The sequence below is a fragment of the Hyalangium gracile genome (assembly GCF_020103725.1).
GTDB lineage: Bacteria > Myxococcota > Myxococcia > Myxococcales > Myxococcaceae > Hyalangium > Hyalangium gracile.
Genome location: NZ_JAHXBG010000005.1, coordinates 173,014 through 288,356 on the forward strand (window position 1 = coordinate 173,014; position 115,343 = coordinate 288,356).

General features: G+C 67.6%; 64 protein-coding genes, 1 tRNA gene and 1 pseudogene (1 of these 66 running past the window's edge). 23 read left to right on the forward strand and 43 right to left on the reverse strand.

Annotated elements, in window-relative coordinates:
- Nucleotides 1-418 precede the first annotated feature (418 nt).
- The 6 genes from KY572_RS11630 to KY572_RS11655 form a co-directional block, all read right to left on the reverse strand.
- Nucleotides 419-823: a hypothetical protein gene (locus tag KY572_RS11630; protein ID WP_224242642.1), complete on the reverse strand. Its 405-nt coding sequence runs from the start codon at nt 821-823 to the stop codon at nt 419-421.
- 232 nt (nt 824-1,055) lie between these two features.
- A complete protein-coding gene (locus KY572_RS11635) occupies nt 1,056-1,376 on the reverse strand; it encodes a DUF7716 domain-containing protein (RefSeq protein ID WP_224242643.1) in 321 nt (106 codons plus the stop codon).
- A gap of 320 nt (nt 1,377-1,696) precedes the next feature.
- On the reverse strand, nt 1,697-2,224 hold the full coding sequence (locus KY572_RS11640; RefSeq protein WP_224242644.1) for a hypothetical protein: 528 nt from the start codon (nt 2,222-2,224) through the stop codon (nt 1,697-1,699).
- A gap of 278 nt (nt 2,225-2,502) precedes the next feature.
- Nucleotides 2,503-2,751 carry a hypothetical protein gene (locus KY572_RS11645; RefSeq protein ID WP_224242645.1) on the reverse strand — a complete coding sequence of 83 codons (249 nt, stop codon included), beginning with the start codon at nt 2,749-2,751 and terminating at the stop codon, nt 2,503-2,505.
- 605 nt (nt 2,752-3,356) lie between these two features.
- Entirely contained in the window at nt 3,357-3,989 is a 633-nt protein-coding gene (locus KY572_RS11650; protein WP_224242646.1) for a hypothetical protein, read from the reverse strand.
- 63 nt (nt 3,990-4,052) lie between these two features.
- A complete protein-coding gene (locus KY572_RS11655; protein WP_224242647.1) occupies nt 4,053-4,613 on the reverse strand; it encodes a hypothetical protein in 561 nt (186 codons plus the stop codon).
- Nucleotides 4,614-6,021: 1,408 nt separating this feature from the next.
- Here KY572_RS11655 and KY572_RS11660 point away from each other — a divergent pair.
- A complete protein-coding gene (locus tag KY572_RS11660) occupies nt 6,022-6,483 on the forward strand; it encodes a DUF6484 domain-containing protein (protein ID WP_317987843.1) in 462 nt (153 codons plus the stop codon).
- Nucleotides 6,484-6,509: 26 nt separating this feature from the next.
- On the opposite strand, the gene KY572_RS11665 is transcribed toward KY572_RS11660, so the two are convergent.
- Genes KY572_RS11665 through KY572_RS11685 form a run of 5 tightly spaced genes read right to left on the reverse strand, consistent with a single transcriptional unit; the run spans nt 6,510 to nt 53,239 of the window.
- Entirely contained in the window at nt 6,510-6,992 is a 483-nt protein-coding gene (locus KY572_RS11665) for a hypothetical protein (RefSeq protein ID WP_224242649.1), read from the reverse strand.
- A 3-nt stretch (nt 6,993-6,995) separates the two neighbouring features.
- Entirely contained in the window at nt 6,996-21,794 is a 14,799-nt protein-coding gene (locus tag KY572_RS11670; RefSeq protein ID WP_224242650.1) for an RHS repeat-associated core domain-containing protein, read from the reverse strand.
- Nucleotides 21,791-22,636: a peptidylprolyl isomerase gene (locus KY572_RS11675; RefSeq protein ID WP_224242651.1), complete on the reverse strand. Its 846-nt coding sequence runs from the start codon at nt 22,634-22,636 to the stop codon at nt 21,791-21,793. The genes KY572_RS11670 and KY572_RS11675 overlap by 4 nt, the downstream gene beginning before the upstream one ends.
- Nucleotides 22,637-22,644: 8 nt before the next feature.
- Nucleotides 22,645-52,431, reverse strand: coding sequence for an Ig-like domain-containing protein (locus KY572_RS11680; protein WP_224242911.1), 29,787 nt, complete (start codon nt 52,429-52,431; stop codon nt 22,645-22,647).
- 25 nt (nt 52,432-52,456) lie between these two features.
- A complete protein-coding gene (locus tag KY572_RS11685; RefSeq protein WP_224242652.1) occupies nt 52,457-53,239 on the reverse strand; it encodes a peptidyl-prolyl cis-trans isomerase in 783 nt (260 codons plus the stop codon).
- 305 nt (nt 53,240-53,544) lie between these two features.
- On the opposite strand from KY572_RS11685, the gene KY572_RS11690 reads away from it, so the two are divergent.
- Together KY572_RS11690 and KY572_RS11695 are read left to right on the forward strand one after the other, a co-directional pair.
- A complete protein-coding gene (locus KY572_RS11690) occupies nt 53,545-54,507 on the forward strand; it encodes a peptidylprolyl isomerase (protein WP_224242653.1) in 963 nt (320 codons plus the stop codon).
- Between the two features lie 133 nt (nt 54,508-54,640).
- Nucleotides 54,641-55,099 carry a hypothetical protein gene (locus KY572_RS11695; protein ID WP_224242654.1) on the forward strand — a complete coding sequence of 153 codons (459 nt, stop codon included), beginning with the start codon at nt 54,641-54,643 and terminating at the stop codon, nt 55,097-55,099.
- Nucleotides 55,100-55,333: 234 nt separating this feature from the next.
- Here the strand turns inward: KY572_RS11695 and KY572_RS11700 are convergent, their stop codons facing one another.
- Entirely contained in the window at nt 55,334-55,813 is a 480-nt protein-coding gene (locus tag KY572_RS11700; protein ID WP_224242912.1) for a DUF6960 family protein, read from the reverse strand.
- Nucleotides 55,814-55,933: 120 nt separating this feature from the next.
- On the opposite strand from KY572_RS11700, the gene KY572_RS11705 reads away from it, so the two are divergent.
- A complete protein-coding gene (locus tag KY572_RS11705) occupies nt 55,934-56,074 on the forward strand; it encodes a hypothetical protein (protein ID WP_224242655.1) in 141 nt (46 codons plus the stop codon).
- A gap of 22 nt (nt 56,075-56,096) precedes the next feature.
- On the opposite strand, the gene KY572_RS11710 is transcribed toward KY572_RS11705, so the two are convergent.
- The 3 genes from KY572_RS11710 to KY572_RS11720 all read right to left on the reverse strand — a co-directional run bounded on the left by KY572_RS11710 (nt 56,097) and on the right by KY572_RS11720 (nt 58,491).
- Nucleotides 56,097-56,438 (reverse strand): DUF7716 domain-containing protein, encoded by a 342-nt coding sequence (locus KY572_RS11710; RefSeq protein WP_456077664.1) that lies wholly within the window; start codon nt 56,436-56,438, stop codon nt 56,097-56,099.
- A gap of 152 nt (nt 56,439-56,590) precedes the next feature.
- Nucleotides 56,591-57,223 carry a hypothetical protein gene (locus tag KY572_RS11715; protein ID WP_224242657.1) on the reverse strand — a complete coding sequence of 211 codons (633 nt, stop codon included), beginning with the start codon at nt 57,221-57,223 and terminating at the stop codon, nt 56,591-56,593.
- Nucleotides 57,224-57,978: 755 nt separating this feature from the next.
- The gene (locus KY572_RS11720) at nt 57,979-58,491 is read right to left on the reverse strand and encodes an SUKH-3 domain-containing protein (RefSeq protein WP_224242658.1); all 513 of its coding nucleotides are present in this window, start codon (nt 58,489-58,491) and stop codon (nt 57,979-57,981) included.
- Between the two features lie 67 nt (nt 58,492-58,558).
- Here KY572_RS11720 and KY572_RS11725 point away from each other — a divergent pair, with 67 nt between their 5' ends.
- On the forward strand, nt 58,559-58,744 hold the full coding sequence (locus KY572_RS11725; RefSeq protein ID WP_224242659.1) for a hypothetical protein: 186 nt from the start codon (nt 58,559-58,561) through the stop codon (nt 58,742-58,744).
- A gap of 58 nt (nt 58,745-58,802) precedes the next feature.
- A complete protein-coding gene (locus tag KY572_RS11730) occupies nt 58,803-59,777 on the forward strand; it encodes an alpha/beta hydrolase (RefSeq protein WP_224242660.1) in 975 nt (324 codons plus the stop codon).
- On the opposite strand, the gene KY572_RS11735 is transcribed toward KY572_RS11730, so the two are convergent.
- Nucleotides 59,778-60,227, reverse strand: a complete 450-nt coding sequence (locus KY572_RS11735) for an EF-hand domain-containing protein (protein ID WP_224242661.1) — start codon at nt 60,225-60,227, stop codon at nt 59,778-59,780.
- A gap of 264 nt (nt 60,228-60,491) precedes the next feature.
- On the opposite strand from KY572_RS11735, the gene KY572_RS11740 reads away from it, so the two are divergent.
- From KY572_RS11740 to KY572_RS11760, 5 genes and pseudogenes are all read left to right on the forward strand, one after another.
- A complete protein-coding gene (locus KY572_RS11740; protein WP_224242662.1) occupies nt 60,492-61,091 on the forward strand; it encodes a TetR/AcrR family transcriptional regulator in 600 nt (199 codons plus the stop codon).
- A 91-nt stretch (nt 61,092-61,182) separates the two neighbouring features.
- Nucleotides 61,183-61,434: pseudogene (locus KY572_RS11745) on the forward strand (efflux RND transporter permease subunit); the annotation flags it as partial.
- A 112-nt stretch (nt 61,435-61,546) separates the two neighbouring features.
- A complete protein-coding gene (locus KY572_RS11750) occupies nt 61,547-62,413 on the forward strand; it encodes a TolC family protein (protein ID WP_224242663.1) in 867 nt (288 codons plus the stop codon).
- Between the two features lie 33 nt (nt 62,414-62,446).
- Complete coding sequence (locus KY572_RS11755) at nt 62,447-64,735, forward strand: patatin-like phospholipase family protein (protein ID WP_224242664.1); 2,289 nt, start codon at nt 62,447-62,449, stop codon at nt 64,733-64,735.
- 67 nt (nt 64,736-64,802) lie between these two features.
- Complete coding sequence (locus KY572_RS11760) at nt 64,803-67,934, forward strand: glycosyl hydrolase (protein WP_224242665.1); 3,132 nt, start codon at nt 64,803-64,805, stop codon at nt 67,932-67,934.
- 18 nt (nt 67,935-67,952) lie between these two features.
- On the opposite strand, the gene KY572_RS11765 is transcribed toward KY572_RS11760, so the two are convergent.
- The 3 genes from KY572_RS11765 to KY572_RS11775 are packed head-to-tail and all read right to left on the reverse strand — an operon-like array spanning nt 67,953 to nt 71,106.
- The gene (locus KY572_RS11765; RefSeq protein ID WP_224242666.1) at nt 67,953-69,017 is read right to left on the reverse strand and encodes a glycosyltransferase family 4 protein; all 1,065 of its coding nucleotides are present in this window, start codon (nt 69,015-69,017) and stop codon (nt 67,953-67,955) included.
- Complete coding sequence (locus KY572_RS48105) at nt 69,014-69,856, reverse strand: PIG-L deacetylase family protein (protein WP_407659936.1); 843 nt, start codon at nt 69,854-69,856, stop codon at nt 69,014-69,016. The genes KY572_RS11765 and KY572_RS48105 overlap by 4 nt, the downstream gene beginning before the upstream one ends.
- Nucleotides 69,853-71,106, reverse strand: a complete 1,254-nt coding sequence (locus tag KY572_RS11775) for a glycosyltransferase family 4 protein (protein WP_224242667.1) — start codon at nt 71,104-71,106, stop codon at nt 69,853-69,855. The genes KY572_RS48105 and KY572_RS11775 overlap by 4 nt, the downstream gene beginning before the upstream one ends.
- A 159-nt stretch (nt 71,107-71,265) precedes the next feature.
- Here KY572_RS11775 and KY572_RS11780 point away from each other — a divergent pair, with 159 nt between their 5' ends.
- Nucleotides 71,266-72,762: a lipopolysaccharide biosynthesis protein gene (locus tag KY572_RS11780; RefSeq protein WP_224242668.1), complete on the forward strand. Its 1,497-nt coding sequence runs from the start codon at nt 71,266-71,268 to the stop codon at nt 72,760-72,762.
- Nucleotides 72,744-73,937, forward strand: coding sequence for a glycosyltransferase family 4 protein (locus tag KY572_RS11785; protein WP_224242669.1), 1,194 nt, complete (start codon nt 72,744-72,746; stop codon nt 73,935-73,937). The genes KY572_RS11780 and KY572_RS11785 overlap by 19 nt, the downstream gene beginning before the upstream one ends.
- Nucleotides 73,938-73,983: 46 nt before the next feature.
- Here the strand turns inward: KY572_RS11785 and KY572_RS11790 are convergent, their stop codons facing one another.
- The 5 genes from KY572_RS11790 to KY572_RS11810 form a co-directional block, all read right to left on the reverse strand.
- Nucleotides 73,984-74,892, reverse strand: a complete 909-nt coding sequence (locus KY572_RS11790) for a glycosyltransferase family 2 protein (protein ID WP_224242670.1) — start codon at nt 74,890-74,892, stop codon at nt 73,984-73,986.
- Nucleotides 74,889-76,097, reverse strand: a complete 1,209-nt coding sequence (locus KY572_RS11795) for a hypothetical protein (RefSeq protein ID WP_224242671.1) — start codon at nt 76,095-76,097, stop codon at nt 74,889-74,891. The genes KY572_RS11790 and KY572_RS11795 overlap by 4 nt, the downstream gene beginning before the upstream one ends.
- Entirely contained in the window at nt 76,094-77,269 is a 1,176-nt protein-coding gene (locus KY572_RS11800; protein ID WP_224242672.1) for a glycosyltransferase family 4 protein, read from the reverse strand. The genes KY572_RS11795 and KY572_RS11800 overlap by 4 nt, the downstream gene beginning before the upstream one ends.
- Nucleotides 77,266-78,393: an alkaline phosphatase family protein gene (locus KY572_RS11805; protein WP_224242673.1), complete on the reverse strand. Its 1,128-nt coding sequence runs from the start codon at nt 78,391-78,393 to the stop codon at nt 77,266-77,268. Before KY572_RS11805 ends, KY572_RS11800 begins: the two co-directional genes overlap by 4 nt.
- A 103-nt stretch (nt 78,394-78,496) precedes the next feature.
- A complete protein-coding gene (locus KY572_RS11810) occupies nt 78,497-79,474 on the reverse strand; it encodes a polysaccharide biosynthesis/export family protein (protein ID WP_224242674.1) in 978 nt (325 codons plus the stop codon).
- Nucleotides 79,475-79,649: 175 nt separating this feature from the next.
- Here KY572_RS11810 and KY572_RS11815 point away from each other — a divergent pair, with 175 nt between their 5' ends.
- Nucleotides 79,650-81,377, forward strand: a complete 1,728-nt coding sequence (locus KY572_RS11815) for a GumC domain-containing protein (RefSeq protein WP_224242675.1) — start codon at nt 79,650-79,652, stop codon at nt 81,375-81,377.
- Here the strand turns inward: KY572_RS11815 and KY572_RS11820 are convergent.
- Nucleotides 81,333-82,760, reverse strand: coding sequence for a sigma-54-dependent transcriptional regulator (locus KY572_RS11820; protein WP_317987839.1), 1,428 nt, complete (start codon nt 82,758-82,760; stop codon nt 81,333-81,335). The two genes, KY572_RS11815 and KY572_RS11820, sit on opposite strands and share 45 nt — an antisense overlap.
- Before the next feature lie 290 nt (nt 82,761-83,050).
- Between KY572_RS11820 and KY572_RS11825 the strand changes: the two genes are divergently transcribed.
- Together KY572_RS11825 and KY572_RS11830 are read left to right on the forward strand one after the other, a co-directional pair.
- Nucleotides 83,051-83,605, forward strand: a complete 555-nt coding sequence (locus KY572_RS11825) for a serine O-acetyltransferase (protein ID WP_224242677.1) — start codon at nt 83,051-83,053, stop codon at nt 83,603-83,605.
- A complete protein-coding gene (locus tag KY572_RS11830) occupies nt 83,602-84,777 on the forward strand; it encodes a glycosyltransferase family 4 protein (protein WP_224242678.1) in 1,176 nt (391 codons plus the stop codon). The genes KY572_RS11825 and KY572_RS11830 overlap by 4 nt, the downstream gene beginning before the upstream one ends.
- A 30-nt stretch (nt 84,778-84,807) precedes the next feature.
- On the opposite strand, the gene KY572_RS11835 is transcribed toward KY572_RS11830, so the two are convergent.
- Together KY572_RS11835 and KY572_RS11840 are read right to left on the reverse strand one after the other, a co-directional pair.
- Nucleotides 84,808-88,671: a kelch repeat-containing protein gene (locus KY572_RS11835; protein ID WP_224242679.1), complete on the reverse strand. Its 3,864-nt coding sequence runs from the start codon at nt 88,669-88,671 to the stop codon at nt 84,808-84,810.
- A gap of 237 nt (nt 88,672-88,908) precedes the next feature.
- Nucleotides 88,909-90,375, reverse strand: a complete 1,467-nt coding sequence (locus KY572_RS11840; RefSeq protein ID WP_224242680.1) for an O-antigen ligase family protein — start codon at nt 90,373-90,375, stop codon at nt 88,909-88,911.
- A gap of 179 nt (nt 90,376-90,554) precedes the next feature.
- Between KY572_RS11840 and KY572_RS11845 the strand changes: the two genes are divergently transcribed.
- A complete protein-coding gene (locus KY572_RS11845) occupies nt 90,555-91,715 on the forward strand; it encodes an acyltransferase family protein (protein WP_224242681.1) in 1,161 nt (386 codons plus the stop codon).
- Here the strand turns inward: KY572_RS11845 and KY572_RS11850 are convergent.
- Nucleotides 91,712-92,452 carry a hypothetical protein gene (locus tag KY572_RS11850; protein ID WP_224242682.1) on the reverse strand — a complete coding sequence of 247 codons (741 nt, stop codon included), beginning with the start codon at nt 92,450-92,452 and terminating at the stop codon, nt 91,712-91,714. The genes KY572_RS11845 and KY572_RS11850 overlap by 4 nt on opposite strands.
- Before the next feature lie 583 nt (nt 92,453-93,035).
- Nucleotides 93,036-93,108, reverse strand: a tRNA-Thr gene (locus KY572_RS11855).
- A 250-nt stretch (nt 93,109-93,358) separates the two neighbouring features.
- Between KY572_RS11855 and KY572_RS11860 the strand changes: the two genes are divergently transcribed.
- Nucleotides 93,359-94,909, forward strand: a complete 1,551-nt coding sequence (locus KY572_RS11860) for a Glu/Leu/Phe/Val family dehydrogenase (protein WP_224242683.1) — start codon at nt 93,359-93,361, stop codon at nt 94,907-94,909.
- 70 nt (nt 94,910-94,979) lie between these two features.
- Here the strand turns inward: KY572_RS11860 and KY572_RS11865 are convergent, their stop codons facing one another.
- On the reverse strand, nt 94,980-95,327 hold the full coding sequence (locus KY572_RS11865; RefSeq protein WP_224242684.1) for a PilZ domain-containing protein: 348 nt from the start codon (nt 95,325-95,327) through the stop codon (nt 94,980-94,982).
- A 163-nt stretch (nt 95,328-95,490) separates the two neighbouring features.
- Between KY572_RS11865 and KY572_RS11870 the strand changes: the two genes are divergently transcribed.
- Nucleotides 95,491-96,126: a DUF6066 family protein gene (locus KY572_RS11870; RefSeq protein WP_224242685.1), complete on the forward strand. Its 636-nt coding sequence runs from the start codon at nt 95,491-95,493 to the stop codon at nt 96,124-96,126.
- Nucleotides 96,127-96,299: 173 nt separating this feature from the next.
- Here KY572_RS11870 and KY572_RS11875 read toward each other — a convergent pair whose 3' ends face one another.
- The 7 genes from KY572_RS11875 to KY572_RS11905 form a co-directional block, all read right to left on the reverse strand.
- The gene (locus tag KY572_RS11875) at nt 96,300-97,733 is read right to left on the reverse strand and encodes a trypsin-like peptidase domain-containing protein (RefSeq protein WP_224242686.1); all 1,434 of its coding nucleotides are present in this window, start codon (nt 97,731-97,733) and stop codon (nt 96,300-96,302) included.
- Between the two features lie 64 nt (nt 97,734-97,797).
- Nucleotides 97,798-98,430, reverse strand: a complete 633-nt coding sequence (locus tag KY572_RS11880) for a nucleotide exchange factor GrpE (protein WP_224242687.1) — start codon at nt 98,428-98,430, stop codon at nt 97,798-97,800.
- A gap of 123 nt (nt 98,431-98,553) precedes the next feature.
- Nucleotides 98,554-98,802 (reverse strand): hypothetical protein, encoded by a 249-nt coding sequence (locus tag KY572_RS11885; protein WP_224242688.1) that lies wholly within the window; start codon nt 98,800-98,802, stop codon nt 98,554-98,556.
- Nucleotides 98,803-98,896: 94 nt separating this feature from the next.
- Nucleotides 98,897-100,948: an ATP-dependent zinc metalloprotease FtsH gene (gene ftsH, locus KY572_RS11890; protein WP_224242901.1), complete on the reverse strand. Its 2,052-nt coding sequence runs from the start codon at nt 100,946-100,948 to the stop codon at nt 98,897-98,899.
- Nucleotides 100,949-101,080: 132 nt separating this feature from the next.
- Nucleotides 101,081-102,016, reverse strand: coding sequence for a hypothetical protein (locus KY572_RS11895; RefSeq protein ID WP_224242689.1), 936 nt, complete (start codon nt 102,014-102,016; stop codon nt 101,081-101,083).
- Nucleotide 102,017: 1 nt separating this feature from the next.
- Entirely contained in the window at nt 102,018-102,425 is a 408-nt protein-coding gene (locus KY572_RS11900) for a (deoxy)nucleoside triphosphate pyrophosphohydrolase (protein WP_224242690.1), read from the reverse strand.
- 121 nt (nt 102,426-102,546) lie between these two features.
- Nucleotides 102,547-103,776, reverse strand: coding sequence for a serine/threonine-protein kinase (locus tag KY572_RS11905; protein ID WP_224242691.1), 1,230 nt, complete (start codon nt 103,774-103,776; stop codon nt 102,547-102,549).
- Nucleotides 103,777-103,950: 174 nt separating this feature from the next.
- Between KY572_RS11905 and KY572_RS11910 the strand changes: the two genes are divergently transcribed.
- From KY572_RS11910 to KY572_RS11925, 4 genes are all read left to right on the forward strand, one after another.
- Complete coding sequence (locus KY572_RS11910) at nt 103,951-104,181, forward strand: helix-turn-helix transcriptional regulator (RefSeq protein ID WP_224242692.1); 231 nt, start codon at nt 103,951-103,953, stop codon at nt 104,179-104,181.
- 10 nt (nt 104,182-104,191) lie between these two features.
- Nucleotides 104,192-105,577, forward strand: a complete 1,386-nt coding sequence (locus KY572_RS11915; protein ID WP_224242693.1) for an MBL fold metallo-hydrolase RNA specificity domain-containing protein — start codon at nt 104,192-104,194, stop codon at nt 105,575-105,577.
- A gap of 240 nt (nt 105,578-105,817) precedes the next feature.
- Nucleotides 105,818-106,972 carry a BON domain-containing protein gene (locus tag KY572_RS11920; protein ID WP_224242694.1) on the forward strand — a complete coding sequence of 385 codons (1,155 nt, stop codon included), beginning with the start codon at nt 105,818-105,820 and terminating at the stop codon, nt 106,970-106,972.
- A 44-nt stretch (nt 106,973-107,016) separates the two neighbouring features.
- The gene (locus KY572_RS11925) at nt 107,017-107,742 is read left to right on the forward strand and encodes a BON domain-containing protein (protein ID WP_224242695.1); all 726 of its coding nucleotides are present in this window, start codon (nt 107,017-107,019) and stop codon (nt 107,740-107,742) included.
- A gap of 73 nt (nt 107,743-107,815) precedes the next feature.
- On the opposite strand, the gene KY572_RS11930 is transcribed toward KY572_RS11925, so the two are convergent.
- The 6 genes from KY572_RS11930 to KY572_RS11955 form a co-directional block, all read right to left on the reverse strand.
- The gene (locus KY572_RS11930; RefSeq protein ID WP_224242696.1) at nt 107,816-110,185 is read right to left on the reverse strand and encodes an FdhF/YdeP family oxidoreductase; all 2,370 of its coding nucleotides are present in this window, start codon (nt 110,183-110,185) and stop codon (nt 107,816-107,818) included.
- 102 nt (nt 110,186-110,287) lie between these two features.
- Nucleotides 110,288-110,716, reverse strand: coding sequence for a hypothetical protein (locus KY572_RS11935; protein ID WP_224242697.1), 429 nt, complete (start codon nt 110,714-110,716; stop codon nt 110,288-110,290).
- Between the two features lie 228 nt (nt 110,717-110,944).
- Nucleotides 110,945-111,838 (reverse strand): CheR family methyltransferase, encoded by an 894-nt coding sequence (locus KY572_RS11940; RefSeq protein ID WP_224242698.1) that lies wholly within the window; start codon nt 111,836-111,838, stop codon nt 110,945-110,947.
- A gap of 16 nt (nt 111,839-111,854) precedes the next feature.
- A complete protein-coding gene (locus tag KY572_RS11945; RefSeq protein ID WP_224242699.1) occupies nt 111,855-112,412 on the reverse strand; it encodes a chemotaxis protein CheW in 558 nt (185 codons plus the stop codon).
- A 9-nt stretch (nt 112,413-112,421) separates the two neighbouring features.
- Nucleotides 112,422-114,131: a methyl-accepting chemotaxis protein gene (locus KY572_RS11950; protein WP_224242700.1), complete on the reverse strand. Its 1,710-nt coding sequence runs from the start codon at nt 114,129-114,131 to the stop codon at nt 112,422-112,424.
- Nucleotides 114,132-114,155: 24 nt separating this feature from the next.
- Nucleotides 114,156-115,343: the 3' portion of a chemotaxis protein CheA gene (locus tag KY572_RS11955; protein WP_224242701.1), read on the reverse strand. 447 nt of this gene lie beyond the right edge of the window; the window shows 1,188 of its 1,635 coding nt (coding positions 448-1,635); its start codon lies beyond the right edge, outside the window; it ends in the stop codon at nt 114,156-114,158.

Here is a 115,343-nt window from a genome sequence, read left to right on the forward strand (position 1 = left end):
TTGAACTCATACAGCGGCGATGCGGGATCGTCCGTCAAGAAATCTGTGTTGTACCAATCCTCACGAATCCGTTCTCCACACACCACGCACCTGAGGGATGCGGACCGCACCTTCTTGTTTCGCTCTTCGCTTCGGCGCAGAGCCAACTCACGCAGTGGATGATTGGAGAAACATTCGCCATGGAACGCCCCGTCCGTCAGCGCGTAGAGCGGATCGCGGCGATTTCGCACAAAATTCGGGAGATAAGCACCAGGGGTCCCCTCAATAGGCTTGCGGCATATAGGGCACGACATTCCGCGAACGAAAATGGGCATAAGCGTCGTGGGAGAGACTCAGGCCCTCCCGCCAGCAGTGACTTCAGGTTCGAACATCGTTCGCCGCAAGACTCGAACGGCTCGCAAGCATACCTTCAACACACTCACTCTGATGGAGTCTCATTTTGCCGTAACTTCTCCAACACCCACTGAGTAGGTCGGGAGGAAATCTTGCATTCATCACTATCCGGGAACCACCACACCGTCACCTCAGCCTCTCTTTCGCCCAACGAACACAGGACTGAAACATCCAACCAGACCTCAGCCACCGGTCCGTGCCTTCTTGGTCTGACATCCACGAACCTGACGATGGAGATCGAACGCATTTCGAACGGCGCCAACATGCCCATCGTATCCACATAGACATCGAGGGGTTTGTCGACCATTCCCCGAGGAAAGAACAACTGCTTGCGAGCCTCCGCCAGTCGGCCTTCATTGAGCAGGTCAAAGTGACTTCGCACCAAGGACAGCGCACGCGAGAGAATCACCTGTTTCTTGTCATCATCCATGCATTCTCGCACGAGACTCCGCCGAACACGCCCGGCCTGATGACGGACGCGCTAGCAACCGGAGCACTCTTCACGTCGATAAGGCCTCTTCGCGCAAGCGCATCAGCCTGCTCCTCAGAGAGGCTTTCGCGACCGCCCCGGTTATCAACATAAGGGCCAACGACAGCCATCGACTCGCTCTTAATCACCTTCAACTGTTGCTCGGAGAAGCGTCCACTCGCCTCCCTCGCGGTCAACCACTGAATTCAATGAAGGCATCGCGATTGCAGTAATGAGCCAGTGCCTCAACCAACTCTTGCTCACTGACGTTGGGCTTCTGCAGACGAGCATTATCAACGACCTCGAGCACCTGGGCAGCGGACAGAATCTTGACCAACCCATTGGCCTCGGCAAACGGAGGAAGGTCGTCCGAGTAGAGGTCGCGCTCCAGGATGCACGCCTCACTATGGGCTGCCCAAGGCAGTCCGCCTCGCATGTAGAGCGCATATCCTCTCGTCGGTTCCTTGATCGCGCGCAAAATCTTCCCCAGCGTCGTCAACTGACCTGAACTCAACGTCCGCCTCCAATATTTTCCATTCAAGCCCATCAACAACCCTCTTGGAGAAGTGCTCTAGACAAGCCCACTCCTCGCCATGATCCTTCCAGCCTCCCGAAGATCAACCCCCTCAACATCGCGAATCGCCTTCATGACTGAAATCAGCCCCAGATTCATTTCCTTCATCGCACCCAAAGACTGCTCCAAGGACAGCCCCTGCCCCCGAAGCTGTCTCAGCACATCCAACGCCCGGCGATCGCTTTCCACAGCGCCCCCTGCACCGACGAATTCCCGATGGAATCATGCTCCGAGAGCCAGGATCAACATGCCTCATGAAATCAGGGCCCAGCTCCTGGAAACTGGGTCAACACCTGCAACGTGACCATCGAGACACTGAGAAGATCAGCAGCATACTCCACCACGATCGCGCAATCCCCATATACGTACTTGTCGCTTGGTAGACTGAAGCCATAGAAAGGGATCTCCTCTCCCTCTCGGGCACTATCAGGCTTGCCCATGGCGCGACGCACGGCCTCGCGATCGCTCGAAAAGCTCAAGCCCTCTGGCAACCCTTTGAAAAAAGCAGAGTGACCAGCAAGTCCCTCTGAGAACAAGAACAGTGCTGCGACGCGACCATTCTCCACATCGACGTCGATCCCACGCCTCTTGAAGACATAGTACGTTCGATCTTCCACGGTACTTACTTCCGAGACTCCTCCCATCTCCAACAAGAAACCAGCAACCTCTTGAGAAGAAAAGGCTCGTCCAAGAATAGATGTCAAATACAGAAAACCATCCGGCACCGAACGTGATCTCATCTCATGCACCACCGGTATGAACATCAACACGCCTCGGGACAGGTCCATTCACACGGTTTTCAAGTCCTCCCACCAGTACTTCTCCGACGACGCTTTTTCTCCAACCAGAATCATCAGGATGAACCCGCCGCCGGTCGAGGCTTGACCAGGAATAAATGCTCCACTCACCTGGGGACACCATGCCCATCTCCATCTCTCGGAGTTTCACCACGGTACCCGCTGAAGAACGGCAGGTCGCCACATTCAACCACGCGCCCGCTTCAGGAACTCCTCTCGAGTCATCCCGACCTTCTCCAACCATTGCCACGCACCCACTCCGGGGTAACTCAGAATCGCTTCGCCCAGGCGAGCACCAATCTCGCGACAAGATCATCGAGACTCGCGTCTGGGTAGTTCCTGACGGCATTCCACCCGTGCGCCACGATAGCGAGGTCTCGTCCCAACGCCGCATCCGTCTCCTGCGCAAACACATCCTCATAGAGACGCTCTCCATCGGCCTCCACGTACCCGATTGCGACTTGCTCCTCCTCAACCCACTTCACCCCCACGAACTCCTCGACCTCCTTATCGAACATAGCTCACCGTCTCCCTCCAAAGCCGGTCCACTGGGTTCTCAAATCATTCAGTACTCTACAGCGGCCCCGATTGAGCTGATGTTGGCCGTGTTCACGCACAAGCCCGGCAGCAGCAATCGGTTGAGCGTGGGATCAACTGGGTTCCACAGTAGCTGCATCAAACACGTCAGTCCCCAAAGCGAGACGCTTATCCATGCGCCGGTCGGCCCCACGCCGTCCAAGGTTCCCCAGGTGGAGTAGGCCTCACCGCTGAAGTAGCCGGGACTTTCATCGTCCAGGCGCCCTCTTCTATCAGCCATGCATCATGTGCTCACCTGGGCTGGGCAGCCCTTACCAGATCCTTGAGACGACCCGGCCCTCCCGAGATCCACCCTCGCACTTCGCATTCAGCGACGACCCGGGCCGCGCTCGCCACCAGCTCCCGCATGAATGCATCGAGCGGAACACGCTCCTCGAGAATAACCTGCTCGGCTCCCTGACTTCGCCGCTGGCACCGAACAACAAGTTCGCTGCCCTGCCGAGCTGCATCGAAGAAGAGTACGCAGCATCAATGATTCACCACTGCCCCGGGTTCATGACCGGGTCAACCAGAGCCCCACCGCGACTCACCTGGAGCACTCCAAAGACTCACGATATTCCAAGAATCCCAGAATACTCCGTCCCGTAGGGCGCAGAGCACGCATGACAGGGAGGCCCCCTCGTGCCGGATCAGTCAGCACAGTCAGTGCCTCCATCTCTATGCCGCTCAACCGATGAGGATCCACCATCCACTGCTGCTCCACCACCATCATTCTTCCCAGAAAATCATCCGACGGCTCGTCCGCAACGAGAACATTCACAGCACCAGATGCTCTCGCTACCTGAACCATCAATTGTTCGTATCTATTGTCCCCCGTCTCATTCAACTCACTCCACCTCTTGAGCGAAACAATAAGAAAGAAGATAGGCGTTGGGTGCGGAGATCCGAACACACAATTCATGAACAACGTGCGATCACGACATTCGACTTCAAAACTAAGCCCTTCCTGCAAGTAATGGGAGACATTATGACCAGCAAGATTGCCCAACTTGATCTGTCGAGATCCAAAGGCGACCCCCCATTCATTCATCCCAGCGACGATAGCAGTGGAATCAAACTCAAAACCTACGGCGCGCAGCGCGGCGATGACAGCACCCGGGTTCAAATCCACACCAGGCTCTGGAAGGAAAAAGAAGAACCGGCGGGATCCCACAATCACCCCTCCTGATGATACACAGGCGACAAGGACTCAACCGGCTTCCGCGAAGAGTCCTCGAAAGAATCACCGAGTTTTTCGACACGCAATCAGCACTCGAGGGTTTCCCTCGTCGGCGAAGCCAAACCGAGCATCATGAACCACTTCCACCACCCCGATGGAGGGAAACACCATGTCATCCTGCTTTATTGGGTGCTCGGGGAGCCATCTCGACGGGAATTGTACCGCGAATTGGTACCGCTCGGGCATTTGCCTCATCAGCTCGTTCTCCCGCAGGACAGTCTCCTCAGGAAGCACTTCCCTGCCATCAATGGACACCCTGAACCGGCCACGCCGGAACGCGACGAGACTCATATCGCCACATAGGGCAAGCCCCGCTAACGACACCCCGCCGAGAGTTCCACCCGCGAGACCCGTCTTCGCCCCATAGGGATCGTTTGAGATCGCCACCTTCAAGCGATCGAGCACTCCTAGCAGGTCGCTCCCGTGCCCGCTCCATTCCACATGCGCGAGCATCTGCACCAGATTCCACGCGAGCGACATTTGGCCTTGAAGGGGAGCGTCCACCACAAAGGCCCAGACAATCCGCGCTCCCCCTACGTACACGCTATCGACAACATCGAACACTTGCCGCGACTCTTGCTCAGGGAACTGCACTGCTCGCCGAAACCTCCACACATCAGACCAAGCCACGTGCTACCTCGCCTAATTGGAACTAGAAGCCCTGTGGCACCTCATCGCTCTAACCCAGCGCCCATTCTCAGCCACCAGATATGTCATGATCTCCATTTTACCAATCGCACACAACGGCTGGGGGAACAAGGCTTTTGCATAAGGGACCTCGGCATCGTTGAATGCTTTGAAGCAGCCACCCCATCCATATGCAGTACTCGCCCAGCACTCCCCCGAATCACAAGCCCATCAAAAACACTCTGCTCGAAAAGCGCGCGTACCTATGCGAGGAGTTCAGCGACAGCCTCGTCCACGGGCGCAGGCACCAGACACTCCTGCCTGCTGCTTGAGGGCTCGCCGTCCCTCCCTCCGCCTCTGGCCGCCACAGCCTTCGTTGCGCACGGCGCCCCGGCCGCACGGCGGAGCGTTGTCTCAGCACGCCTCGCTCTCACGCTCTCACAGAGCGCCTTCATGCAATCCTTGTATCCCTGTCGCCCCAGAACGCATCGGATCTGGCCACCCAGGCTCGTATTTACCACTGTCGCTGGGCTTCCTGCCGGAATTGCTCCAACTCTTTCTATCGGCTGCCTCCTGCAATGAGGTTCAGGAGACCTCACGAAAGGCTGGATCCCGTCTCGAAGGGTCACGGCGAAGTCTTACGTAACGCTCAGGCGATCACCATCCGGCTGAAACTCGCCGTCAGCATCCACCGCGTCGAGCGCCCCTTGAGCGCGGCGACCCCTGTCCAAGCCCGCTTCGCGCATCGCCCAACAGGCTAACAAACCGGAATCTATTGCCTTGGCCCTTGCAAGAGTTCGCCTGACAGAAAACCGGGACTCTCATTCGCAAATCTCTCGATTTCGAAAATGAGTTGCTCCACCGATGCCTCCCGCAGCCCTTTTTCATACCCAAGCGTGTCTTCACAGCGAAGAATCAGCCACTCAATATCTAGGTATCGCGCATTAGGTCTATGCAACCCAGCCCTCAGTTCCTTCAACAATCGCTCAATCCATTCGGCCACAGGGTCAAGCATACTCCACCTCAAAATGAAATGTACCCACCCTTGTGCGTATCTCGAACCCTCCAATCAATCGCACTCCGCCCATCCTTCAGCCTCACCGCTGAGGTAGCTGGGAATGTCGCACCGCGGGTTGATCAGATAGAGCGACTTGGCCACGTGTCTGCCTCGCGCAGCAGCGGGTGGACTGGCTCGCGGAGTGTACATGGCCGCACTCCAGGATCACCACCGTCGATTCACCGCTTGGGATACACTAGGGGCATGACTTCAGCGCCCTCCTCGAAGCCTGGAGCCGCGACGACCGAGACGCTCGAGCTCATCACGACGCCGCGAACGGGCTGGCTCGTGGGAGTGGATGGCGAGGGGCGCCCGCTGGTGGACTTTCAAGGTAACCGCCATGGTCCCCGCGCCGCGCGAAGAACGCTCCCGATGGAACCGGAGACCCTACAGCGCGCGGGAGCCCAGCGCCAGGGAGTGATGCTGCTCTTCGAGAACGGCGATCCGCGCCTGCCGGTGATCATCGGCCTCTACCAGGCGGAGAGCGCCACGCCGCTGCTGGACGCGATGCTCGAGGAGCCGAGCCCGGAGGCTCCACCCGAACCCGAGCCTTCCCCAGAGCAGCCCATGGAAGCCCAGGTGGACGGCAAGCGGGTGGTCATCGAGGCAGCCGACGAGGTCGTCCTGAAGTGCGGCCAGGCCAGCATCACCCTGCGCCGTAACGGCAAGCTGATCCTCAAGGGGACCTACGTCGAGACCCACTCGACGGGCGTGAACCGCATCAAGGGCGGCAGCGTCCAGATCAACTGATTCACTTGCGTGCGGCGAGCGAGGGGTCATCGGCTTATTACACGAACCGGCACACGCGAAATACTGAGCGTTCTCAATTGCATTTCGCACTGCTCGACCATCAACCGACCCTGCGCATCCGGCCGCATCACGGCCCAGCGAGCAACACTACTTGAAAGACAAGGATAGAAGGAATCAACATCATATCCTCTCTCAGCGGCGACAACCGCTGTCAGGTCTCCTGGGATGATGAGCCTCCCTCCACCAGAAAACCGCGCAAACACCCCAGCAGCACGGGCCGCGTCTTTTTCAAACGCACGGCCAATATCAACCCCAATGAACGAGAGGTGAGCCGCGAGATCATCCAAGTCCAAAAACTCTCGCTCTTCCTTCCACCTGAGCCGCAAGTACACTCTCAGGATCCGCTCAGGTTCATCATAGTTACGCGGACCTTCCTCAAAATCTCGACAGCATGCCAACTCAATAGCATCCCACAAAACAGAAGCCTCGACTTTTGTCCTGACCATCAACCATCACCATTTCTTGTCTACGCTCTCCGCCTTGTTGACCACACCCAGCGCTTCTTGAGGACTGAGGTCGGCCAGAGACCGCCTCCCATACTCCTTGTCTCGGATGGCATACGATGGGGTATCCATAATCATAATCGCCAACTCCTTCCACCCACTTTCGTATGTGTAATACTTGGCATCCTTGAAGTCATTGAACTGCACAAACTCTATCATTGCCCGGTTTGCCCTGACTTCAGCAAGCAACTCCACCTCTGCGCCTGGATTTTTTTCTGGAATGATCTTGCAGCGCATATCCATGCAGTGAGTGCCCTCATGGACAATTGCAGCCAGAACATCGCTCAGTCGTTGCGAATTATTGACTACAAATCCTTTCTTACCTCTCGTCTCTCCGCTCAAATAGAAGTTGGGATCGAACGTCATCTCTAGAGTTCCAAACTCAAGAGCTTTCAGAATCTTGGCGGACTTATTGGTGTGCTTAGCATCTCGGAAAGCCTGCATGATGTCTTTTGGATCATGAAGGAATCCCGACGAATACGGCTTGCCAGACGCAAAGTCGTTGAAACCATGCTCTCCGCGCCTAGCCCCCATCAATCCGCGCACACTGCTTGCCAGCGCGCCAAAGCCTACCGGAGCAAGATAATCGACACTGTCTTGAAGCCCAAGTTTGTAACCCAGAGCTTGGCCGATGAGGTCATCGCTGACGCCCTCGACAAACTGCTCCACTCCTTCTTGAACCAGCGAGTTCGCTCCCATTCGAGCCGCATAAGCTCCCCCCACCTGTCCAGCGAAGTGGCCCAACGCGCCACCTGCGGCACCTATGGGCGCGGAGAACAAACCCATCCGAGCGGAATGTGCGATGGTCTTGCCCTGATAGTAACTACTCAGTGATGTTCCAGCGAACGCACCCACAGCGCCGCCTGTCGTCCCTGCAAGCAAAGCGCTACCGCCAACTGCCAGTGAAGCCCCGGCTGTCAGCCCTGCCGTAAAGCCGGTCACCCCGCCAATGGCAGCACCTTGTCTGCAACCTGCCCAGCCACCTTCGATGGCGCCCAGCGCGCACCCACCAGCCCCACCTACCGCTCCGCCAATAACTGCTGTGACCAAGGTTGCCAACCGCCCATCCGAATCCACATAGCGTGTCGGATTGCCATTGGCATACGCCCACGGGTGCAGGCCGGCGGGCATACTCCGGTCCCCAGACAGAGAATCCTGAGAGAGGAAACGGCCCAACTGCGGCGCATACCAGCGCTGCTGCGCGTACACAAGGCCTGCATCCGCGTCGAAGGAATGTCCGGTGTACCCCAGGCTTGCCTGAGCTGCGTCAGGCACCGTCCAGTGAGTCTTGTCTGTCTGGTATCCACCCCACACGTCATAGCGGTGCCACATATCCGTAGCCCCCACCCTGCCAACCGCGCTCCCCAGTCCGTCATGTGCGATGCGCACCGTGCCCACCGACAGCGTCATTCCCGCTGCCTGCGTATACAACTGTGCCGGTTGGCCCGGGAGTCGCTCCTCAACCAGAGCCTCACCTGCCCACAGGTACCCTGTCGTCTGGCCCCCCACAGTACGGCTGACACGCAACCCATTCCACCCGTAGACGTACGTCGCGGTGGTGGTGCTACCCTCGCTGGCCGCTGGCTGGACGGTCACCCGCGTCAGCCGGCCCGCCGCGTCCCAGCCATATTGCTTCTGGCCGCTCGGCGTGACTTCCGAGCGCAGACGTCCCGCAGCATCCGTGACGTATGTGGCCAAGCGCTGATTGGTCTGATTCGCATCGTAGATGCCCTCAAGACCGCCGAGATCATCCAATCCGAAGACCCAGTGCCTCTGGGCCACAGCCGACGCAAATCCATCTGGCCCCAGTGTCCCGCCGTAGGCAGTTGCCTCCTTCTCGGCCTTCCGGGTCCCATCTCCTGTCAACTGGTACAGCAGTGCAACGCCATTCGGATAGCGGACTCCCGTCAATCTATCTGCTGCGTCATAGCCATACTGCGTCTCCTCCGCTGCCGGGAGTTGCGCGTCGCGATACACCTCTTTCAGCCGATTGCCGCGCCCGTCGTACGTATAGTCGAAGCGACTGTGCAGCCCCGATGCCGTATCCAGACTGTCACACGAGACGAGGCTCACCCCAGCATTGAGCACCGCCGACACCTGCCCGCGAGCGTTGTAGCAACGCCGCTCTCCCAGGCTCCCTCCCTTCACCCCTGTCAGTCGAGCCCCTCCCGGCTCCCATTCCAGGGTCGTGACGTCAGTCGAGCCCGGCCCGGTGATGGTCTTCAGACGGTCCAACTCATCGTAGCCGTAGGTCAGCGCTCCCACCGGGCTCGTCATTGACAGCCGCTGGCCACTCGGAGTGTAGGTGAATCCCACCGAGTCGCTTCCGCGTGTCGTCTGGGTGAGCAGCCGGCGCGCGTCGTAGGTGAAGAGGTTCTCCACCGGCCCGGACACCCGCTCCTCCATCACCTTCCACGGCTGATCCACCGCTGTGTACGCGTACGTCACCCCCGTCAGGTCCGTGTTCGAAGCGCTCTGGGTGCTGGGGTGATACTTCACCCGTGCTACGCGCCCGCGACCATCCAGCAGCACTTCGGTCTGGCCCTGGTTGGGGTCCACCTGGGTCGCGAGCCCCGAGGTCCAGGTCGTGTGCCATGAAGCCGTGGTTCCCCGAGTTCGCAACGTCGGGCGGCCTAGATGGTCGTAGTCGAAAGTCTCCTCCGCAGTCCCGTTCCCAGGAGGGGTTACCTTCTTCAACCGCAGCAGCCCATCATAGGCATAGGTGAAGACTCCCGCTCCCGGCTGCGCCACGGCCAACAGCTCGCCTCGCGCTCCGCGCGTGTACTGCCACTGCTGCGCATCCTGGCTGCCCACCCCGTACGTCACCGACAGCAGGGCGCCGTTGGCGTCATAGGCAAAGCCTGTGGTCTGGAAATCACCGGACTTGCCGTAACGCGATTCCTTCACCATCCCACGCGGCCAGTAGTCGTACTGCATCTCGCGCAGATCCGGAGTCTTGCGGCTCTTCAGGCGGCCGTCCACGTAGTACGTGTAGACGGTCGTCTCTCCACCGAAGGACTCTTCCTCGAGCAGACCTTCCGTGTATGTGTACTGAGTGGCAAGCGTTCCCGCTGGTGTCTCTTTCGCGAGCACCCCCGCCGCGTCGTACAGCCACCTGTCCGTCTGCCCGTCTCGAGTCACCTCCACCACATTACCGAGCGAGTCCACCTTCAGATAAGCGGTGCGCTCATCGTGCCGCCCACCCGCATCGTCCACGAAGCTCACGGTCGCGTTGCGCCCGGACCAGACAGTCGTGGTCGTGTAGTTGTAGGAGAGCCCTCCTGCCGACCACTCCTCCTCTTCATCGAGAGCGCGGCCACGATCATCTCGTGCGTTGTATTGGGTGCTCGCCTGCCAGCCAGAGCCCTCGCTCACCGTGCGAGACTTCTCCCAGGGCCCCTGGAAGTCCGCCGTCATCTCTCGGCTACCGCTCGCCGCTGACACCACCTCTCTCACCAATCGTCCGCGGGCATTGGAGCGCCGCGTAGTGACGATCGTCCTCCCGCCGCCCAGGTCGACCGTCTCCTTCACCTCCTGCGCGGCAGGCAGATAATCGTACGTCCACGATGTCTCGGGCGTAGTGCCAGCAGCGGCCACTCTCTTGGACACCAACCGCCCCAGCTCATCGTACTCATACGTGCACTGATAGCTCGGGTCTGGTCCGTGCTCCACGTGGACCCGCCCCTTGGCATCGAGTTCATACGTGGAGGTGTAGTTCTCCGCATCCTGCACCCGCACCAGATGGCCCAACGGATCATAGAACCTCTGGGTAATGGCATTGCTCGGAGACTTGTGCCACCACACCTGCCCTCGCTCGGTGTACTGGTACTCGTCCACCGCAGGCTGCCCGTCCACCGTGCGCTCCACCTTGAGCACGCGTCCCATCGTATCCAGGGTGTACTTCGCCGTCTCCGTGCGTGAATCCTCTCCTGTCTCGATGGCGCGCAGCACCACCAGCGTGTGCGCCTGGTCATCGTAGGTGCGCGTCTCGTCGAGTTTCAGCTCACCCTCGGGGGTCGCCACCGTCCGGGAATGCTTCGTCGGACGCCCGAGTACGTCCTTGTACTCATAGGTCTCGACCAGCCCCAGTTCCTCATCCTCCAAGCGCGTGAGTCGGCCCGCGTCGTCGTAGCGCCGCTCCTCGTGCACTCCTCCGTTGGAGTTCTCGCTGTCCGTGCTCTGCGGGTTTCCGAGCGAATCGAAGGCTGTCATTGCCACGGCGTGCTTCAGCGTGCCGTCCAGCAATCGGCGCACAGGGCTCCCTTGTGCGTCCAATTGTACCTCTTCCTTGTCACCATTCCCCCAATCCCAGAACACCGGGCGTCCCAGCCCATCGTAGGCAATGGTGGTCTTCCGGCCCAGGTCGTCGGTAACGTAGGTGGGCTTCCCCTCCGCATCGAGCGTGTATTCCACCTCGGACAGCCCGTTGGCCGTCACCTGCCGGAGTCTGCCTTCCGAATCGTAGTGATAGACGTGCGGCGTCTCCTCCTCATCGATGACTCTCGCGAGCCGCCCATGCTCATATTCATACGCGCGGGACACCTGCTGAGCTGGATCTCCAACGAAGAAGCTCTCGCCTTCCAGCCTCCCATCTTCGAAGTAGAGTGTCCGCTGATGCTGCGACGTCGTTCCGGGGGAGACCTTCTCCAACGTCTCCGTGATGATGAGGGCGTTTTCCTGATCCTCGTACGCATACGTCCACGACTGCTGTGGCGTTCCCGAGACAATGCGCGTCAGCGGCCGGTTGAGCATGTCGAAAGTGGTGGACTCGAAGCCCTGGGTCTCTACGTCCTCCCAGTGCGTGAGTCGACCATATGGGTCATACGTCATGAGACGGGTGATGGACTCCAGCCCACCGGTCGCTGCTTCGGGCAGCGCCATGATCAGCTTCTGAGGTTGGCCCAGTGCATTGAAGTCCTCGAACCGTACCTGGCGTCCCTGAGCATCGGTATAACTCTGCATCAGCCCGTCGGCGTCATACTGCGCGTTCTGCAGCAGTGAGCGCGTGCCCGCTTCATTGCTTACCGAGATGCTCGTCAGGTCGCCTGTGTCGCTGCGCGGGCTGTTGACGGTCGCGGTCCCGGTCCCCACCTTCACCCGGGCTTCGCTGGGCAGGCCGAATCGGTCGTCCAACGTGTAGTCCACCAGGGTCCCGCCGCTGCCCAGCCCTGCCACGGGCCTGCTGTTCTCCGGAGCTCGGGTCAGCTCCACCTTCTTCAACACCAAGCTGGGACCATGCGACATCTGTATCTCGCGACCAGTTGGGGCGACCTGCTTCGTGGGGACGACGTTACCGTCGCGAGAATCGCTCCCCCAGAATGTCGTGGCGGCCCCCAGAGGAGAGAACTTGCTGCCCACATTGCCGGACTGATTGAGGCGCAGGGTCAGCGCCACGCCATCCGGTCTCGTCACTACGCGCTCGTTGGAGGCGGTGTAGCTGATCTCGAGGCGCTCGCCCTGCATGCCCGTCGCCGACACGCCCGAGACCATCTCGTGTGCCTTGATGTGCCGATACGGAGCACTCTGGGATGAACGCCAGTATGAGGCGCGCCAGTGCGTAGGCCCATTCGCCTCCAGCGTGTCACCATGGATGGTCCGTGCCACGGCCAGTTCGTTGAGCGCCTCCCACTTCTCGGTAGGCCCCATCGACAAGGCCGGTGGCCAGTAGTCGTACTCGTAGATCTGGAACGGAGTGCCCGGCCAGCGCGCCGCGCGCCTGAGATTCCCGGTCCGGTCACGTCTAAACGTGACGCTATAGTTGCCGCCGGTCTCGCTCGTCATCAACAAGGCTTTCATCCACTTGAAGTCCTTGTTGCGCGCGAGGAGGCGAATGTAGTCCGGCAGTTCTTCATCCTCCGTGTCCACGTCCTCGTACGTGAACAGGAGACTCATCGAGCCCACGTCCGCCAGCTGGATCACCTCCGAGAGACGATCGGTGTCGCCCTCATATTTGAGCTTCGTCCAGCCTACGTTCGAGTCCGACCTCGCGTGGCTGTCTCCGAACCGCGTGAGCATCCATTTGCGCTGCCCCTCCTCGCGGGGTCCCTTCACCGGTCGATTGAACTCGAACGTCCAGCCATCCGGCGTCTTGAGGATCACCTTGTCATCCGGCTGTGCACCGTCGGGCAGTTCCAGCGGTGCGTCCACCGTCAGCGTGAAGGCATGCGTCTTGTCCGTCATGCCCGGCTGCATGCACGTGGCGTTTCCTTCAAGGGCCGGATTGGGGTCCTTCTCACACTTGGGGAAGGCGAAGCCCTGGCCGCCGATCACCACGACGTAACGGCCGATCTTCTCCTCGAGCACCCAGCCATCGAAGTTGTGCGTCCAGCCCAGTCCCAGGTGGGTCGGCTGGTTGTTCTGGTTGTTGTAGATGCGCTTGAAGGCGAACGCACCGTTGAGGAACGGCACCTCGAAGTCGATGTGCTCGAACCCGAGGTGGCCATCCGTCACATTGACACCCGCGACGACCTCCTGGCCCACGGCGCGTGCGTTGGCGCCATTGTACGAGCCCTCTGGTCTACCCAGGGCCATCACCAACCGCTCGGTGTGGGGCTCCACGGGCTCAAGCACCAGGTAGACAGGCACGGAGGTGTTCCCGCTGCCCGGCATGCTGGCCAGATGTGCTGGCAGTTGCAGTTTGAAGCGCCGCGCCCCCGTAGGAGTGGCGGCCTTGGATTGCAGCAACTTCTCCTTGACGATGCCGTTCTGCGTCTCCTCCACTTCATATCTGCCGTCAGGCTGCAACCTCAGTGTCGCTTCCTTGAGAAGGTTCTGCGTCCCCGCGCACGCCTCGTTGAGGCACACCTTCACCAACCCTCTTGTCAGGTGAGCGGGCTCGACGAAGAAGTTCGTCATCGCCGGCCGAGACACCGGTCGGCCAGGTTCGGGCTTGCCGTCCGACCGGTCTGCCTTCACCGCCGCCTCTGCGGTGTACTCCATTGATGCCGTCAGCAGATCCCGCCGCGCTGCCAGGCCATAGAAATTGAAGCGGTAGAGGACGTTCTCCGCGTTCCCGCTCAGATACAGCTCGAGGTAGAGGATGTCGCTCGCGCTGAGGACCTCACCGATGTACTCCCCGCCGCACGTCGCCGTGATGGACTGAGTGACCTCGTCAATCTTGAGCGGACAATCGATGCCGAACTGGTCGCTGCCCAGCCGCACCCGGTAATCCCCGCTCAGCGTTCCCGCTCGCCCTGCCTCTGGCGCCAGCAGGCTCGCGAGGAATTCATAGGACAGGTCCCTCTCTTTTGCACCTGGCTCCGACTGCTCCCTCATGTCGCGCGATGAGCCATCTCCACGAGCCGTCACCTTCTGCGGCTCGAGCTTCAGGATGCGGAACTCGTGCTCGCGTGCCAGGTCGTACTGCTCCACGAGCGCCCCGTCGGCCCCGTAGCGCTTGAAGACGTTCTTCAAGTACAGGGCCTGGGCGGGCAGGCCCGCCGGGTACTCATCAGGGGGCGAGCTGGGTTCCTCGAAGTGTGGCGGCTTCGCCTCGTCCTCCGAGGGGCTCACGTAGCCATCGCCGTCCATGTCCCGCTCCAGCAACCGGTTACCCACCACATGGAGGTAGTAATTGGCGCTCACCAGGCTGTTGATCGTCTCGCGCTGGCCGTCTCCGTTGAGCCGGCGCAGGGAGGCCTGGACGTTCACCGTGTTCTGTCCCGGCGCCACCGGGAAGGTGGTCACCGCGGGCTGCTCCACCGCGCTGCCCGTCACGCGGATGATCTGGCCCGCGAGGGGAGGCACTCCTCTGGGCACATCCCCCAGTTGCTGGTCATCACGGAGGCAAGAGGCCCACTGCTGAGCCGTAGCCCCCGGCGGCAACTCGGAGCAGTACACCTCCAGCAACTCGCCGTCCTGACCGTCATCGTCCGTGATCGCTCCGGGACTGCACGAGCCGCCATCCGGCCGCAGACCCTTGTCGCAGACCTCTCCATGCCCGCCACCCGCCGTCCCTCCGTCCGAAGCTGGCACTCCGCCATCCGCCATGGAGTACGGCGCCCGGCGCACGCGCCAGTGGGTGACGACCTGCAGGTAGTCGTCTCGCGTGGTGCCCGCGCCGCCAGTGCGGATGAGGTGCCTCCTAGCGATCTGCGCCAGACCCTCGTCCTGGGCGCGCCGCTGCACCCGCACGTCGATCTCGGGCGGATAGAGATCCACATCCGCCGGAACGCCCAGTTCCTGCTGCGTGCAGTGCGAGATGCGGATCTTCTGGCCTCCCTCGTCGATCTCCAGCAGCCCCTCCGCGTCGTCCGGGCAGGTGCCGTCCGCCGTGCGAGAACTCCGGTTGATGGGAGGCACCATCACCGTCTTCATGCCCGCATAGCCCGTGGAGTGGTTCACCGCGAACACCACCACCCGGTCCCCTGCGGACAGCCGCAGGAAGCCACTGCCGCCGGAGCCGCACTCGGCCTTGTAGAAGGATTCATCCTCGGGCGTCTTCGGTCCCTCCGCGGCGATCCGCTGGCACCGCTCGCGAGTGGCGCGGGCCACGGAATTCGCGGGCCCCAGCCGCACGCGCGAGTACATGCCCTGGGGACCTGTCGGTGGATTCGCGGGGTCCGCGCAGGTCTCCTCCAGTGGACGTGTCACCGCATAGCGGGCGATCGGCTGCTGCAGGTTGTCCTCGCGGAAGAAGTGCACCTCCGTGGTGGACACATCCTGCGCGGAGATCGTGAGCAGTTCGCCCGTCTCCGGATTCCGTTCCGTCTGGGTCACGTCCTTGCAGATCACCGGTACTGTCGTGCCGTCCTTGTGCTTGAACGTGACGTTTCCGAGCAGCAGGCGCACGTCCACCACCACGTCCGCCTGCGTGGTCTGGTCGGGGTACATCCAGAAACTCTGCGAACACGTGGAGAACGCGCCGCGCACGCTGTCAAACCGGGTATTGCCCTCTTCATCCAGTCGCGGGACGAACCGAGGCCCGATCGGAATCTGCGCGCACGCGATACCCATGGTGTCCGGGGCAGGCACCAGAACCAACGCGTCGTACCTGCCCGTCTCCTTCGAGACGGCAGCGCTGTCGTTGGAGCTGGTGATGTTCACCGTCACTCCCGCGAAGCGCGCCGCGCCGTGCAGCGGATCCTCCTCGCCTTCCGAGCTGTCGGACTCCTTGATCAGCGTCAACTTCGCGCGCGTAGGAGTTCCCGAATCTGGGATGATCGGCTCCAGCTGGACCCTCAGCCGGATGGCGCGCGTGTCGAAGCGCGTCTTTCCAGTGAGGGTGAGCGTCGTGGTCCCGACCGGCAGATCCACCTCGGTGACCAGGGTAGCTTCGTTAGCCCCCTGCACCAGCCACTGCTCATCAGCTCCCGGCGCCAAGTCGCTGCCATTGGGCCCCTTCGCCGACAGCGTGGCGATGACCGTCACCGCATTGTCCCCTGTCGGCGGAATTGGCTGATTGGGATGGTACTGCGCCTTGAACTCGATGAGCTGCGCGAAGGGCAGGTCTACCTCGCGTGTCTGCGAGAGTTCTCCGGAAGTTGGCAGCTTCAGGGTGAGCTGCGTCTCATCCTCGCGCGCGGCCCGCACCACGCCCTTCAGGTGCGCGATGCCCCCTGGGAAGCCGTCCATCGCGCTGTAGCCCGCCAGCACGCCTCCCAGGGTCTGGGCGAACGCGTTGCCGATCACCAGGCTCCCCAGCCGCTCCAAGATCGAGGGCAGCTGACGCACCGGCGCATCCAGCCTCAGGCCCAGCTCTCCCTCCGAGGTGCCCCCATCCTCGCTCTCCGACGTGCCTCCATCTCCCCCCGGCGAGGTGCCCCCGTCTCCGCCGGAAGGGACTCCTCCCTGGGCGAGCGCCGCCTCGACCGCGGCCTGCTGCGCGGGGGAGAGCTCCATGTAGCCGAAGAACTCCAGCGACGTGGTGGTCACGGGCCCATCCGACACGATGGCCGTCTTGGCCTGATTCACCCGGCCAAAGCCCACGCGGCGCATCGACAGCCGGCTCTCGTCGAAGCCCAGCAACGCCACCATGCGCCCCGCATCCAGCTGTGTGCGGTTCGGCAGCGTGAGCTCCACCGGCTTCAGGAACCGGACCTGCTCGGGCCCCAGCTGCCACAGCGCCGTGGCCGACGCCCGGTCCTCGATGGGCACCGGGCGCAGATAGGGAGCAACCTCCGTTGCCGTGAGGAAGCCGGACGTCGCACCGTCGGCGAAGATCACCCCGCCCGCCGGCACCGTCAGCTTCATGGGGCCATGGACACCCCCGAACGTCACCTCGCCGCCATTCGCTCCATCCACCTGCTGCGCCGAGGCCCCCTCCACGGCAACCAGCACCAGCGCGCGCTCCTCCGTCTCCTCCTCGGCCGTGACGAAGAACTTCCGCCGCACCGTGGGCAGCGTCCGCCCATCCGACGTCGTTCCTCCCTCGTACCGCAGCACCACCTGGCTGCCACCCTGCACGCCCAGGATCGCCCAGTTGCCGTCGGCTCCCGTCCGAGCGGACAGCTCCTGTCCCTCCACCTGCACGCGGACTCCCGACAGCGGCTGGAGGCGTTCGTCCATCACCACGCCTCTCACCACGGTGAGCGGGCGACGGACCGTGAACTCACTGGCGAACGGCGCCTCCATGCCCAGGCCCGTCTGCGCCTCCATGCCGTTGACCTTCACCTGCAGGCTCTCGCCAGTAGGCAACGAGCGGCTCGCCACGAAGGTGACGGTCTGGGCGCCCGGCGCCACCGAGTAGCCGCCCTCCAGCTTCCTGCCCTGGGCCCACACCTCGAAGTGGCTGGCCGCGGTGGCCGCCTCCACGGGCTTGTTGAAGGCCACGCTGATCAGCGCATCCGTCTCCACGCCCGTGGCGCCCGGCTCCGGATCCACGCCGGTGACCACCAACGGGTCCTGCGAAGCGTCGCGGTAGCGCACCGTCACGCTCGACGAACCCGTGATCCCCTGCGTGTTCCTCGCCGTCACCTTGATGGTGTTCTCGCCGTGCGAGAGCGACACCTGGGCGGTATAGACACCCTCTGAGACCTGCGTTGCCAACCCCGCGCCGATGCGCACCTCTTCCAGGTCCGTGGCGGGTGTCACCTCCACACGAACGGGAATGATGGCCGCCTGCGCCTGCGAGCCCGGCAGCGGTTCGGTGATGGTGACGGTGGGCGCCACGCTCGAGATGAGCAGGTGCTGCACCACGCTACGGCGGTTGCCAGCCAGATCCACCGCCTCCACGGTGATGGCGTTGTCACCCGCGCTCAGAGGCACCGGCACCGAGAAGCCGCCAGCGATCGCCACCACCGGCAGGCCCCGCACCCGGAGGCTCGCCAGGTTCACGTCCTCCACCGTGCCTTGCAGCAGGTACGGGCTCTCCGTCACCTGAGCCGGGTTGCTCGAGGGCGCGGTGATCCGCAGGCGCGGCTGCGTGCGATCCACGGTGATCGAACGCTGGGCCGTGGCGGTGCGCCCCAGCGCGTCCTTCACCTCGATGGACAGGGTGTGCTCTCCCTCGAGCAACGCCATGGAGGTGCTGAAGTAGCGCGAGGAGACTCCTGCCGGCAGCCCGTTCACCTTCACCTGGAGCGGCAGCTCGCCGTCCTCCACTCGCCCCGTCACCGAGAAGCTCATCCCACCGAACACCGTCCCGTCCGCCGGCCCCTCCACCACCAGCACGGGCGGAGGTGCAGGCTCGGACGTTCCGGCATCCTGGCCAGGCGCTCCGGCATCCTGGCCGGGCACTCCGGCGTCCCCGCCAGAGGCTCCGCCATCCGAGGAGGGAGGCGTTCCACCGTCAGGCTCGGTGCCGCCATCCCCTGCCCCACCCACGCGGGTCACCGTCACCGACTCCTCGTCGCTCAGGCCGTAGCCGTCCTCCACCCTCACCACCAGCGTCTTCTTCCCCGGTGGGAGCGCGACAGTCGTGGTGAAGGCTCCCTGGGCGTTCACGGCCACAGCCGCCCCGTCCACCGTGACCGCAGGTGTGTCCGTGGCATCGCCCAAGGCCACCTCGCCACGCACCGTGACGAAGGCCTCCGTGGTCATGAAGCCATCCGGTGGGTCCTGCACGACGAGCGTGGGAGGAACGCTGTTGAACCGGACGGTGCGGGTGACGGTGGACGTGTTGCCCGCCGCATCGGTCGCCACGATCTGGAAGAGGTTGCTCCCAGGCTGCAGCGCGCGCTGGATGGAGAACGTGCCCCCCTCTGCAGGCACCACCGACGTGCCTCCAACCTTGAGCGTGAGCGCCGTCAGGTCGGTCACGGAGCCCTCCAGCGTGACCGGCGAGGTGCTCAGGAATGCCCCCTGCCCCGGCGACGTCACCACCAGCTCGGGCGGCGTTGTGTCCTTGATGACCTGGAGCGTTGCAGGCGTGGAGTTGCCAGCCCGGTCATACGCCACCACCTCGAAGGCGTTGCTCCCCTCGGCCAACTGGAGGGTGGCCCGGTACTTTCCATCCGCCCCGAGCACCATCTCGGCGCCGCCTACCTTCACATCACCGATCTGGTGGGCATCGCTGGCCACCACCACCAGCGAAACCTCGGAGTCCTGGGTGGCATGACCGCTCGTGGGAGACTCCACCGTGAGCGTCGGCGGCGTGGTGTCCACCAGGAAGTGGACCGTCTGCGTCGCGATGTTCTGAGCTCCATCCGTCGCCGTCACCACCAGCGTGTGCTCGCCCTCCGCTGACACCGGTGTGCCCGTGGTAAACGACTCCCCATCCAGCTTCGCGGAGAGCGTGAACGGCCTCAGATCCGTGGCCGAGAACCCCACCACCACCGCGGCCCGGTACTTCCCGCCCTCCTCCACTCCCGTCACCTGAATGGCAGGTGGCGTGCGATCGATGGTGAAGTGCGCCACCGAGGTCGTCTTGTTGCCGGCCTTGTCCGTCGCCACCACTCGAAGGACGTACGCCCCCTCGGTGGACACCGGTGTGCCCGTCGTGAACTGCTCTCCATTCAACGTGGCGCTGACTCCCTGCGGATTTGCATCCGTGGCGCCGAAGACGGGTGTCACGTCCTGCTGGACTGTCTGATCAACGGGCACACCCGAGACCGAGACCACCGGTGGCGTGAAGTCCAGGGTGAAGGTCCGAATGTCCTCCGACTTGATGCCAGCACGGTCGTAGGCCGTCGCTTGGAGCGAATGCACTCCCTCCGTGGTGACGATGTGGCCGCTGAAGATCCGGCCGTCATTCAAGGTAGCAACGACGGGATCTTCGGCCATGGAGTCATCCGCGGAGCTGAACAGCAGGACCACCGCGGAGTTGTAGAAGGCACCGTCATTGGCTCCCGACACCGACACCCAGGGGGGAGTCCGATCGATGGCGAACCTCACCACCTTCCTGGCAACGTGGCCCTGCAGGTTCGTTGCCGTCACCACCAGGACGTGCCCTCCCTCCGCGGTCACCTGCGTTCCACTCGTGAAGGGGGCGCCGTCCAGCAGCGCCGTCACCGAGCCCACTCCTGGCTGGGCATTGCCGAAGACAGGAGTGACGGGTTCACTCGTGATCAGGCCATCACTCACCCCCGTCACCGTCAGCACAGGCGCACTCGGGTTCACGGTGAAGCGGGCCTCACGCGTGCTGATCAGTCCACCCCGATCCGTCCCGCTCACCTCCAGCGCGTAATCGCCCGCTGCGCTCACCACGGTCCCGTAGGCCACCGGAACGCCATTGAGCGTCGCGGACTGGGACACCAGGTGCCAATCCGACAACCCCCACCTCAGGGTGACAGGGCCCTTGTGCCTCTCCGTGTCATTCACCACCATGTCGATGAGCGGCGCCTGGGTATCGAGCACCACCGGATTGCAGAGACGCGCCACGTTGCCGCAGAAGTCCCGGGCAGTGGCGATGACGTCGTTCTCCCCCTCGAGCAGCGGCACGGACGCCGAGAAGGTTCCTCCGCTCATCGTGGCAGTCACACCCGAGACGGTCACCTCCGTGGCGTCCGTCCCCACCGTTCCCGATGCGGAGGTCGGAGAGCTGGTGAGATCATCTCCCTTCTTCGGGAACTCGAGCGTCAGCGAGGGCGGAAGCGTGTCCGCATCGAACACGGCCGCGCGGACGACGGAGCCAGCATTGCCTTGTGACGTCACCTCCAGCGTATTCGTCGCCCCCAGCGCCACGACCGCCGCGAAGGCGAGCTTGCCCTCCGACGGCACGCCCTCCAGCAGGTTCACGCCGTTGTAGACGACTCGCGCATTGGCTCCCTGCCCGTACAGGTCCACGACCAGCACTCCCAGCGCGCCAGTGTCGGGAACCGGGAAGGTCCGCACCTCCGTCGAGGGCGTCGAGCCCGTCTGCGTCACGCTCACGTCCGCGAGCACGCACGGCAGCGTGTCCGCCGCCGCCACGGACACGCGCACCGATCCAGTGCCCGTGGCCGATACGTCCATCACGTTCTGCCCCGCCAGGGTGACCCGGCGCACCATCAGCGGCGTCCCCGAGGTGATCGTCCCCAAGGCCACACCGCCCAGCGTCACCGAGGCGGACTGCACCTCACCCTGGCCGTGCCCGTCTCCGTTCTGGATGACCACCACGGCGGCTTCGCCCGGCGAGGCCGCGAAGGACTTCTGCTGGCTGCCGCCGCCCACCAGCAGGGGCCCACTGCGCCACTCCGGACTCGCCCGTGTTCCCTCGCCCTCGCAGGTGGGCAACAGGGAAAGGCGTCCCGGCTTCTTCGACTCGGCCGCGGCGGGTTTCTGCGCCTGAGCCGACGCCTGAGCCGGCGCCTCCTTCTCCTTGCTGCACCCCACGACCAGGGCCAGCACCAGCACCCGCCACAGCCAGGCGCCCCCAATCCCCCGGTTCATCGGGACTCCTCCCCGTCGGACTTCCGCTGCTCGGACAGACCGGACAGCCGCTCCGGATAGCGCTTCACCGAGATGTCCTCTCGCAACCGCTTCATCAATGCCTCGGCGGCTTCATGCCGCGCCTGTGCCGCGAGCTGGCCGCGGACTTCTTCAAAGGAGGGCACCACCTTCTGGGGCGGCTCCAACGCGCGCGCCACGTGGAGCCCGAAGGCTGTCTCGAAAGGCTGGGACACCGTCCCCACCTTCAAGTCCGACACCGCCGAGAAGAAGCGCGGATCCACCTGCCCCTCCCGTATGGGGCCCAGATCTCCGCCTCGCGCCCCCGTGGCGGCATCCTCGGATGCCTGACGGGCCACGGCCGCGAAGTCCTCTCCGCTCACCACGCGCGCGTAGATGTTGTTGATGCGCGCCTGCGCCTCCGTGCGCGCCCGTGCATCCGCATCCGGAGACAGGCGCACCACGATGTGGGCCACGTGCACCTGCGTGCGCGCCAGCGTCTCGCGCTGAGCCTCGTAGCGCTTCCGGAGCGCCTCGAAGGTGACGGGCTGGGACGCCTCCCTGTCGAGATAGGCGTTGGCCAGCACCTCGCGGCGCGCCGCCTCCACCCGCGCCGCCACCTGCGGATCCTTCAACAGCCCCGCCCGCCGCGCTCCCTCGGCCATCAGCGCTCGATCGACCAGCCCCTCCAAGGACTGCTCGATCGGGCGCTCATCCGCTCGCGCCTGGACGTAGAGCGCCAGATCGGCGCGGGTCACGGTCGTATCGCCGACCTTGGCCACCACCTCCGGGGACTCACAGGCCACGAGCCCGATCGCCAGGATGCAGCCGATCCCCCACTCCATCCCGCGCCTCACCGCCCACCTCCCGAGAACGAAGCCTCGTTCGAAGGACTCGTGAAGTTCGGCGCCTCAGGGGGACGCTTGCTTGCGTTTGAGTCCTTCTTCTCGGCGTCCATGCTGGGCTGCTCAGAGCACCGTGTCTCTGTGCCGACCTGCATACAGACCTGCGGGCTTACGCAGGCGAACCAGGGTCTCGCCGGATCGCACTTCGCGTTGTAGTCGAGCTCGCCCGTGACTTGCAGCGAAGCATCCTCGGTACCGCTGACCAGGACGTAGTAGGTCCCTTCTTCTGGGAAGAACTGCCAGATCCCAGCCGGGTATCGGATTCCACCTTCAAAGCCGACCGGCGAGCAGACCTCCTCCGAGGAGTCCGAACACGAGCTTCTCACCGCGATATCCGCATAGGTGGCTTCCAAGTAGTAGGCCCCGGCTCCAGGAACGCGCAGGGCATAGATACGGTCTCCCCTGCCCGAGACGGGCTCCCCGCACGTGAGGGTCTCGTCGGAAGACGCGCCGACCAACGACACGGCAACCGTCTCCGTGAGGAGTTCAGCGCGAGCCGCGCAGGTCTCGCCATTGCCACCGAGCTCGGAGTTTGCGCTCGCGCTCACGCAGATCGGGTCGTCCGGCCAGTCCGTGTAGCCGTCGTTGTCGTCATCCACGTTGTTGGCACAGGCAGGCGGCGTGGCCGGATCCGTCTCGTCGTCGTCAACGAGCGAGGTGCAGCCCGGATCCGCCGGGAAGTCCCACACGGAGTCCCCGTCTCCATTGTTCACGCCGTCACCACAAGCCGCGCGCCGACACCGATTGACGCCCGGCTCGGCCGGTGCGCAGAAGCTGTCCTTGCACACAAAGGCAGTGGAGGCCGGCTCGCACTTCGCCCCTGCGTCGAGCTCCGCCGACAGCAGGACCACATCACTGAAGGTCGGGGTGGAGGAAGCCCTACGAATGAGCAGGCGAGAGTCCGCCGACAACGGCCCGGTCGTCACGATTCTCGGTGTCGTCTGCCCGCCCTGGCAAAGCTGCAGTGTCCCGCATGTGTCCCACACCACCACCGTCTCCTTGGTGGAGACCGTGAGCGACTTCACAGGGCCGTCGAAGGGCAGCGACAACCATGCCCCGTAGCCACCTCCGCCACCTCCGCCACAGGTGACCGGCGGAGAGGTCAGCGCGTGCATCGGAATTCCCGCCTTGCCTGGCTCCAGCGGCAGCGGCTGCGCGCAGGTGGTTCCCGTTCCGGCTGGCAGTATCCGCGCATCCCGGAAGTCCATGCTGTTGACTCCAGCCTGGTCCACGGCCCTCAGGATCAGCCTGAGCGGACTTCCCGCGGAGGGGACAGTAAAGCTCGGAGAGTAGAAGAGAGTCCCATTGGGCGGCGGGTTGTACTGGTAGATGAGCGTCTCAGCGGATGCCCCATTGGGCTGGTACAGGAACTTTGCCCACGACACCGGAGCCCCCGCCGCTGACACCATGCCCGAGAGCACGATCGACTGCCCCGCGATCACGTAGTCCCCTGCGACGAGCGTTACCTGGGGTGACTCGTCCATCACGGTATACGTCGTCACCGGCGTGCTCTTCGAACGTCCCAGCGGATCACTCACCACGAGCTGGAGCGTGAGCTGCACCCCAGGCTCTGGCAGCACCAGGCAGTGCTCCAGGGTGATGACGGAGGTGGTCACGTTGCTGACTTCCTGTGTCGCCGCGATCTCCCCATCGACCAGCAGTGACAGGGTGAACGGCCCCTGCGAATGCGAGTACTGGGAGCGGATACAATTCTGATACGGGAGGGCGTACAGCTTCGAGGGCAGGCCCGACGGCGGGTTCGGCAACTCCGGCAGTGCCCTATGGGTCAACGTCAAGGACGCGGACGCCGTGCGGCCCACTCCATCGATGAGGTCCGCCCTGAGCGTCGCAGGTCCTGTCACGGCCCGGGCGGGGATGAGCACGTGGAACACGGCGCTGGTAGCCCCCTTCTCCGGGAACAGCTCGCCCAGCACCTGGTCATCCAACCGCAGTGTCACACGCGCCGGAGCAATGGTGCTGGACTGCAAGTTCACCGTCACATTCCTGGCATCTCCCGAGAGCAACGTCGTGGTCTCAGTGATACCGGAGAACGAGATCGTGGGGTTGGCCGCCGCCGTTGGCGTCACCCGGATCCGCACCGGCGAGGACAGCGCCGTCCCGCCCTGGGCGGTGCGTACTCTGAGCTGCAGCTTCAGCTCTCCACCCGGGGTGGCGCCCATGGGCACCTGAGGCACGGCTCTCAGCTCGCGATCGTCCACCTGACCGACCACCCGGTCGTCCACCAACAGCTCGGCCGCATCCAGATCCAGGCCCCCCGCGATACCTGCCAGCAGGAAGCTGTCACCCGCACGGACCTCCGTCCCATCCGCGGGCGCGGCAATCCGGATGGTCGGGAAGGCCGCCGTGCTCGGCAACGGGAAGCGGCGCAAGCCCCCGGTGGCATCCGCGATGACCACCTCGGAGCCGCGCACCAGGGCGTCCACCGCATTGCCTGCCGAGAAGCTGGCCACCAGCAGGGGTGCATCCGGGTTGCTCACATCGAAGAGCTGCACGCCATGGCTTCCCTCGCTCAGCACGGCCAGACGGCCCTGGAGCCGCATCCGCACCACGGCCCCTGCCGTCGCCACCGTCGCGCGCTCGGTCGCTCCCGCCTCGCCAAGGCTCCACGTCGTGAAGCTGTTCTGGCTGGGAGACAGAGAAGAGGCCGTCACCAGCAACTCGCTGTCCATCGCCAGCGCGTTCACGGGCGCGGACTGGAAGGTCGCCAGCCGCCGCGGAATGCCCGTGACATCCATGCCGAAGAGGCTCCACCCGCCCGCCCCATGCGCCACCGCCGCGTGCGTCTCGTCGCCGGAGACGTCCACCGCTCCAGCGGACAGCAGCAAGGACGTCAGGTTGGCATTGTCCGGCACCGTGAGGCTGAAGAGCTTGCCGCCATCGATCGCCCACAACCGTCGCTGGGAGACGGCGAAGCGCGTGATCGTGGTGAGGCTCGAGAGCTCACCCAGGGAGGTGGTCAACAGAGAGAAGGAGCCATCGGCATCATCCAATCCGCGCAGCATCCTCGTGCCGGAGAGGAAGTACAGATGCCGGCCCACGAGCTCCGCCTGTCGGGCCTGAGCCGAACCGGTGGTGACCTGATGATGCAGCCGCGCCTCGGTGGGAACCGAAAGATCCAGATACTTGAAGTTCTTGTCCCCCGCGGCCACCAGGACGCCTCCGCGATACTCGGTGAGTGCATTGAGCGCCCCTGCAACGGCTGGCGTGTCCGTGGCTCCTTCCGGCGGCGGCAGTCCTCGCACCTCCACGCCCGCTGGGGTTGCGGCCAGCAACAGGCCCCCGGTGATGGCCAGGTCCTGGCCATCCAGGGCCTCCGACGCCACCCACGCCGCACGCGTGGGCTCGCTCACGTCCGCTACCCGCAGCCGCCCATCGGCGCACAGCACGTAGGCGAGCCCGCGAGCAACCCGCACCAGCCGTCCCGGAACCGTGAGGCTGGCGAGCGGCGCGGTGACGCCCGGTTGGTAGATCTCCAGTGTGCTGTTCGTCACCAGGAACAGCCTGTCGCTGTCCCGCTCCACGGCCACGGTGACCTTGGGCGCGGGCACGTCGTGTGTCCACGTCGAGAGTGTCCCCACTCCCGGATCCTGCCGATACTGGTGCATGACGTCATTGCTCTGGAGCCACGTGACGCCATCCGCGTGAGCCGCCAGCAGGATGGAATTCGCCGTAGTGACCGACGCCGCCGTGGGATGCGCGGGCTCGGAGAGGTTGAGCTGCACGGGCGGGTCGACCTGAGTCGCGGCCGAGGCGTACACCTTGCCCGCGTGCGCGACCAGTCGCCCGAAGTCACCGTTCGCATGGCCCACGTACCTTGGCTGCGCGGGCACGGAGACATCGATGACATCCGCCCCCGTGGCCCCGTAGGCCAGCACCACGAGGTCCCCCGCCACGGCCATGGAGAGTGGCCGCTCGGAGCCCACATAGCTCCCCAGATGCGTGAGCGACGGCGTATCTCCGCGCGTGAGAGCGCCGATGGAGAAGCCTGTCGCGGTCCGGACAAACACCCGGTCCCCCTGCACGGCAAGCTGCTCCGCCCCCGCGAACTGGGCGGCAAATACCTGCCCCGCGGGTGACACCACCGGGCGAACCACCCGCCAGCTCGCCACCGTGGCCGTCGCGGTATTGCCTGCCCGGTCCCTCGCCGTAACCACCAGCTCGAGCTTCGTGCCCACCTCCGTGGAGAGAGGCACCGTGTATTGGAAGCGCGCTCCGCCTCTCGCCACCTCTTGAGTGCCGACCATCAGCTTCTGCTGGAGGAACGCCAGGCCGCTCGCGTCCGTCACCGTCGCGGTCGACACAAGCCACGAGCCCGCGGCGACGCGGCCCGCGGCCGGCTCCAGGGCAAAGAGGTTCGGGCCCGTCAGGACGGGCGCGGTGCCATCATCCGCGAGGCTGATCGTCATGGACACGGGGGACGACTTGCGGCCCGCCTCGTCCACCGCCACGGCCTCCACGAGCACGCTGGACGAGCCGCCGATCAGCGGCATCAGCAGCGTGGCCTGATACGGCGACGTCGAGACTCGCTGCTGCTCGACCTGATTCACGAAGAAGCGGATCTCGCGCACCGTCCCAGGGTTGGTCGTGGCGACCACATCCACCCTCGTGCCCTCCAGGATCGCGCCCGACTGCAGGGCCGCCAGCGTCAAGACCTCCGGGGCATCGGTCGTATCGTCGAGCACCCTCAGCTGCGCCGTCTTCACCAGGCTCCGCCGGTTCTGCCCATCGATCGCCACCGCCGTGACGACGATGTCCCTGTCCTCGGTAGTGGCGGGAGCCTCGACCAGGCCAGCCCATGCGGGGCCGCTGAACCGGATGGGGGCTGCCCCGTCGACACTCACTTCGATGGAGGACACGAGCGTCGGGTTCATCGCCTTCGGCCGGATCCAGAACTCCGTGCCCTCCAGGACCGGACTGGGAACCTCCAGTGAGAGCAGCTCCGGGAGTGGACTGTCGCCCTCGAGCGACACCGTCTGCTGCGCCGTCCCGACGTTGCCCGCCAGGTCACGCACTCGCAACATCACCTGCGCGGAGCTCCCCGTCAGCGGCAGGTCCACCGACGTGGGCAATGCGCCGTCGAGCACCTCCACGATGCGGCCATCCACCGACAGCTCGGAGGTATACGCATTGAGCGGATCTCCCCCGTCCGTCACGGTTGCCACCAGCGACACCCGCGTCCCAGGGGCTGCCGCCGGCGGCAGCGACAGAGTCACCACCGGCGCGCCCGGCCCCCGCGCCAGCTTCAGGCGCGACAGCTCCTGCTCCTTCACCGCCAGCACTGTCCCACCCGCGGCCACGGCTCTTCCCTTCACCTCCGGGAAGCGTCCAGCGATGCGAGGCTCCTCGCGAGCATCCAGCACCAGCAGCCCCTCATTGCTGCCCACCAACAACCAGGGGCCGAGCGCCCGTATGGAGACGGCCGTCGAAGGGAGCGCCTTGTTCCCCGCAGGGGTCAGCGCGTTGCTGCCCCGCGTGAAACAGCTCACGCTCGTTCCGGCGACGCAGACCCGATCCGCCCCGAGGGAAGTCACCACTCCCGCCCCCGTCACGGCCGTGGCGGGAAGCACCTTCGGGGCTGGCGGCACCGACAGGTCCACCGCCACCAGGCGTCCACCCGCGAGGGCGTAGAGCCAGTCCCCGTGCACGGAGAGAGAGGTCACCGCTCCGATGAACTGGCGCGACAGCAGCACGCCGTCCTGGTTGCGAACCTCGATGCCCTCGTCCGTGCCGATCACGACGCCGCCGCGGAACGAAGCCATCGCCGTCGGCTCGCGGCGCAGCGCCACTCGTCCCAGGGACGAGAGCTGCTCCGTGAGCAGTTCCAGCGCCCCTGCCCCGGCCACGCGCAGCGCGACCGCCACGCGATCTCCCACGAAGGAGATCGCGGCGGGGGCTCCCTCCTCGGCCAGCTCCTGCCTGGTCACCAGGGACGCATCGGCGCGCAAGCGAGCCTCCACCAAGGCACGCCCCCCACCGTCATCCCTCAGCACCAGCAACCGATCACCCTGAAGCGCCAGATCCACCACCCCAGCAGCGCCATCCAGCGGCTGACGCGTGGCGGGCCCCTCGGCGAACACCGCCAGCTGGCCGGACACCTGGTGTGCGACCGTACCGCCCAGGCTCGAGGCGTTCACGGACAGCCGCACCTCGGCGGCCTCCGGGCCTGTGGGCAGCACATAGCCCCCCGTCGAGGCCACCGCGACGGGCTGAGAACCCACGCGGAGCTCTTGCTTCACGGTTGCCCCGGTGCTGGCAGAGGCCTGAACCGCCAGGCTGGAGCCGCCAGCGAACACCGGGCCTTCGGGCACCGTCGCCACGGTGAGCGTCGGTGCCGAGGTGGAGCCGTTCGTGATCTTGAGCTGCCGCTGGGACACGGAGCTGAACGCGCCGGACACGTCCTCCGCGACCGCGCGCAGCATCACATACCCGCCCTCGGGGCCCACCGCGGGCGCCGTGAAGGTGTGCTTCCACTGCGGCTGTCTCAGTACCACTTCGTTGTCGCCGAGGAACACACTCACCTTCCGGATGCCCCTCACCGACACCACGTCCAGGGTCACGTCGATGGGCTTGCCTTCCTCGTAACTGGCACCAGAGTTCGGGGACACGATGCGTGCCACGGGCGGTGTCGCGGGCTCCACGATGAACGACAGGGGGGCCGACGTCTGCTCGTTGTTCCGCGCATCCGTGGCGCGCGCGGTCACGACCACCGTGCGCTCCGTCGTGACGGCTGGCGGGGTCCACTGCACCGTCCAGGGCGCCTGCGTCAGGGTGAACTCCTCGCCGTCGATCGTGACCACCACCGACCGCACCGGGTTGGTGTCCGTGGCCAGCACCCGCACCTCCACCGGCGCACCGGCGGGAACGCGGGCCCCCTGCACGGGAGCCAGGAGGGAGACCGCTGGCGGTGTGGCATCTGGCTTGATGGTGACCATCACAGGATGCTCGGCGCTGCCCGTCAGGCCGCCGCTGTCCGTGGCCAACGCGGTAAGCAGATGCACCTCGGGGGACGCGCCAACCTGCTTCATCCGCAGGGTGTGCTCCATCACGGAGGAAGCGGGCTGACTGGTGGCGCGCTTGATCGAAGCACCATCCAGCCGCAGTTCCACCAGGCTCAGCGTCGTCGTGTCCTGCGCGGCGATCCGCACGAACAGCTCCTCGCCCTCCTCCTTCTCGATCGCGGACTGTGCCGGCTGCTCGAAGGTCACCGTGGGCGGCAGGTTGTTCACCAGCTGCACCGACACCAGGATCTGTTCCCTGTTCCCCGCCGCATCCTCGGCTACCGCCAGGAGCTCATGCGGGTTGTTGTTCACCGCCGTGGAGGGCCACTGGTGCGTGAAGACACCATTGCTGCCGTTCGCCAGGCTTCCGTCCACGTACAGCTCTCGCAGATGGATGCTGCCCGAGTCATCCGTCGCCTTCACCTCGAAGGTCCAGGGAACTTCCACGGTGAACTGCTGTCCCGTCTCGACCACCGCGCCAGAGCTCCGCACCACCAGGCTCACCTGCGGCTTCGTGACGTCCACCGTGCGGAACGTCGCCCGTCCCGCGGTCCCGGTGATGGCATTGCCGACCAGATCGGTGACGCCCTCCACGCTCAGCACGTAACGAGTGGTGGAGACCAGCAGGGTGCTGGGCACCAGGCTCAGGCTCAGGCCGTTGGGCGCCACCGTCACCATCGCTCCCACGTCCGTATTCGTAGCCTCGCGCTTCAGACGCGCCTGGGCGGCGCTCTCCACCTTGATGGGCTCGCTGAAGTGGACCGTGAACTGCGCATTGCGTGGCACGCTCTGGCCACCCACAACCGTCGGAGGATCCCATGCCACCACAGTGGGCGGCCGGGCATCCACGCGACTCACGTGATGATCCAACACCACCGGGGCGGTACCCGCCTTCACCAGCATCACCGTCACGTCGCCCTGCGGGCCCGCGGGAACGTTGAAGCTCAGCGTACTGCTGCTCATCGCGCTCACCGCGGCGGGAGCTCCGTCCACGTTGACCGTCATGCCATCCATGAAGCCGGTGCCCGTGAGGGTGACGGTGCCGCCCGACAAGTAGTCCACCTGCGTCGGCGAGATGTTCGTCACCGTGAGCGGTGCCACGTAGACGAACGCGCCCGGCACCTGCAGGGGCTGTCCCTGCCCGGAAATCAGCTTCACGGTGACGGGGCCGGCCGTGTCCGAAGCAGGGGTCCGCACGCGCACCAGCGAGGCGGCAGACGGCTCCACCAGTTCGGCCGCTCGAGTGCCAAAGCGCACCTCGGATACCGTCTCCAGGTTGTTGCCAGTGATGTCCACGAGCGTGCCGCCCGCGAGCCCGCCGTGGTCCGGCAGGAGGGTGGACACCGAGAGCTCCGAGACCACCTCGCCGCCTACCACCGGGAAGCGCCACGGCCCCATCAGCGCGCCCCCGACGTAGGGCATGGGCGCAAGAGACACCTCGGCCTCGTAGCGCTCGTGCGGCGTCAGCGCCGACTGCGGGGTGAAGGTCAGCGTGTAGCCTGACGTGTCCGCGGTCCCGAGCACCTCCTGCCCAGCCAGGTCTCGCAGGGTGAAGGTACTCCCCTGAGGCAGTTGCACCTCTCGGACCGGTCGCGTCACCGAGACCGTACCGTTGAGCGGCAGCACCCCACCCGGCAGTGGCACCGAGCGCACCGTCACGGGGTACGGCAGGTTGAATACCCGCGTCTGAGTCGTGCTGATCGACGCCGCGGCGCCACCCACCATCACCACCTGCTGGCTCGTAGAGGGAGGCACCGCCCACGTCCGCTCCATGAACCCTGGCGTAGCAGTGGTGTCCACCAGCGACAGCCGGTTCCTGCCTCCCACCCAGGCCCAGGGGCCGGACAGCGCCACATCCTGGGCTTTGTTGTTCACATCGCTCGAGTCCCAGCTCCCCACCAATTGGGGACCGCAAGGGTCCGTCGCGTCCACCAGGCGAACCCCATGGTTGACGCCGAGCAGCAGCCGGTTGCCATCCGCGGCCATCGCGTACGCCGGCGCCGGCTGATTGTCCAACACTCCGATCTGATTGAGCGCAGCCTCATCGAGGCGGAACAGCTCCACGCGGGACCTCGTGCCGAGATCCACCAGGATGGCCAGCGCGCTCCCCACGCGCTGCATGGCGCGGATGGTGCCTGCCGACAGGTACGTGCGTGCCACCACCCGGAATTCGCCCGCCACCCGGCCCAGGATCGCCACCTCGCGGCTGTTGCTGAAGGCCACGTAGGCCGTGCCCGATGTGGCCACGATCGAGATCGGCGTCCCACCGGACGACAGGATCGCGTGATCGATCTTCTGGGGCTCGCAGTCCACGCTCGCCCCCGTGACACAGCTCTCCAGATCGTAGCGCGCGACGATGCCCGAGGCCGCGAGGTACGCCACGTTGCCGCTCACCGCCATCGCCGTGGCCTGGAGCGGGACACCCTGAGCCAACGAGCCAAGCTCGTCTGGGCTGTCCGGCTGGGACATGTCCAGCGCGGTCAGCTTGCCACTCTTCGCCAGCAACAGGACGGAGCCCATCTTCGCGAATGCCTCGGCTCCCTGGCCAGGCACTCCCAGCTGCTCGAGCGTGAAGGTGAAGGTCCCCTCCCACTCGTCGATATGCGGCCCGTTCGACGTGGGCGTCGCGACGGCCACCGTCACCGGGCCGGTGACGTCCCTGGGCACCTTCACCCGCAGCGCCCCAGAGGACAGCAGCTCCACGCTGGACGCGGGCCTGCCGCCGAATGTCACCAGCGTGTCTCCGAAGAAGCCCGCCCCCTGGAGGGTGACGAACTCCTGGCTGTTGAAGGCCGCCGTGCTCGGTGTCACCTGGCTGACCACCGGCGCCGGCAGGTACCGGTAGGCGCCCAGCCGCAGGTCGGACAGGCCACCCACGTTCACCACTTCGATCGCCGCGGGCCCCTCGACTCCCGGCGGCACCACGATGCTCAGGGTGCGACCGTCAGCCTCCACGGTCTGCACGGCCGCCTCGTTGCCTCCGACGAACACCCGGGCGTTGGGCAGGAAGTGCTCGCCGCGCACCGTCACCGTGTCACCGCCCTGGGTAAGGCCAAAGGCCGGAGTGACGCTCTCGAAGATCGGGCGCTCGACCGTCGAAGTAGAGGCGGTGGCGAAGTGAACATCCACATCCACCCCCAGCTTTCCTCCCTCCAGGTCCGCCAGGTTCTGACCCACCCGGAGCCGGTAGCCCGTGGCCACGGTCAGCGGCGCGTAGGGCTCGAGCACCACATCCGCGCCATCCGGCGTCGACTCCGCACGGCGGGCCACGTTCACCGGAGCACTCGTCCCGTCATCCAGCGCCAGCGTCACCTCTCCGAGCGTGTTGCTGTCCGGAAGCGCCGAGACATGCACCCGTACCGTGGTGTCCACGGGGACCTTGTCGTTGCTCGCGGGCGTGGTGCCAATCAGCTCGAGGTGATCCAGGCGCACCGAAGTCAGCGTGCCTGCCAGCTCCCCGCTCTTGTCCGACTCCTGCTGGAGCGGCAGTTCCACCTGCCGATTGCCCACGTCCAGAAGCAGCGTGCCTACCAGGAGGTAGTTGTCCGCGAACACCAGCGTCCTGGCATCCCCTACCACCTGGGCGCTCTCGAGCGCGACCGCTTGCGTGTCCGGCGCGGGCAGCTCGAAGCGCTGCACCTTGCCACCTCCGGCGGCCACGTAGGCCACCCCCTCGCCCACCCACGTCTGCTCGGCGGACATCCAGCTGCTGTTCTGCGGATGCGTCAGGACCAGCTGACCGTCCAGCGACAGGCCCTCTTCCTCTGGATCCGACAGATCGATGATCGCGACCTGCTTCGCCGCGCCCAGCGAGGCATACGCGCGAGTCCCCTTCGACGTGAGGTGGCGAGCCGGGGCGATCACCGAGACCGAGCTCACCTCCGGGAGTGTTCCCTTCGTCGCGTCCAGCACGTGGACGCGAGGCGTCGTTGCGTGGAGGTCCGCCGCCAGCAGGTACTTGCCATGCAGCGCCAGCGCCCCCGCCCCGCCCGGCAGCGCCCGCTTGCTCATCAGCAGCGGCGAAGACGTCTCCCCCAGCCGGTACAGAGAGACGCCCTCTCCATCCGCGACGAACAGCAGGTTGTCCTTCACCACCACGTCGACCGCGGCGTTGGTGACGGAAAGCGACGGCTTCTCGCTCGGCGCCGCCGGGAGCGACACGTCCCAGATCTTCACTCCCGCCTTGCCCGCCGCCATGTAGAGCAGGTTGCCCGCCTTGGCGAGCCGCCGTGCACCGCCCTGCGCCGTGAAGGTGAGCGTCTTCTCCTCGCGGATCGTGGGCAGCTCGGAGAGCGACGCGATGAGCAGCCCGCCCTGGGAGGTGGCACGCGACGCACTGTAGACAGTGCCATCCTGGCCCACGATGGCCGTCTCCCCGCCCAGCGCCGCATACACCACCCCGTTGTCCACGATCGCGTGGGCCACGGGCAGCGTGGGCAGCCTGGCCACCGCGCCCGCGCCGTAGAGGAAGGCGTCCTCGCGGGTCACCACCTGGCCCGCCAGCTCCACCCTCACATCCACCAACCCCGGGCCGTGCGGAGGAATCTTCGCCACCGCATCCTCCGTGGAAGTCACGCGGACCTCGAAGGAAGCGGTCTGGTCGAAGAACACCTTCATCCCGGGCATGAAGCCCTTGCCCTTGAGGGTGAGGTACCCACCGCCCTGCTGCGGCGACTGGGTAGGAGACAGCGTCAGCAGGTTCAATGGATCGCGGTAGAAGAACCCGCCCACGCGCTGGTCGGACAGCCCGGAGGGCGTGTCGATCACCTCCACCAGCGCGGGCCCGGCGGCCGAGAGCAGGGACGGAGGCACCGTCACCTGCAGGGCCGTGCACGACGGCTGCTGATTCGGGCACGTCCGAGACTCCACGGTCGCGGCCTGGCCGCCCACCTTCACCGTCGTCTCCTGCCGGAAGCCCGCGCCCTGGATCTCGACCGCGGTGCTCGCGGTCGCCAGTCCAGAGGCAGGCACGATGCTGGTGATCTTCGGCTGCTCCGCGTTCGTGCCAGGCGCGACGAAGAAGATGGCCTCCACGGGCGCGACGAGGGTCCGGGTATCGAACCCCTCCACGCCTTGGGTGATCTTCACCCGCACCTGCTGCCCTGGCGGCAGGCCACCCGTGGGCTGGAAGATGGCCGTGGAGCCGCGGACGGCGAACACCACGTCATACTCGCCCGCCACCGCATGCCAGGTCTGCCCATCGAAGGTGCTGACCTGGAAGGTCTCCGCCTTCACCGACTCCTTCTTCACCGGCAGGGTGAAGCGTGCCTGGATGATCGTATTGCTGTGCGCGAGGCTGCCCGGCTTCGGGTCGAGCTCCACGACCACCAGGTCCGTCGGGGGCACCTCGATGACCGTGGCGCTCCCCGAGGTGGCGGCCAGCAACGCGCCGCCCACGAAGGTCAGGCCCGCGGCGGGAGCCCCCAGGTCCGTCGACAGCACCAGCTGGGGCTGGGCCTCGTTGCTCAGATCGTACACATACAGCTTGTTCCCCACCGTCACGTAGGCTCGACCGCCACGCACCAGCAGGCGGCTCGCCACGAGCTTCTCGTAGGGCTGGAAGCCCGACTGGATGCTGATGCGGCCCCGAAGCGCGAGCGCCGGGTCCTCGCGGTCATAGATGGAGAGGGACAGGCCATCTCCCGTGTTCTCCGTCACCCGAGAGGTGAGCGCGTAGAAGCGCGTCGGCCCGAGGTCCAGCGCCAGCGCGTCCGTGTCCGCGTCCAGCGGCCAGGCCTGCGCCGGTGCCACCCGCGGGCCTACGATGCTGAAGCGCCGGATGGCTCCCGGTCCGCCCGTCGACTCCGTCACGCTGACATAGGCGTCCTGGCCCTCCACTCGCACACCCGTGGCCAGACCCGACGTGGACGCCCGGCCCGCCTCGAAAGGAGTCGCGCTGTTGGACACATCCACCACCGCCAGGCCTTGCGCGTCGATGGCCAGGAACGCCAGCGAGCCGGAGACATCCAGTCCGCGCACGGGCGTCTCGGTGCGCATGCCGCCCAGGCGAATGGGCCGCTCCTCGATCTTCACATCGAAGATCTCCAGGCCTGTGTAGCCGGTGTTGGAGACACCCACGTAGAGCGTGTCCCCCTGCAAACGGAGCTCCGACGCGACCCTCGGCGGGAAGCCCGGCAGATCCATCGTGGTGCCCACGGGCATGTCGTACGCAAACACGCCCACCTGCACCGCGGGCTCCCCCGGCCGCACCAGCTCCACCGGAGCCAGCATGGCCTGCGCCACTGCCGGCGTCGTGAAGCGCAGTGACGACAGATCGCGGATGTCCACATCGAGGGCGTTCGCGTTGCCAATCCGGACCTGCGTCCCCGGCGCCAGCACGCGCTTTCCAGGCACCGTCAACGACACCCGCGTGCCCCCGCTCACGGGCCCATGGTCCGGCGAGATGGAGACATTCGCGCCTACCAGCGGGTCCAGGTAGAGGAGAGCCGCCGGCAACACGCCCCGAGGCCCACCCTGGTTCTCCACCTCGAGATCGGCGGGCCCCGCTTGAGCCGCCGCCGGCACGGTGACGCTCATGCTCGTGTCGGTGTCAGGCGCGGCGGCCAGCTGGAAGGCGGCCTCCACTCCCCCCACGCGTACATGCGAGGTGCCCGTGAAGCCCTTGCCCGTCACGGTGATGACCGCACCGCCAGCCCGGGAGACCATGGACTGCGAGACGGCCTGCGGCTCCGGGACGCGACTGCCCGCCGCCGCCGTCTCGAACTCGAGCTCGAACGGAATGAGGAGCGCTCCGCCCCGCTGATCCGTCACGGTCGTGCTCACCACCAGGCGATAGGCCGTGCCGGGCACGAGCGGGTCATCGGGGCGGACCACCAGCTGCGAGTCGGAGATCTCGAGCTCCACGTCCACCGCCGTGTCACCCGGCCCCAGCAGCTGCACGCTGGTGTCCGTGAAGCTCGGCGCGTGCAGGGGACGGTTGAAGCGCACCGCCAGCTCCACGTTCTCGGGAGGCACCAGCGACTCGCGCGCGGGGCTGTAGCCCGTCACGTACAGGAACGGCACGGACAGCTCGGTCACCCGATCGCGGCCGGCCAGCAGCAACCGATCCTTCACCGCCACCATGTCCCAGGCGCGCTCCGGGTTGCCACCGCTGACGCGCTTCGGGTCTCGAGGATCCGACACGTCCACCAGCACCACGCCGCCATCGGCCGCGGCCACGAAGAGCATGTCGCCGAGCAGGCGCAGCCGCTGCGGGTGGCCCGGCACGTTGGAGAGCGTCGTGTCGAAGGGGATCGACAACGAGTCGAGCTTCTTCGGATCGGACGGGTTGGACACATCCACGAAGAGCAGGCCGAACTCCGCGGCCGCCACGATGGCCACGCCCCGCACCACCACCACGTCCGTGAGGGTGTAGGGATAGGAGATCTCCCCCTCGACCATGGCTCCGGGGCTGGCCGAGCTGTAGATGATCAGCTTGCCCGAGGGCGTGGCCCCCTTGGCGACATGGGCCTGATCTCCCTGCGCATGGCCGGTGAGCGAGCTCTGCGGAGGTGGCGGCAGGGCGCGCGGGTCCCCCGTCTGCGGAGGACAGAAGTAGATACCCTCGTGCGCGCCCGTCACCACGAAGGCACGACCATCCGCCAGAGCGGCACCGAAGACATCGGTACCGCTCATCAGCTCGCCAATGCGAACCGGATCCTGCGGGACGCGCGTGTCGAACAGGGCGATGGTGCCAGCGGTGCCATAGGCGGGCAGGCTTCCGCCCTGGCACTGCGCCGCCGGCTCCTTGGAGAGCGTCGTCCCGAGCAGCCAGGCCCCGGTCTGCGTGGGCACCACGCGCGTGGCCAGCATGCCCCCTCCCGCTCCAAACGAGGCCTGGCCCAGCACCTCGGTCGGAGGGCTGGAGGGATTCAGAAGGACGAGGCCGCTCTCGCCGCTGGCCAGGTAGATCCGACCGTCCCTCATGGCCACGTCGAGCGAGTCCGGCATGACCTCGATGTCCGGCAGTTCCGTGGGCGGCAGCATGCCGAGCCGGACCGCGAAGAAGCGGTCCACCAGCTCATCCTCCGGATTCACCATCCAGCTCACGGAGGTGCGCGGCTCACCCGGCTTGGTCGCGTCGTACGAGACGGTGCGGTAGGACACCGGGATCGTGCCCTGCTGGGTGTAGTAGCCCCCCCGGTAAGTCTTGGTGAACTTGTTGCCGTTGCCGCTGGCACCAGCCGCCGAGAACACCTGCAGCGGGCTGGACGGATTGGCCACCAGCGCGCGAGGCGCCGTCGCGACCGTCCGCTCCTCACCCAGGAACGGCAGGCCGTAACCCACCTCGCTCGGAGCGGTGCCTCGCGAGATGCCGTCCGGCGAGACCACGGTCACATCGGCCGCGCCGAACGAGCCCGGCGGAGCCACCGCCACCAGCTCGTTGAAGGACTTCACCCGCACGTTCGTGGCGGGCAGGCCTCGCACCAGCACGCGCGTGGACCCCAGCGCATCGGCCCACTCGGGAAGGAAGCCGTCACCGGTGACGGTGATCACGCTGCCGCCGCGCGGGTTGAGGAAGCGCGGCGTGGCGCTGCTGGCGTACAGCGGCGCCACGTACAGGTAGCCACCCGGCTGGCGCGCGGACAGCCCCGACGGCTGGATGATCTCCACGTCCGCCAGGCCCACCTCTCCTTCAGGCGTCAGCACCGTCAGCCGCGTGGGCGAGAACGCCAACACCGGCGCAAGCGCTCCACCGATCCGCACCTCCACACCCTGCTCGAAGCGGCTGCCCAGCACCTCGACGATGCTGTCCCCCGCGATGGAGCCCACGCGCGGCACCACCTGGGAGATCGTCGGCCGTACGCCCGGAAGCGCCGCTGTCCGGAACGAGAGCGAGAACGGCGCGATGAGCTCGCCCTTGCCATCAAACGTCTCGAGCGCTGTGGAGAGCGAGACCGTGAGCTTCTCGCCAGCGGGCAACGGCTGCGAAGGCTCGAAGACGATCGTGCTCGTCGGAGTGCTGGGGCTGCCCGCCTCCAGGGTCCCCGGCACGGCGACGCCCGCCTCCGTGGTGATGGAGAAGGCCGCCTGGGCCGTCGCCGCGTTGATGATCGTCGACAGGAAGATCGTGACGTCCGGCAGATCCAGCGGAACCAGCTCGCCCTCGGCCACGTTCGTCCGGATGACGGAGAGCTCCGAAGGATCTCCGAAGTCCAGCGACCAGCCACGCACGTTTCCTCGATCCCGCATGCTCAGCAGCCGCCCGTCGCCGAACGCCACCGCGCGCGTCTCCCCCACCTGGGTGCCGGTGACGTGGTACAGCAGCGTCGGGTTGAGCAGATCGCTCAGGTCCACCACCGCCACGCCTGCCGCACCCGCGGCCACATAGGCCAGCTTCCCGGCCAGGCGCACATCCCAGGCGAAGCCCTTCACATCCACGGAGGCAATCCGCTCAGGCTGGGGTTCGGACACGTCCACCAGCACCAACCCCTCGGCGCCCGCGGCCACCACGGCCACGTTGTCGAGCAGGCGGATGCGCTGCGCGGCGATGGCCTCCGGCAACACGCTCGTCTGGGTCGGCGCATGCTCCACCGACCAGACCTGGAGCGCGCCCGAGCCCACGCGGAAGTCGTTGCCTCGCGTCCCCGTGCCAAGCACGGCGCGAGCGTCCGACACGGCCACGGTCTGCGCCCCCGGACTCACCGCCGCGGCGTGCACCGGGAACGGCTCCACCGAGACGTCGAAGGAGCGCAGCCCGCTGGCCGCCGCCGCCGCGAGCAGTCGGTGCCCGCGTACATCCACGCCATACACTCCGTTCGAGCCCGCCGGGACGGCCTGCACCTGCGGATTGAGCGCCAGGATCCTCTCCGGATGCGCCAGATCCACATTCACCTTCGCCACCGCGCCCGCCGTTGCGTTTCCGTCCTCGTCCCGCCGGGAGACGAGGCCCACGTACATGGCGCCTTCCTCGCTGGGCGGGAGGGTGATGGAGGTGGCCTCACCCGGCAGCATCAGGCGCGCGATGATCCGGTCATCGGTGCCGTCCTTGTTCACGTCCACCAGCCGGAGCCGGTCCTCGTCGGAAATGGCGGGACTGCCTTCTATGAAGCGATGGAGACCGGAGAGGCTCACCACCTCCAGCGTCGAGCCGCCGACCACGTAGGCCACGTCGCCCCACACCACCGCATCGCGCAGCGCATGCCCCAGCGTCACGGACGAGTCCGAGGGCTGGTCGAACGTGAAGCCATCCGCCAGCGTGGCCGACAGGCCCGGCTGCGACGGGTAGCTGACCGTCACGTCCACCGTCCCCCGGACTCCGGGAGGAGTAGTGGCCTGGATGAGCCCCAGCCCGAGCACCCGCGCCTGCAGCGCGTCCTTGTCACCGAACTTCACATTCACGTCGCCGTCGGGCACGAAGCCCGCGCCCGAGATGAGCACCGATGTGCCGCCCGTGCTGGGCCCTCGCGACGGAGTCACCTCATCGATGCGGATCGGATCCACATAGAGGTATGCGCCCACGCGGTCGACGCGCACGCCTCCCTTGCCAATGACTGTAACGGTGGCCGGGCCACCCTGAGCCGACGCCGGAACCCTCACGGTGGCGCTCATGCCACCCAGGCCTGTGGAGAGCACCTGAGCCGGGACGTTGTTGAAGCGCACCTCCATCATGCCGTCCAGGAAGCCGGTTCCCTCCAGGACGATGTCATTGCCACCCGCCGAGGGCCCCTGACTCGGGAGCAGCCGGGAGAGGGTCACGGGGACCGACATGGCGTCGGTGGCCGTGGTGAACTCCGCCAGGAAGGCCCCCTGCATGGACACCGAATCCGCCTCGGCGCGCAGCCCCTGGATTCGAACCTGGTAGGCCGTGTTCGGGGTCAGCGCCCCCGTCGGCGTGAGCGTGAGCTTGTAGGAGGTGGGGGTCGGACACTCGGTCGTGCACGCGGCGAACGACCAGGTGTAGGGCACCTCCACGCCCACCGCGCTGCCGTTCAGCGGCACCAGCTTCACGTTGGCAGCCTTGATGTCTTCGGTCTTGATGGCCCTGCTCAAGAAGATCTGGATGGGCTGGCCCACCAGGACTCCCTCGGCCCCATCCGCGGGGACACTGGCCGTCACCACCGGGAAGGGCAGCCCCACCACGGAGAGGGCGTGTCTCACCACGGGCCCGTTCGCCTGCGACACGGTCTCCTTGATGGCCGCCACCACCACATCCCCGCCCACGGCCACATCGGACAGCCGGGTGGCCGGGTACAGGTCCACGGCATCCACGGAGAGCGGCCGAGCCGGATCCGAGTTGACCAGCACCTGCACCAGCGCCGAGCTCGTATAGCCCGCCACCGCGCCGAGCTGCGGCGCCGCGGCCCCGACCGAGAACTTCATTCCATTCACCAGCGGAGTCACCGCCGCCGGCAGGTGGGGACGCGTCGCGGGCGAGATCGACAGCGTGCGCAGGGCGTTGTTGGACACCGACAAGCCCCGGCGGGCATACAGCGCCACATCCTCCGCGCTCGAGGCGAGCTCACCCACCACCCGCAGATCCGGCAACGCCAGGTCGACCACCAGCAGCCTGCGCTCGAGCCCCAGCTCCGCCAGGAGCACCGCGTAGCGGCCAGACACCTGCACATCGAGGATGGAGGGCTGCTTCTCCACTCCATTGAAACGGAAGTCCTTTACCGCGCCGAGCAGCATCGGGCGATCCGGATCCTGCAGCGAGAAGCGCACCACGCCGCCCTGCCCCGCCGCCATCAGCGCCAGGTCTCCCGCCACCGCCAGGCCCTTGGCCTGCCCCACACCGGGCACCGTCGCGACGATGGCGGGCTGGGCCGGGACCGTGTTGATGACCATCAGCGACGGCACGCCCTCGCCCAGCATGTCGATGAACGGCAGGTCCGGGCCGTTCACCGCCACATAGGCCCGCGTCCCCTGGAGCACGAGGGCCACGGGATTGTACGGAGGCGGCAGATCCACGCCGCCCACCACATGGGCCTGCGTCGGGTCGCTCACGTCCACCTTGGACAGCGCGCCGCGTGTGCTCCTCGTCTCGAGCTCGGTGATGTCCCTCGCGGACGTCGCCACCACCGCTGGCGACAGCACCCACGCCTTGTCACCCGAGAGTGCCACCTTCACGGGCAGCATCATGGGCAGCCGCTGGAGAGGACGGTCCGGGCCATCCACCGACGGCACGTGGCGGGTCACCACGGACGAGACCGACAGATCCGAGTACAGGTACGCCCCCGGCGCCACCACGCGCCGCTCGTCCGGGTTCTGCACGGCGATGTCCACGGGCCCCAGGGTGCCCTCGGGCATCGTCACCTGGAGCCGGCCCGGAGACAGCACTCGCACCTGATTCGCGGCCAGCTCCTGGGTGCCTACCGTCACCTTGGCGCCGCGCTGGAAGCCTCCGCCGAGCAGCTCCACCGTGTTGCCGCCCGCGACCGGGCCGGTGGCCGGCACCACGAAGTTCAGCTCCAGCACCTTCAGGAACAGGAAGCCGCCGTACAGCGTGCCGTCGAGGCCATCCGGGTTGACCACCGTGACCGTGGCGGCACCCTCGACCTGCGCAGGAGTGCGCGTCTGGAGGGTCAGCCCATCGGTGGCAACGGTCACTCCACCCACCGCCTCCTTGTCGGAGAAGTAGACCCGCGCGCCCGTCTTGAAGCCGGATCCGGACACCGTCACCAGGGTTCCGCCATCCAGCGGACCCGAGGAAGGGCTCACGCTGGACACGACCGGCGGCTTCGCGTTCACCCGGCGCGTGCTGAACCGGGAGACGAAGGGCTCGTCCAGCTCGTTGCCGGTGGTGGCGGAGGCCAGCGTGGACTCCACCCTGAGGAAGTAGTCGGTCGCGACCGCCAGCGGGCCGGTCGGCGTGACGCGAAGGATGCGGCCGTCGATCGTCACATTGACGGCGACCGGAGGCCCGATCACCGGGTCCCCCGAGCGCAGCACCACCGCCCCGGGCAGGCTGGCCGCCGACGGCGCTTCGGACAGCTCCACCTCGATGCGCAGGCGATCAGCCACGTCCGGCTCCGCGGGATCGACAGGCACCTGGCGAGCGCCATCCACCGGATTCACGGACGCGACCACGAACTGCTGCAGCGCGTAGTGGGCCAGCTGGTTGCCGACCATCGTCACCGCGCCGCCCACCGAGGGCACCACGTCCGCCCCACCCCTGCGCACCGCCGACTCCGAGAGGTACGGCAGGTTGGCGCGGACCAGCGTGAGCGCCTTGCCATCCGGGTCGATGCGGGACACGGACATCATGCCCTTCACGCCCTGGTTGTCCGCATTGACGAGCTGGGCGGTCGCCAGCGCCAGGTTGCCCGAGACGCCCACCGAGCCCAGCCCCGTCCTGGCCAGCAGATCCTGCCGGGCGGGCGCATGCGACAGCAGCGACACCAGCCGGGGCTCCTCGGGCCGCGACAGATCCACCACCGCGAGCTCCGCTCCAGACTCGCTGCACGCCACGAGGGCTCGCTGCCCCACCGCCGAGACGGCGTTGGCCCCGCCAGGAAGCGCCACGAAGCCCAGCAGCTTCAGCTGAGGATGCGTCAGGTCGCGCACCTGCAAGCCGGCCGGGCCCGCCGCCACGAGCAGCAGGTCTCCCGAGATGAAGACGTCCCGCGCATCATCCACGGCCACGGTCAGCACGCGCTGCGGCGCCGTCGGGGCGCCAAAGTCCACCACCACCACTCCCGCGGAGCCGTTGGCCACGAACGCCACGCGATCCTTCGCGGCCACGCCCAGCACGTCATTGCCGGGCACGTCCACGCTGCCGAGCCGCATGCGCGTCTCGACGTCCACCACGGAGAGCATCGGGGGCGCGTACGTCCCACCGCTCTGGCCGCGGGACGCCGTCGCCACCAGGGCGTACGGACCGGAGATGGTGGTGGCGCCAGGGGGCCCATCGAGCGGCACCAGGCCCAGCCCGAGGATCGGGTTGTTCCCCTCGGCCACCTGGGCAAAAGCGAGCGCGCTGCCGGTCGAGGAGGTCTGCTCATCGAGGCCCGAGCCTCCCACCACCACGCGGCCATTGGAGCCCGAGGCCACGGGCCCCAGCACGGCCGACCCCGCGAACGGGGTGAGGGTGGCCCTGGGGCGCAGGCCGATCTCCACGTCGACCATCCCCGACTCCGTCCGGTTGTCGGACGCATCCACCGCCGCGGAGTAGAGGCGGATCTTCTGCCCCGCCAGGCCGCCGGGTACGAGCCAGGGCTCGGGGCTGTCATACAGGTACCGGCCGGAGGCGTTGGGAGGTCCGGCCCGAGGAGCCGAGGTGCTCCCCAGCTTCTCGCCGGCCACCCAGAACTCGACGCTCTTCATCGAGGAGTTGTCCCGCGCCGCGGCGGTCAGGACGAGCTGCGCACCCTCCGTGACGACGTCGGCCTGCGGTGGATTCACCTGCTCCACCTCGGGTGCCACCGTGTCGCGGACGGTGCCCACCACCACCTCCGCGGAAGACTTCTCGTGGCCCGCCGTATCGACCGCCACGGCCTTCAGCGTCAGGGTCCGGTTGCCACTGGCCACGGGCGCGACGAAGGTGCCGACGTACACATTGGGCTTGCCCGGAATGCCCGCTGGCTGGTTGGCCACGCCCACACGCTTGCCGTCCACCAGGAAGATGACCTGGCGGATGCCGCCATCCGGATCGGTGGCCTCCGCTTGAATACGAACCGTCTGCCCGGCGAAGACGCTCGAGCCGGAGGCAGGCGCCTGGATCGCCACCGCCGGCTCCTGGTCCTTCACCACCAGTATCTGCCGGGGCTCGGACCAGGCCTCGTGGCCAGCGAGGTCCACGGCCTTCAGGCGTGCCGTCAGCGGCACCGGCGGCTCGCTCGCCGACGGTGCCACGAAGTGGAAGTCATAGGGCAGCACATAGCGGCGGCCCACCTCGGGCAGTGACGCGCCCTGCCCCACGTGCAGCGAGACGTGGGCAATGCCCACCGTGTCCTCGGCCTTCGCCTGGAAGGTGTGCGTGAGCCCCTCCACCATCTGGACCGGCGCCTTCTCCCAGCTCACCTGGGGCGGATGGTCCTCCTGCACCGTGACGGTGACGGGGACCGCCAGCTTCTTCAGCGCGGAGGTGTCGGTGGCCTCGGCGTTGAACGTGAGCTGGGTCCCCACCTCGGCATCCGCGGGTACCCGATAGGTGAAGCGGTAGGGAGGCGCGGGCATGGTCGCCAGCGGCTGCGTCCTTCCCGCCAGGGAGAACACCACGCTCACCACGCCCACGTTGTCATCCGCGAGCGCCTCGATCTCCAGGGTCTGTCCTCGGATGATCCCCGAGCCATTCCTCGGAGAGAGGAAGCTCACCGTGGGCTGCTGCGTATCGGCCACCACCGGAATCGTCAGCAGGGGGGCGACGGACTTCTGCTGATTCGAGTCGACCGCTTCGGCGCGGAAGGTGAGCGTCCGGCCCGCCGAGCCGTAGGGCAGCGGCACGCGGAAGGAGTACGGCCGGGTGGTGCCCGTGAAGCGCAGCGGCCCGTTTACCCCGCCCTCGACGAGCACCTCCACCGAGGAGATGCTCACGTCGTCCTGCGCGGCCACCACGAGGCCGAAGTCACGCCCCTCCGTCAGCGTGGGACCGCGAGGCTGGGCAATCGCCACGGTGGGAGGAGTGTCCTCCACCACCTGCAGCGTCACCAACTGGCTGTTCCCGACGTGCCCTTCTTCTTGGATGTAGGAGTCCCTCCCCACGGCCTTCAGCGTCATCGATGAGGCACCCGACGGCACGGGCACCCGGAAGACGAAGGGCGGCCGCTCCAGCCTGAGCGTCTGCACGACCGAGCCCGCGGTGGCGGTGAGCACCACCGAGTCCATGCCCACGTCATCGGTGGCGGACACCTGCACCGTCACGGTGCTGCCCTCCACGACGGACTGGCCGTTGCGCGGGGAGACGATGGACACCTGGGGTCTGGTGTCGCACGTCACGTGGAGGAGCTGGGTGGACCGCAGCTCATCCGGGACCGCGTTGTCGTTCACGTCCCAGGCTCGGGCCTGGACGAAGTGCTCCACGTACCCACTGGTGGGACACCCCCCCTGCATGAGCGGCGCCACCAGCTCGTGGCGCACCAGCGGTGCGTAGACGCCGAACGAGGCCCCCGGGTTGGCGTTCACCGGCGGGAAGCCGCCCGCCGAGTGCACCGGCACGAGCGTCGCCGGCGTGGGGCCCGCGAGGATCTGTACGTTCCTGACGAAGACATCGTCGTGCGCCAGCACCTCCACCACGAAGGGAGTCCCCTCCACCACGGTCTGCGCGAAGCCGGGCCGCAGCACCTGGGCCACCGGGGGAGTGGTGTCCTCGACCACCACGACCGCCCGCTCGTCCGTGGACTGATGGCCTTCCACGTCCGTGGCCAGCACCCGGACGTTGAGCGTGACCGGGGACTGGTTCGGCCCCATCGCCACCATGCCCGGTGGCAGGCTCACCATCCCGCCATAGCTCTTGAGCCGCGTCACATCGTGGAACGTCGGATCCTCGATCTGCTGGGCCGCCGCCTGGAGGTCCTCGTCCGCGGCGATGGGCAGCCCATCGGACCCGAGCCGATCAGAGAGCACCTCGATCCGCCGGGCCTGGGGCTCCATCACCTTCAGCGCCGGCTGGCCGTTGATGAAGAACTCCAGCTGCTTCACCTGGGTGTCGTCCCCGGCGACGGCCTGGAGGAAGAACTGGATGCTGCCCTCGGTGATGGTGGCGCCATCGGCCGTGGGCACGGCGATGGCCACCGCGGGCGCGCTGGGCCGGCGCCCCTCCACCACCAGCCGCGTCGTGCTCGTCTTGCCGTGCGAGTCGCTGGCGGTGATGGTCAGCACGGACGGCGCTCCATCTCGGCTGACGGGCGGAGTGAACTTCAGGTGGGCCGAGACGCTCGCCGAGGCGGGCGGCGGCGAGTTCGGAGGGGGATAGACGATCAGATCGCCCAACCTGGCCTCGATGGAGGCCACCCTCACGTCATCCTTCACCTCGAAGTCCAGCCGCGCCTCGGTGCCCTGGAGCAGCCGGACGAAGCCACTCTCCAGCTCGGCCTCGGAGATGCGCTCCACGGTCGATTCGAGCTTCACCAGACGCACGGTGGGCGCCCCATCCGGACGCACATCCACGAAGACGGGGTTGGACAGGGAGGCGTTGCCCGCCCTGTCCCGCGCCAACACCGACAGCGACACGGGCGCGCCGTTGGAGGGAGTCCGCAGCACCACCTTGCGCTGCTCCGTGGTGCCGGGCCGCACGAACGTCTCACGCGGCGAGCCATCCACGAGCAGCTCCGCCGACTCCACCTCGACGTTGTCCTGGAAGGACAGCGTCACCGGCACCTCCGCATCCGCCACCACCGAGCTGCCGTTGAGCGGCTGCTTCACCGCCGCCACGGGGGGCTGGGTGTCCGCGCGCACGCCGACCTGGATCGACGCGACCGAGCGCTGGGCCTCACCCGTGCTGACGGTCTCGCGCGCGAAGGCGCTCAGCTCCGCCGCCCGGGGCGCCCAGCCCATGGGGGGCCGCAGGTCCACCTGAGCGCGCAGCGGACGTCCGGGCGACGAGTGCTGGGTGTCCAGCCGGGCCACCGTGAGCCACTCACCCGCCGCCCTGGCACGCACCTGCACGCCGGACGTGTCGTACACGATCCCCGTGCGCGAGACGGCCAGCGCCCCCGTCGAGGACTCGGGCAGCAGCTCCACGTCGATCTCGTCCACCACCATGTAGGCGGCTGGGAACGACAGCTCCAGCGTGTCGTGTGAGCCGCCGATCAGCTCCTCGCGGCGCCCGCCAGGGTTGTCCGCCAGGAAGGCCACCACATCCGGGTGGTTCTCGCGCTCCGCGTTGATGCGATAGCGATACGTGATGCGCGCCTTCGCGCTCTGGCTGGACGGCAAGCCGCCCACCTCGAGCGTCACATGGCCGGGCTGACCGCCCAGCTCATTGGAGGTGTGGGGAAGCACCTTGAGGGCCCCCTGCTGCACCTCCACCTGGAACGCCTGCGCCGCGCCAAAGCTCCACAGCACGGACGAGGCCGGGCTACCCGCCGCTGCGTCCGGCGCAGCCACTCCGAAGGCGTCCGGACTTCCCTCGGCCAGGCTGACAGCCCGGGTCGTCAGCGCGATCAGGCCGGAGGCGATCCTCACGTCGTCCTTCAGCTCGGCCTGGACGGGCTCGCGCCGCTCCTCGGTGAGCGAGGCGCCCGCGGAGGGACGCAGCAGGCTCACCACGGGTTGGGCGTCCGGCACCAGCTGCCGGGTCAGGCTCGTCTCGGTGATCTTGTTCGTGGAGTCCACCGCCTTGGCGGTGAAGGAGAGGCTCCGAGAGCCGCTGGGGAGTGACGGGAGCGGGATGGTGAGCTTCTGGCTGAAGGCCTTGCCCGGCGTGAAGGTCAACGTCTGCTCCACGCCATCCACCTTGACGTTCAGGGAGCTCACCTGCGTGTCATCGCTGGCGGAGACGGTGAGCTCCACCGTGGAGCCCGCGACGCACGTGAGCGCGTCCGGCGTGCCCGACAGCGACAGGGAGACGTGAGGCGGGGTGCGATCCACCGCCGGCATCACCTTGATGGTCACCACATGGGTGTCGAAGTAGTTGCCAGCGGGATCGTAGGCCCGCGCCATCAGCTTGTACTGCCTGTCCAGCGTGAACCCCTGCAGGCTCACGGTCCCGGCGAAGGTACCAACGTACTCACGACCGGTGACGAGGGTGTCCGAGCCATCGGCATCCGGCGTGCTGATCTCCTCGAAGCGCTCGGAGCTGACGCGAAGGGGATCCTCGCCATTCGGCCGGTAGTCTTCATAGCCCGTGTCGGGATTCAGCGCGCTGCGCAGCAACGCGACGCGCGTCACGCGCACGTCGTCGCGCACATCCACGCGGAAGCCCAGCGATCCCCCCTGCGCCACCTCCATCACTTCCGAGCTGCGCGGCGGCGTCACCATCACGGCCGAGGGCTGCTGGGTGTCGGGCGCCACGCTCAGGCGCACCTCGCGCACCGTCTCGTTGCCTCCCGTATCGCGCACGGCGACGCCGACCTTGTCCTCCTGCCCCAGGTGGACGATGGGCGCGCGAACCACGACCCACTGCGCCGAAGTCACGTCCTTCACGGTGGCGGGCGGCCACTGGCCCTGAAGCGCTCCTCCGGACCTCCCCACCCACCCCACCACCCCGTCGTCATCTCCCATGGAGACCGACAGGCGCACATCCTCGCCCTCCTTATAAGGACTGCCCGGCGGAGGAGAGAGCAGCGTGACGGTGGGCGGCAGATCCGGCACCGCGAGCACCCTCTGTGTCCGCTCCGTCGTCAGTCCGGAGGTGTCCTCGACCACGGCGCGCAGCTCCGGCTCGGGAACACCCGACGGCACCACGGCCCGGAAGCGATAGATCTTGTAGAGCCCGTCCCCCGTGGCTCCCCCCACCTGCTCGGCGGGCGTGCCATTCATGAACAGCTCGACCGAGTCGACCGCCACGTCGTCCGACGCGGCGACGTCCACCATGATCGTGCGGCCCACGAAGACGCGAGCGCCCGCACCGGGAGAGCGGAAGGCGACGAGTGGCGGCTTCTCGTCCGCGTGAATCGCCAGGGGCACGGTCCACTCGGCCGTCTTTCCACCGCTGTCGGTGGCCACCGCCTTGAGCATGGCCGTCCGTGGAGTGCAGGGGCTGGAGAAGTCCTCGCAGGAGAGGAGATGCTCGAAGCGGAATGGCGGCACGGTGCGCGAGCCCTTGCTCTGGCCATCCAGGAAGATCTCCACCTTGGTCACAGCCACGTCGTCACGGGCATCGACGAGCACCTCCAGCTTCGTGCCGATCGTCGCGACCGTGTTCGCCTGGGGACGCTTGATCTCCCCGGTGGGGGCCACATCCGCGACGGCCTTGATGCGCACCTCGGGCGAGAACCCCACGTTGTCGGAGCTGTCATAGGCCCGAGCGCGAATGCGGTGCTCCGCCCCGCTCTGCAGCTTCACCGCCGGGAGCACGTAGTGGGTGACGAACGAGCCCGGGGTGTTGCCATTGGGTGGCGGCGCCGTGTCCTCGAAGACCTTCACCTCGTCGAAGAAGATCTCCACGCGCGCCACTTCCACGTCGTCCAACCCGCCCACGCCAATCAGCAGATCCTCGGTCTTGACCACCTCCACGTTGTCGAGCGGTGTGATGAGGGCCAGGGAAGGCGGCGCCACATCCCGGGAGACGGACACGGAGGCCGACACCTTCTTCTCATGACCCGAGGAATCACGGGCCACCGCCTCGACGAGGAGCGTCTGCCCCGCGGCCGAGGAGGGGACGATGTACTGAGCCTGATACGGCGGCACACTGGACAGGCCCACCGCCGTGCCGTTGACGAACCACGACACCTGCACGGGATCCGACGAGTCATCCGTCGCGGTCGCGGAGAGCGGCATGCGCGAGCCGGCGATGATCGTGGTGCTGTTGATGGGGTTGAGGATGGTGATCTGCGGAGGCGCATCCTCCTTGACGGTGGCCATGAAGGACGCGCGCCGCTCGTTGCCGCCCACGTCGATGGCCTGCACCTCCACCCTCACCTGCTTCCCCAGGCTGCTGGCGGGAGGCACCCACCTGAACAGGAAGTCCTGGGAGCCCGCGGCGGTGCCGTCCAGGCCTCCCTTCGCCAGGCGGGTGCTGGCGACGACGGCGCCATCCACCAGCAGATTCACATCCACGCCAAAGGCCAGCGCATCGTCTCCGAGCGTGCCCGACACCACGAGCGGGACGCCCACCGCGGCGTCCGCCTGGGGCCCCACCGGACGACTCAGCGTCAGCAGGGGTGGAGAGTCCGCGGCGATGCGAACCACCAGGGCCTCCACCGGCACCAGGGCGCCGGCTCCATCCACCGCCGCCGCGCGGATGACGGCGGACGTGCCAGCCGCCGACCTCGGCGGAATGAAGCTCACCTCCCAGAGGGGGACGACCACGGGCACCAGGCCCTCCGCCGTCTCTCGCATCCTCACCTCGGAGCGAGGCGTCTCCGACGCGCCCAGCGGCGCGTCATCCACCGAGAAGCGGACGATCTGGAAGTCCTCCGGCTTCAGCAGACCGCTGCGCCAGTTGCCGCTCGTCACGCGCAGCGTATGCGGGAGCCCCGCCACGAGGACCTGGCCCGCCAGCGGCGACTCGTACACCACCTTGCGCGAGCTGGGAGGGGGCACTCCCACCACCTTCACCTGCAGCTCCGGCATGGCCGTCACCATCACGCCAGCCGTGTCCTTCACTCGCGCCCCGATCTTCAGGGTGCTGCCCCCATGAGGAGGAGCCTTCACCTGCAGCACGTAGGGCGGCTCGGTGTCCACGACGGTGGGCACGTTATTGACCAGGAATTCCACCTGCGTCACGCCCACGTCGTCCGAGGCGATCGCCTTCACCTCGAGGCTGCCGCCCGCGACCACGGTGGAGGGCGCATTCAGTCGGATCTCGGGCGGGCCATCCTTCGCCTCCACCGGCACGCTGACGGACATGTTCAGCGCCGGGATGCTGGCGATGATGCTGTCCACGCCAGGCCGCAGCGACGTCACCTTGCCGTCCGGCGAGACGCGCAGCGGGCTGAGCGCGCCATCTTCCGTGGACCACACCGTGCCGACGACGGCGGGCGTCAGATCCACCACTCGCGACGGTCCGCCGCCGGCGAGCACACCCTTCAGGGACAGCTGGACCGTGCCTCCCACGCGCTCGATCCTGGGAGAACCCGGCTCGATGTAGAGCGACTGGATCACCGCATTGGAGTCCACCACCACGGGCACCTTCTTCGTCCGCCCCGCGTAGCTGACCTCCACTTCCGTCTCGCCATTGGCGCGCGCGACCACCAGGCCGTCATGCGTCACCGTGGCGAACGCCTCGTTCAGCGACTTGTAGGTCGCGCCGTGCGAGCCACCGCTCACGTCCACCTCGCCCGCGACGGCGAAGATGGCCTTCACCTGCAGGCGCTCGCGCTGACCGAACCCCTTGGACAGCAGCAGCGGCGAAGGGCTGATGCTCAGATCCAGCACCGGATCGAAGGCCGTGGAGTCGGTGAACTCCACCGTCGAGGTGTGCACCGCGCGACCGAACGGATCCTCCAGCGCCACGTCCACCACGACCACGCCGTCTGGCGGGATGGTCTCGGTGCGCACCGGAACGGAGAAGCTCACCTTGCCCGCTGTGTCCAGGCGGGGGTGCGCCACCAGCCGGCGCCCCATGGCGAAGGAATGGGCCTCCGCCTCGTCCAGATCGCCCTTCACCGTCCGCAGCAGCTGCGCGGAGGCGCCCATCACCGTCAGCTCCGCCTTCGCCACGCGATCCGCGCCGCCCTGATAGGACACCTCGACGATCAGCTGCTTCGTGTCCGTCGAGGCCTTCACGCTCACCGCGTCCGCCGCGAAGCCGGGCGGAGGCGAGCGCACATCGAAGGTGATCTGCCGGAGGGGAGCCTCCGGATCCTCGTCGGCGACCACCGGCGCGGCCCGCACCTCCAGCTTGCCGTCGGCGGGCAGCCCCGCTGTGAACGGCACCAGCAGGTGGAAGGCAATGGCGCCGGCCTGATCCCTCGACACGATGACCCGGTTCAGCTCCGCGAAGGTGCCGGTCGAGGCGGAGGTTCCCTTGACGCTCACCGCCACCTGGGAGGCGGCCCCCTCCACCTCGAAGCCCAGCTCCACCGCGCGCGCGCCGGGCTGCATCGGCTGCAGGGGGAAGATGGCCACCACGGACGACGCAGGCTGCTGCGCCATCGCGGCGCCTGGGACCGCGCAGACAAGCGCCAGCACGACACCCAGCGCCCACAGGCGCGATGCGGATCGTCGCTGCATTGTGTTCCCCTCTCCCTTCGCCGCGTCAGGGACGCGCCGACACCTCGACTTGCACATCCGCCGCGCTTCGGAGCTGCGATCTCAGCGCGTCAAAGACCTTGCGCTGGCGCACCGGGCCCAGCCGCCCCTCGACATCCGACCGCACTTCCTCGAAAGAAGGCGTCCGTGCCTCCTTCCGCTCGATCAGCTGGAGCACGGCATACCCCTCCGCCGTCTCCACCACCGGGGAGATCTGCCCGGGCTTGAGCAGCGCGAACGCCGCGTCTTCCAGGCGCCGGTCCTTCAGCTCTCCCCGCGCGAACAGGCCCAGCTCCCCGTTCTTCGCCCGCTCGGGCCCGTCCCCCAGCGCCTGGACCTTGGCCAGGGGCTCGGTGCGCAGCCGCCGCGCGAACTCCTCCGCCCGCGCACGCGCCCGGGTGCGCTCCGCGGCAGTGCCACCCGCCGGCACCGCGGCCAGCACCCGCCCCAGACGCACGCGCTCCGGCTGCGCGAAGTCCGCCTTGTGCGAGTCGTACCAGGCCCGAAGCTCCGCCTCCGACGCCCGCCCGGCCGCGCGCTCCTCCTCGGCCAGCAGCGCCTGGACGATCAGCCGCTCCTCGAGCTCCCGCACCTGGCGGGCAATCTCGGGCCGCTGGGCAATCCCCCGGCGCCGGGCCTCCTCCACCATCAATCGCTTGTCGACCATGGACAGCAGGAACTCGCGCTGGCCTACCGTGCTCTCGAACTGCTCGCGCAGCGTGGGGGGCAGCCGCAACGCCTCGCGCTGCATCTCCTCGCGGGTGATGGTGCCGCCCCTGAAGCGTGCCACGACACCCTGCACGCCAGGCTCGGGGCTCGCGGGGGGCGTCGGCTCTGGAGAAGGCTTGCCTCCACAGGCCCAGAGCCAGACCGCCGCCACCCACGCAATGCCTATCAAGCGATGCACGAAGAGAGTCCTAGGATCATGAGGTGGCCCCCGCGCCATCGCTCGAGCGCCCAGATCTACCCGAAGCCGTTCCAGGAGTGAACAGTTGCCACGCCTTGAATCCGGGCTTCCTTCTGGTAGGGTCCGCGCCGCCCGACGCCGCGCCCTCAGGGCTGTGGCCTTGGGACTCGCCGCTGGAACCCCTCTCCATGACCCCTCAGAAAGCCATTCTTGCCGTTGCCGTCGCCCTGCTCCTCTGCTCCGCCTGCAAGGGCTCAGGGGGTGGCTCTGAAGGCGCGGTGGGAAAGAGTGAACCCGTGGTGGCCCAGGTAGGAGACGAGACCATCACGGCCCGCGAGTTCCAGGCAAAGTTGGAGGAGCAACCACCTCTCATCCGCTCGCGCTTCACTTCTCTGGAGGCCAAGAAGGAGTTCCTTGACAACCTCATCCGCTTCGAAGTGCTGGTCCAGGAGGCGCGGCGACAGGGATTGGACAAGGATGCCGAGATCAAGGACGCCCTGGAGAAGCTGATGGTGCAGAAGCTCATCCAGAAGCACTCGGAGAGTGCGTCCACCCAGCCCCTGACGGATGAGGAGCTGCGCAAGTACTATCAAGAGCACCAGTCCGAGTTCGTGCGCCCCGAGAAGGTGCGTGTGAGCCAGGTGTTCCTGGCCTCGGCCGCGAGTGATCCCAAGCGGGACGTGGTGAAGGCGGAGGCGGACAAGCTGCTGGCCAACGTGCGCCGCGAGGAGGCGGGCCCGGTGAAGGTGGCCTTCGCTGAGCTGGCGCGCTCGCGCTCGGACGACGTGGAGTCGCGGGCGGCGGCGGGGGATCTGGGCCTCCAGACACGAGAGGAGCTGACCACGAAGTGGGGGCAGGCCGTCGCGGACGCGGCCTTCGGGCTGAAGTCCCTGGGAGACATGAACCTGGTGGTCTCCGAGCGCGGGGTGCACCTGCTGAAGCTCACCGGCCGCCAGCCGGACCTGGAGCAGACGCTCGAGCAGGTGAAGCCGCGCCTGGAGAGCCGCCTGCTGCTGGAGAAGCGCGCGCGCGCCGTGGACGATCTGCTCGCCACGCTCAAAGGCAAGACGAAGATCGAGATCGACAGCCAGACCCTGGGCGGCGTCTCCGTCCAGGCCGACGGTGTCGGCTCCAGCCAGCCTGCGCCCTGAGCCATTCCCGCCATCTCCACGCCGGGAGACAACTCCCTGGGTCCTTCACCCCGTCTTTCTAGGATTAAAGACTATCCTTGTTTCGGGGCGATAATGGGCCGGAGTCCGCCCCCTGAGCGCGAGAGTGACGGACATGATCCTGGAACGGATGGCAGGCGCGGCACGAAGGAGCCGGACGGTGGTGGCGCTCGCCGCGGCCGCGGGAATCTGGGGCCTGGCGGTGACGGGAGGCTGTGGCACGGCGAGCGTGGAGCAGGACGACTTCCATGAGGAGGCTGCGAGGCAGCACGCGCACCTCTTGGCCACGCCAGCGGAACCTGCCGTAGGGGACGCGGGCCCCGCGCCCGACGCAGGGACAGTCCCGGACGCAGGGACAGTGCCCTATGGAGGCGAATGCCGAGCGGACTCGGACTGCGACCCCGCCGTCGCCAAGGCCGTCTGCGCCGACGATGCGGAGATGTACTGCAAGTTCCGCAGGATGAAGGATGGCGGGCTGCCTCCCACGGGCACCTGTGCGTGCCGGCTGATCGAAATCGCGGATGCGGGGCAGACCCCCATGGATGCGGGACGCGTCGCCGACCCCACGGAGTGAGTCCCCTCTCCAGCCTCTTCGAAGAGGATCTGCACGCCAAGCGAGTGCTGTCGCTGGCCACGATCCCAGTGTGGAGCCTGTGCTCACTCTGGGTGCCGTACGTGCTGGGACAGCGCAGCGAAGCCCTGGTGGCGCTGGACTGGACGGACATGGACGGCCCGCGCCCTTTTGGTGTGCCTGAGCGATTTCATGCACCACCGCCATGGACATCAACACGCCTCGGGGCAGGCCCATTCACCCAGACTCCAAGTCTTCCCCCCAATATCTTTTCGACGACACTTTGTTTCCAAATCGCACAAAGTAGTAAGGCTCGCCACGATTGAAATGCCAGAAGACATCAACCACAACGCCATGTTTCTCATCCGCTCCACGCGTGGCAACAGACTGGCCAATACGAAATCGGGGCGCAGGCTTCGGCATAAACCGTTGAGGATCGACACGGAATACCTTCTCGCCATACTCCAAAACACAGTATTGCCCATCGACTCCCGCAACGCGGAGCAATTTGCCATACGGGATCAACCTGTCCAACGCGTCAAAATCATCAGGATGAACCAGTCTCTGGTCGCGACTAGACCAAGCATAAATGCCCCACTCACCTGGGGACACCATGCCCACCTCCATCTCTCGGAGTTTCACCACGGCCCCCACTGAACGGCAGGTCGCCACATTCAACCACGCGCTCGCTTCAATCAGATAGAGCGACTTGACCACGTGTCTGTCTCGCGCAGCAGCGGGTGGACCGGTTCGCCGAGTCTACATGGCCACACTCCAGGGGCACCACCGTCTGGAACCGCAGGCCCTACAGCGCGCGGTAGCCCAGCGCCAGGGGGCATGCTGCTCTTCGAGAACGGCGCCCCGCGCCTGCCGGTGATCATCGGCCTCTACCAGGCGGAGAGCGTCACCCCACGCTGCGCTGTCGTCGTCCATCAGAGTCGTCAGCATCTTCACGAGGAGTTCAATCATGACTCCTGAGTACGGCGACCCTGCCCTCGACTCACTTCAAACCGAGATCAATGAAGGCATCACGACTGTAGTAGTGGCTCAATGCCTCTACCAACTCCCCATCACTGACACTGGGCTTCTGTAGACGCGCATTCTCAACGACATCAAGGACATCAGAGGCAGGCAAGATCTCAATCAGGCCGTTTGCCTTGGCAAACTCCGGAAGTTCATTTGAGTAGATGTCACACTCGAGGATGCACCCCTCGCTATCCGCCGTCCAAGGCGGTCCACCGCGCATGTAGAGCGAATGCTCTCTTGTAAGCTCCTCGATCTCCTGCAACAGTTTTCCCAGTCTCACTAATCGCTCCGTGTTTTGTGTCGTCCTCCTCCCCATCGCTCCATGCCTCCTTCCTGATCAGGATGAAGTGTGTGCTGCACGGGTCCCGGTGACCTGTGATGCGACCGCGGAACGAGCTACATGACCCCCAACTCTGCATGCAGCGACCTTCACCGACAACCTGAGTAGGACCGGTGGCTTGCCTTCTGTTAGCCACTCCCAGTCTTTCGACACGCAATCAGCACTCGAGGTTTTCCCTCGTCGGCGAAGCCAAACCGAGCATCATGAACCACTTCCACCACCCCGGTGGAGGGAAACACCATGTCATCTTGCTTCATTGGGTGCTCGGGAAGCCATCTCGATGGGAATTGTACTGCGCTTTGGTACCGCTCGGGCATTTGCCTCAACTGCTCGTTCTCCCGCAGAACAGTCTCCTCAGGAAGCACTTCCCTGCCATCAATGGACACCCTGAACCGGCCACGCCGGAACGCGACGAGACTCATATCGCCACATAGGGCAAGCCCCGCTAACGAGACCCCGCCGAAGGTTCCACCCGCGCGCCCCGTCTTCGCCCCATAGTGATCGTTGGAGATCGCCACCTTCAAGCGATCGAGCACCCCCAGCAGGTCGCCCCCGTGCCCGCTCCATTCCACATGCGCGAGCATCTCCACCAGACTCCGCGCGAGCCCCAGTTGGCCTCGATGGGGAGCATCCACCACAAAGGCCCAGACAATCCGCGCTCCTCCCATGTAAACGCCATCGACAACATCGAACACTTGCGGCGAGTCTTGCTCGGGGAACTGCACTGCTCGCCGAAACATCCACGCATAAGACCAGGCCACGTGCCACCTCGCATAATTGGAACTAGAAGCCCGGCGGTACCTCATCGCTCTTCAACTCACGAAAGAGCATACTCGGATTCCCATCCAACAACGAACTCGCAAACACATCAGCAATAGACTTCAAAACAAAGGATCTCCTCTTGATTCAGTCCGCGCGGAAGTTGCATACAGACTTGAGCACATTCCAAACGCCCATGAAGGCAGGCCCTGGCTCAAGTACGACTTCCACAGATTCACCGCCATGACTCACAATGGTGAGTCGACTCAAGGCCAGCTTTCCTCGCGGATCCAAAACGAGATCCGCGCTCGCACGCCCCCAATCAACCGTTGCATCTGCGACCTCGCCCCAGGGGAGACTCCGGACATATCCGTCCTCGCTGGTTACGACCCGATCCGTAGTGATCAGAATCCACCGAGTCTCGTCTTGGAAACATGCCAGAACTGGAAGCTCTCCTGGTGCAAGCTGGGCAATCTGCAGCATATGCTGGCGCGCGGCCGCTGGAAATCTCTCAAACGCGCGAGTCCATCGGCCCTCGTGCCCGGACCGTTCAAAGATTCGCAATAGCCGGCTGGCCTTGCCCGTCTTGCTAAGCCCTGTCATGGCACAAACTCCTTCACCAATTCGACCGTGTCCGAGTTGATTCACCTGAACTCAGGCCCGTAGCGTCGAGCGTGGGTCGTCCATGTTTCCCCAGTTGGCCACGTGGATGACTCCCATGGACTCAATTGCGGCACCCGATCAATGGAGGAGGCAGCTAATATCCAGACGGGATCTCATCGTTGTTCAACTCGCGAATAGATGCGCCCGGATTCTCATTCAACAAAGAGAACGTAAACATATCATCCATGGACTTCATCACATAAATGACGGTCCACCCCTCATGAAGCGACACCCACCGCCCATCCTCAGCCACCAAATATATCATGCCACCGGATTGCCCAATCGGGCACAACCGCCCTGGAAACAGGGCCTTGAGATAGGGCAGTTCATCATCCTCGAACGCCCGTGCGGCGGATGTCCCATCCATACGCATCGGACGTCCGGTGACACCCCGAAGCACAAGCCCGTCAAATGACTGAAGCATCTCGAGAGCAACTGGGTGAATCGCGAACCCTTGCTTCTCGATCCTTGCCTTTGTGTCTGTGACGTCTACTCGTCGCGCGGAAGACCAACCCGACTCGCGCAGAATCGAGAGCACCCTGGAAGACACTTGTATGCGAGAATCAGCCATCACCAACCCTCGGAGATACAAAGAGGACGTCTTCATTTGTCCCATATTCCAAGGCACACCCTATGAGATTGTAGACGTATGACGCAACTCAAGGTTCATCTTCATGCTGGCCAACGTACGCAGCGAGGAGGCGGGCCCGGTGAAGGAGCTGACCATGTCCTGCAAGTTCCGCAGGATGAAGGATGGCGGGCTGCCTCCCACGGGCACCTGTGCGTGCCGGCTGATCGAAACCGCGGATGCGGGGCAGACCCCTATGGATGCGGGACGCGTCGCCGAACCCACCGAGTGAGTCCCCTCCCCGCCTCTCGGCCCTGGTACCCTCCCAGTCCCCGTCCCTGGGAGACTGAATGCACCTGGCTCTCGGCGTCCTCGCCGGCATCGTCATCCTCTTCCTCGCCTTACGACAGTGGCTGCTGCACCGGGAGAGCAGCCCTCCCGGGCGCGAGCCCTTCGACGGGGACGTCTACCGGGTGGGCAAGGCGGCGATCGCCGAGCGCCGCTGCGAGCACCCTCGCGCCACGGTCATCTGCATGCACGGCTTCGTGGCCGACATGCGCTACTTCACGCACTACTACCGCGACCCCGATCTCCAGCTCATCCTGCTGACGAGCTGCGACTACCACGTGCCCATCACCGAGCCGCGGTACAGGTCCGCCCCCTGGGCAAAGGAGCCGACCGCGCCGGAAGGCTCCATCGCCTATGACGCCGCCGTGCTGGTGCAGGCGCTGGAGCACCTGCCCAGGACGAGGAACATCCGCGTCCACGGTCACTCACGCGGTGGAGCCGTCATCCTGGAGGCCGCGTCGATGCGGCCCGACCTGTTCGAGCAGGTGGAGGTGGTACTGGAAGCTCCGGTGCTCCCGCAGGCTCGTCCCTATGTGAAGACGACGGCCGTCGAGCTCTGGCTCATGGCGTTCGTCGTCCCCATGTGGCGCAGGGAGCCCATCTCCCGGCGCAACCGGGGCGCCTGGGGCCCGCTGGACAACGAGCGGAAGCGCGAGCTCATCATGGCCTTCCCGTTCAACCCCAAGCGCGTCGCCACCATGGTGTCCAACCTCCGAGAGCTCGAGGAGTGGATGCGGAAGCGCGACGCGTCGCTCTACCAGCACATCCCGCGTGGGACGGTGCTGGTCCCGGGAAAGGACCGGGTGTTGGACATGCACTCCATGCTGGAGAGCGCCCAGCGGGCGGGACCTGGGCTGAGCGTGGTGAAGCTGGACGGCTGCAGCCACTTTCCCCTGTGGGACCGTCCAGACGCCCTGCCCGCACTGGCTGGAGCCCCCAGCGCCCAGGAAGGCGGGTTCACAGCCCGAACCGGGTGATCAGCGCGGGCTCATCATGAACGCGACGAACTCCTCGTAGGAGAGCTGGCCGTCGCCATCGCTGTCCCCCCGCCGCAGGCTGGCCTCGGCCTCCTGTCGGCTCATCTTCTCCCCGAGCCTCTCCATGACCTGGAGAAGCTCGTCGATCGACACGAGGCCATCGCGGTTCCTGTCGAAGGCCTCGAAGGCCTCGCGCATCTCCCCCTCCGCTCCCGTGGAGCTCATCCTTCGGCGGATGAAGGCGAGGAACTCCGAGAAGTCGATCGTCTCGTTGCCGTCGGCGTCGGCCTTGACCAGGAGGCCCTTGAGTTCCGCCTCGGTCGGCTCCTCGCCCAGACGCTCCAGCGCCTGTCGGAGTTCCTGGAGGGTGATGCGCCCATCGCCGTTCCCGTCGTGCTCGGAGAACGCCTCTCGGAGCTCGGAGACCTGATCGTCTGTCAGCTCTTCCATCGATGGCGCCATGTCGTCCTTTCTGGCCAGGAGGACAAGATAGGTGAGTCAGCAGGCGTACGCAGCCAGCCCTCACGGCCACGGTCACGTGCAAACAAGCCAGGCCACGTCCCAGGGATTGCAGGAGAAGGCCCCGGCACATGTACCCAAGCCCCGGCCAGGCAGACGCTCGAGCGGGCATCAGGCCCTCTGGTGGGAGGGGGATCCCGCCTGGAGGAAAAGGAGGCTTGCGCTGACTGACTGACCCATTTACTATTCTGGTCAATGAGTTCCGACCCTCGCTCAGCCATTCTCAACGCCGCCGGTGAGGTCTTCGCCCGCTTCGGCTTCAAGAAGGCCTCCATGGAGGACATTGCGCGCCGCGCAGGCGTCGGCAAGGGCAGCATCTACCTCCACTTCGAGAGCAAGGATGAGCTGTTCGAGGCATGCCTCCGGCTCTCCCAGGCGCAGGCGATTGCGGAGCTCGAGACGGTCGTGCGTCGGGCCACGACACCTGAAGACCAGGTCCGGGCGTTCATCCAGTGCAAGCTGGAGCAGACCTCGCGCATGGCGCACGGGCAGCGTCTCCAGGTCGAGACCATCTTCGAGATGGGTACGCAGGCCTTGCGCCTCATGCCCGAGCTCCAGGAGAAGGAGACGGCGCTTCTTGCGCGCATCCTCACCGAAGGCAATGCGCAGGGAGTGTTTGCTGTCGCAGCCCCCCACCCGGTGGCCATGGGACTGGTGGAGACACTCGCGGCGTTCAGCGTCAAGCTGCTGACGCTGGGTTCCAGTGCCCCGTTCAGGGAAGCGCTGGACGCGTACTTCGACGTCTTCATCCGCGGTCTTGTGCCTCCTCGCGGATCGCCCTCCCACAAGAGCTGACACACCTGTCGTGGCGCGCGGGGATGAGGCTTTCGTGCGCCCTGGACTGACCAGAAAACCATTCCAGTCACCGGGTCTCATTTCCTCTCGACTCATGACGACCATCGCCATGGTGGCCGGCATGGTGCCGGTGGCGCTCGCCCGCGGTGATGGCGCCGAGACGCGTGTGCCCATGGCGCTGGTCATCATCGGCGGCCTGATCACCTCCACGGTGCTGACGCTGGTGGTGGTGCCGGTGGTGTACTCGCTGCTGGACGGCCTCGCCTCGCGCAAGCGCCACGCCGAGGCCCCGCGGCCCACCGAGGCCCAGCCGGATCCGAGCCCCGTGCCGGGCGCCGTCTAGCCGTCCTCATCCCCGGGGGGCACGCGCACTCCGAACCGCGCCCGGCGCGCCGCATCCACACGCCGGGCGCTCCGCTCCCCTCTCCTTTCCCACGCTTCAGGACTTCCCCATCATGAACACCCTCTCACTCATCGCTGGGCTGCTCCTCTCGCAGGCCCCGGCCCAGCTCCCCCCGCCGCCTCCCGTGGACGCGCCCGTTAAGGTCGCGGTGCTGCGCGCCACGCTCGACCGCGCGCGCGCCGAGCAGGAGTTCGTGCGCAGCCGGAACGCGTACGACAACGCCAGGAGTGCACTCGCGGCGCTCCTGGCCCGCCCCGTGGACTTCGACGTGCAGACACCCGCGGAACAGCAGGCAGCGGTGCGGACGGCCGCGGAGGACGCCGCTGGCGCCGAGGCGCACGCCCTGGAGGCACGGCTCGACGTGGCCGCCGCGCGCGTGGGTGTGGACGTCGCCAGCGGGCAGCGCCGCGCAGTGGCCTCGCGCTACCTGCCGAACCTCGCCGTCACGGGCACCTACAACCTGAGCAACGCGGGCGGCTTCACCGGCCAGAACAGCAACTGGAGCGTGGGGCTGGGCCTGTCGTGGGCCATCTTCGATGGCGGCCTGCGCGAGGCGCAGCTGCGAGAGGCCTCCGGACGCATCGCCGAGGCCAACGCCACGCTGCGCGTATCCGAGGAGAAGGCTCGCGACGAGGTGCGCCGCGCCCGCAACGATCTGGCGACGACGGAGAAGAACCTGGCTACGGCCCAGGAGCAGGTGGCGGTGGCGCGCGAGTCCGCGCAGCAGGTGAAGCGCAGCTTCGAGCTGGGCGCCGCGACCTACCTGGAGGTGTCGGACACCAACTCGGCCCTCGCGCAGGCGGAGCTGGCGGCCGTCGCCGAGTCGCTCAACGTGCGCCTGGCCCGGCTCGAGCTGGCGCGCGCGGTGGGCGACTTCGCCCCCGCCCCGGCCGCCCCCGCGACAGAAGCGGCTCGCTAATGCGGCTGGCGCCTGTATATGAGGAGCCTTGGTATGAAGAGACAGGAGCGACATGGTCGTGAGCGTCACCGGACCGCGCTTGCCGCGCTCCTGCTCGTCACGGGTGCAGCCCAGGCCGGTGCCGCCGGGCCATCGACACCCGAGACGGCTCCCCGTGCATCCACCCACGCCCTCACCGTCGGCGGTGGAGTGTCGCTGGGCGCCTACGAGGCGGGCTTCCTCGCGTACGCCACCGCCGCCGTCCGCGCGCACGGCGTGGAGCACGTGGGTCTGCTGACGGGCACCTCGGCCGGCAGCCTCAACGTGCTGCTGGCCGTGCTCGCCGCGTGCGGCGAGGCGGCGCCCGGGCTCACCCAGTCGATCTTCTGGGAGACGTGGATTCCCGTCGGCTTCGACCGCCTCTTCATCCCCGAGGACGTGACGCCCCTGGGCGTCTTCTCTCGCGGCTGGCTCGAGGCCCAGGCGCGCCGCATCGAGGAGGCGTGGAGCCGCGGCCTCGCCCCGACCTGTGACGTGGTGCTGGGGGTGTCGGCCACCCGCGTGGAGCCGCGCCTCGTGCACGCGGCGGGCGGGCGGCTGGCGCTGCCACGCATCGAGGAGAAGTTCGCCCTGCGCATCCAGGGCCGCGGGTGGGGACAGCCACCGCGCGTGACGAACTACACGGCCCCCGGCAGCTCGCGCCGCGAGCCGATGCTCGTCACCGACGAGCGAGGAGAGGTGGCCTTCTCGCAGGTGCGCGACCTCATCTTCGCGTCCATGGCCTTCCCGGTGGCCTTCGCACCCCAGCCGCTCGCCACGTGCGAGGCAGGCGCGACCGCCCGCCCCGGAGTGTGCCTGGCCACCGAGGCCTACTCGGCGGACTACGTCGACGGCGGCATCTTCGACAACACGCCCCTGAGACTGGCCGTGGGCCTGGCGCGCGACGGGCTGGCGCCTGGAGCGGACGGCGGCCCCCCGCGCTGGCGCGACGTGCCCGAGCCTGGCGCTCGGCGCTCTCCAACGGACGTCGCCTTCACCTTCGTGGACCCCTTCGCCACCGAGTACCCATCCGCGCCCGGCCTCCAGCTCCCCAGCGAGGCGGCTCCCCTGCCGCAGCTGCTCGGAGGGGTGGCGTCGGCCTTCGTGAACACGGCGCGCGCCAAGGAGCTCGCCCTCCTCCTGGAGGAGGAGCCGGAGATCGCCCAGCACATGGTGCAGCAGCGCCGGCACTTCCCCGCCGCGAGCGATCCCCTGACCGCCTTCTTCGGCTTCTTCGAGACGAGCTTTCGCAGCTTCGACTTCTACCTGGGCATGTACGACGCGCGGCGCTGGCTGCAGGAGTCGGACGCGGCGGGGCTCTGGCGCTTCGAGGTGCCCTCGGAGACGGGCACGGGATGGGAGCCCTTCGCGTGCATGCGCGCGGTGTACGACGGCCTGCCGGGAGCCGAGGCGACCTGCGCGGGAGAAGGACTGGCGGACTTCCGCGTGCTGCTCCAGGTGTCGCTCGATCGGCTCTACGCCGCGTGCAGCGCCGCCGTGACCACGCCCGGCCCGCGAGACTGGAGCAACGCGCACTGCGAGCGTGCGGCATCGGGCGAGTCGCCGCCACGGGTGCCGGGACTCGCGCCAGAGCCATGGCCGGACTGGCGGCGGGAAGCGCACGAGACGGAGCACGCGCACATGACGCGGCTGCTGGGCGCCTATGGCTTCCACTTCCGCGACCTCGGCACGCCCCCCGGGCGCGGAGACCTGGCGCTCATGCGCATCCGGCAGGCCCTGGGGAGCGCCGTGCAGCGGCTCGCCGAGGCGCAGCCCAGAGAGAGCGCCGGTGCGGTGCAGTTCGCCGGCAAGCTCATCGCCGACAGCGTGGCCTACGCACCTCCGCGAACCGTGCTGCACCTGGCGATGGGGCCCACCCTCACCGAGCTGGGCTCGAGCATCGGCAGCGATGCATCGGCGATTCCCCCGGGGCTTCGGCTCACCGGCGCCCTCGGCCTGCGCGGGCTGCAGCGGGTGTTCTCCTCGGGCGGTGGCGAGCCCTTCGCCGTGGCCGCGGTCGCGGGTCCCGAGCTCCGCCCACTGGCGCTCCAGAGTCCGCTCGCGCAGGCGCTCTTCGCGCTGCGAGGCGGCTGGCAGTTCAGCACGCGGGGCTCCGCGAGCGAGCAGGACTGCGCCTCCGAGGGAGTGAGCTCGTGCTCACGGCCGGTAGCCCAGGGGCTCGTCGGAGTGACGCTCCTGGCGAGCCTCCGCGTGCAGCTCATCGGTGAGTGGTATCCGCCTTTCGCGGGACACCGGGGGCTGTGGGCCATCGCTCCGGGCATCGGCGTGGAGCTCAGTCCCTGAACCGTGGGACGAGGAGGGTGTGACGAACCTCGCCCTCCCCTCTGTACAGGCGTGAGAAGATGGCGGCATGACGGACACGCAGCCATCGCCACCGCGTGATGGGACACCCGGCAAGAGAACCTGGCGGACATGGGTCAAGTGGTCGCTCCGTATCGGCCTCGGGCTGATCGCGGTCGTCACCATCGCGGCGGGCATCGCTGCTGGGATCGTCTGGATGCGGCTCCAGGCGGTCATGAAGCCATCCGACTTCCGACCGGAGCAGCCGCTCTCCGCGTTCGTCGATGAGGCGCCCCCACAACGAGCCTCACCGCCACCTGCGGCACCGTTCGAGTGGAGCGCCATCGACACGCCGCCGCGAACCGCGATGCCGTGGACCCGGTGGTGGTGGCCCGGTGGCGATGTCGAGGCCCAGGAGCTGCGGCGCGAGCTCGAGGAGCTGCGCGCGGCCGGCTTTGGCGGAGCCGAGGTGCAGCCGTTCGCGATGAACACCAGCGGCGTGGTGAAGGACGACACCAGCGCGCGGGAGCGCGTCTTCTCCGTCGATACGCCACGCTACTTCGCCCTGCTCCGCGGGATGCTGGAGGATGCCGACAAGCTCGGTCTCCAGATCGATCTGTCCCACTACAGCGGGTGGCCGGCGGGCAGCCCCGTGGTGACTCCCGCCGAAGGACTCCAGACCCTGGCCTGGAGCGAGCATTCCTTCAGCGGGGGGCGGCGCGTGGATCTGGAGATCCCGCGGCCCACTCCCGGACTGAACACCTACGCCTCCGCGATGCTCGGCATGTTCCTGTTCGAGGGGGACTTCGCGGACTTCGACGCGGCCAGCGCGCGGCTGATGAGCGTCGTGGTGGCGCGGCCGCTCGGAGGAGGCCACAGCCGCTTCTCGCTCAGCGACACGCTCCGGCTGGATCCCGCCAGCGTCCAGGTGGTCGACGGTCAGGTGCGCGATGGCCGGCTGTCCTGGGATGCCCCCGAGGGCGACTGGGTCCTCGTGGCCTCGTGGCTGCTGCCGACCGGGGAGCAGCCGTCCCTGGCTGCCTTGAACCCTCCGGGGTACGTGCTCGACCTGCTGCGCGGTGACATGACTCTCGCGCACTACAACTACGCCTTCGGCGCGCGCACCGGGCTGCCGCCGTACTACGGAAAGTCGCTGCGCGGCATCTTCAACGACAGCTACGAGTACAAGATCGACCGCCTCGGCTCGATCGACATCCTGGACGAGTTCCAGCGCCGGCGCGGCTACGACCTTCGCCCGTACCTTCCCGCGATCTATGTCGACGGGGCGGACAACTGGCCCATGAACGAGTTTCTGCCGCCCCGCGCGCCGAGCTTCACCCTGAGCGACCTCGACCCCCGCGTCCGCTACGACTACCAGCTCACGCTCTCGGACCTGGTCATCGAGCGCTTCGGCGATCCATCGCGCGAGTGGGCGGAGGCGCGCGGCCTGCTCTCGCGGCAGCAGAGCTACGGGCTGGACCTCGACATCCTCCGCGCCCAGGGAAGCAACCACATCCCCGAAACCGAGCAGCTCTACGCGGGTGGCACTCGCGAGTTCTTCCGCATGGCGTCGTCCGCGGCGCTGCTCTACGGCCGCCAGCTGGTGAGCTCTGAGTCCTTCGTCTGGGCGGGACTGGACTACGCCGTCGATCCCTCCATGCTCAAGGCGGCGGCCGACCAGCTGCTGGTGTCTGGCGTGAACCACATCATCTACCACGGGTTCCCATACGACTGGCGCAGAGAGGAGCGCGAGGCCCTGTTCGGGGAGGCGGGGTGGAACCCATGGTCGTCGCCTTCGAACCCCTTCGCGCTCTTCTCCGGGAACTACTCACCTCGTGCTTCGCTGTGGGAGGACATCCCGGCACTCAACGCGTACATCGGGCGCGCACAGCACCTGCTGAGGCAGGGGCAGCCGGTGGCGGACGTGCTCATCTACTACCCGTTCCTCGGGTACCGCTCGCTGGGGTACGGACAAAGCGAGGCGCACCTCCCACTCATCGGCGGCACCTTCCCCTTGAGCAACCCAGCGGGGTTCGCCCCGGACCCGGGCCCGAGCAGCGAGACGGTGGACGAGCGCATCCAGTGGCTGCGGCGCGTCCGGCCGCTCCTCGATGAGCTGGACCGTCGAGGGCTGACCTGGAGCTGGGTGAACGGGGACGCGCTCCACAGCCGCCTGCTGCCCGGGGGACAGATCCAGGGGGGCGCGACCTACGGCGCCATCGTCTTCCCGGAAGTCGAGGCAGTGGCGCCGGAGGATCTCGCGGCAGCGCGTACGCTCCAGAGCGGAGGCGTGCCGGTGTTCATTCTTGGCCCCCCGCCCCGCCGGCAGCCGGGACGCCACCAAGCAGCGGAGGGGGACGCACGCGTCCAGAGCCTGGCGAGAGACATCCTGGCCGGGCAGCCGGCGCTGACCAGCCCTGGCGCGCTCGCGGATGCGCTCGCGGCCCGGCCGGGTCCGTCACTCCGCTTTGCGTCCGCGAGTCCGCTCTGGCGGCAGGGCCGTCGCCTCGAGGGCGGGGGCCACATCGACTTCCTCGTCAATCCGACCTCGGAGCCCCAGTCCGTGGTTCTCCAGGCAAGCGAAGGGAACACGGCCTGGTGGTTCGATGCAGCTACCGGTGGCGCCACTCCGGTGGCGACGGACAGCCAGGGAGGGCTGCGGCTCGCGTTGCAGCCGTATGAGTCGCGGTTCCTCATCCGTGGTATCCCCATGCCACAGCGCCTCGCTCGCCCCGAGGTGAGTGCCCACCTCGGCTCGCGAATACTCAATACGTGGGCCTTGCCGCAGTGGTCGCTCTCGGTCGGGCAACAGAGCCGGAGCTCCGGACTCATCGACTGGCGTCAGGACGAGGCGCTGCGTCACGAGAGCCAGGCGGGAGTGTACCGCGCGACCTTCGATGCTCCGGCCCTGTCCGAGGGCTCGCGCTACATGCTGGACGTCGGGCCTGTTCCTGGAATGGCTGCCGTCCGGGTCAACGGGGTGGCTGTGGGCCGCGTCAGCCTCCCACCCTGGCGCATCGACATCACCAGCGCGCTCCGGGCGGGGAGCAACGCGCTCGAGATCGAGTATCGGCCCTCGTCCCGCAACGCGATGATCAAGCGTGCGATCGATGGCGACCCGCGCATGCAGCACTTCCTCGAGCGCAAGGACGGCCTGGTCCCCGCAGGCCTCCGCGGTCCCATCCGCATCGTCGAGATGTGAGGACTGAGCCGTCCACAGTCAGACCGGCGGCCTCGGCCTGGCCGCCGGACACAGCTCCTCGGCCAGCGCCTCCAGCACCTGGGCACCGGCTCGGTCCGTGAAGCGCTCCTGGGCGAAGCGAAACGCCTCGATGGCCAGCCGACGTCGGGTGTCGGGCTCATCGAGGATTGACCGCAGCGTCCGCCGCCACACCTCCACGTCTCCCATCTCGACGAACCAGCCGTTCTTCCCGTGGCGGATGTAGTCCTCGGTGCCAATGCACCGGGTGGCGACCACCGGGACGCCCAGGGACATGGCCTGGATCAACGTCATCTGCCCGCTCGCCGTCTCCCGGTTGTTGACGGGAATGGCGACGAGCTCCGCCTCCGCGATGACGCGCAGGTAGTCCTCCTGAGGGATGCTGGTCAGCACCTTGACGTTGGGAGGAACCGGGCCGCCCGGTCGGCCATGCGGATGCACCACGACCACAAGCTGGACAGGCAGCCCCTCCACCGCGCGGAACAGGGTGCCGTAATCGCGGCCCGAGGAGCCGAGCGCGGCGATGTAGCGCGGCGCCAGCCCGAAGCGCTCACGCGCCCCGCGGAAGTCCTCCACCTTCAGCTCCGCCCCCGTCAGGTACGTGAAGTGGAAGCGGGACTCCGGCAAGGCAAAGGTGCGTGCGTAGGCCGAGCGCTCGTGCTTCGTATAGACGATGAACCGCTCCACCCATCGGTAGGCGAGCCGCGACAGCCACTTGCGAAGCCCGTGGTACTCGTGGCCGCAGTTGAAGTACCAAACGACATGCGGGGTGAGTACCAGGCTCAGCAGATTCACGAGCCCCTGGGTGAAGCCCCCCTGCGGGAAGGCCGTGACGATCAAGTCCTGAGGATGGCGAGCCAGATACCAGCGGGCCTTCAGCGCCAGCCGGAACAGCTGCCACCATTTCTTCCCGTCCGTCCGCTTCCGCGTCGAGTCGACGAGATCCTCCAGCCCCACGTAGGAGCACTCGAAGCGCTCCGGTGGAAGGAACTCGCCCAGCCACCGGCGATCCGGGCGGAGGAACCACGCGACGAACAACACCCGCAGCTTCCTGGAGGACTTCATCCGCGCGCTGTGCCCCGGAAGTCGACGCGGCGGTAGTACTCATACTCTTGAAAGAAACAGGCGAGGAACTCTCCCTGGTCGACATCGCCCAGGGTCGGCCAGCATGGAGCTCCATTCCTGCGTCGCATCTGGGAGACATGACGCTCCAGGGCGGCGCGCTTCTGAGCCACCACATCCTGGATGGCGACGGAGGTCCGAAGCTCCCGCAGGAACCTCACGCCGCACACCGTCGCGCGGCATCCCGCGAGCACGGCCCTCGCCTTTCCCCAGGAACTGCCCTCCCCTGCCACGGGCCAATGCCGCCAGCTCCACACGGGATACTCCAGGAGCGTCGCCGCCAGCCCTAACCGGGCGATGGACTCGTAGACGATCGAGTGGGTCGCGACATGATCGGAATGTTCGCCCCGAGCATATGGAAGAAACACCTGCTGGGGGCGGTGCTGCTCCAGCAGCCTGCTCACCCGAGTGACGGCTTCCGCGCGCCACAGGCTCAGCTCCGCGTCTGGGAAATCCAACCAGGAGCTCCGCGCTGGCGCCAGTCCCAGGGCTTCCACGGCCTCGAGAGCCTCTCTCCGCCGCATCAGCCTCAGCTCGGAACGCGAGATCAGGTGCGCATGCGAAGCCGCTCCGTCCGTCATGAAGACGATCCGCACGTCAGCGCCTGAGCGTCGCTTCTGGAGGATGGTCCCCCCACATCCCAGGGTCTCATCATCCGGATGTGGCGCGAAGACCATCGCCGAGCGCCGGAGCTCACCATCGTCCAGGGGCGTCGCCAGGCGAGCCATGGCCAACCGCTGAAGACTTCGAGAGACACTCCGCAGGTGCTCCTGTCTCCTCATCCCGTCTTCCTCTGCTCGAGAACGGCCTGATAGATGCCGTGAAGGGAGCGGGCGACTGCCTCCCAGGAGAAGCGCTGGCGCACGAGCGCGGAACCCGCCCGCGCGGCGGCCTCCAGCCGAGCAGGGCTGGACAGGCACTGGCGCAGCGCCGCGGCCCACGCTTCAACATCCAGGGTGGACACCTGGAGCCCGTCCTCTCCGATGGCCTCCGCGAGGTCCGCCAGCCCGGAGCGGTTCGCGACCATCACGGGACGAGCCGCTGCCCAGGCCTCCAGGACGCTCAGCCCGAACGCCTCGTGCAGCGAGGGCACCATGACGAGCTTCGCCAGCGCGAGCAGGTCCGGGACCTCCTCATCCGGGTCCAGGTTTCCGAGCACGTGCACCCGTGACGCCAGGCCACACTCCGAGATCTCCTTCTCGACAGCGACTCGGTAGGAAGGGTCCACCACCGCTCCGGCCAGCACCAGGTGATGGTCCGAGGGCGCACCGCTGGCAAAGGCCCGCACTGCCAGGAGCTGGTTCTTTTGAGGATGGAGCCGTCCGATGACAGCAACCATCGGCAGTCCGGCCCACCGTGGCCAGCGCCGGCGAGCACGATCGCCGCACCCGGACTGGAAACGCTCGACATTGACACCTTGTTCGAGCCGGACCACGCGATGACCGATGAGGCCGGCCAGCGCCACGCGCTCCTCCTCGTTGAAGACAATCACCCGAGAGGCGTCCTGGAGCACGCGCCGAGCCCCCAGCAGCGCTCCAAAGGGACGGCCGAGATCGACGAGCCCCGAGAGACGCTGCGTCATCTCCGCCTCCAGCCACGCACGCCTCGCGAGCAGTGGCCCGTGGACCGAGATGACATAGGGCCGCCCCGTGAAGCGCATGGCGGTCCGCACGGCGCCACCGATACGCCCCGCCGTGTGGAGATGTGCCAGGGCGATGCCGCGATCGCGCGCGAGGCGGAGCGGCTCATCGAGCGTCACCAGATTACCCGCGGTGGAGCGCAGGGCTCGCCGCTTGCTCGCGGATCCGAGAAAAGGGTTGAAGCTCCCGTACCGGACCAGCGGGACACAGGGGTCCAGCGAGCGATCGGGTGCCTGGGGCCCGCGGGGGGCATGCACCTCGCACCCCCAGCCCATCCGCGCCAGCTGCCGCGTCACCTCGACGACATGCGTCTCGGTGCCTCCCCACTCCCCGGGATCGTACTTGCGCAGCACGTGAACGACGCGCCGCCCGTTCCCCGCTGTCGTGACCATGTCCCCAAGACAGGCAATTCCCAGACCAGCCAACAGCCCTCGCTCTGGCGAGCGCTCCTCATGGAGGGACCCGGCCCATCTCAGCCTGAGACACGCGAGACGCTCCGAGGGACGCCACCCGAGGAGATGCCCATGGGAGGAGCGGCATGTGCTCTGCACATGCCTTCCGTGACGATGGCACGCAACAGCTCCCCCCTGGGGATGACGGCCGACTTCCTCTCCGTGTGCGCGAGGCATGTAGCCCAGACCGTGGCGGGCCTGCTCACGGTCTCGCTGGTGGTGCGCGCGCTGGGCCCCGAGGGACTGGGGGCCTGGGCCTTGCTCGGAACGACGAGCTTCCTCGTGGGGCTGTCCGACCTGGGACTCAGCGTGGCGGTGCTTCGCGCCGCGGCCCGGCCGGACGCCGCCGCTACCTACAGGCTCGTTCGCCTGACGATGGGCGTAGTCCTCATCGTGTGTCCCTGCTTGAGCCTGGGCGCCTATCTCCTGCTGCTCCGCCTGCCGTCCGAGTTGGGAATGCTCCAGGCGGAGCTCTCCCATGCAGCGCTCCCAGCCTTTGCGGCGGGGTTGATTGGCTCGCTCGGAGCACCGCTTCGCTCCCTCCTCTTGATGCGAGGAGCCTTCACCTCGCTGGCCTGGTCCCGGGCGGCAGCCTCTGCGACGCAGGTCACGCTGACCGCGGGAGGACTGGCCATGTACCCCTCCCTGCTCGTGCCAGCACTGGGCCTGCTCGCCAGCGCCAGCATCGAGGCGCTGGTCCTCACGAGGGCCGTGAGGCACTCCGCCCCAGGCCTCGAGCTTCGCCCTTGCTGGCCCAAGGAGCCGGCCGAGCTCCGTGACGCCCTTCGCCAGGGCACGGCAGCCCTCGCCATCAACGTCGGGGTTGCAGCGGCCATCCGCGCGGACGTCTTCATTCTCTCGGCCTACCTGCCCCTGAGCGCCGTAGGCGCATACCAGGTCGCCTCCCGCTCCATCGACCAGATCTTCTCCCTGGCGAAGCAGGCCAGCGGGTGGCTCCTTCATCGCCTGGGAGATCCGGATGGGCGCCCAGGTGCACTGCGGCTCGGCACTGCTGTTCTGGGAGGGCTGACCACCAGCGGTGTCGTGACGTTGGCACTGGATGGTTCAGCGATCCTGGAGGCGTGGGTGGGCCCGCTCGCGCAGGATCGCGTCGTCCAGGTGGCTGTGGCACTGCTGGGAACGGCCGCGATCATCGCCGCGGCCGAGGAGATCGCGTCCGCCACCCTGACGGTGAGCAGCGCCAGCACCTGGGACGTCGCACGCCCCATGCTCCTGGGGCACTCCTTGAAGATCGCTGTGTCTCTCATCGGGGCGAGGTACCTCGGCGTCTGGGGGGTGGCGGGAGGCACGGTCTGCGGCAATGTGCTGATCGCCCTGCTCATCTGGAGCAAGGCCCGCGCACTGGTGGGCTGGCGCGCCGAGGAGCTGGCCTGGACCCTGGCGCCCATCGGAGCGGCCGGACTGGTCTCGCTGAGCGTGGGCTGGGCGCTGGCTCCGCTAGCCATGAGGACAGCCCTGGCCAGCGCGCTCATCTGCGGCGGGGTCACGCTCCTGGGGACCGCCGCGGCGCTCCTCTCCTGGTGGCTGCACAGCCCCCCTCGCAAGGAAGGCACCACGTGCACATCCTCCTCCTGAGCAACCTCTACCCTCCCGACATCCTCGGCGGCTACGAGCTCCTCGCCCGGGATGTGGCGGAGGTGCTGACGCACCGAGGACACACCGTCGAGGTCCTCACGACAGGCTCCCGGACCAGCGAGGCCTCGGTGATACGGACCTTGCGCCTGGCACGTCCCTTCGGGCGTCCCGCGGGCCGCGATCGACTCCGCCATTTCTGGGCGGGCCTGCGCAACCGGGCCGCGACGCGAGCGTACCTGCGAACCCACGCGAAGCCGCAGGTCGCCCTCGTCATGAGCCTGCGCCGGCTGGGACTCGCCCCGCTTCGGGTGCTGCAGCAAGCAGGCATCCCCTTCGTGCTGACGGTGAACGACGACTGGCCCGTTGCCTACGCGGCGGGCCTGAGCCCTCGGGGACACACCAGGTTCGGACAGTGGCTGGATGAGGTGCTGGTACCCGCGCGAACCTGGAGTGGGCTCGTGGTCAACAGGGTCCTCTATCTCTCGGAGGCGGTCCGCCGCGAGGTACGCAATGCCGGCGCCCCGCTGGCCTCCGGAGTGGTCCAATCGCAGGGAGTAGATCTCTCGCTGTTCACCCCGCGAGCCTTTCGTCCCATGCGCGCGAAGCTCCGGCTGCTCTGCGTCGGCCGTCTCCACCCGAGCAAGGCCCCGGAGGTTGCCCTCGAGACCCTGGCCGCGCTGAAACAGCGAGGTGTTCCCGCGACACTGACCTTCGTGGGCGAGGCCGGCGAGCCCGGCTTCCAGATCCATCTCCAGCGACGGACACAGGAGCTGGGCCTGGAGCCTCTCGTCACCTGGGCAGGAAAACATCCCCGCGAGCAGCTCCCTGCCCTGTATCACGAAGCCGATGCGCTCCTGTTCCTCTCGCGGCTCGAGCACGAGGGGCAAGGCCTCACCTATCTCGAGGCCATGGCCTGTGGGCTCCCCGTAGTGGCCTGGCCCAGCGGTGGAGCCCGCGAGTTCCTCGAGCGGCACGACGCCGCGCGCCTGGTCCCCGCCTGTTCGGGCGAGGCCTTCGCGGATGCGCTCACCGCCCTGCGCGGCGATCCTGCGGCCCAGGAGGCGATCGTCCAGCGAGCCCTCGAAGTCGTGAGAGCCCATGCCAGCCTGGATGCCTACGTCCGATGCCTGGAAGGCCAGCTGCGCCATGCCGCGCGCGGGAGCACCGGGCCCTGAGCACCAGGCCCCCATACCCGCGCACGCCCAGGCGTCGCTGAACCGCTCATCCCCGGTCGAGGACCACGCGCTGGCCGATGCTGCTGTCCTTGCTTCCGGTCCTCTTCCTTCGCTCCCCGAGCGAGTGTCCCCGCAAGTAGGCCCAGTGGTACACCCACCGTCGGGGCAGCGAGAGCATGAGCCCCAGGAGATCCCCCGCCACCAGGTGGGCTCCGGCGTCGCGCGCCCAGGACCTGCACACGCGGCGAAGGAACGTCGGGATCGACACGGTGTCCCGCAGGATGAACGCGTCCGCCTCGCCTTCGATGAAGCGTCGCCCGTAGAGCTGCCGGAGCGTGTAGTTGTGCGAGTGCATGACCAACGCCTCCGGCACATAGCGCGCGACAACATCGTTCTGCCGCGCCCAGTGGCCCCACTCCGTGTCCTCTGAGCCCCAGGCATCCTCATAGAAGGGATGCCGCTCCCAGGCCGCCCGCTTCATCGCCGCGAAGGGCAGCGAGTACACCATCCACGACGGGGGGACGCCCTGGGAGGGAAAGGCCTGCGCGTAATCACGCCGTACCCAGGTATGAGCCTCCGGACGCGGGAGCTGCCGGGCAAAGGTCGCATCCGCCTTGCCTGTCTCGAGAGGCGCCAGGAGGAGTTCCAGGGCATTGGGCGCCAGCGGCACCACGTCGGAGTTCTGGAACACCAGGATGTCTCCCCGGGCTTGCTGGATGGCCTTGTTGAGGACGGCCCCCGGGAAATACTCCGTGGCCGCGATCTGGATCACCCGGCAGGGGAACCGCCGGGCGATGTCGAGCGTGCTATCCGTCGAGCCCGAGTCCACCAGGAGCAGCTCGAAGTCCCTGCGGTGTTGCGAGAAGAGGCCCGAGAGCGCCTGTCCGATGACCCAGGCGGAGTTCTTCGAGCGCATGATGACCGAGACGCTTCCACTCGTGACTCTTCGACTCATCGTCCGCGAGCCTCCAGGTCGAGCCCGAGCCTGCGCGCCACGAGCATGAAGTTCGGGTCGCTGCTGGCTCCCCAGTACCGCAGATAGGCGCGCCGCAGCTCGGAGGCGCTCCCCCCCGCGCTCAGCGCGTGTCGTGTCAGCTCCCGATCACGCTCCCCGCCCACCCCATAGGCAACACAGGGGAACATCGTGGCCAGCAACCCTCGATTCCCCCCGAGCTGGAGCCCCAGCTGCTCGCGCCACCCCAACCTCTGAAGCCTGGAGGACCTGAAGCGCACCGCGTTGCGCACCTTCCTGAGCCACACCCGTGCTCGCAGGCCACCATCCATCAGCGCGGAGCGGAGCCCTCGCTCGAAGTAGCCGTCCCATTGAAGCCCCGGGGTAGCCATCCGGATCGCTTCACAGGCCAGATGGACTTCCGACAGCTGCCTTCGCACCTCCTCCAGCCACGAGACCAGATCGCGCCCTCCCAGGGCGTCGTAGTCCGGCTCGAAGCGGAAGGCGCTGGCCTCCTCGTAGAGCTGGCGGAAGCCCGCCGACACGTCACGCAGCTCCGCCACCCGACGCCGCTTCTCGACGTAGCTCCAGTGATACCTGCCACGAAAGAACAGCAGGGTATCGCCATAGCCGATGATCGCCTTGGCCGCATGCCGGACGAGCGCGCGCCTCCGAGCGTCGTCCGCCCCGCCCTGCTCCAACAAGGCCTCGTTGATGATGAGCAGCGTCCCGCGGTTGACCAGCAGATCCCTCACATCGCCAGGAACGATGGCGTCTTGCGAGAAGTGGGTGAGCGAGGGAAGGAAGGAGGCGTCCCCAAGCACCGTCTTGTGGCCGTACCGCATGTCGTACCACATGACCAGGCAGGGAGCCCGGCGGAGGGCACGAGCCGTGACGATGCCCAGGTCGAGCCCCACCGCGTGCTGCTGGCGCAACGGCTCGAGCGAGCGATCCAGCAGCTCCTTGAGCCCGGGACGTATCGTCCTGTCGGTCACCAGCAGGAAGTCGAGGTTGTTGTGAGGCCTCTCGCTTCCTCCGCTCCGGTCGACTCCGCCCTCACCGCGTCCGTAGCCTCCGATGAGGGCCAGCGCTCGCAGCTCATCAGGCCGGACGTGTCCACCAATGACCCCGGCGGCCTGCCTGACAATCCCAGCGATCAGTGCCTCCACGGCTGCGGAGCCCCGTAGGGTGAAGCGTCCCTCCATCATCCGGCCAACCTGCCGACGCCCGCGGCAGCCTCCAGGACAGCCAGCAAGCGATCCGCATGGTGTTCGGGGCGAAAGCGCTCCTCGAAGGTCCGCAAGGCGTTCTGGCTCATCTGGCTCCGGAGAGTGGGATCGCCCAGCAGGTGGTCGATGGCCGTGGCGAGCGCGGCAGGCTCATTGGGCGGCACGCAGAGCCCCGTCCTGCCATGCGACAGCCACTCTTCAATCCCGCCCAGGGCACTGGCGATGACCGGAGTGCCATGAGCCATGGCCTCGATCCCGACGAGGCCGGAGGTCTCCGGAGCCCGGGTGGGGAAGACCAGACACGAGGCCTGCTGGTAGTACGCGGAGAGCGCCTCGGGCTCCAGCCACCCGACGAAGGACACTTGCGCGGCCAGCCCCAGCGCCTGTACCAGGGCCCGCAGCTTCACCTCCTGCCTCCCCTGCCCCACCACGATCAGCCGACACGGGCGGGCGGTCCTCGGGAGCGCATGGAGCAGCACATCGAGCCCCTTGCCCGTGGTGAGCTGCCCGATGAAGAGCAGGAGATCCTCCTGACGCTGCCCATGGGCGCCGAGCCTGGGCGGGGCACTCGCGTAGAGCGGAATGACATGGATGCGAGAGCGCTCGAAGCCGTGAGCAACGACATGGTTGGCCATGTACCGCGAGCCCACGATGAAGGCCGCATGGTGGCGGGCCTGATCCTGCTCGGCGCGGAGCCCTCGGAGGGAGGCGAGCTGCACTCCCGGCCACGTCTCGGAGCGGCGAACGAAACCGAGGCACGGATAGCAGGCCGCGCCGATGGTCCGGCAGCATGGAGTCTTGGAGATCGCCGTGTACTTGTGCTCGCGCAGGCAGAACAGCCGGTGATCATGGAAGAAGCGGATGACCGGAAACGGCGAGGCCGCGAGCGCCTCGAGCGCCTTGTGCTCGTGGAGGCGATGCACGTAGACGACGTCGGGTGCCAGCTCCCGGAGCTGCCGCCCGAGATCGACGATCGGAAAGGCACCCTCGAAGGGGGTGAGCATGGACGGCGCGGGATCCGGCGTCGCATTCACATCATAGAGGAGCACGGAGCGCACACCCTGGCCCGCCAGCTCCCGTGCGGTGTCTCGCACGTACCGCTCGGCTCCCCCGGTGGGCCGAGCGAACTCGTTGATCCACGCAATCCTCATGCGCTCACTCCCAGGAGTGAGCGGACCCAGGGGGCGACATCCGACAGGGCGCGGCAGTCAGCGGGGATCGGCATGTCCGAGGCAATGGCCGCGAGAGCAGAGGGGCTGTCCACGTCATAGCCGTGCATGCCGCGCATCGCGCCTCCCACGAAGCTGGGCGCGAAGAGGCTCCCCTCCTCGAGGAGGAAGAGCGCTCTGCCATAAGGAGCGCCGTCCGTAGGAGCCTGCCTCGCGTCGAGGGCCCCGGTATCCAGCCACCGCCCCGGCAGCTCCGCGCGCTCCACCGTGGCCCGCGCTCGCGCGAGCGTCCGGTCATCCCCCCAGAACCGCAACATCGTGCTGTCCACGAAGGCACGCACGCCGCGCAGCTGCCGCAGCAGTCCACGAGGATCGACGGCTCGGCGGATGTCCGCCATGCCGTGATCGCCCACCACGATGGTGCTCACCTCACCGCCCCCGCTCCGCATGGCCTCGCACGCACGCTCGATCCGGGTGGTAATCCGCCGCATGGCTGCGCGGGCCTCGGTGCTCCCGTTGCCTGCCCGGTGGAGAGCACCATCCAGCTCCGTGGCGTACGCGAAGACCAGATCGGGACGCTGATCGCGGAGAACGGCTTCGGTATGTGCCCAGCGCTGGTCCTCGGGCAGCTGCCAGGGCGCCGCGAAGACCCGGAGGCCCGCTCGCCTCGCCGACGAGAGGAACGTCTCGCAGCCGCCGATCCGATCCGCGGCGAAGAGATCCTCCCGCTCTGGCAGGTCCAACCAGCGGAAAACCTCGGGAGGAACGCGGTAGAGCTCCACATAGCCCGTGAGCCGGGCCTGACGGGCCAGGACCTTCGCCGCAAGCCGGCGCAGCTTGCCCCGCTCGTGCACCACCCGAGGGAGCAGGCCCAGCAGGGACAACGGAGCCAGCACCCCCTCCCCCTCGGCGGCATGGGCAAAGAGACACATCCGCCCGTGACGAGCCGGAGGCGCTCCCGTGAGCAGTGTCGGCAAGGCACCGCACGAATAGCCGAGAATGCCGCGCAGCTGGCCGCGATAGGGCAGACCTCCAAACCCGCCAGCCTCCTCCAGCTGGGAGGGCCCGAGGGCATCGACGAAGACGATCAGGACTCGGCTGTGCATGGACACTCTTCCCGCTCCTCACGGTTGCACGAAGAGTGCCGAGACCCGCTCCGGCAGCGGGCCCAGGTACGAGCGCCTCATTGCTGGACACGGCTTCGTCTCATCATGGGACGGGCGAGACGACCAGCAAGGGAACCAGGCGCTGGATCACGTCCGATACCGAGGCAAACCAGTGCTTCGTCACGTAGACGATGTCACCGCGGGCCAGCTCCACATCGGTGGCCTGTCCCTGGCTCAGGGCCCTGAGACTCGCCCGGTAGACCCTCGGCGCCGAGAGCGGGCCACGAACGATCCTGACGTCGGCCTCGTCCGCGCCAGCGCTCATTCCCTGAGCCTGCGCGAGCACCTCGCTCAGCCGCAGCCGTGGGCGCCACGGGACGAGATGAGGATTCCCCACCTCCCCCAGCACTCGCACCGCGGCGCCTTGGAGCGCGGGCACGAACAAGACATCCCTGGGAGCCAGCAGCACATTGTGTCTCGGGTCCCCCGCCAATGCCCGCGGAATGCTGATGGGCAACGGCTCGCCAGCGCGGAGCAGGCGCGCAGCCTCCAGATCACCCAGCTCGACGCTCTCGGGCTCTCCATCGGCCCGCTGGACGCCGCCTGCCATCGCGAGGAGATCGGCGACGCGAGTGGGACCGCTGAGAACGTATGTACCGGTTCTGGCCACGGATCCCAGGACACTGACCCGGTGCCCGGCCGGCTCCGCCACCGTGAGGGAGACGGCTCCGAAGCGATCATAGCGACGCAACCGCTCCTGGAGCAGGGCCTCGGCCTCTTCCAAGGACGCGCCAGCCACCGCAATGGCCCCAGCCAGCGGAGCATGGAGGAACCCTGCGTCATCCACGCTCAAGCGCGGCACCTCCAGTGGAGCCAGGGAGATCAACCGGAAGTTCAAGATGTCCCCTGGCTGCAGCCGAAAGGGAGACGCGGGCGCAGGAGCCATTCCCGCTGGCGCCGGGATGGCCTCGACCGTGAAGTCCGGGTCCTCCGTGGGCCTCGTGGGGGCAACGCCCAGGTGGGTGCGACAGCCGGAGCAGATCACCAGCGTGCACAGGCAGAGGAGAGTGAAGCGGCTCATGCAGGCGCCTCATCGCAAAAGCCGCGCCACGGAGCTTCCTGGCACACCAGGTGCACTTCGACGGGAGGTGTTCGTTCCAGGTGATGAAGGCTCCACCATCCCTTCCCGGAGTGCCACCGGGCCCTCCGGCCCGCGACCGGGGCGGCCCGTCGATGTGATGCGGGTGGTACGGGCCGTGAGCCTGCGCTGGCGGCTGATCACCCTCGCCTCCCTGCTCGGCGTTCCCCTGGGCGTGCTCGTGGTCAAGACCCTGCTGCCTCGCGAATATGTCTCGGAGGCCGTGCTGGTATGGGAGCCTCCACGCTCCTCCTCTCGCGTGGACTCGCTGCGAGAGTTCAAGACCCAGGTCGATACGCTCAAGCTGCCGACCCTCCTCGCGGAGGTCCGCCGGCGGACGGCGCTGACGTCCACCCTCGAGGCACTGGGCCGCAGGATCGATGCGAGCACTGGCAGGGACTCGAACGTCCTGACCGTCCGGGTGAGAGCCGGCAGCGCCGAGGAGGCCTTGCGGCTCGCGGAGACGGTGACCCAGGTGTTTCTCGAGGGCCGCACCGCGACAGAGCGGAAACGCGCGGAGGAGCAGTTCCAGACCCTCGGCCACGAGATCGAGCGCGGGCAGGCACAGCTCACGGCAGCCTGGGAGCGCTACGATGCCTTTAGGCTGGAGAACGGCATCGCGGACCTCACGATCGACCAGCGGGCGGCGCTCGAAGCGGCCGTGCTCCTACGCACCGAGGCAGACCGCAGCCGCATCGAGATGGAGTCGGCGGAAGCCAAGGCCAGCCTCCTCCACACGGCGGCCGGGCACGAGAGCCCGAAGGTGGTCCTCTCCGAGACCCAGGCACTCCCCGAGGAGCGCAAGCTCGCCGAGCTGCGGACGGAGCTCGTCGCCCGCCGGGCCAGTCTGTCCGAGGAGCACCCCGAGACCCTGGGGCTCGCGGCCGCGGTGGAGGCGCTCTCGAGCCACTCCTCCACCGCACCCACGCTCACGGATCAGACAGTAGGGACCAACCCTCAGTGGATGTTCCTCCAGCAAGGGCTCATGGAGGCCAAGGCGGAGCGGGAGGCGGCTCAGCGCAAGTGGCAGGCCTTCACCCAGCTGGAGCTCTCCGCGCGTGAGCGCACGGTCAGGCTGTCCTCGATACAGGGAAGGGCCAGCCTCCTGCTCGATGAGCTCCGCCTGGCGGAGAAACGACTGAGCGAGCTCAAGGCCGAGCAGAAGATGATCGAAGCGGTGATGAACCAGCCGTTTCCCGGCTTCCGGGTGCTGGACGCAGCCGAGCTTCCTTCACGTCCGAAGCGCTCCTACCGCCTGGTAGCGCTCGCCTTTCCCCTCCTCCTGGGCACACTCACGGCGCTGAGCTGTGCCGCACGCTCCCTGCGTGGGCTCAAGATCTGGACGGCCTCCGAGCTCGCCTACTGGGGGCGCGGCCCCGTCGTCGCCGCGTCGAGCTGGCCAGCGAGCCCCCAAGGCCTGGAGGATCTCGCCCTGGACCTGAGGGGAGCACTCGGCAGCGCTCGTGGCACCACGCTCATGCTGGCGCTCTCCCCAGCGAGGACGGAGCGCGCCGTCGAGCTCGCCTCGCACCCGGAGCTGAAGCCCGCGGTCTCTCTTCGGGAAGAGGTCTCGCTCCGGGACGGTGCGCTCCTGGTCTGGGACAAGCCTGAACGCCCTCAGGCGCTTCGTCGCCTGGCCCGCCAGAGCTCCCGGGTGCTGGTGCTCGTCGAGTCCGGTGCCCACTCCGTCTTCGAGCTCATGGCGCTCCCTCACCTGCTCGGGCGGGAGGATCGAATCGGGTTCGTCCTCCTGGGAGTCGGCACCGGGTTTGCCGCCAGCCCGGATCAGCTGGGAGACGTCTCAGGGTTCTGGCAGGCCCCGCATGGGCTGCGGATACCCCCCTGAGCGATCGTCCATGGCCGAGGAGAGGTGCAGTTCCCCCAAGCGGCGGTACAGGGTGGCTCGCCCGAGCCCCAGCAGCCTGGCCGCCTTCGCCACACTCCCATGCGTCACCGTCAACGCCTTGAGGATCTCCCTGCGCTCCAGCTCCCGGAGGGGCACGACCGCCCCCACCTCGGGCAGTGGCTCGGCCGCCACCGCCCTTGCGGATGGAAACCCCTTCGGGATGTCGGGGAGCACGAGCGCGCGCAGCTCCGCCGGCAGGTGCGCGAGCTCGATCTGCGTCCCATCACAGGAGAGCGCGGCCCGCTGGAGGACGTTCTCCAGCTCGCGCACATTGCCAGGCCAGCGATAGCGAAGCAGCGCCGTGAGCGCCTCGTGGCTGACGCGGCTGGGGCGGCTCCTGTCGCCCCAACCCGACTTCCTCAGGAAGTGATTGATGAACAGCGGGATGTCCGAAGTCCGCTCCCGGAGAGGAGGAACCTGGATGGGATAGACGGCGAGCCGGTAATAGAGATCCTCGCGAAACCGCCCGCTCTTCACCTCCGCCAGGAGATCCCGGTGGGTGGCGGCGATGATCCGGACGTCGACGCGGATCTCCGTCGTTCCGCCGACCCGGCGGATGGTTCGCTCCTGCAACGTCCTCAGCAGCCGGACCTGCGTGGAGGCGCTCATCTCCCCCACCTCATCGAGGAACAGGGTGCCCCCTTGCGCCTGCTCGAAGCAGCCCTTGTGGGTGGCGAAGGCGCCGGTGAAGGCGCCCCGGTCGTGTCCGAAGAGCTCCGACTCGAGCAGGGACTCCGCGAAGGCGGCGCAGTTGACGGCCACCAGCGGCCCCCGGGCCCGCGCTCCCTCCTCATGGATGGAGCGAGCCACCAGCTCCTTGCCAGTTCCCGTCTCACCGAAGATGCACACGGGCACCTCCGCCTGGAGGACCCGCTGGAGCTGCCTCACCAGGGCGCGCATCGGAGGGCTGCGTCCGATGAGGCGACCCATCAGCAGCTCCTCCTCGGCGGCCTGCTCGGGCTGCCGCGACCGCCAGCTGTCCCACCGGTATTCGGCCGCCTCCCTCAGCGAACGGATGATGCGGGGACCCTCCAGGGGCTGCGTCACGTAGTCATGCGCTCCCAGGCGGACCGCCTGCACCGCCGCGTTGATGTCCTGGTCCGCGGCGAGGACCACGATGGGGAGCAGGGCATCTCGTGCCCGCAGGTGCCTCAGGACATCCATTCCCCCCATGTCCTCGAGCGCGAGATCGAGACAGACAGCGGCCCACTCGGATGTCTCGCATTGCAATACGTCTCGCCCCTGCTCGAACTCGAGCACGTCGAAACCCTCGACCTCGATCCAGGTGCGCAGCAGCGCGCGAAGAGTGGAATCACGACTCACAATCACTACGCAACGGCTCTGATGACAGCTCACGTCGTCAATCACGTCTGGCATTCTCCTGAAGCAGCGCGTGGTACAGGCTGCTCTCGGTCGGCTGCCCGGCTCGTGCTGACTCCGGCTGGCTCCTGCTGCACATCCCGTTCCCGGGTGTCTCAGAGTGAGCCGATCGCCCAGGAGCCGTCTCATTCCGAGACGTCCTGAAATGAGACGCCTCGATCGTCTCGATGTGAAACACATTTGCACCATCCAACGCTGAAAACGGTTGGAACGCCGATCGCAAGAGCGGTGGCATGGACTCGCTCTTGAAATCCTTCCATGCCTTTCGTGCCCCCTTGCTGGCCCTCCAGGCGGACGGCACGCGGTTGATCGACGCTTGCCGCGCCCGGGGGGCCCTGCTCCCGCGAGCCTCCGCCGCGCTCGACTCGTCCCTGTGGGCCCTGGCCCTGCTCAGGCTCGGGGCCGGGTTCCGGGGAATGCTGGGAACCTCGCTGGGGCTGTCGACGCTGCTGCGGCTGGGCTTTCACATCGACGTGTGGAGCGATGCCATCGGCCCCGGGCTGCGGCTGCCCCACCCCTTCAACATCATCATCGGAGAGGGCGTGGAGATTGGACCTGCCTGCACGCTGCTTCATGGCGTGACGCTCCAGAATGGGCCTGGCACCCGTGTCGGACAGGGAGTGTTCCTCGCCAATGGGGTGACCGTTCTGGCGGGCTCCCGGATCGGAGCTGGGAGCCTCATCGGCGCGGCCAGCGTGGTGCGTGGAGAGATTCCTCCTGCCTCCGTGGCGGTGGGCGCCCCCGCACGCGTAGTGCGAGCCACCCGTCCTGGGGAGGTCGCGCCATGAGGCTCGCCATCACCTTGGGAGGCACGGATTGGGGGCGCTCCGGGCTCGGCACGTATACGCGGGCCCTGCTCCCTCGCCTGCGCCGCGGGCTCTCCGAGACGGGGGGCAGCCTCATCGCCATGGGCACCGCCAGGGACTTCGAGGCCTATGCCGACGTCCTCGGGGATACCGAGCGCGTGAGGGTGCCCGCGTACGCGGATCATCCCGCCCTGGGTGCCTCGTGGTACCTGGCGCGTGCTGGGGCCCGCGCACGCGCCGCGGGAGCGGATGTGCTGCTGCTCCCGGCGGCCAACCGCCGTGCGGCGCTGCGCCCCGGTCTACCCACCGTGGGCGTCATCCACGATCTGGCTCAGTTCAACGTCCCCAGGAAGTACGACGGGCTGAGGACCCGCTACGTGCGCTACCTCCTGCCGAAGGCCTTCGCCGAGCTCGAAGCCCTGGTGGCCGTCAGCCACGCGACGCGTGCGGACGTGGCGCGTGTCATGAGCCGCCCGGTCGATCAGATCCACATGATCGCGAATGGGGTGGACACCGAGCGCTTCGCGCCCATGGAGGACGCGCGTGTCGCGGAGGCTCGCGCCCGACTGGGCCTCGAGGCCCCCTACTTCCTGTATCCGTCTCGCCTCGAGCACCCGGGGAAGAACCACCTGCGGCTGCTGAGCGCCTATGCCGCGTCCTCCGCCCGCGACAGCCACCAGCTGGTGCTCGTGGGCGCGGACTGGGGAGCAGAGGATCTCATCCGCGCCGAGATCCAGCGGTTCAGGCTGACGGACCGCGTCCGGCTGCTGGGTTACGTGGCGGAGGAGCTCCTGCCCGCACTCATGGCGGGCGCGGATGCGGTCATCGCGGTGGGGCTCTGCGAGGGCTTCGGCCTGCCAGCCCTGGAGGCACTGGCCGCGGGCCGTCCCGTGGTGGCCACTCGTGCCGGGGCGCTCCCCGAGGTGGTCGGGGAGCTCGGCATCCTCTGCGATCCGCTCGATGCCCAGGACATGGCGCGAGCGCTGACTCGCGCCGCCAGCGATGCAGCCTTCTCAGCCCGGGTTCGGCGGGAGGGGCCCGCCTACGCCCGGTTGCGAGGCTGGGAACGGACCTGTGAGGGGCTGCTGCAGGTCTGCCGTTCCGTAGCCCTCCCGGTGCTGACGAATGTCACCGGGAGTCTCGTGAGTGGGTGAGGATGCATCCACCCGGCCTGGCAGTGCATGTCAGGGCATATATTCGCAAACGCCCTGATAGCACTGGAACTTCCAGTTGGGGCCGCAGCTGGTGTAGTCGGTGGAGCGTGCGCACTCGTACGTCGTCGTCGTGGAGGACGGCACGCACTGTCCCGAGGAGCAGCTGTAGCTGGTCACAGTCCGAGTCTGGGTGGCTTCCTGATCACAGGAGTCGCTGTAGTCACACTGGCTCCAGCTCTCGGTAGTTGCCGGGCAGGTGACGGTAGGAACGGTGCAGTTCCGGAATTCCGCCTGGCTGAACGGCGAGCATGTGCCGTTGGAACACCCGTAGGTCGACACCCAGCGAAACTGCTGGCCCGAGCCACCGCACGCGTCGGCATAACAGCTGCTCCAATCGCCGTAATCGGTGGGGGGGCAGGTAACGGTAGGAATGGTGCACGACTGCCACTCCGTCCAGGAGGACGGCTGGCACCCACCGCCGGAGCACGAGTAATCCGTCACGGAGCGCGACCGGACGCCCGAGCCTCCGCACGCGTTGGCGTCGCAGCCACTCCAGGAGCCGTACTGAGTGGCAGGGCATGAGACTTCGGACTTGTAACAATCCCGCGTCTGCGTCCAGGAGGACGGCTGGCACCCACCGCCAGAGCACTCGTACTCCGTCACGGAGCGCGACTGCGTGCCCCACCCCCCGCAGGCATCGGCATCGCAGGAGCCCCAGCTCCCGTAACTGGTAGAGGGGCACGAGACGGTAGGCGTGGTGCAGCTCTGCGTCTCGGTAGAGGTGGACTGAGCGCAGGTGCCGCTGGAGCACGTGTACCGCGTCACGGAGCGCGACTGCGTGCCCGAGCCTCCGCACGCGTCGGCATCGCAGCCACTCCAGGAGCCGGTGCTGGGAGTGCCGCAGCTCGTCCCGTTGGCGGCATACCCATCCCCAGGGCAACTGTTGCTGCTGCCAGTGCAGTACTCCGCCGCATCACAGGCTCCAGCCGAGCCGCGGCACTGCGTCGTGCTGGGCTGCTTGGCGTCCGCGGGGCACGTGGCCGTGTTGCCTGTACAGTGCTCGGCCACGTCGCACACGCCCGCGGAAGCGCGGCACTGTGTAGAGTTGGAGGCAAAGCCATCCGCCGGGCAGGCATTGCTGCTGCCGGTGCAGTACTCCGCCACATCGCAGCTGCCTGCCGAGGCCCGGCATGACGTGGTGCTCGGCTGCTTGCTGTCCGCGGGACAACTGGCACTGCTGCCGGTGCAGTACTCCGCCATGTCGCACACCCCGCCCGAAGCCCGGCACTCTGTGGTCGCCGGCTTGAAGCTCCAGCTGTTCGTCGACACGCTTGGGTTGCACTGCTGGCAGTCCCCAGCGGGGTTGGTCGTCCCGGCCGCATAGTACGCACCGGCGATCCAACACCCGTTCAGACACTGGCCCGCGCTGTTACACACCTGTCCCGAGCCGCACGAGGTACCAGCAGACACCAGTGGGTGGCTGCAGGTACCAGCGCCATTGCACACGTCGCTGGTGCAAGCGTTGCTGTCGCTGCTGCACGCTGCTCCTGAAGCCTTGAAGCCATCCGCCGGGCAGCTCGCGCTTGTTCCCGTGCAGCTCTCCGCCACGTCACACTCGCTGGCCGAGGCGCGGCACTGTGTAGAGTTGGAGGCAAAGCCATCCGCCGGGCAGGCATTGCTGCTGCCGGTGCAGTACTCCGCCACATCGCAGCTGCCTGCCGAGGCCCGGCATGACGTGGTGCTCGGCTGCTTGCTGTCCGCGGGACAACTGGCACTGCTGCCGGTGCAGTACTCCGCCATGTCGCACACCCCGCCCGAAGCCCGGCACTCTGTGGTCGCCGGCTTGAAGCTCCAGCTGTTCGTCGACACGCTTGGGTTGCACTGCTGGCAGTCCCCAGCGGGGTTGGTCGTCCCGGCCGCGTAGTACGCACCGGCGATCCAACACCCGTTCAGACACTGGCCCGCGCTGTTACACACCTGCCCCGAGCCGCACGAGGTACCAGCGGGCGCCAGCGGGTGGGCGCACGCCCCGGATCCATCACACACGTCCTGGGTGCAGGCGTCACCATCACTGGCACACGCCACGCCCGCGGGCTCCGGCGTATAACTGCACGTGCCGCCACCACACACTCCAGCCGCTCGGTAACAGGCAGTGGGCGGGCTGTTACACACCACCTCCGCTCCTGCGCAGCTGCCCTGCCCGTTGCACGTGTCTCCCGTGGTGCACGCATTGCCGTCATCGCACAGCGTTCCCCCGGCCTTGAACGGGTAGGTGCACACCCCGTTGGCATAAGTCCCTGGCGAGTCGTGGCACGCGCTTGGCGGCGTCGTGCACGCCACCACGCCAGCGCACGCTCCCGCTCCGTTGCACACGTCGTTGAGCGTGCCCCCATTGCCATCATCGCACGCGCTGCCCGCGGCCTTGGGCGCATAGGTGCAAGCCCCTTGGCTGCACGTGCCCGCCGCCTCGTAGCACTGCCCCGGAGGACTGTTACAGCTCACCGGCGTTCCCGCGCACCCTCCGGCCCCGTTGCACACCTCCTCCACCGTGCAGGCATCCCCATCGTCACACTCCGCTCCGGCGGCCTTATACGCGTAGGAGCACGTCCCTCCGCTGCACGTCCCCGCCGCCTCGTAGCACTGCCCGGGCGGGCTGCCGCAGCTGGTGGCACTTCCCACGCACACTCCAGCCCCGTTGCACGCGTCCGCCCCGGTGCACGAATCCCCGTCATCGCAGCTCGCTCCCACGGCCTTCGGCGCGTAGCTGCACACCCCATTGTTGCACGTGCCAGCCGCCTCGTAGCACGCCCCTGGCGCGCTGGTGCAGACCACCCCCGCGCACGCGTCATACGCATACAGTTCCGCTGTCTTCTGGCTCGAGTTGCTGGCGCTCACCCCTCCCACCACCAACACCTTGCCCTGCGCCTCCAGCCCCACTGCCACGTGCAGGAACCTCGCGCTTCCCATCGGCGCCACCGCGCTCCACTGCCCCGTGCCCGGGTCGTACACCTCCGCGCTCGCCAGCGCGCTCGTCGCCGCGCTCCCTGATAGCCCTCCGGCCACCAACACCTTCCCCGTGCTCAGCAGTGTCGCCGTGTGCTGCACTCGGGCGCTGCTCATCGCGCTCGCAGCGCTCCACTGGCCCGTGCCTGGGTCGTACAGTTCCGCGGTCGCCACCACTCCGCCACTGCTACGCCCTCCCGCCACCAGCACCTGGCCCGAGGGCAGCAGCGTCGCCGTGTGCTCGTAGCGCCCCGTGCCCAGCGCCCCCGTCGCACTCCACGTGTTCGTCACCGGGTCGTACACCTCCGACGCTCCGATGACCCCTCCACTCCACCCTCCCACCACCAGCACCTTCCCATCGGCCAGCACCGTCGCCGTGTGGCTGCGCCGCGCGGTCTTCAGCGCGGGCCCCACCGCCCACGTCCCCGTGGCCACGTCATACACATCCACCTTGTTCTGCGCTCCCCCGGCGTTCCCTCCTCCGGCCACCAGCACCTTGCCGTTGCTCAACGCCGTCGCCGTCAGCCAGTCACGTGCCACTCCCGAGGCAAACGTCCCCGTGGAGGCCCACGTGTTGGTGGCCGGGTCATACACCGCTGTGGAAGCCAGGCGGCCGGTGGCATTCTCTCCTCCGGCCACCAGCACCTTGCCGTTGCTCAACACCACCGCCGCATGCGCCTGCCGGGCCACCGGCATCGCGGCCACCGCTGTCCAGGTTCCCGTTGCCGGCTCGTACACCGTCGCAGAGGACAGAAACCCGCTGGCGTTGTACCCACCCGCCACCAGCACCTGCCCCGACGGCAGCACCACTCCCGCGTGGTACTTGCGCGCCTCGCCCATCGCCCCTGTTGCCTCCCAACCCACCACCAGCGCGGAAGTATGGCTGGCCACCGTCTGCTGTTCCGGCGCCTTGCTGCTACAGCCCAACGCAACACATACCAGGCCCCAAACCAGGGCCCGGCTCATTTCCCCGACGTGCATGACAGCTCCACTTTCATGGGGCTATCACGACCCGCCCCTTGTCTGCTTTCGCGCGGTACAGTGCTCTAATTCGAGTGAATACCGCAAGTGTTTTGCTGGATAGCCAACTGCTTCGTCTGCATAGGGCTTGCGCCTGGGTGTCAGGGATTACCCAGGGCGACGAATTCGAGAAGGGACACATGAAACTCGCACTGCCGGTGCGTGGCTCGGACTCAAGGAGGGCCGCGCTGGATACACGGCTGCGAGCGCGCCAATCAGGATGTGAAGCAAGAACAGCAGCGGCGTCTGGCGAAACTCCCATTCGACGATGCTCTGGGAGAAGGCGCCAGCCAGGCCGAAGAAGACTCCCACGCCGAAGCGGGAGCGAAACGCGGGCGAGCGCTTGAAAAGAAAGCTCCCGGCCATCCAAAGCCAGCACAGCCAGACCCAGGTAAAGAGGATGACGCCCGGCCAGCCTGTCTCGCCCAGGGTGATGGCATAGAGGCTGTGGCCGGGGGGCGCTTGCGGATCATCAATGTTCGAGTCCGCCGGGATGGGGCCGTCTGGCGGCAGCTCGTCCGTCCCGCGATAGGGCAGGTAATGGGCTCCAATCATCGGGCCATACCGATTGGAGACGCAGTAGGACCAGTTGTTCAGCCCGCATCCCCAGAAGTTCTCGGCGGACATCAAATCCGCCAGGACCAGGTACGAACCGCGCCCCTCGTGAGCCTCGCCCCCAAACTCCTCCTGGAGTCCACCCTCCGAGGCGAAGCGGGCCTCGAAAGCGGGGGCCAGCCTGGCGTAGAGCACCGCCCCCGATACACAGACCAGGCCCGCTACCGCGAGCTTTCTCGGGGTGATGCGCCAGGAACCGCACGTCAGCCCCACGGCGAGCAGCAGCAGCGCGATGGAGAACAACCCCGCTCGCGAGACCGTGAACATCACGGACGTCGTGCCCAGGAACGCGGCGATCCCGCACAGCCTCCGCAGCCGCTGGTCGGCGTCCGAGAGCGCCACCGCCAGCAGCAGCGGGACCGCGATCAGGTTGTACATCGACAAGGCGTTGGGGTGGCTCAGCGTGCCCTCGGACCGTGCGTGTCCCAGGACGAGGCGGGCGTAGATCGTCCAGGACCACTCGTAGATGACCGCCAGGGACAGCGCCCAGACGAGCCGGCGCAGATCCCTCTCGTTCTTGACGTAATGCGCGAACGCCAGGAACACCATGATCGCGCGCAGGGCCTTCGACAGCTCGAAGAGGCCGAACAGCCGGGGCTCCGACAGGACGACATTCAGGGCGTTGTACGAGAAGAACACCAGCATGCTGATCAGGCTGACGGGGCGCTGGCGAGGGCACGCTGGCCGCGCGCTCCTCCACTCGTCCACCAGGATGAAGAGCCACAGGAAGTCGAGCCAACACAGCTCGAAGCCCCGCGTGGTGCCCCGGTACCACTCGCGGCTGTAGAAGTTGATGGACACCAGCTCGGGCTCGGTGGTCCCGAAGACCATCAGGGCCGCACAGAAGTCCTTGAGCCGTGGATACCTCCTCACCAGGGCAACGCCCACGGGAACGGCGACCGAGCACAGCGCCAGGAACACCAGGCTCTTGGTCTCCATCCATGGCTGAGTTGCAGGCATCGTGCCCTCGTCCGGCCACCCACGCCTCCCGGGCGGGTCGCGGAGCGGGACAAGCGGACGTCCCAGACTGAGACAGCCGGGACGGCAAGAGGGCGGTGAACCTGTGCCGCCGGGAGCACGATCCATGCATGGGGGTGGTGGAGCCGGGCCGCCCTTCTCGAAGGCCCTGGGCGGGAAGCATGCGCAACCAGACCGTTCGCCAGGTGCTCTCTGATGACCTGTTCTTCGTCCGCGGCACCAGCCTGGTGCTCGTGGTGCTCATCCATGTGATGGGAGTGGAGCCCTCTCAGGGAGTCCGCCAGCTGCTCTCTCCGGAGCCCGAGGCACTGCGGTTCGCCGCGGGCCTCATCCACAGCTTCAACATGGCGGTGATGCTCATCAGCTCGGGCGCGGCGGTGTCGCTCTTCGGGGAGCCGGACACCTCCTTCCGGCAGTTCGCGCACAAGAAGCTGCGCAAGCTCGTCGTCCCCCTGCTGGTATGGGCCCCTGTCTTCCTCGGAGTCCACGAACTCTCCCAGGCATGCCCGAAGACCCTCGAAGGGTGGCTGGCGCTGCTGGGCAGGCTCCCGACCGCGTGGTTCCCTCCCTATGCCATCTTCTGGTTCATCCACGCGCTGGTGGGCTGTACCTGGCTGGCGTGGGTGTACAAGCGCCTCGTGCCCGCCCCGAGCCGATGGGAGGGGCTCGGTTACCTGGGTGGGGCCGTCGTGCTGCATGCCGTCGCCGAGAGCTGGGGCTCCGCCTTGGATGGCGCTGGCATGAGGTACCTCCGGCTCATCCTCTTCTCGAACTGCTTCTTTGGCCTGGGCATGAGCCTTGCCCCCTGGCTGGCGACGGCGCACCGAAGGCTGTCCCGACTGCCCCTGTCTCTCCAGGGACTGCTGCCAGGGGGACTGCTGGGAGTGCTGGTCTGGCTCCAGGCCTCGAGGTCCAGCGAGGAGCATGGAGAGCTCCGCCTGCTCCTTGGCCCGCTGGGGTTCTGCATGCAGCTCACCCTGGCCGTCTTCTGTCTGGGTGTGGCTCGGCGCCTGAACTCCGGGAGGAAGGGGCTGGCGAGCTGGATCGTGTACCTGGGCTCGATCAGCATGCCGCTCTACCTCTTCCACATCTACTTCGTGTCCGGGCTCAGGCTGGTGTTGGTGCGGGTGCAGCCCGAAGCGCCGCTCGCCCTGCATCTGGTGCTGGGTACGATCGTGGGACTGCTGGGGCCCTTGAGCCTCTACCTCCTGCTCAAGAGGAACCGCGCCTTCCGCTGGAGTATCGGTCTGCCCCGGGCCCCAGAGGATGCGTCCAGGGCTTCGCCCTCCCGAAGCTCCGGGTCCGCGATCGCTGCCCGCTAGCCCTTGCGCCCCGGGCCCTCCACGAGGTGAGCGATCTCCAGCTCGAAGCCTCTGGCCTTCATCCCCACCAACACCTGGCGCAGCTTCTGCGAGATGAGCAGCCTCGGTTCGGGACGCAGTTCTCCCTGCCTCATCCCGAACAGCTTGTCCGTGCGACACCAGTCGCTCTCGTCCCAGCCCTTCCGGTGCACGTACAGCTCTGAAATCTGGTTCAGCCCCGCGACATGCCCGTTGGGACAGCGGTGCCTGTTCCCTTCATCCAGATCGAATGGGTGGTTGCCGGTGACCGTACGAGCATGGAGCTTCAGCGGCTTGGAGGTGATGACGAGCTGACTCCACTCCGCTGGCGCGAGGCCTGATCGGCCCCGATGGCGTACGGGACGAAACTCCGCCCCGTGGAGCCCCTGATCACGACAGGCCTGAACCACTCGCGGAGAAACGACGACCTCGCCTGCAATCGTCTGAGCGATGTCCTTGCCCTTGGGGATGCGACGCGTGTTGAGGATGAGATCCGATACCTGCCGAGCACCCGCGCCGCAGTGCCCGCACGCGACCGAATCATCGTACTCGGTGCCGCACATGGCGCCCGGAGGCTCGAAATGCGCGCGCACCACCAGGTGCAGCAGCTCCGCCGACCGGAGCTCGTCCTCCTCGTAGTGGCGGTGGATGTCCCATCCCAGGAAGAAGGACGCTCCCTCCTCGGTGAAGCGATGGTCGAGCTGGCTGATCTGCTGCACCCGACGATCGTTGCGAGGCAGGACGACTTTTCGGACGCTCCCCCCTGGCAAGGTAACCCCGAGCCCGGGTTCCAGGAAACGAGCCGCGTGGCGCTCCGGAATACGGAACTCGAAGGTCTCACGCATGGCTACGGCTGGATGCCAATGAGTTGGGGAGTGGGGTGCTCTGCATAGACCTCCATGAGAATCTCGAAGAGCCTCTGCGGGTCGGGCCTTCTTTGACCATAGGGCCACCTCTGCCGGAAGGCCTGGGTGATGGCCTTGTGATACGCCGTCGGCAATCCAGAGGCTCCCACCACTCGGCAGGGAGGAACGCACCCGGAAGCCGGTGCTCAGCCTCCACACTCGGCCACTCCACGAAGACACCCGTGCGGGCAAAGGCAGAAGCGGCCGCTCCAGGCCCCGCCGCCTCTCTCCGCCCCTTCCTCTCACTCGCCGTGCAACCCACGAGGACCAGGAGCGACAGACACGCGGACAGGGCTACGGAGCAGCGCATGGGAGCCCGATTCTCCGCTGGAAACACGGCCCAAAGAAAAAGGGCCGGCTGCTCTCGCAACCGGCCCTCAAACACCTGATTTCTCTGAGCCGACATCCGGATTTGAACCGGAGACCTACTGATTACGAATCAGTTGCTCTACCAACTGAGCTATGTCGGCGAACCGTGGCGGCGCGAATACCATGCACCCTTCTGTGGGGCAACGTCTTTTGTTCGAGCCCCCTCTGCCGACCCCTCACCTACCGACCGGTCGTGAGGTCATCCGTGACACACTGCGTCGGCTAAGTGCCCGAGATCTCATTAGTTTTTGACACAGATCGAGGCCGGGCCCGGTTGATTCCCCGTGGAGCCTGTGAGCATAACGGCCCCGGTTGAACCCCCCTTCGCCTCACGCAAGGAGCTGTTGCCACATGGCTAGCGAAGAGAACTTCATGCGCGCCCCCGCGCCCACGCCGAAGCGCACCATCTACACGGAGGCGATGGAGATCTTCCACCGCGCCGCCGATCTCATCGGTCTGGACAAGCGCGTCCGGCTCGAGCTCGAAGAGCCCGACTACGAGCACATCTTCTACGTCACCACCAAGCTCAAGGACCGTCTGGTCCCCCTCGCCCCCGAGGAGGCCAAGGCCTTCTCCGATCTCTCCGTCACCCAGGTGCGCAACCCCGACGGACTTGAGCGCCTTGCCGACGGCAAGATCATCCTAAATGGCCGCGCCCTGCTGGGCTCGGACGTATCCATCCGCCGTGGCCACCTGCGCCTGCCCGATGGCGGCGTCTACCAGCTGGTCCCCGGCGAGTCCCAGCGCTTCAAGGCCTACCGCGTCCAGCACAACCAGGCCCGCGGCCCCTACAAGGGTGGTATCCGCTACCACCGCGAGGTGTCCCTGGATCTCTTCAAGGCCCTGGCCGCGGAGATGACGTGGAAGACGGCCATCTCCGAGGTCCCCTTCGGCGGCGGCAAGGGTGGCATCCAGATCGATCCGCGCCAGTACGGCAAGGAGGAGCTGGAGAACATCACCCTGCGCTTCATGTACAAGCTCAAGAGCCTCATCGGGCCGAACATCGACATCCCCGCCCCGGACGTGGGCACCAACGGGGACATCATGGCCCTCATGTACCGCCAGTACTCGGACGGTGAGCGCGAGCGCCACAACATGCGCGGCATCGTCACCGGCAAGGACGTGCGCATCGGCGGCTCCGAGGGCCGCGTGAAGGCCACCGGCCAGGGCGTCGTCTACTGCATCGAGGACTACTACGCCGACCGCGGCGAGACGCTCAAGGGCAAGACGTTCACCATGCAGGGCTTCGGCAACGTGGGCTCCCACTGCGCCGCCATCCTCTGCAACCTGGGCGCCCGCCTGCTGGCCGTCAATGACGCCGACGGCTCCATCTACAACGGCGACGGCATCGACGTGCCCGCCCTCATGGCCTACGTCAACGATCCGAAGAACCTCAAGAAGAGCGTGGCCGGCTTCCCCGGCGCCCAGCGCATCGAGAAGAAGGATCTCTGGGAGATCCAGGCCGACATGCTCATCCCCGCCGCGCTCGGTGGCGAGATCACCGCGGACGTGGCCGAGAAGCTCAAGGTCAAGCTCATCGCCGAGGGCGCCAACGGCCCCACCACCCCCGAGGCCGACCGCGTCCTGCAGAAGCGCGGCATCGATCTCATCCCGGACATCATCGCCAACGCCGGCGGCGTCACGGTGAGCTACTACGAGTGGATCCAGAACAAGCGCATGGAGCGCTGGAGCGAGGCCGAGGTGGATCAGCGCCTCGAGAAGGCGATGAAGCGCAACTACCGCATCATCCGCGACATCTCCCGCAACCAGTCGCGCAAGACGGAGATGCACGACAGCCGCCAGTACACCATCGGCAAGGTGGTGGACCCGCGCTGCGCCGCGATGATCCTCGCGCTCAAGCGCATCGAGGCCCACTACCTGCTCGAGGGCTTCTCGCAGTAACCGTCCCGCGCCTGCCGGCGTGAGACAGGGCCCGGTTCCCCGCTCCGGGGGCCGGGCCCTTCGTGCTTCCTCAGTGCATCACCCGCTCGCGATCCACCAGCAGCAGCGGCGCCTCGTCCTGCGTCTCGTACGCCACGATGCGCAGGCCCACGCCCCGGCTGTTGCCCTCGCGCCCGTCCTGCTTCCCGTACGCCAGCGCTACCTGGTAGCGGACCTCGCACAGGCACGTCATCTCCGTGCCGTCCTCGCCCGCGAAGGTGATCTTCAGCTTCTCGCCCAGCGGCAGCGGCTCGCGCGTTTCCACGAAGAGCCCCCTCGCGCTGATGTTGCGCCCGATGCCTCGCGTCATCCCATCCCGCGTGCTCAGGTAGACGGTGAAGACCTTGTCGAACCGAAGATGTGAACGGCGCTCGTTCAAGCGGTGGTGCCTCCAAGAGGTGAGGCACACAAACTACATGGTGGGCTCATGTAGTCAAAATATCTACTCCTCGCTACCTGTGCGTACCCATTGAAGAAGAGGTGGCTTCAGCGATCGGGAGTGGCACGATCCGCGCCCCACCCTTCCCGGAGTTGTCGCCACCGTGAATCGCTTCCTCGTCACCGTTGCCCTGCTGCTGCCCGCGCTCGCCCTGGCGGACGTGGATCCCCGCTTCGCTCGGATGCGTGACGCCGCCGAGCCGCTGGGAGGCCTGAGCGCCTTCCTCAACCGCTACATCGGCGAGTGCGGAGACATGTTCGCCAGCAGCGACTGCCGCACGAAGGCGGACGAGTTCCGGAAGAACTACCGGGGCAAGAAGATGTACATGATCGTCACCGAGGACGTGGCGACCATGGTGTCCCCGGGCCCGTACCAGCCAGCCACGGGCAACTTCATCATCAACATCCTGCCCTTCTTCCCCGGTGGGAAGTACGCGCTGACACACGGCACGCCGAAGAAGACGGACGCGCAGGGCAACCCCGTGCTCCCGCTGCTGAGCGTGTCCGGCACCACGCCGGAGGGGTGGACCGGCGGCATGTTCGCGCGGCTGTTCTCCTCCAAGGGCATCCGCGTCCAGGTCGTCTTCACCCCGCTGGACATCTGGAGCCTGCCCAAGCCCTCGGGCGGGAAGACGTTCGGCGTGGCCGCCCGCGTGGAGGCCATCCTCCTGACGGAGGGGCGCACCGGCGAGGAGCTGGGGCTCTGGCTGGACGGCAAGGACGCCCCCAAGAAGAAGTAGCCGGCTCCCGTGCCAGGGCAGCTGCCTGGCCAGGGAGGCGCCCTGTCAGCGAACCGGTACCGAACTGGTATGACAAGCAGACCAGTTCGGACCGAATTCGCCCGGCAGGGGGACGGACCGGACGCGGGGTTAGAGCTTGAACGTCCACGCTCACCGAGTCCACGTACCCGGGCTCAGGGTGAGAGCGCCACGTATTGCTGAACCTCGCCGCGCTGCACCCGCAGCAGGACATTGGCGCCCGCGCCCTTCTCCAGCGCCGCGCGCACGCCCGCCACGTCCTTCACCCGGCGGCGGTTCACCTCGGTGACCACGTCCCCGGCGATCAGGCCCGCCTGCGCCGCGACGCTGCGCGGCACGACGCCCGTCACCAGCGCGCCCGCATACGGCTCGTACCCCATCTGCGTGGCCACGTCCGGCGACAAGTCTCCCAGCACCAGCCCCAGCTCCTCCACGTTCCCTGGGCTGGAGAGCGCCCGCAGTGTCTCCGGCGCCGGACGCACGGACAGCGTCACCGACACCTCCCGCGTCTCGCTCCCACGCATGAGGGTCAGCTTCGTCTCGGTGCCGGGTGCCATCAGCGCCACCTTGCGCAGCAGCTGCTGGTAGGAGGCCATGGCCTTGCCGTTCACCGCCAGCAGGCGGTCTCCCGGACGGAGCCCCGCCTTGGCCGCGGGGCTCTTGCGGTAGACGTCCTTCACCACCAGCGCGCGCCCGTCATTGCGCGCATCCGTGCCGGGGTACGCATCGTCGATGTCCACCCCGAGCCACCCGCGCTCCAGCCGGCCGTTCTCGCGCAGGTTGGGCAGCAGATCCTTCACCATGTTGATGGGCACCGCGAAGCCGATGCCCTGCCCCTGGCTCATGATGGCGGTGTTCACGCCCACCACCTCGCCACGCATGTTGAAGAGCGGGCCGCCCGAGTTTCCCGGGTTGATCAGCGCGTCCGTCTGGATGAAGTCGTCGAACACGCCTATCCCCAGCACGCGCTCCTTGGCGGAGATCATCCCGTGCGCCACCGAGTGATCCAGCCCGAACGGGTTGCCGATGGCCACCACCCAGTCCCCCACCTCGAGCCGGTCCGAGTCTCCCAGGTATACCGCCGGGAGCACCTCCGGGCCTACGTCGCTCAGCCGCAGCAGCGCCACGTCCGTGGACGCATCCCGCCCCACCACCTGGGCATCGAACTCGCGCCCGTCCGCCAGGCGCACGACGATGGCCCGCGCCTGGGCCACCACGTGGTTGTTGGTCACCACCAGCCCGTCCGGCGTCAGCACGAAGCCCGAGCCCGTGGAGCGCCCCGAGACGCCCATCTTCGGCACGTTCGCCGTGGTGATGTTGACGACCCCCGCCTCCACCGCGTGGATCAGCGGCGCCAGCGAGGTGGGGGGAACGAAGTGGGGAATGCCCGGATCGTCGGCGGCGCGCTCACGCCACAGTCCCAGGGGTACTCCCGGGCTGGAAGGCCGCTCCACGGGAGGGTTGAGGAAGGCCGCCTGCTCCCGAGCCCGCGCCTGGAGCCAGGCGTCCACGCCCGGGTCCGCCATCGCGGACGAGGCGAGCACCAGACTCGACAGGAGCAGGCAGCGGAGCGAGCGGAGAGAGACCATCGTTCGGGTCATGGCGACGGAGGCAACAGACACCCCCCTCGCCTATTTCCCGCCGGGCAGCCGGTCAAGCCTGCGCTGGGGCCACGTACTTGGCCACCTTCACCCGCGCCGGACGGATGACCCGGTCCTTCATCCGGTAGCCGGCCCGCACCTCGGCCACCACCTTCTGATCGTCCTCCGGCTGGGGGGTGATCTCCATGTCGGCCGCCTCGGCCGTGTTGGGATCGAACGGCTGGCCCACCACCTGGAGCCGCTCGATGCCCAGCGACTGCACCTTGGAGAGCAGCCCGTCGCGGATCATCTTCACGCCCTGCCCCAGCGGAGAGCTGGCCTCCTGGCCGCTCATCGACAGGCAGCGGTCCAGCTCGTCGATGGCCTCCAGGAGCGAGACGGCCACGTTGCCGCGCTCCACGTCCATCATCCGCTCGCGCTCGCGGGTGAGCCGCTGCTTGAACTCCTCGCGGTCCTTGTTGACCGCCTGGTAGGCCCGCGCCAGCTCATCCACGCGGCGGCGAGCCGCATCCAGCTCCGCCTCCAGCCGCTGCCGCTCCGCGTCCTGCCCAGGCGGAGCCTCTTGCCGAGGAGCTGACTCCTCGGCAGTGGTGCCCTCCGGCGGTTGCCCCTGCTGCGAGGCCACCGACTCGGCGGTGCGGGACTGATCCTGGCTCTTGTCCTCAGTACGGGGATTGCCGTCCATGTCGAACCTGCGTCGATCCATTGACGCGGGAGTACGCGCCGTTGTGGGTGTCGTCCAATTCCTACATCCCTGAACAGCCCGAACGTAACCGCCGTGTCGGGTCTGTCAACGCGCGGCGTGCTTCTAGTGCTCGGAAGGAGCCGGCTCCTGCTCCTCGAGCATGAAGCCGTGATCCACCTGGCCGGTCACCTCGTCGATGATCTCCACCTGGGCTGCTCGCAGCGAGTAGTAGAGCAGCCAGCGCTCGGCGGCCGTGAGCGTCCCGGCCGGCAGGGCGCTCTCGATCTCCTGCACCGTCAGCCGGCCCTCCCGAAGCCCCTTCGCGAAGAGCGCCTTTCGAGCCATGTAGCTCTTCCCAATCCTGTTCTCCACGGCCGCCGCCTCCTTTTCGTCCTAACGTAATTCTTGTTTTTGACGCCGCAGGAAGCGGCACGTTCCGACGCCTGTCCCACAGGGAAGCAGGCGATCAGGCGTCGGTGGTGGCGCTCGCGTGCTGGGTGGGAGGATTCCCTTCCTGCTCGCCGGCGGGATGAGCGGCGACGACCTGACGGGCCTCGGGATGGATCAGGCCGCGCTCGGCCACCACCTTGGGCCCCAGGATGGCCACCATGGCGTCCTCGTCCACCACCTCCGTGGCGAGCAGGCGCGCGGCCAGGGCCTGCACCTTGTCACGGTGGGTGGAGAGCACCTCGCGGGCGCGGTCGAGCGCCTCGGACACCATCTTGCGGACCTCCTCGTCCACCATGCGCGCCGTCTGCTCGGAGTAGGAGCGGGACTCGGGCACCCCGGCGGAGCGCAGGAACGCCGAGCCGTGATCGCCGCCGAGCGCCACCGGCCCCAGCGTGCTCATGCCGTACTCACGCACCATCAGCCGGGCGATCTCCGTGGCCTGCTTGATGTCGTTGGAGGCGCCGGTGGAGATCTCCCCGATGAAGAGCTCCTCCGCGGCGCGGCCGCCCATCATGCCCGCCATCTTGTCGCGCAGCTCCTCCAGCGACATGAGGTAGCGGTCCTCGAGCGGCAGCGACATGGTGTAGCCCAGCGCCGCCAGGCCGCGCGGGATGATGGACACCTTCGTCACGCGCTCGGCGTGGGGCAGCATCCAGCCCACCACGGCGTGGCCGGCCTCGTGGTGCGCGACGATCTCCTTCTCGCGCTCGTTCATCCGGCGGTTCTTCTTCTCCAGGCCCGCCACCACGCGCTCGATGGCCTCCTCGAAGTCCGCGCGCATGACGAAGTCGCGGTTGCGCCGGGCGGCCAGCAGCGCCGCCTCGTTCACCACGTTGGCCAGGTCCGCGCCCGCGAAGCCCGGCGTGCGAGAGGCGATGATCTTGAGGTCCACGTCCGGCCCCAGCTTCACGTTGCGCGAGTGGATGACCAGCACCTGCTCGCGGCCCCGCTTGTCCGGCCGATCCACCAGCACCTGCCGATCGAAGCGGCCCGGGCGCATCAGCGCGCTGTCCAGGATCTCCGGCCGGTTGGTGGCCGCGAGGATGATCAGGCCGGTGCGGCCGTCGAAGCCGTCCATCTCCGCCAGCAGCTGGTTGAGCGTCTGCTCGCGCTCGTCATGGCCGCCAGCGATGCCCGCGTTGCGGCTCTTGCCGATCGCGTCCAGCTCGTCGATGAAGATGATGCACGGCGCCTTGGCGTTGGCCTGGGCGAACAAGTCCCTCACGCGGGCGGCGCCCACGCCGACGAACATCTCCACGAACTCGGAGCCGGAGAGGCTGAAGAACGGCACGCCCGCCTCGCCGGCCACGGCGCGAGCCAGCAGCGTCTTGCCCGTGCCTGGCGGGCCCACCAGCAGCACGCCCTTGGGGATGCGCCCACCCAGACGGCGGAACTTCTCCGGCGTCTTGAGGAACTCGACGATCTCCCGCAGCTCGTCCACGGCCTCGTCCACGCCGGCCACGTCCTTGAAGCCCACGCCGGTGTCGGCCTCGGCCTGCACCTTCGCGCGCGTCTTGCCAAAGCTCATGACGCTCTGCGGCCCCTGGCCCATGCCGCCGGTGACTCGCCGCATCATGAAGCTCCAGAACAGCAGCACGAGCCCCATGGGGATCAGCCAGATCCACAGCACCTCGGAGAAGCCGGACTGGGGCACCGCCTCGTACTGGATGCCCTTCTGCTCCAGCAGCTCCACCAGCTTCTCGTCGCCGGGGACCGTGTACGCCATCCACGGCAGCGCGTTGAGCTCGCCGCGCAGCGCTCGATCCTGCCCCGGCTGCTCCGCCGGCGGCGGGGCGTTGTCCTTGAGGAAGCCCTTCACCCACTCGGGGGAGATCTGCACCCGGCTGAACTGGCCGTTGTCGATGGCCTCACGGAACTGGCTGTAGCTGACGCGGCGGACCCCCGCGTCCTGGAAGACGTTCCGGAACAGCAGGAAGCCCAGGACGAGCAGGAGGATGTAGCCGAGCGGTGAGCCCAGCTTGAAACCCTTGCCTGGCGTTGCTGGCTTCTCAGGCTTCCTGGCCCGTGGGCCCGGTCCCCCAGAAGGAATCGGATCCTGCTGCTTCATCGTCGGCACGCTCGCCCTCCCCGGCCTCGGACGACATGTGCCGAGGCGTCACACCTGTCGGCCAAAGATGGTCACCACCTCCAGTCCGTCAACCCGACGCATTTCTCTAGGTGTTCGCGTCCGAACTTCGAGTCAACGGCAGTCAGTGCGATACAAGGGTTGCCCAGTGAACTCAGACCCGAGCAGATAGCCCCGTCCCCCCGGCGTGAAGGTGACGGCCTCCGACTGGGCCTGGCTGGCTCCGGGCACCTCGGCCACCTCTCCGGCGATCAGCTCCTCCAGGCTTTTTGCCTGAGCGCGCCGCACCTCCCAGACGCGGGTATAGGTGCGCAACAGCAGACGCTCGCCCGAAGGGTTCAGGTCCGCACCGGTGGTCAGCCGATCGACGTCCTGCGGCGCGCGCAGCGTCCCCAGCTTCCTGGCCTTCACCCGCTCGTTGGGGCCCAGGCCATCCAGCGCGTAGACGTCCCCCAGCGAGTCGGGTGTCTTGGTGATGACAGCCAGTCGCCCCGTGCGGGCGTCGATCAGCAGCGACTCGGCGTTGTGGGGGGTGTCCGGGTAGGTGAACGCCAGCGCCTCGACAGGCAGGGTGGCATCCACGAGCTGCTCCGGCTCCGGCACGCGGAAGACGCGCACCTGCTCCCGCTTCTGGAAGTTGTCTCCAATGTCCGCCAGGTACAGGCACGGCGGCGCGTCGGCCCGGGGCTCGCAGGGGCCCACGGCGATGTCCTCGATGTCCCGCGGCGTGGAGCCCGTCAGCGTGAGGGTGGCACGGATCTTCCCGCTGTCTTCCACCGCATACACCCGGAAGGCGTTGTCCGAGTCGTTGTGGGCCCAGAAGACGCCGGGGTGCCGGGCGCTGGCCGCCAGCCCGGACAGCTCGGCCAGCTCCACGGGCACCTCGCCCGTCTTCCGGGGAACACCATAGAGGGTGCAGCCGGGCACCCCGACGGCGGGGGGATAGAGGGCTCCGGCGTCCGGGGTGGAGTCCTGCTGGGACGTGGCGGGCTTGGAGCTCGAGCAGGCGCACCCGAGGCCCGCGAGCAGGACCAGGGCCAGGCGTCGCACGTCAGGCTTCCAGGTCGAGCAGCTTCGCCAGCGTCTTCGCGTCCGCGTCGGGGAACTGGTACTGCGACATCTGCTCCAGCGTCACCCAGCGGTGATCGTGTACGCGCAGGTGCTGGATGGGCGCCTTCGAATCGCGCAGCCGGCAGCGGAAGACGCGGAAGTCGATGTCGTACTTCGGATACTCGTGGTGGGTGTGCATGGCCTCTTCGAGCACCACGACGTCCACCCCCATCTCCTCGCGGATCTCCCGCGCGAGCGCCTGGGGATCGGTCTCCCCCTCCTCCACGCGGCCACCCGGGAACTCCCACAGCAGCGGGAGCGACGCCTTGGGCGGTCGCTGGGTGATGAGGTAGCACCCTTCGTCGTTCTGCAGCATCGCGCCCACGACGCGGATCTGACGGCGACCCATACGTTCTCCTGTCTCCTCGGAGGGGAGAGGGGCGGCCTAACACAGCACCCGCCCGGCGCCAATCACCGTCAAAGCCTGTGCACGTCCGGGCAGGGGCGCTACCCCTGCCTGCCCTCCCCTCTCAACGGGAGGGAGCCTCCCGCTTGCGGCGCCCCGCCCCCGCGGCGGTCCCCCGGCGTCCCGAGGGGCCCCCGGCAGCCTTGTGGGCCGCCTGGGCACTCGAGGAAGGGAGCGCTCGGGAGGAGGCGCCCTTGGCCTTCCCGCGAGACGTGAGCCGGACCAGGGCCGCCACCTCCCGCTCCGCCTCCCGCCGGCCATAGAGCTGGCCGATGCGCCACAGGTGCAGGCGCAGCTCATGGCCGAACTCCTCGCACGAGGCGTAGCGGTCCGTCCGGCGCGGGGCCAGGGCGCGGCGGAGGATGGGCCGCAGGCCGGCGGAGAGGTTGCGGGTGGCCTCGGCCACGTCCCGCGAGGTCAGCTCCCGGATCTTGCTGACGAAGCCCCACGTCAGCTTCCGGATCCGCGCCCGGAGATCCATCACGAGCGCGACCGCGGCGCGATCCCCGGTCCCCAGCGCGGAGGCCTCCTCCACCCGACGGCGGAGCTCGTGCAGCTCCTGGGTGACGCGATCGGAGCCCTCGATCAGCGGCCGGCCCGTGAGCAGGTGCAGGAGCACGGCGGCCAGCGAGAACTGATCGGCGCGCCCGTCGATGAGCCCCTTGCGCGTCAGCTCGGGCGAGGCATAGGCGAGGTTGCCGGGCAGCACGTCATCCTCGGTGGGCTGGCGCTCCGGCAGCGAGGCCCAGACGGCCCCGAAGTCGGAGAGCTTCACCTCGCCCCGGGTGCCCACCAGGAGGGTGCGCGGCGACACGTTGCGGTGGACCAGGCGCAGCCAGCGCCCCTGCTCCGTGGTGAGCATGTGGGCGTGGTGGAGCGCGTCCGCGGCCTCGGCGCCCAGGTAGCACGCGAAGGCCTCCGACAGCGGCTTGCCCGCCTGCGCGGCGAACTCGAGGATGGTGTCCAGCCGGTGCCCCTCCACGTACTCGAGCACCAGGTAGGGGTCTCCAGCGGTGCCCTCCAGGTCGTGCATGCCCGCGATGCCCGGGTGCCTCAGCCGCGCGGTGATGGCCACCTCCTCCATGAGGCGCCGGTAGTCCTCCTCGCGGCAGTCCCGGGCCAGCCGCTTGAGCACGACATAGTCCCCCGTGTTCGTATCGAAGCGCCGACGGGCGAGCAGCAGCTCTCCGTGCCAGGTCTGCTCCAGGGGCTGGATGAGCTCGTACGTCGTACGGCCGGATTGCAGGAGCACAGGACCTGTGGCCGACGGACGGTCCGAGGGGGTGCTCGACATGAAGGGGCTCCTCATTTCGTTCGATTGGGGCTGGGGACCTTCCCCCAGGAGACAACCCAAAGGGTAAATTTTCCGCGACTCTACGTCGAGAGTAGCCCCAGCGGGGAAGATCGGGTGGGAAAGACGCGCCGGGGTTTCCTGGCATAGGCTGGCCTCCCCCATGGAGGCCCTCCCTTGAGCCAGCGACAACGGGCCCTGGCCCTCGGCGGCGCCATCCGGGCGGCCCGCGAGCGCGCCGGGCTGACCCAGGAAGAGGTCGCCAGCCGGATCGAGCTGCACCCGATGACCTACGGCGGCATCGAGCGTGGCCGGCTGCTGCCGAGCGTCTCCACGCTGACTCGAATCTGCGTGGCGCTGAAGCTCGACCCTGACACGCTGCCTGACCTGAGGGACGTGCGCGACTAGACTGGGGCCCATGGCCTCCATCCAATTCCTCGGTGCCGCGGGCACCGTCACGGGCTCGAAGTTCCTGCTGGAGCATGACGGCCGGCGCGTGCTCATCGACTGCGGGCTGTTCCAGGGCAAGAAGGAGCTGCGGCGGCTGAACTGGGAGCCCCTACCCGTTCCAGCCAGCAGCCTGGACGCGATCGTCCTGACGCACGCGCACATCGACCACACGGGCGGGCTGCCGCGCGTGGTGCGCGACGGCTACGACGGCCCGGTCTACTGCACGCCCGGAACCCGGGATCTGTCGGCGCTGCTGCTGCCGGACTCGGCGCACCTGCAGGAGGAAGAGGCGCGCTACGCCAACAAGGAGCACTACTCCAAGCACCAGCCGGCGCTGCCGCTCTACTCGGTGGTCGATGCCGAGCGCACGGTGAAGCTGATGGAGTCGTTCGGCTACGAGCGGCCCAAGCAGATCCTCCCCGGCATCACCCTCACCTTCTACCGGGCGGGCCACATCCTCGGCTCGGCGGTGTGCGTGTTCGACCTGAAGAGCAGCGGGCAGCGCGTGGTGTTCAGCGGAGACCTGGGCCGCTACAACGCGCCCATCCTGAGGGATCCGCAGGGCGTCCCCTCCGCCACCACCCTGGTGGTGGAGAGCACCTACGGGGACCGGGAGCACGGCGACACCCAGCCGCAGGAGGCGCTGTGCAACGCGGTGAAGCGGGCCTTCGATCGGCGCGGCATGGTGATCATCCCCGCCTTCGCCGTGGGCCGCACCCAGGAGCTGCTGTACCACCTGCGCAACCTGGAGGAGGCGGGCCGCATCCCCGAGGTGGATGTGTTCGTGGACTCGCCCATGGCGTGCGACGCCACCCCCATCTACCTGGCCCACCCGGAGGAGCACGATCTGGCCATGAAGGGGCTGGTGGAGCGCGGGAAGACGCCGCTGGCCACGCGGCGCACGCGGTTCGTCACCTCGCCCCATGACAGCAAGCGGCTCAACCAGCTGGAGGGGCCGGGCATCATCATCTCCGCGTCGGGCATGGCCACGGGCGGGCGCGTGCTGCACCACCTCAAGCACCGGCTGCCGGATGCGCGCAACACGGTGCTCTTCGTGGGCTACCAGTCCGAGGGCACGCGCGGGCGCCGCCTGCTGGATGGGGAGAAGGAGCTGAAGATCCACGGGCAGATGATCCCGGTGGCGGCGGACATCCGCGTGGTGAGCGGCTTCTCCGCGCACGCGGACTGGACCGAGACGCTGCGCTGGATGGAGGGCTTCGAGTCCCCGCCCCGGCAGACGCTGCTGGTCCACGGCGAGCCCTCGGCGCTCCAGGCCCTCAAGAACCGCGTCGAGTCCAAGGGCTGGAAGGCCGCCGTGCCCCGCTACATGGAGCAGGTGGAACTGGCGGGCTGAAGCCCCTCCCACCCGAGCCTCCTCGCCTCCTCCTCGGGCGGTCGGGACATCGTTGCCGGTGGCCAGCGCGGTCACGACCTTCACATGCGCGGGGGGAAGTCCGGTCGGCAGCGCGGAGAGCGCCCGCGTTGGCGGCCTCCACGTGCTCACACCAGTGCCTCCGCGGGGAACGCCCACCCGGCCAGGGGGCCGGGCGAGGGCTCGTGCATGGGGCCAGGTGCAAGCCCCTGGGAGGCCGAGATGGCGGACAGGCGTGACGACCGAGAGCAGTGGTGGCGAAGGGATCCGGAGACCGAGCGGCGCATCGAGCGGCGGGCAGACATCTACCGGGGCTCGGATGAGCGGGGCTACGGCGGTGGCGAGCGGCTGGGCCGCGAGTGGGAACGCGGCGATCCGGGTGGCCCCGAGCGCTCAAGGCGGGGCGAGTCCCTCCGGAGCACCGACGAGGAGCGCTTCGACTGGGGAGGAAGAGGCGTCGAGGAGCGCTCGCCCCGACAGCGCGGCGAGCGCAGGGTCCGCGAGCTCGGGCATGAGCGGGAGGTGCGCCGGTACTCGGACTACGAGCGGGAGCCGCCGGACCACGGCTACCGCGAGCTCTCCCGGGACGACCGGCGGGCCAGCCCGAGCGGCGCCTTCCATGATGAGAGGCGTGAGCAGCGCGCCCGTCCTCGGGGCTACGGCGACCGCTCCCGCGACCTCCGGGACATTGGAGAGGTGACGGATGCCGAGGGCCGACACCGGCACTACAACCTCGCCGGGCTCCATGACATGGACGACCTGTCGGAGCTCCGCGAGCGCTACCGGGAGCGCCGCCGCGAGCGGGACCATGAGCCGCGCTACGGCCACGGCCCGGGCGTCGAGAACATGGAGGCGCCGCGGGTGGGGTACGGCACCAGCATGACGCGGCGGGACCCCTCGGACCGCGAGCTGGGCCACGGCGGCTTCATCGGTGACACCTGGCGCGCGGGCCCGCAGCGTCCCCTGGGGCGCGCTCCGAAGGGGTACCAGCGCTCGGATGACCGCATCCGTGAGGACATCTGCGACCGGCTGATGATGAGCTGGATGAACGCCGAGAACGTCGACATCCTGGTGCGCAACGGCGAGGTCACCCTCCAGGGCACGGTGAAGAGCCGGGACGAGAAGCGGGCCATCGAGGCGCTCGCGGAGTCCGTGCTCGGGGTGAAGGACATCAGCAACGCCCTGCGCGTCGAGCGCGGAGAGCAGGTCCGCGCCGAGGCCCGGCCCGAGCTCGGCGGCGAGCCAATGCCGCCCCCCCAGAACCTCAAGGATCGGCCCCAGGCCCAGGAGCGCCGGGGGCAGGCCGAGGAGCGGCGCGCGGGGGACCAGGAGCAGACGTCGGTGCGGCCGCCGGGAGACACCTCGCTGCACTCGTGACGCGGCACACGTTGGGCACACACCTTCACGAGGAGACTTCGAACATGGCGAATCGTTATGGCTACGAGGATGAGCCCCGGCGCTGGCACGAGGGCAGACGCGCCGACCGCGAGCCCTGGCAGGAGCGGGAAGTCGGCGAGCGCCCCGGAGGCGGCTACGGCATCGGAGGCGCCGAGCGCGGCTACAACATGGGCGGCCACGGGGGCATGGGGAGCTACGAGCAGGGCTACAGGCCCGGCAGCTACGACCGGCTGCTCGACGCGACCGAGCGCTACCACGCCGCGCGTGGAAACCCGGACTACGGCTGGGAGCGGGACGAAGACGAGCGAGACTGGTACACGCACCGGCCCATGCCGCCCTCGGTGGGGTTCGGCGGGGAGCCCTGGAGTGACGAGTGGATGAGCTTCGAGCACTCCCGGAGCGAGCGCCCGCGGCAGGAGCCTCGCGCCATGGAGTGGACGGCGAGGGGCCGCGGCCCTGGCAAGGGGCCCAGGAGCTACACGCGCTCGGACGAGCGCATCCACGAGGATGTATGCGAGCGGTTGATGCACAGCCCCTACGATGCCAGCGACGTCGAGATCACCGTGAGCCGCGGCGAGGTGACGCTGGCGGGGACGGTGCGCAGCCGGGCTGACAAGTGGGGCATCGAGGACGTGGCGGAGTCCGTCCTGGGCGTGCAGGACGTGCACAACCAGATCCGCGTGAACCGCGAGGGCTTCCAGGCGTCCGAAGTCACCCTCGGGGGCGACACGGGACACCTCCACTCGTGAGTCGAGGCTCGGGGCGCTGGCGATGTGGACAGCGCCCTGCCCTGCTCATCGTGCGCTTGGCGGAGGCAGCGGCTCAGCCGCTCGCGCCCTCCGATGGCGCCACGCTGATGACCACCGACTTCGAGGCGGGCGTGCGGCTCTTCTCCGCGTAGCTGTCGATGGGCACCAGCACGTTGGTCTCGGGGAAGTACGTGGCCGCGCACCTCCTCGGAATCCGGTACGGCACCACCACGAAGCGGCGCGCCACCCGCTTCTCGCCCCGGAAGTGGCTCGTCAGATCCACCACCTGGCCCTCGGACAGCCCGAGAGAGCGCATGTCCTCCGGGTTCAGCATCACCACCCGCCGCCCGTTCCGGATGCCCCGGTAGCGGTCGTCCAGCCCGTACAACGTCGTGTTGTACTGGTCGTGGCTGCGGATCGTCATCATCAGCAGCTGCCCGGGCCCCAGCTCGATGCGCGGCAGCGGGTGCACCGTGAAGCGCGCCTTGCTGTCCCCCGTGGTGAAGCGCCCCTCCCGCGGCCCGTTGGGCAGGTAGAAGCCTCCGGGCTCCCGCACGCGCTGGTTGAAGCGCTCGAAGCCCGGGACCACTCGCGAGATGCGCTCCCGGATCCGATCGTAGTCCTCCACCAGCCCCAGCCACTCCACCTGGCTGCGCGAGCCCAGCACCGCCTGGGCCAGCCTGGCGACGATCTCCGGCTCGCTGCGCAGGTGCTCGGAGGCCGGCTGCACCGCGCCCCGCGAGGTGTGCACCACGCCCATCGAGTTCTCCACCGTCACGAACTGCTCCCCGCCCGTCCGCACATCCCGCTCCGTCCGCCCCAGGCACGGGAGGATGAGCGCCCGCCGCCCGTGCACCAGGTGCGCCCGGTTCAGCTTCGTGGACACATGCGCCGTGAGCCGCGTGCGCCGCAGGGCCGCGGCCGTGAACTCGGTGTCCGGCGTGGCCGAGAGGAAGTTGCCCCCCAGCGCGAACAGCACCTTCACCTTCCCCTCGTGCATCGCCCGGATGGTGGCCACCGTGTCCAGGCCCGGAGCCCGAGGCGGCTCGAAGCGGAACTCCCGCCCCAGCGCCTCCAGGAACGCCGGGCTCGGCTTCTCCACGATGCCCATCGTCCGATCGCCCTGCACGTTGCTGTGGCCTCGCACCGGACACAGCCCCGCGCCCGGCTTGCCGACGCTGCCTCGCAGCAGCGCCACGTTGACGATCTCCTGGATGTTCGCCACCGCGTTCTGGTGCTGGGTGAGCCCCATCGCCCAGCAGAAGATCGTCCGCTCCGAGCTCGCCAGGATCCCCGCCGCGGCGACGATCTGCTCCTTCGCCACGCCGCTCTGCTCCACCACCTCGTCCCACGAGACGGCGCGCAGCGCCTCCACGTAGGCCTCGAAGCCCGTCGTCCGCTCCCGGATGAAGTCCTTCGCCAGCACCCGCCCGGGCCGCTTGGCCTCCTCCTCCAGCAGCGCCTTGCCCAGCCCCTTCAGCAGCGCCACGTCTCCATTGATGCGCACCGGGAGCCACAGCCGGTTGATCGCCGTGCCCGGCCCCATCAGCTGGATCAGCTCCTGCGGATGCTTGAAGCGGTTGAGCCCCGTCTCCGGCAGCGGGTTGATGCTGACGATCTGGCACCCGCGCCGCGCGGCGGCCTGCAGCGACGTCAGCATGCGCGGGTGGTTGGTGCCCGGGTTCTGCCCGATGACGAAGATGGCCTCGGCCTTCTCGAAGTCCTCCAGCTTCACCGTGCCCTTGCCGATGCCGATGACTTCATTGAGCGCCGTGCCGCTGGACTCGTGGCACAGGTCCGCGCAGTCCGGCAGGTTGTTGGTGCCGAACTGCCGCACGAAGAGCTGATAGAGGAACGCCGCCTCGTTGCTCGTCCTCCCGGAGGTGTAGAAGCACGCCTCGTCCGGCGAGCCGAGCCCGTTCAGCTCCTCGGCCACCAGCGCGACCGCCTCCTCCCACGTGAGGGGCTCGTAGTGCGTGGAGCCCTCGCGCAGCACCATCGGGTGCGTCAGCCGCCCTTGCTTGCCCAGCCACAAGTCCGACTGCTGGGCCAGCTCCGCCACGCTGTGCTGGCGGAAGAACTCCGGCGTCACGCGCGCCTTCGTGCCCTCCTCCGCCACCGCCTTGGCGCCGTTCTCACAGAACTCCGCCACGGAGCGCTCGGCGTCCGGATCCGGCCACGCGCAGCCCGGGCAGTCGAAGCCGTCCTTCTGGTTCACCTGGAGCAGCAGCTGGGTGCCGCGGATCGGCCCCATCTCGCCCCAGGCGTGCTGGAGCGACGACATCACCGCGGGCACCCCACCGGCCACTTCCTGCACGGGGCCCACCTCCGGGGCCTTCGGCTCCAGCGGCGGCTGCGCGCCTGGCAGCCCCGGGACGAGCGTCACCGGAGCACCTGGGGACTCCTCCGGGACGACCTGCTCCGTGCTTCGCGCTTCCGCCATGGGGGGCTCCTCCTGAAGAACGCCCGGGCCGGGCTGCTCCGGCACGGTCGCCTGCCCCACTCTACCGCCCTGGCCGCGCGGAGCACGCGCCAGGCAAGCGGCTCAGCACTCGGTGGTGCCCGTGGCTTCGATGACGAACACCTTCCTGGGGAAGCTCGGGATGTACAGGTCCCCGTGGTCGCAGGTGTCCTCCGTCTTCGTCCGGAACCAGTGGAAGTTGCCGGTGCTGTACTCCTGCTCCGCGCCCATCTCCGCCTCGATGGCCGGGATCACCTGGTCCAGGTACTGGAGCGAGGTGCGGGTCTCCTCCCGGCTCCGGCCAACGCCCGCCTGCCACGGCAGGTTCACCGCATCCGACGCGCCCTGCTGGAGCACCGCGGCCATCAGCTCCTCCGGGGTGAACTCGCCCTCCGGAGTCTCGATCTCGAAGGCGCGCACGGTGGCGTGCCCCGCGGCGGCCTGCTGGATCTCGGCGCTGACCGGGACTTCCCGCAGGGCCACGGTGCTGAGCGCCTGGGTGCGCTTCTTCACCTGGGCCTGAGAGGTAGGCTTCGGTGCGTCTTCCTGAGAGGGATTACTACAACCAACCCCAAGAACCACCACCAAGGAGAGGGATAGCAGCGGAAGACGCATCGTCCTGGCTCCTGTCTTCGCGGAACTCATGCACCGCGATTGAATAATTCCACAGTAGGAGAATTTTACAGAAACATCAAGCCAGGGCGGCATTCCCTCCCGAACAAGCAAAACCAGCAAACCCGCTCAGCCCGCCAGGCCCGGAGCGTAGATGGTGGACTGGACGAGCCGGACGCGCTGGGTGAGTCCGCCCAGGCTCTCGGCATGGCCGACGAAGAGGAAGCCCCGCGGCGAGAGGTGATCCACGAGCCGGTCGAGGGCCCGGCCCTTGGAGGCCGCGTCGAAGTAGATGAAGACGTTGCGGCAGAAGAGCAGGTCGAACCGGCCCAGCGTCGGGTAGCGCTCGTCGTTGAGGTTGAGGCGCTGGAAGCGCACCAGGGGACGCAGCTCGGGGCCGGCCTTCATCCATCCCTCCTGGCTGCCGGTGCCACGGAGCATGAATGCCTTGAGGTAGCGAGTGGGGATCTCCTGCGCCCGCTCCACCGGCCAGAGCATCTGGCGCGCCCGATCGAGGATCCGCGTGGACAGATCCGTGGCGACGATCTCGATCTGCCAGCCCTCCTCCGCCGGCAGGTGGAGGCGCAGCACCATGGCCAGCGAGAAGGCCTCCTCTCCCGTCGAGCACCCCGCGCTCCACGCCCGCACCCTGCGCGCACCCGAGCCCGGATGCCCCTGCGCCCTCCAGCGAGGCAGCACCTCCTGCTCGAGGAACTCGAAGTGCCGGGCCTCGCGGAAGAAGCGCGTCTCGTGCGTGCAGATGGCATCCAGCAGTCGCAGCCGCTCCTCCGCATCCTCCTCCACCTGGCGCAGATAGGTGCCGAAGGAAGGGCCGCCCAGCTCGCGCAGCCGGCGCGACAGCCGCCCCACCAGCAGCGCCTTCTTCGTCGGCGCCAGGTAGATGCCCGCCTCGCGGTAGATGAGCCGCTGGTAGCCCTGGAAGACGCGGTCGGGGAGCTCCGAGGGGCTCGAGGGGAACTCCGGCTCGCCCGAGGGGAGCTTCGACAGGGCGTCCTGGATCATGGGCCGTGCTCCGTCCTCAGGCCTGGGGCTCGCCCGCCTCGGCTCCCGCGGGAGGAGCCTCCGGCGGCGGAGGTGACTCGGGCGGCGGCTCGGTGGTCACGGCGCTGGCGGCCCGGATCTCCTGGGCGTTCAGGACGCGATCGATGTCGAGCAGCAGGATGAACTTCTTGCCCGCTCGTCCCAGGCCCACCAGGTAGTCGGCGTGGATGGGAGTGCCGAACGCGGGTGGGGGCTCCACGTCTCCCGAGCCGAGCTCCAGCACCTGCCCCACGGCGTCCACGAGCACGCCCATGACCAGCCGCTCCCCCTGGAACGTCACCTCCACCACGACGATGCAGCTGCGGCGATGGACCACGCTCGGCGGGAAGCCGAGCTTCATGCCCAGATCGACCACCGGCAGCACGCTGCCGCGCAGGTTCGTCACGCCGCGGATCCACTCGGGAGCGCTGGGCACGCGCGTCACCGCTTCGTACTCGACGATCTCCCGGACCTGGAGGATGCGCAGGGCGTACTCCTCTCCGGCGATGAAGAAGCTCAGGTATTGGACGAGGGGCTCGGGCACGGGCTGGCTCATGGCGGGCTTCTAGAAACGCTTGAACTCACGGTCCTCATCCGGCAGCGCGGCGGGGCCCTGCTCACGCCCCGCGGGAGGCGTCTCCTGGCCGGTGGGCTTCGTGTCGTGGACCGCGGCAGCCAGGAGCTGCGTGGAGGACCTGCCCTGCTCCCCCAGCTCCGGCGGGGCCGAGCTGTCTCGGGGCGCTCGCGGCCGTGACGGCCTCCAGTCCTCCTCGGCCACGCGGAAGAACGACACCAGCTGCTGCAGCGTCTCGGCCTGCGCCGACAGCTCCTCGGCGGTGGCCGACAGCTCCTCGGCGGCCGAGGCGTTGCGCTGCGTCACCTGCTCCACCTGCAGCATCGCCCGGTTCATCTGCTTCACCCCCGAGGCCTGCTCCGCGCTCGCCAGCACCACCTCCTGCACCAGCTGGGCCGTCATCTGGATGGACGGCACCAGCGCCTCGAGCAGCTCGCCCGAGCGCTGTGCCACCTTCACGCTCCGGCTGGCCAGCGCGCTGATCTCCTTGGCCGCCGCCTGGCTGCGCTCGGCCAGCTTGCGCACCTCCGTGGCCACCACCGCGAACCCCCGGCCGTGCTCCCCGGCCCGGGCCGCCTCGATGGCGGCGTTCAGCGCCAGGAGGTTCGTCTGGTACGCGATCTCCTCGATGATGTCGGTCTTCTCGGCGATCTCGTTCATCGCCGCGACCGTCTCGGTCACCGCCTGCCCGCTCTGGCCGGCCTCCTGGGCGCCCTTGAGCGCCATCTGCTCCATCCGCCGGCTGTGCTGGCTGTTCTGCTCGATGGTGGCGCTCATCTCCTCGAGGCTGGCCGTCGTCTCCTCGACGCTGCTGGCCTGCTCGCTGGTGCCCAGGGACAGGTGCTGCGAGGAGGAGGAGACCTGGCCCGCCGCGGACGTCAGCGCCACCGCGCCCTCGCGCATCTCGCTGAGCACGAGCGCCAGCCGCTGCGCCATGCCGCGCATGGCAGTGAGCAGCCGGCCCGTCTCGTCCTCGCTCGTCGCCTCGATGCGGACCGTCAGATCGCCCTCGGCGATGCGGTCGGCCACCCGCACCGCCTCGGCCAGCGGCTGCGAGATGCGCATCGCGATGAGCGTGCAGAAGAAGAGCCCCAGCAGGATTCCCCCCACCACCAGGATGGTGACCCAGCGCCGAGCCTCATCGTGGGTATGCTCGGCGGACTCCGCGACCTGGCGGCTGCGCTGGTCGCCGAACCGCAGCAGTTGATCCAGCTTGGAGGAGAGCGCTTCGTAGTGCTTCGCGGACTGGCCGAAGAGGACCTCCTGGGCCTGCGAGTCGGCGTTGCGCCGGGAGTCCTCGAGCAGCCTCTGGTTCTCGGCGAGGTAGGCCTGCCATTGCGCCTTGAACTCCTCGATCAGGACGCGCTCCTCCTGCCGCGGGGCGAGCGCTTCATAGGCCTGGAGGTTCTGCTCCACCGCCGCCTTCAGCTGCTGCATGACGCGCTCGGCCTGCGCCATCTGCTCCGCGTCCTCGGTGAGGATGTGCCTCAGCTCGAAGATGCGGAAGCCCGCCGCGTTGCCCTGCAGGTCCGCGGCATGGACCAGGGTCGGCATCCGCACGCGCGTCATGTGGCGGGAGGCGTCATGAAGCGTGTCGAGCTGATCGAGGGCGAACAGGCCCAGTGCCGTGGAGATCCCCAGCAGGAGGGCGAAGGCGACGAGCAGCTTCTTGAAGATCGGCAGGTTCTGGAACCAGCTCATGATCGTTCCGTGAGCGCTCCGGGCTCATTGAGCCGCTGGCGCATAAGGGCGAAGGGCTTTCTGGAGAAGCGCCGCCACGTCGAGGATGAGCGCCACCCGTCCCGTGCCGAGGATGGCGGAGCCCGAGACACCAGAGACACGCTGGAAGAGACTGCCGAGCGGCTTGACCACCGTCTGCCCCTGCCCGAGCAGGGTGTCCACGGCCAGCCCCGCCTGCCCCCGGCCATGGCGGATGACGACCACGCTCTCCCGGGCGGGCGGGGGCCCCTCCACCGCGAAGTGCTCGCGCAGGCGCAGGTAGGGCAGCGGCTGGCCGCGCAGGTTCAGCACGCCGGTGCGTCCCGGCCGCTGCTCCTCCTCCGGCAGCTCCACGCACTCGAGCACGCTCGCCAGCGGCAGCACGTACGTCTCCCCGCCCACGCCCACCGAGAAGCCCTCGATGATGGAGAGCATCAGCGGCAGGCGCATGGTGAAGGTGGTGCCCGCCCCCTCGCGCGTCTCGATGGAGAGGGCGCCCCGCAGGCTCTCGACGCGGCTCTTCACCACGTCCATGCCGATGCCACGGCCCGACAGCTCGGTGACGCGCTCGGCGGTGGAGAAGCCCGGGATGAAGATGAACTGGAACAGCTCGGCATCCTCGCGCTCCTCGTTCGGACCCAGCAGCCCCATGGCGCGTGCCCGCTCGCGGATGCGCTCCCGGTCCAGCCCCGCGCCGTCGTCCTCCACCTCCACGACGATGCTGCCCGAGTCGGCGAAGGCCCGCAGCTTCAGCGTCCCCTTGAAGTCCTTGCCGCGCTGCTTCCGCACCGACGGCGGCTCGATGCCATGATCCACCGCGTTGCGGACCAGGTGGGTGAGCGGATCCCGGATGAGCTCGACGATGGTGGTGTCCACCTCCACCTCCTCGCCGCTCAGCTCCAGCCGCACCAGCTTGCCCGTGGCCTCGCACAGGTCACGCAGCGTGCGCGGGAAGGGCTGGAACGCTCGCCCGATGGGCACCATCCGCGCCTTCAGCACCAGCTCCTGCAGATCCAGGTAGAGGCGGTCCGCCTCGCGGTGCGCCTCGAGCAGCTCCTGGGGCGAGTGGCGATCCGCCTGCTCCAGCAGGGTGGTCAGCCGCCCCCGCGCGATGGCGATCTCCCCGGTGAGGTCCAGCATCCGATCCAGCTTGTCCAGCCCCACCCGGAGCGTGCGCTCGGGCGCGGCGTGGGA

Excerpts from the sequence above, each read along its gene's own strand:
- KY572_RS11640 (WP_224242644.1), bottom strand. The coding sequence starts at position 2,224 with ATGGACCTGTCCCGAGGCGTGTTGATGTTCATACCGGTGGTGCATGAG.
- KY572_RS11915 (WP_224242693.1), top strand. The coding sequence starts at position 104,192 with ATGGCCTCCATCCAATTCCTCGGTGCCGCGGGCACCGTCACGGGCTCG.
- KY572_RS11875 (WP_224242686.1), bottom strand. The coding sequence starts at position 97,733 with ATGGTCTCTCTCCGCTCGCTCCGCTGCCTGCTCCTGTCGAGTCTGGTG.
- KY572_RS11760 (WP_224242665.1), top strand. The coding sequence starts at position 64,803 with ATGACGGACACGCAGCCATCGCCACCGCGTGATGGGACACCCGGCAAG.
- KY572_RS11810 (WP_224242674.1), bottom strand. The coding sequence starts at position 79,474 with ATGAGCCGCTTCACTCTCCTCTGCCTGTGCACGCTGGTGATCTGCTCC.
- KY572_RS11905 (WP_224242691.1), bottom strand. The coding sequence starts at position 103,776 with ATGTCGAGCACCCCCTCGGACCGTCCGTCGGCCACAGGTCCTGTGCTC.
- ftsH (WP_224242901.1), bottom strand. The coding sequence starts at position 100,948 with ATGAAGCAGCAGGATCCGATTCCTTCTGGGGGACCGGGCCCACGGGCC.
- KY572_RS11930 (WP_224242696.1), bottom strand. The coding sequence starts at position 110,185 with ATGGCGGAAGCGCGAAGCACGGAGCAGGTCGTCCCGGAGGAGTCCCCA.
- KY572_RS48105 (WP_407659936.1), bottom strand. The coding sequence starts at position 69,856 with ATGAGGAGACAGGAGCACCTGCGGAGTGTCTCTCGAAGTCTTCAGCGG.
- KY572_RS11765 (WP_224242666.1), bottom strand. The coding sequence starts at position 69,017 with ATGAAGTCCTCCAGGAAGCTGCGGGTGTTGTTCGTCGCGTGGTTCCTC.
- KY572_RS11825 (WP_224242677.1), top strand. The coding sequence starts at position 83,051 with ATGGACTCGCTCTTGAAATCCTTCCATGCCTTTCGTGCCCCCTTGCTG.
- KY572_RS11695 (WP_224242654.1), top strand. The coding sequence starts at position 54,641 with ATGATCCTGGAACGGATGGCAGGCGCGGCACGAAGGAGCCGGACGGTG.
- KY572_RS11860 (WP_224242683.1), top strand. The coding sequence starts at position 93,359 with ATGGCTAGCGAAGAGAACTTCATGCGCGCCCCCGCGCCCACGCCGAAG.
- KY572_RS11805 (WP_224242673.1), bottom strand. The coding sequence starts at position 78,393 with ATGCACAGCCGAGTCCTGATCGTCTTCGTCGATGCCCTCGGGCCCTCC.
- KY572_RS11790 (WP_224242670.1), bottom strand. The coding sequence starts at position 74,892 with ATGAGTCGAAGAGTCACGAGTGGAAGCGTCTCGGTCATCATGCGCTCG.
- KY572_RS11920 (WP_224242694.1), top strand. The coding sequence starts at position 105,818 with ATGGCGGACAGGCGTGACGACCGAGAGCAGTGGTGGCGAAGGGATCCG.
- KY572_RS11675 (WP_224242651.1), bottom strand. The coding sequence starts at position 22,636 with ATGGAGTGGGGGATCGGCTGCATCCTGGCGATCGGGCTCGTGGCCTGT.
- KY572_RS11800 (WP_224242672.1), bottom strand. The coding sequence starts at position 77,269 with ATGAGGATTGCGTGGATCAACGAGTTCGCTCGGCCCACCGGGGGAGCC.
- KY572_RS11690 (WP_224242653.1), top strand. The coding sequence starts at position 53,545 with ATGACCCCTCAGAAAGCCATTCTTGCCGTTGCCGTCGCCCTGCTCCTC.
- KY572_RS11740 (WP_224242662.1), top strand. The coding sequence starts at position 60,492 with ATGAGTTCCGACCCTCGCTCAGCCATTCTCAACGCCGCCGGTGAGGTC.
- KY572_RS11680 (WP_224242911.1), bottom strand. The coding sequence starts at position 52,431 with ATGCAGCGACGATCCGCATCGCGCCTGTGGGCGCTGGGTGTCGTGCTG.
- KY572_RS11780 (WP_224242668.1), top strand. The coding sequence starts at position 71,266 with ATGCCTTCCGTGACGATGGCACGCAACAGCTCCCCCCTGGGGATGACG.
- KY572_RS11945 (WP_224242699.1), bottom strand. The coding sequence starts at position 112,412 with ATGAGCCAGCCCGTGCCCGAGCCCCTCGTCCAATACCTGAGCTTCTTC.
- KY572_RS11645 (WP_224242645.1), bottom strand. The coding sequence starts at position 2,751 with ATGTTCGATAAGGAGGTCGAGGAGTTCGTGGGGGTGAAGTGGGTTGAG.
- KY572_RS11830 (WP_224242678.1), top strand. The coding sequence starts at position 83,602 with ATGAGGCTCGCCATCACCTTGGGAGGCACGGATTGGGGGCGCTCCGGG.
- KY572_RS11730 (WP_224242660.1), top strand. The coding sequence starts at position 58,803 with ATGCACCTGGCTCTCGGCGTCCTCGCCGGCATCGTCATCCTCTTCCTC.
- KY572_RS11710 (WP_456077664.1), bottom strand. The coding sequence starts at position 56,438 with ATGGGGAGGAGGACGACACAAAACACGGAGCGATTAGTGAGACTGGGA.
- KY572_RS11755 (WP_224242664.1), top strand. The coding sequence starts at position 62,447 with ATGAAGAGACAGGAGCGACATGGTCGTGAGCGTCACCGGACCGCGCTT.
- KY572_RS11795 (WP_224242671.1), bottom strand. The coding sequence starts at position 76,097 with ATGATGGAGGGACGCTTCACCCTACGGGGCTCCGCAGCCGTGGAGGCA.
- KY572_RS11845 (WP_224242681.1), top strand. The coding sequence starts at position 90,555 with ATGCGCAACCAGACCGTTCGCCAGGTGCTCTCTGATGACCTGTTCTTC.
- KY572_RS11900 (WP_224242690.1), bottom strand. The coding sequence starts at position 102,425 with ATGGGTCGCCGTCAGATCCGCGTCGTGGGCGCGATGCTGCAGAACGAC.
- KY572_RS11735 (WP_224242661.1), bottom strand. The coding sequence starts at position 60,227 with ATGGAAGAGCTGACAGACGATCAGGTCTCCGAGCTCCGAGAGGCGTTC.
- KY572_RS11940 (WP_224242698.1), bottom strand. The coding sequence starts at position 111,838 with ATGATCCAGGACGCCCTGTCGAAGCTCCCCTCGGGCGAGCCGGAGTTC.
- KY572_RS11670 (WP_224242650.1), bottom strand. The coding sequence starts at position 21,794 with ATGAACCGGGGGATTGGGGGCGCCTGGCTGTGGCGGGTGCTGGTGCTG.
- KY572_RS11925 (WP_224242695.1), top strand. The coding sequence starts at position 107,017 with ATGGCGAATCGTTATGGCTACGAGGATGAGCCCCGGCGCTGGCACGAG.
- KY572_RS11630 (WP_224242642.1), bottom strand. The coding sequence starts at position 823 with ATGGATGATGACAAGAAACAGGTGATTCTCTCGCGTGCGCTGTCCTTG.
- KY572_RS11840 (WP_224242680.1), bottom strand. The coding sequence starts at position 90,375 with ATGCCTGCAACTCAGCCATGGATGGAGACCAAGAGCCTGGTGTTCCTG.
- KY572_RS11725 (WP_224242659.1), top strand. The coding sequence starts at position 58,559 with ATGCTGGCCAACGTACGCAGCGAGGAGGCGGGCCCGGTGAAGGAGCTG.
- KY572_RS11880 (WP_224242687.1), bottom strand. The coding sequence starts at position 98,430 with ATGGACGGCAATCCCCGTACTGAGGACAAGAGCCAGGATCAGTCCCGC.
- KY572_RS11705 (WP_224242655.1), top strand. The coding sequence starts at position 55,934 with ATGCTGCTCTTCGAGAACGGCGCCCCGCGCCTGCCGGTGATCATCGGC.
- KY572_RS11775 (WP_224242667.1), bottom strand. The coding sequence starts at position 71,106 with ATGGTCACGACAGCGGGGAACGGGCGGCGCGTCGTTCACGTGCTGCGC.
- KY572_RS11720 (WP_224242658.1), bottom strand. The coding sequence starts at position 58,491 with ATGAAGACGTCCTCTTTGTATCTCCGAGGGTTGGTGATGGCTGATTCT.
- KY572_RS11950 (WP_224242700.1), bottom strand. The coding sequence starts at position 114,131 with ATGAGCTGGTTCCAGAACCTGCCGATCTTCAAGAAGCTGCTCGTCGCC.
- KY572_RS11750 (WP_224242663.1), top strand. The coding sequence starts at position 61,547 with ATGAACACCCTCTCACTCATCGCTGGGCTGCTCCTCTCGCAGGCCCCG.